100 protein-coding genes, 4 pseudogenes and 1 riboswitch (1 of these 105 running past the window's edge) are annotated in these 115343 nt (G+C 72.0%); of the genes and pseudogenes, 79 read left to right on the top strand and 25 right to left on the bottom strand.

Annotation, left to right across the window (positions count from 1 at the left end; translation table 11 throughout):
* The 8 genes from recG to mutM form a co-directional block, all read left to right on the top strand.
* Positions 1 to 70, top strand: the 3' end of a protein-coding gene (gene recG, locus ACPXCS_RS24005; protein ID WP_425947742.1) for an ATP-dependent DNA helicase RecG. 2174 nt of this gene lie to the left of the window's left edge; 70 of the gene's 2244 nt are visible here — the last part of the coding sequence; the start codon falls outside the window, past its left edge; its stop codon occupies positions 68 to 70.
* Positions 71 to 180: 110 nt separating this feature from the next.
* Positions 181 to 768 (top strand): 16S rRNA (guanine(966)-N(2))-methyltransferase RsmD, encoded by a 588-nt coding sequence (rsmD, locus tag ACPXCS_RS24000; RefSeq protein WP_425947744.1) that lies wholly within the window; start codon positions 181 to 183, stop codon positions 766 to 768.
* 26 nt (positions 769 to 794) lie between these two features.
* A complete protein-coding gene (gene coaD / locus ACPXCS_RS23995; RefSeq protein WP_345665250.1) occupies positions 795 to 1274 on the top strand; it encodes a pantetheine-phosphate adenylyltransferase in 480 nt (159 codons plus the stop codon).
* Positions 1275 to 1395: 121 nt separating this feature from the next.
* Positions 1396 to 2466, top strand: coding sequence for a cell division initiation protein (locus tag ACPXCS_RS23990; protein WP_425947745.1), 1071 nt, complete (start codon positions 1396 to 1398; stop codon positions 2464 to 2466).
* Positions 2467 to 2594: 128 nt separating this feature from the next.
* A complete protein-coding gene (locus ACPXCS_RS23985) occupies positions 2595 to 3248 on the top strand; it encodes a YceD family protein (RefSeq protein WP_425947747.1) in 654 nt (217 codons plus the stop codon).
* Between the two features lie 2 nt (positions 3249 to 3250).
* On the top strand, positions 3251 to 3424 hold the full coding sequence (rpmF, locus tag ACPXCS_RS23980; protein WP_007493396.1) for a 50S ribosomal protein L32: 174 nt from the start codon (positions 3251 to 3253) through the stop codon (positions 3422 to 3424).
* Positions 3425 to 3443: 19 nt separating this feature from the next.
* Complete coding sequence (gene rnc, locus ACPXCS_RS23975; RefSeq protein WP_425947918.1) at positions 3444 to 4280, top strand: ribonuclease III; 837 nt, start codon at positions 3444 to 3446, stop codon at positions 4278 to 4280.
* A 114-nt stretch (positions 4281 to 4394) separates the two neighbouring features.
* Positions 4395 to 5255 (top strand): bifunctional DNA-formamidopyrimidine glycosylase/DNA-(apurinic or apyrimidinic site) lyase, encoded by an 861-nt coding sequence (mutM, locus tag ACPXCS_RS23970; RefSeq protein ID WP_425947750.1) that lies wholly within the window; start codon positions 4395 to 4397, stop codon positions 5253 to 5255.
* Here mutM and ACPXCS_RS23965 read toward each other — a convergent pair.
* A complete protein-coding gene (locus tag ACPXCS_RS23965) occupies positions 5228 to 5632 on the bottom strand; it encodes a winged helix-turn-helix transcriptional regulator (RefSeq protein WP_425947752.1) in 405 nt (134 codons plus the stop codon). The genes mutM and ACPXCS_RS23965 overlap by 28 nt on opposite strands.
* A 107-nt stretch (positions 5633 to 5739) precedes the next feature.
* Here ACPXCS_RS23965 and ACPXCS_RS23960 point away from each other — a divergent pair, with 107 nt between their 5' ends.
* Positions 5740 to 6324, top strand: a complete 585-nt coding sequence (locus ACPXCS_RS23960) for a flavodoxin family protein (protein ID WP_425947754.1) — start codon at positions 5740 to 5742, stop codon at positions 6322 to 6324.
* Positions 6325 to 6339: 15 nt separating this feature from the next.
* Here the strand turns inward: ACPXCS_RS23960 and ACPXCS_RS23955 are convergent, their stop codons facing one another.
* Positions 6340 to 7494: a CAP domain-containing protein gene (locus tag ACPXCS_RS23955; protein ID WP_425947755.1), complete on the bottom strand. Its 1155-nt coding sequence runs from the start codon at positions 7492 to 7494 to the stop codon at positions 6340 to 6342.
* 161 nt (positions 7495 to 7655) lie between these two features.
* Here ACPXCS_RS23955 and ACPXCS_RS23950 point away from each other — a divergent pair, with 161 nt between their 5' ends.
* The 4 genes from ACPXCS_RS23950 to ACPXCS_RS23935 all read left to right on the top strand — a co-directional run bounded on the left by ACPXCS_RS23950 (position 7656) and on the right by ACPXCS_RS23935 (position 13977).
* Positions 7656 to 7937 (top strand): acylphosphatase, encoded by a 282-nt coding sequence (locus ACPXCS_RS23950; protein WP_309097680.1) that lies wholly within the window; start codon positions 7656 to 7658, stop codon positions 7935 to 7937.
* Between the two features lie 378 nt (positions 7938 to 8315).
* Positions 8316 to 8519: a hypothetical protein gene (locus ACPXCS_RS23945; RefSeq protein WP_003993245.1), complete on the top strand. Its 204-nt coding sequence runs from the start codon at positions 8316 to 8318 to the stop codon at positions 8517 to 8519.
* A gap of 212 nt (positions 8520 to 8731) precedes the next feature.
* Positions 8732 to 12337 (top strand): chromosome segregation protein SMC, encoded by a 3606-nt coding sequence (gene smc, locus ACPXCS_RS23940; protein ID WP_425947757.1) that lies wholly within the window; start codon positions 8732 to 8734, stop codon positions 12335 to 12337.
* Positions 12338 to 12558: 221 nt separating this feature from the next.
* Entirely contained in the window at positions 12559 to 13977 is a 1419-nt protein-coding gene (locus ACPXCS_RS23935; RefSeq protein ID WP_425947758.1) for a sugar porter family MFS transporter, read from the top strand.
* A gap of 139 nt (positions 13978 to 14116) precedes the next feature.
* On the opposite strand, the pseudogene ACPXCS_RS23930 reads toward ACPXCS_RS23935, so the two are convergent.
* Positions 14117 to 14221, bottom strand: a pseudogene (locus ACPXCS_RS23930) (LLM class flavin-dependent oxidoreductase); the annotation flags it as partial.
* A 148-nt stretch (positions 14222 to 14369) separates the two neighbouring features.
* Between ACPXCS_RS23930 and ftsY the strand changes: the two are divergent.
* Positions 14370 to 15569: a signal recognition particle-docking protein FtsY gene (gene ftsY / locus ACPXCS_RS23925; protein ID WP_425947760.1), complete on the top strand. Its 1200-nt coding sequence runs from the start codon at positions 14370 to 14372 to the stop codon at positions 15567 to 15569.
* A gap of 110 nt (positions 15570 to 15679) precedes the next feature.
* Here the strand turns inward: ftsY and ACPXCS_RS23920 are convergent, their stop codons facing one another.
* Positions 15680 to 16345: a bifunctional DNA primase/polymerase gene (locus ACPXCS_RS23920; RefSeq protein WP_425947762.1), complete on the bottom strand. Its 666-nt coding sequence runs from the start codon at positions 16343 to 16345 to the stop codon at positions 15680 to 15682.
* 445 nt (positions 16346 to 16790) lie between these two features.
* On the opposite strand from ACPXCS_RS23920, the gene ACPXCS_RS23915 reads away from it, so the two are divergent.
* The 5 genes from ACPXCS_RS23915 (at position 16791) to ffh (ending at position 24406) form a co-directional block, all read left to right on the top strand.
* Positions 16791 to 18290, top strand: a complete 1500-nt coding sequence (locus tag ACPXCS_RS23915; RefSeq protein ID WP_425947763.1) for a hypothetical protein — start codon at positions 16791 to 16793, stop codon at positions 18288 to 18290.
* Between the two features lie 333 nt (positions 18291 to 18623).
* Positions 18624 to 19967, top strand: coding sequence for an ammonium transporter (locus ACPXCS_RS23910; RefSeq protein WP_425947765.1), 1344 nt, complete (start codon positions 18624 to 18626; stop codon positions 19965 to 19967).
* Complete coding sequence (locus ACPXCS_RS23905; protein ID WP_030231663.1) at positions 19964 to 20302, top strand: P-II family nitrogen regulator; 339 nt, start codon at positions 19964 to 19966, stop codon at positions 20300 to 20302. The genes ACPXCS_RS23910 and ACPXCS_RS23905 overlap by 4 nt, the downstream gene beginning before the upstream one ends.
* Before the next feature lie 28 nt (positions 20303 to 20330).
* Positions 20331 to 22778, top strand: a complete 2448-nt coding sequence (locus ACPXCS_RS23900) for a [protein-PII] uridylyltransferase (protein WP_425947766.1) — start codon at positions 20331 to 20333, stop codon at positions 22776 to 22778.
* An 83-nt stretch (positions 22779 to 22861) separates the two neighbouring features.
* Positions 22862 to 24406: a signal recognition particle protein gene (gene ffh, locus ACPXCS_RS23895; RefSeq protein ID WP_425947768.1), complete on the top strand. Its 1545-nt coding sequence runs from the start codon at positions 22862 to 22864 to the stop codon at positions 24404 to 24406.
* Positions 24407 to 24503: 97 nt separating this feature from the next.
* On the opposite strand, the gene ACPXCS_RS23890 is transcribed toward ffh, so the two are convergent.
* Positions 24504 to 25358, bottom strand: coding sequence for a methyltransferase domain-containing protein (locus tag ACPXCS_RS23890; RefSeq protein WP_425947769.1), 855 nt, complete (start codon positions 25356 to 25358; stop codon positions 24504 to 24506).
* A gap of 198 nt (positions 25359 to 25556) precedes the next feature.
* Here ACPXCS_RS23890 and proS point away from each other — a divergent pair, with 198 nt between their 5' ends.
* The 18 genes from proS (at position 25557) to ACPXCS_RS23800 (ending at position 40263) form a co-directional block, all read left to right on the top strand.
* Complete coding sequence (gene proS / locus ACPXCS_RS23885) at positions 25557 to 26972, top strand: proline--tRNA ligase (protein ID WP_425947770.1); 1416 nt, start codon at positions 25557 to 25559, stop codon at positions 26970 to 26972.
* A gap of 270 nt (positions 26973 to 27242) precedes the next feature.
* The gene (locus ACPXCS_RS23880) at positions 27243 to 27845 is read left to right on the top strand and encodes a hypothetical protein (RefSeq protein ID WP_020270731.1); all 603 of its coding nucleotides are present in this window, start codon (positions 27243 to 27245) and stop codon (positions 27843 to 27845) included.
* A gap of 286 nt (positions 27846 to 28131) precedes the next feature.
* On the top strand, positions 28132 to 28551 hold the full coding sequence (gene rpsP, locus ACPXCS_RS23875; protein WP_365094391.1) for a 30S ribosomal protein S16: 420 nt from the start codon (positions 28132 to 28134) through the stop codon (positions 28549 to 28551).
* A 2-nt stretch (positions 28552 to 28553) separates the two neighbouring features.
* On the top strand, positions 28554 to 28793 hold the full coding sequence (locus tag ACPXCS_RS23870; RefSeq protein WP_003973401.1) for an RNA-binding protein: 240 nt from the start codon (positions 28554 to 28556) through the stop codon (positions 28791 to 28793).
* Positions 28794 to 28877: 84 nt separating this feature from the next.
* The gene (gene rimM / locus ACPXCS_RS23865; protein WP_425947773.1) at positions 28878 to 29420 is read left to right on the top strand and encodes a ribosome maturation factor RimM; all 543 of its coding nucleotides are present in this window, start codon (positions 28878 to 28880) and stop codon (positions 29418 to 29420) included.
* Positions 29420 to 30253: a tRNA (guanosine(37)-N1)-methyltransferase TrmD gene (gene trmD, locus ACPXCS_RS23860; protein WP_425947775.1), complete on the top strand. Its 834-nt coding sequence runs from the start codon at positions 29420 to 29422 to the stop codon at positions 30251 to 30253. Before rimM ends, trmD begins: the two co-directional genes overlap by 1 nt.
* 136 nt (positions 30254 to 30389) lie before the next feature.
* Positions 30390 to 30740: a 50S ribosomal protein L19 gene (rplS, locus tag ACPXCS_RS23855; RefSeq protein WP_030852073.1), complete on the top strand. Its 351-nt coding sequence runs from the start codon at positions 30390 to 30392 to the stop codon at positions 30738 to 30740.
* Between the two features lie 45 nt (positions 30741 to 30785).
* Positions 30786 to 31517 carry a signal peptidase I gene (gene lepB, locus ACPXCS_RS23850; RefSeq protein ID WP_425947776.1) on the top strand — a complete coding sequence of 244 codons (732 nt, stop codon included), beginning with the start codon at positions 30786 to 30788 and terminating at the stop codon, positions 31515 to 31517.
* Positions 31510 to 32601 carry a signal peptidase I gene (gene lepB, locus ACPXCS_RS23845; protein ID WP_425947778.1) on the top strand — a complete coding sequence of 364 codons (1092 nt, stop codon included), beginning with the start codon at positions 31510 to 31512 and terminating at the stop codon, positions 32599 to 32601. The genes lepB (ACPXCS_RS23850) and lepB (ACPXCS_RS23845) overlap by 8 nt, the downstream gene beginning before the upstream one ends.
* Positions 32489 to 33451 carry a signal peptidase I gene (gene lepB / locus ACPXCS_RS23840; RefSeq protein WP_425947780.1) on the top strand — a complete coding sequence of 321 codons (963 nt, stop codon included), beginning with the start codon at positions 32489 to 32491 and terminating at the stop codon, positions 33449 to 33451. The genes lepB (ACPXCS_RS23845) and lepB (ACPXCS_RS23840) overlap by 113 nt, the downstream gene beginning before the upstream one ends.
* A 114-nt stretch (positions 33452 to 33565) precedes the next feature.
* Positions 33566 to 34345, top strand: coding sequence for a signal peptidase I (gene lepB / locus ACPXCS_RS23835; protein ID WP_425947782.1), 780 nt, complete (start codon positions 33566 to 33568; stop codon positions 34343 to 34345).
* Entirely contained in the window at positions 34335 to 34859 is a 525-nt protein-coding gene (locus ACPXCS_RS23830) for an NUDIX hydrolase (protein ID WP_425947784.1), read from the top strand. Before lepB (ACPXCS_RS23835) ends, ACPXCS_RS23830 begins: the two co-directional genes overlap by 11 nt.
* A gap of 56 nt (positions 34860 to 34915) precedes the next feature.
* Positions 34916 to 35224: a DUF2469 domain-containing protein gene (locus tag ACPXCS_RS23825; protein WP_003993268.1), complete on the top strand. Its 309-nt coding sequence runs from the start codon at positions 34916 to 34918 to the stop codon at positions 35222 to 35224.
* 85 nt (positions 35225 to 35309) lie between these two features.
* Positions 35310 to 35702 (top strand): YraN family protein, encoded by a 393-nt coding sequence (locus tag ACPXCS_RS23820; RefSeq protein ID WP_425947786.1) that lies wholly within the window; start codon positions 35310 to 35312, stop codon positions 35700 to 35702.
* On the top strand, positions 35702 to 37327 hold the full coding sequence (locus tag ACPXCS_RS23815) for a YifB family Mg chelatase-like AAA ATPase (protein WP_425947788.1): 1626 nt from the start codon (positions 35702 to 35704) through the stop codon (positions 37325 to 37327). Before ACPXCS_RS23820 ends, ACPXCS_RS23815 begins: the two co-directional genes overlap by 1 nt.
* 8 nt (positions 37328 to 37335) lie before the next feature.
* Entirely contained in the window at positions 37336 to 38496 is a 1161-nt protein-coding gene (dprA, locus tag ACPXCS_RS23810; protein ID WP_425947789.1) for a DNA-processing protein DprA, read from the top strand.
* A 272-nt stretch (positions 38497 to 38768) separates the two neighbouring features.
* The gene (gene whiG / locus ACPXCS_RS23805; RefSeq protein WP_425947791.1) at positions 38769 to 39611 is read left to right on the top strand and encodes an RNA polymerase sigma factor WhiG; all 843 of its coding nucleotides are present in this window, start codon (positions 38769 to 38771) and stop codon (positions 39609 to 39611) included.
* Positions 39612 to 39705: 94 nt separating this feature from the next.
* Positions 39706 to 40263 carry a TetR/AcrR family transcriptional regulator gene (locus tag ACPXCS_RS23800; protein ID WP_425947920.1) on the top strand — a complete coding sequence of 186 codons (558 nt, stop codon included), beginning with the start codon at positions 39706 to 39708 and terminating at the stop codon, positions 40261 to 40263.
* A gap of 109 nt (positions 40264 to 40372) precedes the next feature.
* On the opposite strand, the gene ACPXCS_RS23795 is transcribed toward ACPXCS_RS23800, so the two are convergent.
* The gene (locus tag ACPXCS_RS23795; RefSeq protein WP_425947793.1) at positions 40373 to 41056 is read right to left on the bottom strand and encodes a murein hydrolase activator EnvC family protein; all 684 of its coding nucleotides are present in this window, start codon (positions 41054 to 41056) and stop codon (positions 40373 to 40375) included.
* Positions 41057 to 41330: 274 nt separating this feature from the next.
* Here ACPXCS_RS23795 and rpsB point away from each other — a divergent pair, with 274 nt between their 5' ends.
* The 11 genes from rpsB to ACPXCS_RS23740 all read left to right on the top strand — a co-directional run bounded on the left by rpsB (position 41331) and on the right by ACPXCS_RS23740 (position 52665).
* Positions 41331 to 42227, top strand: a complete 897-nt coding sequence (rpsB, locus tag ACPXCS_RS23790; RefSeq protein WP_425947795.1) for a 30S ribosomal protein S2 — start codon at positions 41331 to 41333, stop codon at positions 42225 to 42227.
* A gap of 176 nt (positions 42228 to 42403) precedes the next feature.
* The gene (gene tsf / locus ACPXCS_RS23785; RefSeq protein ID WP_094055784.1) at positions 42404 to 43240 is read left to right on the top strand and encodes a translation elongation factor Ts; all 837 of its coding nucleotides are present in this window, start codon (positions 42404 to 42406) and stop codon (positions 43238 to 43240) included.
* Positions 43241 to 43424: 184 nt separating this feature from the next.
* On the top strand, positions 43425 to 44183 hold the full coding sequence (gene pyrH, locus ACPXCS_RS23780; protein ID WP_383325837.1) for a UMP kinase: 759 nt from the start codon (positions 43425 to 43427) through the stop codon (positions 44181 to 44183).
* A 165-nt stretch (positions 44184 to 44348) separates the two neighbouring features.
* Positions 44349 to 44906, top strand: a complete 558-nt coding sequence (gene frr, locus ACPXCS_RS23775; RefSeq protein WP_006136598.1) for a ribosome recycling factor — start codon at positions 44349 to 44351, stop codon at positions 44904 to 44906.
* A complete protein-coding gene (locus ACPXCS_RS23770) occupies positions 44906 to 46057 on the top strand; it encodes a phosphatidate cytidylyltransferase (RefSeq protein ID WP_425947797.1) in 1152 nt (383 codons plus the stop codon). Before frr ends, ACPXCS_RS23770 begins: the two co-directional genes overlap by 1 nt.
* Positions 46058 to 46180: 123 nt before the next feature.
* Entirely contained in the window at positions 46181 to 46630 is a 450-nt protein-coding gene (locus tag ACPXCS_RS23765; protein WP_425947799.1) for an SRPBCC family protein, read from the top strand.
* 156 nt (positions 46631 to 46786) lie between these two features.
* The gene (rlmN, locus tag ACPXCS_RS23760; RefSeq protein ID WP_425947801.1) at positions 46787 to 47893 is read left to right on the top strand and encodes a 23S rRNA (adenine(2503)-C(2))-methyltransferase RlmN; all 1107 of its coding nucleotides are present in this window, start codon (positions 46787 to 46789) and stop codon (positions 47891 to 47893) included.
* 24 nt (positions 47894 to 47917) lie between these two features.
* Positions 47918 to 48023: riboswitch (TPP riboswitch) on the top strand.
* Between the two features lie 123 nt (positions 48024 to 48146).
* Positions 48147 to 49184, top strand: a complete 1038-nt coding sequence (locus ACPXCS_RS23755; RefSeq protein ID WP_425947922.1) for a thiamine ABC transporter substrate-binding protein — start codon at positions 48147 to 48149, stop codon at positions 49182 to 49184.
* On the top strand, positions 49160 to 50824 hold the full coding sequence (locus ACPXCS_RS23750; protein ID WP_425947803.1) for an ABC transporter permease: 1665 nt from the start codon (positions 49160 to 49162) through the stop codon (positions 50822 to 50824). Before ACPXCS_RS23755 ends, ACPXCS_RS23750 begins: the two co-directional genes overlap by 25 nt.
* The gene (locus ACPXCS_RS23745) at positions 50825 to 51844 is read left to right on the top strand and encodes an ABC transporter ATP-binding protein (RefSeq protein WP_425947805.1); all 1020 of its coding nucleotides are present in this window, start codon (positions 50825 to 50827) and stop codon (positions 51842 to 51844) included.
* A gap of 23 nt (positions 51845 to 51867) precedes the next feature.
* Complete coding sequence (locus ACPXCS_RS23740; RefSeq protein ID WP_425947807.1) at positions 51868 to 52665, top strand: maleylpyruvate isomerase family mycothiol-dependent enzyme; 798 nt, start codon at positions 51868 to 51870, stop codon at positions 52663 to 52665.
* Between the two features lie 201 nt (positions 52666 to 52866).
* Here the strand turns inward: ACPXCS_RS23740 and ACPXCS_RS23735 are convergent, their stop codons facing one another.
* From ACPXCS_RS23735 to ACPXCS_RS23700, 8 genes and pseudogenes are all read right to left on the bottom strand, one after another.
* On the bottom strand, positions 52867 to 53583 hold the full coding sequence (locus tag ACPXCS_RS23735) for an LAETG motif-containing sortase-dependent surface protein (RefSeq protein WP_425947808.1): 717 nt from the start codon (positions 53581 to 53583) through the stop codon (positions 52867 to 52869).
* Positions 53584 to 53730: 147 nt separating this feature from the next.
* Positions 53731 to 54852: an LOG family protein gene (locus tag ACPXCS_RS23730; protein ID WP_425947810.1), complete on the bottom strand. Its 1122-nt coding sequence runs from the start codon at positions 54850 to 54852 to the stop codon at positions 53731 to 53733.
* 24 nt (positions 54853 to 54876) lie between these two features.
* Positions 54877 to 55284 (bottom strand): VOC family protein, encoded by a 408-nt coding sequence (locus tag ACPXCS_RS23725; RefSeq protein ID WP_425947811.1) that lies wholly within the window; start codon positions 55282 to 55284, stop codon positions 54877 to 54879.
* Between the two features lie 127 nt (positions 55285 to 55411).
* Positions 55412 to 56113 (bottom strand): annotated as a pseudogene (locus ACPXCS_RS23720) (hypothetical protein); the annotation flags it as partial.
* 758 nt (positions 56114 to 56871) lie between these two features.
* Positions 56872 to 57490, bottom strand: a pseudogene (locus tag ACPXCS_RS23715) (hypothetical protein); the annotation flags it as partial.
* Positions 57472 to 58221 carry an ABC transporter ATP-binding protein gene (locus tag ACPXCS_RS23710; RefSeq protein ID WP_425947813.1) on the bottom strand — a complete coding sequence of 250 codons (750 nt, stop codon included), beginning with the start codon at positions 58219 to 58221 and terminating at the stop codon, positions 57472 to 57474. The pseudogene ACPXCS_RS23715 and the gene ACPXCS_RS23710, both read right to left, overlap by 19 nt.
* Positions 58222 to 58441: 220 nt before the next feature.
* Complete coding sequence (locus ACPXCS_RS23705) at positions 58442 to 59803, bottom strand: aspartate aminotransferase family protein (protein ID WP_425947814.1); 1362 nt, start codon at positions 59801 to 59803, stop codon at positions 58442 to 58444.
* 19 nt (positions 59804 to 59822) lie between these two features.
* Complete coding sequence (locus ACPXCS_RS23700) at positions 59823 to 60362, bottom strand: Lrp/AsnC family transcriptional regulator (RefSeq protein ID WP_425947816.1); 540 nt, start codon at positions 60360 to 60362, stop codon at positions 59823 to 59825.
* 164 nt (positions 60363 to 60526) lie between these two features.
* On the opposite strand from ACPXCS_RS23700, the gene ACPXCS_RS23695 reads away from it, so the two are divergent.
* On the top strand, positions 60527 to 61966 hold the full coding sequence (locus tag ACPXCS_RS23695; RefSeq protein WP_425947818.1) for a gamma-aminobutyraldehyde dehydrogenase: 1440 nt from the start codon (positions 60527 to 60529) through the stop codon (positions 61964 to 61966).
* 191 nt (positions 61967 to 62157) lie between these two features.
* On the opposite strand, the gene ACPXCS_RS23690 is transcribed toward ACPXCS_RS23695, so the two are convergent.
* Together ACPXCS_RS23690 and ACPXCS_RS23685 are read right to left on the bottom strand one after the other, a co-directional pair.
* On the bottom strand, positions 62158 to 62862 hold the full coding sequence (locus tag ACPXCS_RS23690) for a glycerophosphodiester phosphodiesterase (protein WP_425947819.1): 705 nt from the start codon (positions 62860 to 62862) through the stop codon (positions 62158 to 62160).
* A complete protein-coding gene (locus ACPXCS_RS23685; protein ID WP_425947821.1) occupies positions 62859 to 63920 on the bottom strand; it encodes an adenosine deaminase in 1062 nt (353 codons plus the stop codon). Before ACPXCS_RS23685 ends, ACPXCS_RS23690 begins: the two co-directional genes overlap by 4 nt.
* Positions 63921 to 64636: 716 nt before the next feature.
* On the opposite strand from ACPXCS_RS23685, the gene ACPXCS_RS23680 reads away from it, so the two are divergent.
* Together ACPXCS_RS23680 and ACPXCS_RS23675 are read left to right on the top strand one after the other, a co-directional pair.
* The gene (locus tag ACPXCS_RS23680) at positions 64637 to 65269 is read left to right on the top strand and encodes a DUF4190 domain-containing protein (RefSeq protein ID WP_425947823.1); all 633 of its coding nucleotides are present in this window, start codon (positions 64637 to 64639) and stop codon (positions 65267 to 65269) included.
* A gap of 69 nt (positions 65270 to 65338) precedes the next feature.
* On the top strand, positions 65339 to 65803 hold the full coding sequence (locus tag ACPXCS_RS23675) for a DUF4190 domain-containing protein (RefSeq protein WP_425947824.1): 465 nt from the start codon (positions 65339 to 65341) through the stop codon (positions 65801 to 65803).
* A gap of 51 nt (positions 65804 to 65854) precedes the next feature.
* Here ACPXCS_RS23675 and ACPXCS_RS23670 read toward each other — a convergent pair whose 3' ends face one another.
* A complete protein-coding gene (locus tag ACPXCS_RS23670; RefSeq protein ID WP_425947825.1) occupies positions 65855 to 66430 on the bottom strand; it encodes an NADAR family protein in 576 nt (191 codons plus the stop codon).
* 200 nt (positions 66431 to 66630) lie between these two features.
* Here ACPXCS_RS23670 and ACPXCS_RS23665 point away from each other — a divergent pair, with 200 nt between their 5' ends.
* The 7 genes from ACPXCS_RS23665 to ACPXCS_RS23635 all read left to right on the top strand — a co-directional run bounded on the left by ACPXCS_RS23665 (position 66631) and on the right by ACPXCS_RS23635 (position 74429).
* On the top strand, positions 66631 to 68166 hold the full coding sequence (locus tag ACPXCS_RS23665; protein WP_425947826.1) for a gamma-aminobutyraldehyde dehydrogenase: 1536 nt from the start codon (positions 66631 to 66633) through the stop codon (positions 68164 to 68166).
* A 56-nt stretch (positions 68167 to 68222) separates the two neighbouring features.
* Entirely contained in the window at positions 68223 to 69470 is a 1248-nt protein-coding gene (locus tag ACPXCS_RS23660) for a polyamine ABC transporter substrate-binding protein (RefSeq protein WP_425947828.1), read from the top strand.
* Between the two features lie 5 nt (positions 69471 to 69475).
* Complete coding sequence (locus ACPXCS_RS23655) at positions 69476 to 70621, top strand: ABC transporter ATP-binding protein (RefSeq protein ID WP_425947830.1); 1146 nt, start codon at positions 69476 to 69478, stop codon at positions 70619 to 70621.
* A complete protein-coding gene (locus ACPXCS_RS23650; protein WP_425947831.1) occupies positions 70621 to 71550 on the top strand; it encodes an ABC transporter permease in 930 nt (309 codons plus the stop codon). The genes ACPXCS_RS23655 and ACPXCS_RS23650 overlap by 1 nt, the downstream gene beginning before the upstream one ends.
* The gene (locus ACPXCS_RS23645) at positions 71551 to 72351 is read left to right on the top strand and encodes an ABC transporter permease (RefSeq protein WP_425947833.1); all 801 of its coding nucleotides are present in this window, start codon (positions 71551 to 71553) and stop codon (positions 72349 to 72351) included.
* A gap of 18 nt (positions 72352 to 72369) precedes the next feature.
* The gene (locus tag ACPXCS_RS23640) at positions 72370 to 73788 is read left to right on the top strand and encodes an NAD(P)/FAD-dependent oxidoreductase (protein WP_425947835.1); all 1419 of its coding nucleotides are present in this window, start codon (positions 72370 to 72372) and stop codon (positions 73786 to 73788) included.
* Positions 73789 to 73973: 185 nt separating this feature from the next.
* Positions 73974 to 74429 carry a hypothetical protein gene (locus ACPXCS_RS23635; protein WP_425947837.1) on the top strand — a complete coding sequence of 152 codons (456 nt, stop codon included), beginning with the start codon at positions 73974 to 73976 and terminating at the stop codon, positions 74427 to 74429.
* Positions 74430 to 74432: 3 nt separating this feature from the next.
* Here ACPXCS_RS23635 and ACPXCS_RS23630 read toward each other — a convergent pair whose 3' ends face one another.
* The 3 genes and pseudogenes from ACPXCS_RS23630 to gabT form a co-directional block, all read right to left on the bottom strand.
* Positions 74433 to 75086, bottom strand: coding sequence for a phosphatase PAP2 family protein (locus tag ACPXCS_RS23630; RefSeq protein WP_425947923.1), 654 nt, complete (start codon positions 75084 to 75086; stop codon positions 74433 to 74435).
* 105 nt (positions 75087 to 75191) lie between these two features.
* A pseudogene (locus ACPXCS_RS23625) lies at positions 75192 to 75416 on the bottom strand (phosphatase PAP2 family protein); the annotation flags it as partial.
* Between the two features lie 163 nt (positions 75417 to 75579).
* Complete coding sequence (gene gabT, locus ACPXCS_RS23620; protein ID WP_425947838.1) at positions 75580 to 76914, bottom strand: 4-aminobutyrate--2-oxoglutarate transaminase; 1335 nt, start codon at positions 76912 to 76914, stop codon at positions 75580 to 75582.
* A 254-nt stretch (positions 76915 to 77168) separates the two neighbouring features.
* On the opposite strand from gabT, the gene ACPXCS_RS23615 reads away from it, so the two are divergent.
* From ACPXCS_RS23615 to ACPXCS_RS23605, 3 genes are all read left to right on the top strand, one after another.
* On the top strand, positions 77169 to 79301 hold the full coding sequence (locus ACPXCS_RS23615; protein ID WP_425947840.1) for an ATP-binding protein: 2133 nt from the start codon (positions 77169 to 77171) through the stop codon (positions 79299 to 79301).
* Between the two features lie 133 nt (positions 79302 to 79434).
* Positions 79435 to 81108, top strand: a complete 1674-nt coding sequence (locus ACPXCS_RS23610) for a PucR family transcriptional regulator (protein WP_425947842.1) — start codon at positions 79435 to 79437, stop codon at positions 81106 to 81108.
* Positions 81109 to 81229: 121 nt separating this feature from the next.
* Entirely contained in the window at positions 81230 to 82675 is a 1446-nt protein-coding gene (locus ACPXCS_RS23605; RefSeq protein ID WP_425947844.1) for an aldehyde dehydrogenase family protein, read from the top strand.
* Between the two features lie 108 nt (positions 82676 to 82783).
* Here ACPXCS_RS23605 and ACPXCS_RS23600 read toward each other — a convergent pair whose 3' ends face one another.
* Positions 82784 to 85621 carry a glycoside hydrolase family 3 C-terminal domain-containing protein gene (locus tag ACPXCS_RS23600; protein ID WP_425947845.1) on the bottom strand — a complete coding sequence of 946 codons (2838 nt, stop codon included), beginning with the start codon at positions 85619 to 85621 and terminating at the stop codon, positions 82784 to 82786.
* Between the two features lie 324 nt (positions 85622 to 85945).
* On the opposite strand from ACPXCS_RS23600, the gene ACPXCS_RS23595 reads away from it, so the two are divergent.
* The 7 genes from ACPXCS_RS23595 to ACPXCS_RS23565 all read left to right on the top strand — a co-directional run bounded on the left by ACPXCS_RS23595 (position 85946) and on the right by ACPXCS_RS23565 (position 96863).
* Positions 85946 to 87637 carry an extracellular solute-binding protein gene (locus tag ACPXCS_RS23595; RefSeq protein ID WP_425947847.1) on the top strand — a complete coding sequence of 564 codons (1692 nt, stop codon included), beginning with the start codon at positions 85946 to 85948 and terminating at the stop codon, positions 87635 to 87637.
* 27 nt (positions 87638 to 87664) lie between these two features.
* Positions 87665 to 88699: an ABC transporter permease gene (locus ACPXCS_RS23590; RefSeq protein ID WP_425947849.1), complete on the top strand. Its 1035-nt coding sequence runs from the start codon at positions 87665 to 87667 to the stop codon at positions 88697 to 88699.
* Positions 88696 to 89631: a carbohydrate ABC transporter permease gene (locus ACPXCS_RS23585; protein ID WP_425947851.1), complete on the top strand. Its 936-nt coding sequence runs from the start codon at positions 88696 to 88698 to the stop codon at positions 89629 to 89631. The genes ACPXCS_RS23590 and ACPXCS_RS23585 overlap by 4 nt, the downstream gene beginning before the upstream one ends.
* Before the next feature lie 117 nt (positions 89632 to 89748).
* Entirely contained in the window at positions 89749 to 91953 is a 2205-nt protein-coding gene (locus tag ACPXCS_RS23580; protein WP_425947853.1) for a WD40/YVTN/BNR-like repeat-containing protein, read from the top strand.
* A complete protein-coding gene (locus tag ACPXCS_RS23575; RefSeq protein ID WP_425947855.1) occupies positions 91953 to 93920 on the top strand; it encodes a beta-galactosidase in 1968 nt (655 codons plus the stop codon). Before ACPXCS_RS23580 ends, ACPXCS_RS23575 begins: the two co-directional genes overlap by 1 nt.
* Positions 93917 to 96112 (top strand): glycosyl hydrolase family 95 catalytic domain-containing protein, encoded by a 2196-nt coding sequence (locus tag ACPXCS_RS23570; protein ID WP_425947857.1) that lies wholly within the window; start codon positions 93917 to 93919, stop codon positions 96110 to 96112. The genes ACPXCS_RS23575 and ACPXCS_RS23570 overlap by 4 nt, the downstream gene beginning before the upstream one ends.
* Positions 96113 to 96149: 37 nt before the next feature.
* Entirely contained in the window at positions 96150 to 96863 is a 714-nt protein-coding gene (locus ACPXCS_RS23565) for a glycoside hydrolase family 12 protein (RefSeq protein ID WP_425947858.1), read from the top strand.
* Positions 96864 to 97036: 173 nt separating this feature from the next.
* Here the strand turns inward: ACPXCS_RS23565 and ACPXCS_RS23560 are convergent, their stop codons facing one another.
* The gene (locus ACPXCS_RS23560) at positions 97037 to 98050 is read right to left on the bottom strand and encodes a LacI family DNA-binding transcriptional regulator (RefSeq protein WP_425947925.1); all 1014 of its coding nucleotides are present in this window, start codon (positions 98048 to 98050) and stop codon (positions 97037 to 97039) included.
* A 334-nt stretch (positions 98051 to 98384) separates the two neighbouring features.
* On the opposite strand from ACPXCS_RS23560, the gene ACPXCS_RS23555 reads away from it, so the two are divergent.
* The 7 genes from ACPXCS_RS23555 (at position 98385) to ACPXCS_RS23525 (ending at position 107834) form a co-directional block, all read left to right on the top strand.
* On the top strand, positions 98385 to 100325 hold the full coding sequence (locus tag ACPXCS_RS23555) for an acyl-CoA dehydrogenase family protein (protein WP_425947860.1): 1941 nt from the start codon (positions 98385 to 98387) through the stop codon (positions 100323 to 100325).
* Positions 100326 to 100420: 95 nt separating this feature from the next.
* Positions 100421 to 101677, top strand: a complete 1257-nt coding sequence (gene dxr, locus ACPXCS_RS23550) for a 1-deoxy-D-xylulose-5-phosphate reductoisomerase (protein ID WP_425947861.1) — start codon at positions 100421 to 100423, stop codon at positions 101675 to 101677.
* A gap of 8 nt (positions 101678 to 101685) precedes the next feature.
* On the top strand, positions 101686 to 102978 hold the full coding sequence (locus ACPXCS_RS23545) for a M50 family metallopeptidase (protein ID WP_425947927.1): 1293 nt from the start codon (positions 101686 to 101688) through the stop codon (positions 102976 to 102978).
* A 168-nt stretch (positions 102979 to 103146) separates the two neighbouring features.
* Positions 103147 to 104304: a flavodoxin-dependent (E)-4-hydroxy-3-methylbut-2-enyl-diphosphate synthase gene (gene ispG / locus ACPXCS_RS23540; protein ID WP_425947862.1), complete on the top strand. Its 1158-nt coding sequence runs from the start codon at positions 103147 to 103149 to the stop codon at positions 104302 to 104304.
* A gap of 299 nt (positions 104305 to 104603) precedes the next feature.
* The gene (locus tag ACPXCS_RS23535; protein ID WP_425947863.1) at positions 104604 to 105452 is read left to right on the top strand and encodes a GNAT family N-acetyltransferase; all 849 of its coding nucleotides are present in this window, start codon (positions 104604 to 104606) and stop codon (positions 105450 to 105452) included.
* Between the two features lie 43 nt (positions 105453 to 105495).
* Complete coding sequence (locus ACPXCS_RS23530) at positions 105496 to 106026, top strand: GNAT family N-acetyltransferase (protein ID WP_425947865.1); 531 nt, start codon at positions 105496 to 105498, stop codon at positions 106024 to 106026.
* 107 nt (positions 106027 to 106133) lie between these two features.
* A complete protein-coding gene (locus ACPXCS_RS23525; protein ID WP_425947867.1) occupies positions 106134 to 107834 on the top strand; it encodes a proline--tRNA ligase in 1701 nt (566 codons plus the stop codon).
* 45 nt (positions 107835 to 107879) lie between these two features.
* Here the strand turns inward: ACPXCS_RS23525 and ACPXCS_RS23520 are convergent, their stop codons facing one another.
* From ACPXCS_RS23520 to ACPXCS_RS23510, 3 genes are read right to left on the bottom strand one after another with little or no spacing between them, the layout of a single operon-like run.
* Complete coding sequence (locus tag ACPXCS_RS23520; protein WP_425947869.1) at positions 107880 to 108818, bottom strand: aminoglycoside phosphotransferase family protein; 939 nt, start codon at positions 108816 to 108818, stop codon at positions 107880 to 107882.
* A 48-nt stretch (positions 108819 to 108866) separates the two neighbouring features.
* The gene (locus ACPXCS_RS23515; RefSeq protein WP_425947871.1) at positions 108867 to 109331 is read right to left on the bottom strand and encodes a DUF4439 domain-containing protein; all 465 of its coding nucleotides are present in this window, start codon (positions 109329 to 109331) and stop codon (positions 108867 to 108869) included.
* The gene (locus ACPXCS_RS23510) at positions 109328 to 109873 is read right to left on the bottom strand and encodes a hypothetical protein (protein WP_425947873.1); all 546 of its coding nucleotides are present in this window, start codon (positions 109871 to 109873) and stop codon (positions 109328 to 109330) included. The genes ACPXCS_RS23515 and ACPXCS_RS23510 overlap by 4 nt, the downstream gene beginning before the upstream one ends.
* Before the next feature lie 217 nt (positions 109874 to 110090).
* On the opposite strand from ACPXCS_RS23510, the gene rimP reads away from it, so the two are divergent.
* From rimP to infB, 4 genes are all read left to right on the top strand, one after another.
* Complete coding sequence (rimP, locus tag ACPXCS_RS23505; RefSeq protein ID WP_425947875.1) at positions 110091 to 110588, top strand: ribosome maturation factor RimP; 498 nt, start codon at positions 110091 to 110093, stop codon at positions 110586 to 110588.
* A 2-nt stretch (positions 110589 to 110590) separates the two neighbouring features.
* The gene (nusA, locus tag ACPXCS_RS23500) at positions 110591 to 111577 is read left to right on the top strand and encodes a transcription termination factor NusA (RefSeq protein WP_425947877.1); all 987 of its coding nucleotides are present in this window, start codon (positions 110591 to 110593) and stop codon (positions 111575 to 111577) included.
* Between the two features lie 155 nt (positions 111578 to 111732).
* Entirely contained in the window at positions 111733 to 112029 is a 297-nt protein-coding gene (locus tag ACPXCS_RS23495) for a YlxR family protein (protein WP_425947879.1), read from the top strand.
* Between the two features lie 147 nt (positions 112030 to 112176).
* Positions 112177 to 115275: a translation initiation factor IF-2 gene (gene infB / locus ACPXCS_RS23490; protein ID WP_425947881.1), complete on the top strand. Its 3099-nt coding sequence runs from the start codon at positions 112177 to 112179 to the stop codon at positions 115273 to 115275.
* The last annotated feature ends 68 nt before the right edge of the window (positions 115276 to 115343 follow it).

Here is a 115343-nt window from a genome sequence, read left to right as displayed (position 1 = left end):
CCCCGCTCTCCGGACGGCTCTGAACGCCCTCCTGGACGAGGAGAGGGAGCAGTACCTGGAGAAGGGATGAGTGAGGGCGCCCGCCCCAGAGGCGCGGGGCTGTACCTCATATGCGGCTACCGCCGCGCGGGCGCGACCAGCCACACTGATACGGAAAGCCGCCCACGACAAGGACCGAAGATGACCCGCGTGATCGCCGGCACAGCCGGCGGACGTCGCCTGGCCGTACCTCCAGGCACCGGCACCCGCCCCACCTCCGACCGCGCACGCGAAGGCCTCTTCTCCACCTGGCAGTCCCTCCTCGGCGGCCCGCTGGACGGCGAACGCGTCCTCGACCTCTACGCGGGCTCCGGCGCGGTCGGCCTGGAGGCCCTGTCCCGGGGCGCGGGCCACACGCTCCTGGTCGAGGCCGACGCCAGAGCCGCCCGCGTCGTCCGCGAGAACGTGAAGAACCTCGGCCTGCCCGGCGCCGAGGTCAGAGCGGGCAAAGCGGAGCAGATCATCCGTACCGCACCCCCCGGCGACCCGTACGACCTGGTCTTCCTCGACCCTCCGTACGCCGTCACGGACGACGATCTTCGGGAGATCCTCCTCACACTCGGCTCGGAGGGCTGGCTCGCCGCCGAAGCCCTCGTCACCGTGGAGCGCAGCACCAGAGGCGGTGAATTCCGGTGGCCCGAGGGTTTCGAACCCCTCCGGGCCCGTCGCTACGGCGAGGGAACGTTTTGGTACGGTCGCGCCGCCTCTACGTGCGAAGACGCACGATGACCGGACCGGAGAGCGAGGGATCACAAGTGCGCCGTGCCGTCTGTCCCGGGTCGTTCGACCCGATCACCAACGGACACCTCGACATCATCTCCCGCGCCTCCAGGCTGTACGACGAGGTCTACGTCGCGGTGATGATCAACCAGGCCAAGAAGGGCCTGTTCGAGATCGAGGAGCGGATCGACCTGATCCGCCGGGTCACCGCCGAGTACGGCAACGTCCGTGTGGAGGCCTTCCACGGCCTGCTCGTCGACTTCTGCAAGCAGCGCGACATCCCCGCCATCGTCAAGGGCCTGCGCGCGGTCAGCGACTTCGACTACGAGCTGCAGATGGCCCAGATGAACAACGGCCTCTCGGGCGTGGAGACCCTCTTCATCCCCACCAACCCCACCTACAGCTTCCTGTCGTCCTCCCTGGTCAAGGAGGTCGCGACCTGGGGCGGCGACGTCTCCCACCTGGTGCCCGCCGAGGTGCTCCAGGCGCTCGACGAGCGGCTGCGCAAGGACTGAGCCCGCCCCGGACGAACCCGCCGGACCTGACCACCCGTCACCCGGTGTCCGCCGGGTACCCCGTGGCCGTACAGTCGTCCCGTCCGTCTCCAACGCATCTGTAGAGAGTGGCGAGCACACGGTGGACGTGCAGAAGAAGCTCGACGAGATCGTCACCGCGATCTCCGGCGCCCGGTCCATGCCCATGTCGGCCTCGTGCGTGGTCAACCGCGCCGAGCTGCTCGCGATGCTGGAAGAGGTGCGCGCGGCGCTGCCCGACTCCCTCGCCCAGGCCCAGGAGCTGATCGGCGGCCGCGAGCAGATGGTCGAGCAGGCCCGCCAGGAGGCCCAGCGGATCATCGAGAGCGCGCACGCCGAGCGCGGTTCGCTGATCTCCGACACCGAGGTGGCCCGCCGCTCCCAGGCCGAGGCCGACCGGATCCTCGCCGAGGCGCGCAAGGAGGCCGAGGAGGTCCGGGCCGAGGCCGACGAGTACGTCGACTCCAAGCTCGCCAACTTCGAGGTCGTCCTCACCAAGACCCTCGGCTCCGTCGGCCGCGGCCGCGAGAAGCTCCTCGGCACCGGCCCCGGCACCGACGAACAGGGCTACCAGGACGAGGACGCCCCCGAGCGCAGCCACGACCCCGAGACCCAGCGCCGTACCGCCGACGAGTACGTCGACGCCAAGCTCGGCGCCTTCGAGGCGGTCCTCGCCAAGACCCTGGAGGCCGTCGGACGCGGCCGGCAGAAGTTGCACGGCCGGATCGCCACCGACGATCTCGGCGCTCTCGCCGACGACACCAGCACCGTGCAGCACTCCAGCGACGCGGACTACCTCGCCGACCTGGCCGCCCTCACCGAGCAGCCGCCCGCGGCCGCCGAGCGCCCCGCCCAGCAGCAGGACTACGCACAGCCCCAGCCGGCGTACGGCTACCAGCAGCAGCCCGACCCCTACGGCGGCTACCCCCAGCAGGGCTACGCGCCCCAGCAGGACGCCTACGGCTACCCGCAGGCCGATCCCTACGCCTACCAGGGCTACGACCCGCAGCAGGCCGCCTACGACCCGAACCAGGGCTCGCCGCAGCCGCAGCAGGGACACCAGAGCCAGCAGGGGCAGCAGGGATACGCCCTGGACGAGACCAGCCTCTTCGACACCAGCATGATCAGCGCCGAGCAGTTGCGGGCCTACGAGCAGGGCCGCGGCCAGGGCTGAGCACCGGATTGGGCCGACAGCGAAAGGTCCAGTATCCTGGCTCTTCGGTCGCGCATACGTCCGCGATCACTGCTGCCCGGGAACACCGCCGGTCAGCGTCCCTCTGAGCTCGAAGATCGAAAGCAGGAATGGCTCTGAACGCCCGCCTCGACCACCGCAACCCCCTCGTGTTCGACACGCACGAGCTGGGACGGCGTCCTGGTGCGCTGCAGCGCCTGACCCGCAGGGTCGACGCTCCCCAGGACCTCGGTATCAAGGGAGTCATCGGAGTGCCGGAAGGCGCCCCGGTGGAGCTCGAACTCCGTCTGGAGTCGGTCATGGAAGGGGTGCTCGTCACAGGCACCGCCCGTGCCACGGCCGAGGGGGAGTGCGTAAGGTGTCTGGAGCCGCTGGAGCAGGAGCTCGAAGCGGACTTCCAGGAGATGTTCTCGTACCCTGACGCCGACGACCGGGGCCGCGTGATCGCGGAACCGGGCGACGACGCCGAGGACGACGAGGACAGGCTCTTTCTCGAGGACGGCCTGTTCGACCTCGAGCCCGTGCTGCGTGATGCGGTGGTGCTCGCACTGCCGATGCAGCCGGTGTGCCGGGAAGACTGCCCTGGTCTGTGTGCCGAGTGCGGCGCGCGGCTGGCGGACGACCCGGACCACCACCATGAGGCCGTCGACATTCGTTGGGCGGCATTGCAGGGACTCGCCGGCACCATGTCGGACGGCGAGAAGGACGAGATGAGCGGCGGCGCGCCTCAGTCAGCACGCGCCGACGAGAAGCAGGAGAAGTAGCCGTGGCTGTTCCGAAGCGGAAGATGTCGCGCAGCAACACGCGCCACCGCCGGTCGCAGTGGAAGGCTGCGGTCCCCACCCTGGTTGCGTGTGAGCGCTGCCACGAGCCCAAGCTGCAGCACATCGCGTGCCCGTCGTGCGGCACCTACAACAAGCGCCAGGTCCTCGAGGTCTGAGCGGCTGGTGAGAGGCACTGTGTCCACGCCTAAGAACAAGTCCTCCCGCGTGAGCGGGAGCCCGGCGGACAACCAGGCCTCGTCCCACACGCTTCTGGAAGGGCGGCTCGGCTACAAGGTCGAGTCCGCCCTTCTGGTGCGCGCACTGACCCACCGGTCGTACGCATACGAGAACGGCGGTCTGCCGACCAACGAGCGCCTGGAGTTCCTCGGGGACTCCGTCCTCGGCCTCGTGGTCACGGACACGCTGTACCGCACCCACCCCGACCTGCCAGAAGGCCAGTTGGCCAAGCTGCGGGCCGCGGTGGTGAACTCGCGTGCGCTCGCCGAGGTGGGCCGCGGGCTCGACCTGGGCTCCTTCATCCGGCTCGGCCGCGGTGAAGAGGGCACGGGCGGGCGGGACAAGGCGTCCATCCTCGCCGACACCCTGGAAGCGGTGATCGGCGCGGTCTACCTCGACCAGGGGCTGGACTCGGCGGCGGAGCTGGTGCACCGCCTGTTCGACCCCCTGATCGAGAAGTCCTCCAACCTCGGAGCCGGCCTGGACTGGAAGACCAGTCTCCAGGAGCTCACCGCGACCGAGGGGCTCGGCGTCCCCGAGTACCTGGTCACGGAGACCGGCCCCGACCACGAGAAGACCTTCACTGCTGCCGCCCGCGTCGGAGGCGTCTCGTACGGCACCGGCACCGGCCGCAGCAAGAAGGAGGCGGAGCAGCAGGCCGCCGAGTCCGCCTGGCGGTCCATCCGGGCCGCCGCGGACGAGCGCGCCGAGGCGGCCAAGGCCGCCGAGGCGGCGCAGACGGCAGCCGTGCAGGCCGCTCACACGGCCGTCGACGGCAGCACCGTCGACGGCTGAGGAAGCCGGCCGCGCCCGCACCGGGCGTCCGGCCACAGCACAGCGCACCCGAGCGCCCGCCCCTGCCCGGGGCGGGCGCTCGGGTCGTCCGCAGGTACGTGACGGGGGGTCCCCATGCCCGAGTTGCCCGAGGTCGAGGTCGTACGGCGCGGCCTGGAGCGGTGGGTCGCCCACCGGACGGTCGCCGAGGCCGAGGTGCTGCACCCGCGCGCGGTGCGCCGCCACCTCGCGGGCGCCGACGACTTCGCGCACCGCCTCAAGGGCCACCGCATCGGCGTCCCGAGCCGCCGCGGCAAGTACCTCTGGCTGCCCCTGGAGGACACGGACCAGTCGATCCTGGCCCACCTCGGCATGAGCGGGCAGCTGCTGGTCCAGCCGCACACCGCGCCCGACGAGAAGCACCTGCGCATCCGCGTCCGCTTCACCGACGCCCTGGACACCGAACTCCGCTTCGTCGACCAGCGCACCTTCGGTGGCCTGTCGCTGCACGAGAACACCCCGCAGGGCCTGCCCGACGTCATCGCGCACATCGCGCGCGACCCGCTCGACCCGCTCTTCGACGACGAGGCCTTCCACCAGGCGCTGCGCCGCAAGCGCTCCACGATCAAACGGGCCCTGCTCGACCAGTCCCTCATCAGCGGCGTCGGCAACATCTACGCGGACGAGGCCCTGTGGCGCTCCCGCATCCACTACGAGCGCCCGACCTGGACCTTCACCCGCCCGCGCACCCTGCTGCTGCTCGGCCACGTGCGGGACGTGATGAACGCGGCCCTCGCCGTGGGCGGCACCAGCTTCGACAGCCTCTACGTCAACGTCAACGGCGAGTCGGGATACTTCGACCGGTCCCTGGACGCGTACGGCCGTGAGGGCCTGCCCTGCCGGCGCTGCGGCACACCGATGCGCCGGCGGGCCTGGATGAACCGGTCGAGCTACTTCTGCCCGAAGTGTCAGCGGGCGCCGCGCGCGGCGTCGTAACGCTCGCGCGCCGCGAGCACCTCGTCCATCCGCCCCTCCACGAAGTGGATGAGGCTCAGCAGCCGCTCGGCGACCCCGCGTCCGAGGGGCGTCAGCTCGTAGTCCACCCGGGGCGGATTGGTGGGCTGCGCCTCGCGGTGCACCAGGCCGTCGCGCTCCAGGGCGTGCAGCGTCTGGGACAGCATCTTCTCGCTCACGCCGTCGACGCGGCGGCGCAGTTCGTTGAAGCGCAGCGGGCCCTCGTGCAGGGCCCCCAGGGTCAGTCCGCCCCAGCGGCCCGTGACGTGTTCGAGCGTGCCGCGCGAGGGACAGGCCTTGGCGAACACGTTGTAGGGGAGGTCGTCCAGCCCCTCCGCGGGCTCCTGGATGGTGGTCATGCGCACAGCCTACGCCAGCACAGCGCTAACCAACAGGTTGCACTAACTATAAGTTAGTGCTTTCCTTTGGTCATCGTCAGCGACCTGCCTCTTTCAGGAGTACTCACGTGACCACCCCTGTCGTCTCCCTCGCCTACCACTCCGGCTACGGCCACACCGCCGTCATCGCCGAGGCCGTCCGTGCCGGTGCCGTCGAAGCCGGTGCCGAGGTGCATCTGATCAGCGTCGACGAGATCACCGAAGAGCAGTGGGCGATCCTCGACCGCTCGGACGCCATCGTGTTCGGGTCGCCGACCTACATGGGCACCGCGTCCGGCGCCTTCCACGTCTTCGCGGAGGCCACCTCGAAGCGCTGGGCCACCCAGGCCTGGAAGGACAAGCTGGCCGCGGGCTTCACCAACTCCGCCTCCAAGAGCGGCGACAAGCTGCACACCCTGCAGTACTTCCAGATCCTCGCCGCCCAGCTCGGCATGCACTGGGTCAACCTCGGGCTGCTCCCGGGCTGGAACAGCAGCACCGCCTCCGAGCACGACCTGAACCGGCTCGGCGTCTTCGCGGGCGCGGCCGCCCAGACCAACGCCGACGAGGGCCCGGAGGCCGTGCACAAGGCCGACATCGCCACCGCCGAGCAGCTGGGCCGCCGCGTGACGGAGACGGCCCGCGTCTTCCTCAAGGGCCTGGCCGCCGCCTGACTCCCGCGACGGGCGTCAGTAGCCGAAGTTCTGCGTCCACCAGGGGCCGCCGGAGCCGAGCTCGACACCGACGCCCAGCGTCTTGAAGTCGCAGTTCAGGATGTTGGCGCGGTGGCCGGGGCTGTTCATCCAGGCGTCCATCACGGCCGCGGCGTCGGCCTGGCCGCGGGCTATGTTCTCGCCGCCGAGGTTCGCTATGCCGGCCTTCTCGGCCCGGTCCCACGGCGTCCGGCCGTCCGGGTCCGTGTGGTCGAAGAAGCCCCGCGCGGCCATGTCCTCGCTGTAGCTCTGGGCCAGGTCGGACAGCGCGCTGTTGGCGGCGACCGGGCTGCAGCCCACCTTGGCCCGCTCCTCGTTCACGAGCGCGAGCACCTGCGCGGCGGCCGCGGTCTCCCCGGCGAGGGCGGCGGAGGCGCCGGGCCTCTGCGGTGCCTTGGTGGCCGTGCGGGACGGCGTGTCGTCGGGCTTCTCGCTGGGAGTGGCCGCCGGCTTCTTCTTCTCCGGCGTCTTCTCCGCGGTCTTCTCGGCCTTCTCCGGCGTCTTCGTCGGGGCGGCCGACGACTTCGAGGCGGAGGGCGAGGGCGACACGGTGCGCTGGGCGTCCCGGCTGGTGGGCGAGTCGTCGCGGCTCTCGGCGCTGCCGGAGGTGCCGCCCTGCTCGGTCGGGTAGCTCGTGGGGGTGTCGCCGGCCTGGACGTTGTCCGCGCCGCTGCCGCCGCCGATCCGGTAGTTCTCCAGGCCGGGCACCGCGCCGGTGGCGACCGCGACCGTGCCGAGCGCGACCGCGGCGGACACGCCGAGCAGGCCCGTGCGCATCGGGCGGGCGGTCTTCTTGCGGCGGCGGTGCGTGCCCGCGCGGCGGGCGCCGCCGTCGGGGGTGAAACCGTCGGAGGCGAAGCCGTGGGAAGCGAAACCGTCGGAAGCGAAACCGTCGCTCGCGAAGACGGCCGTCTCCGTGAAGCGGTCACCGGCCGCGGAGGCCTCCGCTCCGTACAGGTACGCCTCGCTCTTGGCGTAGGTGTCGGCGTATGCCTCCGGGTTCAGATAGGGCGCGATGCCCATCGTCGGGGCGTCGTCCGCGGCGGAGTACAGCGGGTCGTGGCCCTCCGCGAAGCCGTCGGCGCGGCCCGTGGCGGCGCGGCCGTCGGCGGAGCGTCGGTGGCGTCCCATGTCCTGGCCTTCCTCGTCCTGGCGGTCGACTCGTCCTCGAGATCAACACCAAACTCACTCGATCGTGTGAGTTTCATATGAGCTTCGTTGAGGGGGGACGGTACCGCATGACGCAAGTGGAGGAAGTGCCCGGAGAGAGATTGGGCGGTTAGGTTGCAGTCATGAGCGAGGATGTGCGACTGGTCGCCTGGGTGCGAGGACGCGTCCAAGGTGTGGGTTTCCGCTGGTTCACGAGGGCCAAGGCCCTGGAGATCGGCGGCCTGAGTGGTTTTGCTCTCAATTTGGGCGACGGCCGGGTCCAGGTGGTCGCCGAGGGTGCGCGCGAGGGTTGTCAAGGCCTCCTGGAGTGGCTCCGCGGCGACGACACGCCCGGACGCGTGGACGGTGTCACCGAGATCTGGGACACACCCCGGGGCGGCTACGAGGGCTTCGCCATCCGCTGATCCGGTGCCGACAGGCGGCCGCCCACCCGCCCCCACGGAGGGCCCGGGCCGCCGCCCCGGACGGAAACTCGCTGGTGATTGCCGAGAACCGCTTGCCTTGGCGGACTCCGCACGCAAGGATGATCGCCACGCCCCGAGGGCCCGCTGAAGCCGCCACGCCGCCGTTGAAGGCCGTGTGCGCCAGGGTTGCCCGCCAATACGGGGCGTGATCGTGTTGACCGTCAAACTTTTTGGTGAGACGCTGAAAGCACCCCGCGCACCTTAGCTGTTTGGCATGGCTGAACGGCAGCACAACTGAAGGCCCTGCCAAGCCGCGGGTGCGAATCCCTCACGACCCAACCGCATCGGTCGGTCACTCATTGTGGAGGACCATCCATCATGGCAAAGGCGCTTCTCGGTTACGTCGGCGGCTCCGACCCGCGACTCCTCGCCGAGATGCGACGGCTCCAGCAGCGCGTCCAGGACCTGGAATCCGAGCTCGTTCGGATCCAGGCGGAGAACGAAGCGCTGACGGCTGCCGCTTCTCACGACAGGATCATGGAGAGCGTTGACGCACACCAGGCGGAGCCTGCGCTCACCTGATCACTGCACCGCTCCACATCGGCACAGCAGTGGTCGGGAAGCCCGTAACAACCGCTGAGTTGTCAGAAGTGCAAGGGACGCCTCCGGCGTCCCTTCTTTCTTTCCCCCACGCATCCTTTCACCGTCTTTAACGTCTGGTGTGCCCTGCGCGTTCAGCGGCGAAACCGTGGGTTCATGGAGTGAGACGGACCCGGGCGGTAAAGTCCGGCGGCGTGCACCTCAAGGCCCTGACCCTCCGCGGGTTCAAGTCGTTCGCCTCGGCGACCACCCTCCGGTTCGAGCCGGGGATCACGTGCGTCGTCGGACCGAACGGCTCGGGCAAGTCCAACGTCGTCGACGCGCTCAGCTGGGTCATGGGCGAGCAGGGCGCCAAGTCGCTGCGCGGCGGCAAGATGGAGGACGTCATCTTCGCCGGCACCACCGGCCGCCCGCCCCTGGGCCGCGCCGAGGTGTCCCTGACCATCGACAACTCCGACGGGGCCCTGCCCATCGAGTACGCCGAGGTCACCATCACGCGGATCATGTTCCGCAACGGCGGCAGCGAATACCAGATCAACGGCGACACCTGCCGGCTGCTCGACATCCAGGAACTGCTCTCCGACTCCGGCATCGGCCGCGAGATGCACGTCATCGTCGGGCAGGGCCAGCTCGACTCCGTGCTGCACGCCGATCCCATGGGCCGCCGCGCCTTCATCGAGGAGGCCGCCGGAGTCCTCAAGCACCGCAAGCGCAAGGAGAAGGCGCTGCGGAAGCTGGACGCGATGCAGGCCAACCTCGCGCGCGTGCAGGACCTGACCGACGAGCTGCGCCGCCAGCTCAAGCCGCTGGGACGGCAGGCAGCGGTGGCCAGGAGGGCCGCCGTCATCCAGGCGGATCTGCGCGACGCCCGGCTGCGTCTGCTCGCCGACGACCTCGTGCGGCTGCGGGAGGCGCTGCAGGCCGAGGTCGCCGACGAGGCCGCGCTGAAGGAGCGCAAGGAGGCCGCCGAGCAGGAGCTGCGCAGGGCGCTGCAGCGCGAGGCCCAGCTGGAGGACGAGGTGCGCCGGCTCGCTCCGCGTCTCCAGCGCGCCCAGCAGACCTGGTACGAGCTCTCCCAGCTCGCCGAACGGGTGCGCGGCACGATCTCGCTCGCCGACGCCCGCGTCAAGAGCGCCACCTCCGCGCCCCCCGAGGAGCGGCGCGGCCGCGACCCCGAGGACATGGAGCGCGAGGCCGCCCGTGTCCGCGAGCAGGAGGCCGAACTGGAGGCGGCCCTGGAGGCCGCCGAGCGCGCCCTGGAGGACACGGTCGCCCACCGTGCCGAGCTGGAGCGCGAACTGGCCCAGGAGGAGCGGCGCCTGAAGGACGTCGCCCGGGCCATCGCCGACCGGCGCGAGGGCCTGGCCCGGCTCAGCGGCCAGGTCAACGCGGCCCGCTCCCGCGCGGCCTCGGCCCAGGCCGAGATCGAGCGCCTGGCCGCGGCCCGCGACGAGGCGCAGGAACGTGCCGTCACCGCGCAGGAGGAGTACGAGGCCCTCCAGGCCGAGGTCGACGGCCTCGACGCCGGCGACATCGAGCTCGCCGAGCGGCACGAGGCCGCGAAACAGCAGCTCGCCGAGGCCGAGGCCGCCCTCACGGCCGCCCGCGAGGCCGCGACGGCGGCGGAACGCCGGCGCGCCGCGACCCAGGCCCGCCACGAGGCCCTGGCCCTCGGCCTGCGCCGCAAGGACGGCACCGGCATACTGCTGGCGGCCAAGGACCGCCTGTCGGGCCTGCTCGGCCCCGCGGCGGAACTTCTGACGGTGGCTCAGGGCCACGAGGTCGCCCTGGCCGCGGCGTTCGGGGCGGCCGCGGACGCCGTCGCGGTCACGTCCCCGGCATCCGCGGCCGACGCGATCCGACTCCTGCGCAAACAGGACGGTGGCAGGGCCACGCTGCTCCTGGCGGGAGAAGACGCTCTCAGGGGCGCGGGGCCGCATCAGACGTGCGGCTGCCGCCGCGTGGGCGCGACCGGCCACGACGGTGCCGCAGACGCCCGCCACACCTACGCCGCCGACCTGGTCCGCGGCCCTGCCGACCTCATGCCCGCCGTCAGGCGGCTCCTCCACGGCATCGTCGTCGTCGGCACCCTCGAGGACGCCGAGGACCTCGTCTACGCCCATCCCCACCTCACCGCCGTGACCGCCGAGGGCGACCTTCTCGGTGCCCACTTCGCCCACGGCGGCTCCGCCGGCGCCCCCAGCCTCCTCGAAGTGCAGGCCTCGGTCGACGAGGCCGCGGCCGAACTCGAAGAGCTGGCCGTCCGCTGCGAGGAGCTGACCGAGGCCCAGCGCGCGGCCGCGCAGCGCCGCACGGAGTGCGCCGCGCTGGTCGAGGAGCTGGGGGAGCGGCGCCGGGCCGCCGACCGGGAGAAGTCGGCCGTCGCCCAGCAGCTCGGCCGGCTCGCCGGGCAGGCGCGGGGTGCGGCGGGGGAGGCCGAGCGGTCCACCGCCGCCGCGGCCCGGGCCCAGGAGGCCCTCGACCGGGCGCTGCAGGAGGTTGAGGAACTCGCCGAGCGGCTGGCCGTCGCCGAGGAGATGCCCTTCGAGGAGGAGCCCGACACCGCCGTGCGGGACCGGCTCGCCGCCGACGGGGCCAACGCGCGCCAGACCGAGATGGAGGCCCGTCTGCAGGTGCGCACGCACGAGGAGCGGGTCAAGGGACTGGCCGGCCGGGCCGACTCCCTGGACCGGGCCGCGCGGGCGGAACGCGAGGCACGCGCGCGTGCGGAGCAGCGGCGGGCCCGGCTGCGGCACGAGGCGGCCGTCGCGCAGGCCGTCGGCTCGGGTGCCCGGCAGCTGCTCGCGCACGTCGAGGTCTCGCTCGGCCGCGCCGAGGCGGAGCGCACCGCCGCCGAGACCGCCAAGGCCCGCCGTGAACAGGAGCTCGCCCGTGCCCGCACCGAGGGACGCGACCTGAAGGCCGAGCTCGACAAGTTGACGGATTCGGTCCACCGCGGCGAGGTACTCGGAGCCGAGAAGCGGCTGCGGATCGAGCAGCTGGAGACCAGGGCACTGGAGGAGCTGGGTGTCGAACCGGCCGGGCTCGTCGCGGAGTACGGTCCGCACCAGCTCGTGCCGCCCTCGCCCCCCGCCGAGGGGGAGGAGCTGCCGGAGGACCCCGAGCACCCGCGCAACCGTCCCAGGCCGTACGTCCGCTCCGAGCAGGAGAAGCGCCTCAAGGCCGCCGAGCGCGCCTACCAGCAGCTGGGCAAGGTGAACCCGCTCGCGCTGGAGGAGTTCGCGGCGCTGGAGGAACGCCACCAGTTCCTCAGCGAGCAGCTGGAGGACCTGAAGAAGACCCGTGCCGACCTGCTGCAGGTCGTCAAGGAGGTCGACGAGCGCGTCGAGCAGGTCTTCACCGAGGCCTACCGGGACACCGCCCGGGAGTTCGAGGGCGTCTTCAGCCGGCTCTTCCCCGGTGGGGAGGGGCGACTGGTGCTGACCGACCCCGACAACATGCTCACCACGGGCGTCGACGTCGAGGCCCGCCCGCCGGGCAAGAAGGTCAAGCGGCTGTCGCTGCTCTCCGGTGGGGAGCGGTCGCTGACGGCCGTCGCGCTGCTCGTGTCGATCTTCAAGGCGCGGCCCAGCCCGTTCTACGTCATGGACGAGGTCGAGGCCGCCCTCGACGACACCAACCTCCAGCGGCTCATCCGGATCATGCAGGAGCTGCAGGAGGCCTCGCAGCTGATCGTGATCACCCACCAGAAGCGCACGATGGAGGTCGCCGACGCGCTGTACGGCGTCTCCATGCAGGGCGACGGTGTGTCGAAGGTCATCTCGCAGCGCCTCCGCTAGATGGGTGTGCTCTACACCGGTCTCACCTGCGACGCTCAATGACTTCAAGTCTTGAACACATTCCCGTCACATCCCTGCCTTCAAATCACAGAGCTGAGCTATTGACTTCGAAACTTGAAGGCATAGTCTCGGCAACGTTCCTTTTACCTTCAGGTACCTTCAGGTGGACCTCGAAGGGCTGACCCCCTCCGGCAGCGTTGCCGGTGGCCCGAGGAGTACACGTGACCAGCACAGCGCAGGCACTCAAGTCAGGAGCCGGTTCGGCTCACCCCGATCATCTCGGGCACGTCATCTTCATCGCGGCCGCGGCCGCGATGGGCGGTTTCCTCTTCGGCTACGACAGCTCCGTGATCAACGGCGCCGTCGAGGCCATCCGGGACCGCTACGACGTCGGTTCCGCGGCCCTGGCCCAGGTCATCGCCATCGCCCTGATCGGCTGCGCCATCGGCGCCGCGACCGCCAGCCGCATAGCCGACCGCATCGGCCGCATCCGCTGCATGCAGATCGCCGCGGTCCTGTTCACCATCAGCGCCGTCGGCTCCGCGCTCCCCTTCGCGCTGTGGGACCTCGCCTTCTGGCGGGTCGTCGGCGGCTTCGCCATCGGCATGGCCTCCGTGATCGGCCCGGCCTACATCGCCGAGGTCGCCCCGCCCGCCTACCGCGGCCGGCTCGGCTCCTTCCAGCAGGCCGCGATCGTCATCGGCATCGCCGTGTCGCAGCTGGTCAACTGGGGTCTGCTCCACGCCGCCGACGGCGACCAGCGCGGCAAGCTGATGGGCCTGGAGGCCTGGCAGGTCATGCTCGGCGTCATGGTCGTCCCGGCCGTCCTGTACGGCCTGCTCTCCTTCGCGATCCCCGAGTCCCCGCGCTTCCTCATCTCCGTGGGCAAGCACGAGCGCGCCCGGGAGATCCTCGCCGAGGTCGAGGGCAAGGACGTCGACCTGGACGCCCGTGTCGCCGAGATCGAGGGCGCCATGAAGAGCGAGCACAGGTCGAGCTTCAAGGACCTGCTCGGCGGCAGCTTCTTCTTCAAGCCGATCGTCTGGATCGGCATCGGCCTGTCGGTCTTCCAGCAGTTCGTCGGCATCAACGTCGCGTTCTACTACTCCTCGACGCTGTGGCAGTCGGTCGGCGTCGACCCGACGGACTCGTTCTTCTACTCCTTCACCACGTCGATCATCAACATCGTCGGCACCGTCATCGCGATGATCTTCGTCGACCGGGTCGGCCGCAAGCCGCTGGCGATCATCGGCTCGATCGGCATGGTCGTCGGCCTCGCGCTGGAGGCCTGGGCGTTCTCGTACCACCTGGTCGACGGCAAGCTGCCCGCCGCGCAGGGCTGGATCGCCCTGATCGCCGCGCACATCTTCGTCCTCTTCTTCGCCCTGTCCTGGGGCGTGGTCGTCTGGGTCATGCTCGGCGAGATGTTCCCCAACCGGATCCGCGCCGCCGCCCTGGGCGTGGCCGCCGCCGCGCAGTGGATCGCCAACTGGGCCATCACCGCGAGCTTCCCGTCACTGGCCGACTGGAACCTGTCCGTGACGTACGTGATCTACACGGCGTTCGCCGCGCTCTCCATCCCGTTCGTCCTGAAGTTCGTCACCGAGACGAAGGGCAAGTCCCTGGAGGAGATGGGCTGAGCCCGTCCCGCACACTCGGGGAGAAGGGCCAAGTCCCCGCTGCCCCTCTCCCCGTAACCCGCCGCCGCCCCGGTTCGGCCACTGCCCGAGCCGGGGCGGCGGTCCGTCGTCCCACCGGACGAGGACACCTCACCCGGCCGTCGGCGTAGGCGGCCATCTCCAGGGCGGCGCGGTGGCGGATGCCGAGCTCGGCCGGGCCGGCCCCGGGCGCGACGAGGTCGAAGCGTGCGACCGTGTCGGGCAGGGCGGTGTCTCCCTTCACCGGGCGGTGTCCGGGGACGTCAGCTGACGGTGCGTCAGATATCCAGAGGTGTGGAGATCCGGCGGCACCGGCCTTTCGGGGCGGTGCGCACGGGGTGACCCGGGGGCCCATGACTGATACTGGACGCGTTATGGACATCGTCATCCTTGCTGTAGTCATCGCCGTGGTCGTGCTCGGCGCGCTCGGCGGGCTCGTCGTCGGCAGCCGGCGCAAGAAGCAGCTGCCGCCGCCCCCGCCCGCGGCGCCCGACATCACCGCCCCACCGGCCGAGCCGCACGTCGGCGACGAGGCCGAGACGCCGCGGGAGGAACCGCGGCGCACGATAGAGGAGGTGGATCTCCCGGACGGCTCGGCTCCGGTCGTCGTCGAGGAGCCGCCCGCCGAGGCTCCCGGGATCGAGATCCCGGAGCCCACCGCGGGCCGCCTGGTCCGGCTGCGGACCCGGCTCTCCCGCTCGCAGAACGCCCTCGGCAAGGGTCTGCTGACCCTGCTGTCCCGCGAGCACCTCGACGAGGACACCTGGGAGGAGATCGAGGACACGCTGCTCACCGCCGACGTCGGCGTGCAGCCCACCCAGGAACTGGTCGAGCGGCTGCGCGAGCGCGTGCGGGTGCTCGGCACCCGCACCCCCGAGGAGCTGCGCACCCTGCTCCGCGAGGAGCTCGTCACCCTGGTCGGCCGCGACATGGACCGCGCGGTCAAGACCGAGCCGGAGGACCGCAAGCCCGGCATCGTGATGGTCGTCGGCGTCAACGGCACCGGCAAGACCACCACCACCGGCAAGCTCGCCCGCGTCCTGGTCGCCGACGGCCAGAGCGTGGTGCTCGGCGCCGCGGACACCTTCCGCGCCGCCGCCGCGGACCAGCTCCAGACCTGGGGCGAGCGGGTCGGCGCCCACACCGTGCGCGGACCCGAGGGCGGCGACCCGGCCTCCGTCGCCTTCGACGCGGTCAAGGAGGGCAAGGAGATGGGCGCGAACGTCGTGCTCATCGACACCGCCGGCCGTCTGCACACCAAGACCGGCCTCATGGACGAGCTCGGCAAGGTCAAGCGGGTCGTGGAGAAGCACGCCCCGGTCGACGAGGTGCTGCTCGTCCTCGACGCCACCACCGGCCAAAACGGCCTCGTCCAGGCCCGCGTCTTCTCCGAGGTCGTGGACATCACCGGCATCGTGCTCACCAAGCTGGACGGCACGGCCAAGGGCGGCATCGTGGTCGCGGTCCAGCGGGAGCTGGGCGTCCCGGTCAAGCTCATCGGGCTCGGCGAGGGCGCGGACGACCTGGCGCCGTTCGAGCCGGAGGCGTTCGTTGACGCCCTTATCGGGGAGTGACCTTCGGCACTCGCCACGTCACGACCTGCGAAGAACCGTACCTGCGCGAGAAGCGCCCGCCCCCGAGGTGCAGTCGGGGACGGGCGCTTCGCTCTGTGCGCCGGGCGCCGCTACGCCCGTGAGCGGTGCGCCACGTACGCCAGCGTGCCCAGCACCAGGCGGGCCTCCGGAGGCCTGGAGGCGGAGTCCAGGGAGGGGGAGCGCAGCCAGCGGACCGGGCCGAGGCCGCCGCGGTCCGAGGGCGGCGCCGTGATGTGCGTGCCCGGGCCGAGGCCGCGCAGGTCCAATGCGTCCGGGTCGTCCCAGCCCATGCGGTAGAGCAGCCCGGGCAGGTCGGCGGCGGCGCCGGGGGCGACGAGGAACTGGGCGCGGCCGTCCGGGGTGGCCGTGACCGGGCCGACGGGCAGGCCCATGCGCTCCAGCCGGGCCAGGGCGCGGCGGCCGGCCGGCTCGGCGACCTCGATGACGTCGAAGGCCCGGCCGACCGGCAGCATCACCGCGGCGCCGGGGAACTCGCCCCAGGTCTCCGTCACCTCGTCGAGCGTCGCCCGGGCGGCGATCACCGGCGCGAAGTCCAGCGGATGCGCGCCCGGAGCCGGGCAGGCGCCACGGCCGCAGGAGCACGCGCCCGCCGCCGCCCGGGCGCCCGGCACGACGTCCCAGCCCCACAGGCCGGTGTACTCGGCCACGGCCGTGCCGTCCGACGTGCGGCTGCGGCGGCGCGTGCCGGACCGGATGTCGCGCATGCCCCGGCTGATGCCGATCGTGAAGCCCATACCCCCTCCAACGGGTCCGGCGGACCGGTGGTTACGCAGCGGACGCGAAACGTGACTCTCTGTTTCCGCCTTCCCGGTGGCGGTCGGCGTACTCCGCGCCGGGAAGTGCCCGGGGTGGTGTGCCCGACGGCGCGCGCCCCTGAGTGCATCGCTGCACCCGCTCCTGGTGGTGCTGTGTCAAGTCAATCGCGCGTTGCCGTACGTGAGTTCATTCGAAGGGGTGGCGAATGGTGGCGTTTACGTGTGAGCCGTGGCTGGACGGGTGATCGTAGGATTACTTTGTGTGCACGAGGCCTGGGGGCACATGCACGCGCGGGTATGCCGGAGGCAACTCGCCTTTCCGTTCGAAGGGTGACAAGGGCCGGACGGACGGCCGTACGAACCGGCATGCTGATAGGGCTTGGCGCACTCGGCGACAAGTGGTCTCAGGGATGGGGGCGTTCCAGTGAGCGGCAACGGCGGAAGCGGAACGAACGCTGCACACGCGACGCACACTGACAAGCGCCCCAACGAGCTGCTCACCTCCTGGTTCGTGCGCAGCGGCTGGTCCAAGGGCGAGCTCGCCCGCCAGGTCAACCGCAGGGCCCGCCAGCTCGGCGCCAACCACATCTCCACGGACACCTCCCGGGTGCGCCGCTGGCTCGACGGCGAGAACCCGCGCGAGCCGATCCCGAGGATCCTGTCCGAGCTGTTCTCGGAGCGTTTCGGCGTCGTCGTCTCCGTCGAGGACCTGGGGCTGCGCACCGCGCGCCAGTTGCCGTCCGCGACCGGCGTCGACCTGCCCTGGACGGGCCCGCAGACCGTGGCCCTGCTCAGCGAGTTCTCGCGCAGCGACCTGATGCTGGCGCGGCGCGGCTTCCTCGGGAGCTCGCTGGTCCTGTCTGCGGGCCCGGCCCTCATCGAGCCCATGCAGCGCTGGCTCGTGCCCGCGCCCCCCGGCCCGCGGTCCGAGTCCGAACCGGCGGCCGCCTCCGGGCGCGCCCGCGGCCGGCTCTCCAAGCCGGAGCTGGACCTCCTGGAGTCCGCGACGGTGATGTTCCGCCAGTGGGACGCCCAGTGCGGCGGCGGGCTGCGCCGCAAGGCGGTCGTCGGCCAGCTGCACGAGGTGACCGACCTGCTCCAGGAACCCCAGCCGGAGGCCACCACCCGGCGCCTGTTCAAGGTCGCCGCCGAACTCGCCGAGCTGGCCGGCTGGATGTCGTACGACATCGGGTTGCAGCCGACCGCGCAGAAGTACTTCGTCCTCGCGCTGCACGCGGCCAAGGAGGCCGGCGACCGGCCGCTCGGCTCGTACGTGCTGTCCAGCATGAGCCGTCAGATGATCCACCTCGGCCGGCCCGACGACGCGCTGGAGCTGATCCACCTCGCGCAGTACGGCAGCCGGGACTGCGCGAGCCCGCGCACCCAGTCGATGCTGTATGCGATGGAGGCCCGCGCCTACGCCAACATGGGCCAGCCCGGCAAGTGCAAGCGGGCGGTGCGGATGGCCGAGGACACCTTCGCCGAGGCCGACGAGTGGGACGAGCCGGACCCCGACTGGATCCGCTTCTTCTCCGAGGCCGAGCTCTACGGAGAGAACTCCCACTCCTACCGCGACCTGGCCTACGTCGCAGGCCGCAGCCCCACCTACGCCTCGCTGGCCGAGCCGCTGATGCGGCGGGCCGTGGAGCTGTTCGCCGAGGACGGCGAGCATCAGCGTTCGTATGCGCTGAACCTGATCGGCATGGCCACCGTGCACCTCCTGCAGCGCGAGCCGGAGCAGAGCACGGTCTTCGCCACCGAGGCCATGCGGGTCGCCAAGAAGGTCCGCTCCGAGCGCGTCAACACCCGTATCCGCAAGACCGTGGACACCGCCGTACGCGACTTCGGCGACCTCGGCGAGGTCGTCGACCTCACCGAGCGGCTCGCCGTCGAGCTGCCCGAAACCGCCGCCGAGGCGGTCTGACCGCCCGACCCCCGAACCCCGGCCGCGGCCGGCCCTCCCGAACTGCCCGACTCGGCTCCCCCAGCCAGGTCATCGGAAGGCCGGCCGCGGCCGGCCTGTGTGCCCGCACGGCGGCGGGCGCCGAAGATTGCGCCACGATAACGATCGGCGCGCCCGCCATCCGGCAGTTCATCGACGCGTAACACAGCACCCGCCTTCGTCACGGTCGCGAAACAACGAGGGGCTTCCACCGAAACCGCGCTGCGCCAATCTCGTGGCGCATAACCGGCCCACCCCCTCACTCCGCTCCAGGCTTCGCCCGCACGGGGCCGTACCAATGACGAGGAGACGCCGATGGCACCAGCCATCACCCTTGCCGCAGAAGCGCCCGAGCTGTCTGCCGCCAACACAGGGTTCATGCTCATCTGTTCCGCCTTGGTGATGCTCATGACTCCGGGCCTGGCCTTCTTCTACGGAGGCATGGTCCGCGTCAAGAGCACCCTGAACATGCTGATGATGAGCTTCATCAGCCTCGGGATCGTCACCATCCTGTGGGTGCTGTACGGCTTCTCCATGGCGTTCGGCACCGACTCCGGAAGCATCATCGGCTGGAACTCGGACTGGGTCGGCCTCGGCAACATCGGCCTGACCGAGCTGTGGGACGGCTACACCATCCCGGTGTTCGTCTTCCTGGTCTTCCAGCTGATGTTCGCGATCATCACGCCCGCCCTGATCAGCGGCGCCCTCGCGGACCGCGTGAAGTTCAGCGCCTGGGCGCTGTTCGTCGCCCTGTGGGCCACGGTCGTCTACTTCCCGGTCGCGCACTGGGTCTGGGGCGCCGGCGGCTGGGCCTTCGAGCTCGGGGTGATCGACTTCGCCGGTGGTACGGCGGTCCACATCAACGCCGGCGCCGCCGCGCTCGGCGTGATCCTGGTCATCGGCAAGCGCGTCGGTTTCAAGAAGGACCCGATGCGCCCGCACAGCCTGCCGCTGGTCATGCTCGGCGCCGGTCTGCTGTGGTTCGGCTGGTTCGGCTTCAACGCCGGCTCCTGGCTCGGCAACGACGACGGCGTGGGCGCGCTGATGTTCGTCAACACGCAGGTCGCCACCGCCGCCGCCGTCCTCGGCTGGCTCGCCTACGAGAAGATCCGCCACGGCGCCTTCACCACCCTCGGAGCCGCCTCCGGCGCGGTCGCGGGCCTGGTCGCCATCACCCCGGCCGGCGGCGCGATCTCCCCGCTCGGCGCCATCGCGGTCGGCGCCATCGCCGGCGTGCTGTGCGCCATGGCCGTCGGGCTGAAGTACAAGTTCGGCTACGACGACTCCCTCGACGTGGTCGGCGTCCACCTGGTCGGCGGCATCCTCGGCTCCCTGCTTATCGGCTTCTTCGCCACCGGCAAGGGCCAGTCCGACGTCGCGGGCCTGTTCTACGGCGGCGGCCTGGACCAGTTCTGGAAGCAGTGCGCCGGTGTCTTCGGTGTCCTCGCCTACTCCCTGGTGGCCTCCGCCATCCTCGCCTTCCTCCTCGACAAGACGATCGGGATGCGGGTCACCGAGGACGACGAGGTCGCCGGCATCGACCAGGCCGAGCACGCCGAGACCGCATACGACTTCAGCGGCGCCGGTGGCGGTGCCGCCAAGACTTCCGCCGTCGCGGCCGCCGTGGCCGGAGCGGAGAGCAAGAAGGTGGACGCATGAAGCTCATCACCGCCGTCGTGAAGCCGCACCGGCTCGACGAGATCAAGGAGGCCCTGCAGGCCTTCGGCGTACACGGCCTGACGGTCACCGAGGCCAGCGGTTACGGTCGTCAGCGGGGCCACACCGAGGTCTACCGGGGTGCCGAGTACACCGTCGACCTCGTCCCCAAGATCCGCATCGAGGTCCTGGTCGAGGACGACGACGCCGAGCAGCTGATCGACGTCGTGGTCAAGGCGGCCCGCACCGGCAAGATCGGAGACGGCAAGGTCTGGTCCATCCCGGTCGAGACGGCCGTACGGGTCCGGACCGGCGAGCGCGGCCCCGACGCGCTCTGAGGCAACACAACAGAACGGGAGTCGCCGGGTGACGGGTACGGACGTGCGCAACGAAGCAGAGGACTCGGGACCCAGCGGCTACGCGGCGGCCCGGCTGCGCCTCCTCACCGAGGAGGCGCGGTCCGGGCCGCCGCGCCGTGCGGCCCTGGCCGAACTGACCGACGAGTGGCTCGCGGGCCTGTTCACCGCGGGCGCCGAGCATCTCCGCGGCGCCTCCCTGGTCGCCGTCGGCGGATACGGGCGCGGTGAGCTGTCCCCGCGCAGCGACCTCGACCTGCTCCTGCTGCACGACGGCAGCGACCCCAAGGCGGTCGCCGCCCTCGCCGACCGGCTCTGGTACCCCGTCTGGGACCTCGGCCTCGACCTCGACCACTCCGTGCGCACCCCCGCCGAGGCCCGCAGGACCGCCGGCGAGGACCTCAAGGTCCAGCTCGGCCTGCTGGACGCCCGGCACATCGCGGGCGACCTCGGCCTGACCGCCTCCCTGCGCACCGCCGTCCTGGCCGACTGGCGCAACCAGGCGCCCAAGCGCCTGCCCGAACTGCAGGAACTGTGCGCCGAGCGCGCCGGGCGCCAGGGCGAGCTGCAGTACCTGCTGGAGCCCGACCTGAAGGAGGCCCGCGGCGGACTGCGCGACGCCACCGCGCTGCGGGCCGTCGCCGCCTCCTGGCTCGCCGACGCCCCGCGCGAGGGCCTCGCCGACGCCCGGCGCCGGCTCCTCGACGTCCGGGACGCCCTGCACCTGGCCACCGGGCGCGCGACCGACCGGCTCGCCCTCCAGGAGCAGGACCAGGTGGCCGCCGAGCTCGGCCTGCTCGACGCGGACACCCTGCTGCGGCAGGTCTACGAGGCGGCCCGGGTCGTGTCGTACGCCAGCGACGTCACCTGGCGCGAGGTGGGGCGGGTGCTGCGGTCGCGGGCCGTGCGGCCGCGGCTGCGCGCCATGCTGGGCGGCGGCAAGCCCGCCACCGAGCGCTCCCCGCTGGCCGAGGGCGTGGTCGAGCAGGACGGCGAGGTGGTGCTCGCCCGGGCCGCGCGCCCCGATCGCGATCCCGTCCTGCCGCTGCGCGCCGCTGCCGCAGCCGCACAGGCCGGCCTCCCGCTCTCCCTGCACGCCGTGCGGCGCCTGGCCGCCACCGTGCGCCCGCTGCCCGCGCCCTGGCCCGCCGAGGCACGCGAGCAGCTCGTCACCCTGCTCGGCTCGGGCCGCCCGACCGTGGAGGTCTGGGAGGCGCTGGAGGCGGAGGGGCTGATCACCCAGCTGCTGCCCGACTGGGAGCGGGTGCGCTGCCGCCCGCAGCGCAACGCCGTGCACCTGTGGACCGTCGACCGGCACCTGATCGAGACCGCCGTGCGCGCGTCCGAGTTCACCCGCCGGGTCAGCAGGCCCGACCTGCTGCTGGTCGCGGCGCTGCTGCACGACATCGGCAAGGGCTGGCCCGGCGACCACTCGGTGGCCGGCGAGATCATCGCCAAGGACGTCGCCGCCCGCATCGGCTTCGACCGGCACGACGTGACCGTCGTGGCCACCCTGGTCCGCCACCACCTGCTCCTCATCGAGACCGCCACCCGGCGCGACCTGGAGGACCCGGCCACCGTGCGGGCGGTCGCCGACGCCGTCGGCTCCCCGGGCACCCTGGAGCTGCTGCACGCGCTCACCGAGGCCGACGCCCTGGCCACCGGCCCGGCCGCCTGGTCGTCCTGGCGCGGCTCACTCGTCACCGAGCTGGTCGAACGGGTCGCGGCGGTGCTCGCCGGGGACGCTCCGGCCGACCCCGAGGACGCCGCGCCCACCGCCGAGCAGGAGCGGCTCGCCCTGGAGGCGGCCGCGACGGGCAGCCCGGTCCTCGCCCTGCGGGCCCAGACCGAGCCGCCCGCCGGGCAGGAGCCGTCCGGCGACCCCGAGCCGCTGGGCGTGGAGCTGCTCATCGCCGTCCCGGACCAGCCGGGCGTGCTGCCCGCGGTGGCCGGAGTCCTCGCCATGCACCGGCTGACCGTACGGACCGCGGAGCTGCGGTCGCTGACCCTGCCCGACGGCGTCGACGGGTCCGTGCTGCTGCTGGACTGGCGGGTCGCCGCCGAGTACGGCTCGCTGCCGCAGGCCGCCCGGCTGCGCGCGGACCTGGTGAGGGCCCTGGACGGCTCCCTGGACATCGCCGGCCGCCTCGCCGAACGGGACGCGGCCTATCCGCGCCGCCGGGGCGTGGTCGCGCCCCCGCCGCGGGTCTCGGTCCACCCGGCCGCCTCCCGGCTGGCCACGGTCATCGAGGTCCGCTCCCAGGACGCCCCGGGCCTGCTGTTCCGCATCGGCCGCGCCCTGGAGGACGCCGGCGTGCGGGTGCGCAGCGCCCATGTCTCGACGCTCGGCGCCAACGCCGTCGACGCCTTCTACGTGACGGGTGCGCAGGGCGCTCCGCTGCCCGGTGACGAGGCCGAGTCGGTGGCGCGGAAGCTGGAGGAGACACTGCGGGGGTGAGGCCGACCCGGCGACTTGTCACGCCGGGATACCCTGGAGGGCGATTCCCCAGTCTGTCTCCGACCCCGAGGACCGCGAGCGCCGTGTTCGATACTCTTTCCGATCGCCTCTCAGCGACCTTCAAGAACCTGCGCGGCAAGGGACGGCTCTCCGAGGCGGACATCGACGCCACGGCGCGCGAGATCCGCATCGCGCTGCTCGAGGCGGACGTGGCGCTCCCGGTCGTCCGGACGTTCATCAAGAACGTCAAGGAGCGTGCCCTCGGTGCCGAGGTCTCCCGCGCGCTGAACCCGGCCCAGCAGGTCCTCAAGATCGTCAACGAGGAACTGGTCACGATCCTCGGCGGCGAGACGCGGCGCCTGCGCTTCGCCAAGCAGCCGCCCACCGTGATCATGCTGGCGGGTCTGCAGGGTGCCGGTAAGACCACCCTGGCGGGCAAGCTCGGCCGCTGGCTCAAGGAGCAGGGCCACTCGCCGCTGCTCGTCGCCTGCGACCTCCAGCGCCCCAACGCCGTGAACCAGCTCAGCGTGGTCGCCGAGCGCGCCGGGGTCGCGGTCTACGCCCCGGAGCCGGGCAACGGCGTGGGCGACCCGGTCAAGGTCGCCCGGGACTCCATCGACTTCGCCAAGTCCAAGGTCCACGACATCGTGATCGTGGACACCGCCGGCCGTCTCGGCATCGACCAGGAGATGATGCAGCAGGCCGCGGACATCCGCGACGCCGTCTCCCCGGACGAGATCCTGTTCGTCGTCGACGCGATGATCGGCCAGGACGCGGTCAACACCGCCGAGGCCTTCCGCGACGGCGTCGGCTTCGACGGCGTGGTGCTCTCCAAGCTCGACGGCGACGCCCGCGGTGGCGCGGCCCTGTCGATCCGGCAGATCACCGGCAAGCCGATCATGTTCGCCTCCAACGGCGAGAAGCTCGACGACTTCGACGCCTTCCACCCGGACCGGATGGCCTCCCGCATCCTCGACATGGGTGACCTGCTCACCCTGATCGAGCAGGCGGAGAAGACGTTCAGCCAGGAAGAGGCCGAGAAGATGGCCTCCAAGCTGGCGTCGAAGAAGGGCCAGGACTTCACCCTGGACGACTTCCTGGCCCAGATGGAGCAGGTCCGCAAGATGGGCTCCATCTCCAAGCTGCTCGGCATGCTGCCGGGCATGGGCCAGATGAAGGACCAGATCCAGAACCTGGACGAGCGGGACGTCGACCGCACGGCGGCCATCATCAAGTCGATGACCCCGGGCGAGCGCCAGGACCCGACGATCATCAACGGCTCGCGCCGCGCCCGTATCGCCCGGGGTTCCGGTGTCGAGGTCAGCGCGGTGAAGAACCTGGTCGAGCGGTTCTTCGAGGCCCGCAAGATGATGTCCCGGATGGCTCAGGGCGGCATGCCGGGGATGCCCGGGATGCCGGGCATGGGCGGTGGCCCCGGCCGGGCGAAGAAGAAGCAGAAGCAGGCCAAGGGCAAGCAGCGCTCCGGCAACCCGATGAAGCGCAAGCAGCAGGAGCAGGAGGCCGCCGCCCGCCGCGCGGCCGCCGCCGAGGGCGGCGGCGCCTTCGGCCTGCCCCAGCAGGGCAAGGACTTCGAACTCCCCGACGAGTTCAAGAAGTTCATGGGCTGACGGCCCACGGGCCGGTGGGCTGACGGCCCGTGACGTACGACGCCGAGGGCGCCCCCGCACGCGGGGGCGCCCTCTCGGTCGTATCAGGCGCCGCGCGTCACGGCGTCCTGGCGATGAGGTACCGGAACACGTTCGGCATCCACACCGTGCCGTCCTGGCGCTGGTGCGGATGCAGGGCCTCGGTCAGCTCCTTGTCGACCTGCACCTGGTCCGTCGCCCGCATCGCCGCGTCGAACAGCCCCGTCGACTTCAGACCGCGCACCGCGCTGTCCACGTCGGCGTAGCCGAAGGGGCAGGCCACCCGGCCCGATCCGTCCGGCCGGAGCCCGGCCCGCTGGGCGACCTCCTCCAGGTCGTCGCGGAGGGCGGGGCGCCAGCTGCCCGAGGTGCGCAGCGGCTCCGCCAGCTTCGTGGCGACCCGCAGCACGGACGCCGTGGCGCACCGCTCCGGCGGGCCCCAGCCGGCCAGCACCACGGCCGCTCCGCGCTCCGCGAGCGGTGCCGCCTCCGCGAGCTGTCCGCCCAGCCCCTCCGAGTCGCCCGCGAGGCACCCGATCGGCTCGAAGGCCGTCACCAGGGTGTAGCCGGGAACGCCCGGCCGGGCGGTGTCCCCGGGCGAGCCGTCCACCACCCGGGTGTCCGGACGCCCACCGGCGCCGGGCGCCCCGGGCAGCAGCCGCTCCCGCGCGAGGGCCACTCTTTCGGGGGAAGCATCGACACCGGTGACCGCCGCTCCCCGGGCGGCGGCCATCAGCAGGGCGAGTCCGGAACCGCAGCCGAGGCCGAGCAGCCGCGTGGCGGGACCCACGTCCAGTCGCTCGTAGACGGCCTCGTAGAGCGGTACGAGCATCCGCTCCTGGATCTCGGACCAGTCACGCGCGCGTGCACGCTGGTCCACGCGGGGTGCAGCCCCCGTGTGAGGCAGGTGCTGCCGCACGAGCGTAGGTGTCATAAGTAAGCGCCCCAATCCGCCGAGAGTTGCCTCTTGCCGCTTCCATGGCCCCCGTGACAGTGCGCTCGCACTACCCCCGTATGCCAGGAAACTCCCCCCTCGACCCGTCGTCCAGTGGAATGCGGCAGGGCTTGTGAGATGTCATGTGCCGGTGGCCAGATTTCACATTCCGGCAACGTGGGCCCATACCATCGCGCCATGGCCAAGGCACCCGTACTCACGCCGCGTGCGGAGGACTTCCCGCGCTGGTACCAGGACCTGATCGCGAAGGCGGAGCTCGCCGACAACGGGCCGGTGCGCGGCACCATGGTCATCCGACCGTACGGGTACGGGCTCTGGGAGCGGATGCAGGCGGAGATGGACGCCCGCATCAAGGCGACGGGCACGCAGAACGCGTACTTCCCCCTGCTGATCCCGCAGTCCTACCTCACCAGGGAGGCCGACCACGTCGAGGGCTTCGCGCCCGAACTGGCGGTGGTCACCCACGGCGGCGGCAAGGAACTCGAAGAGCCCGCGGTGGTGCGTCCCACCTCCGAGATGATCGTCAACGACTACTTCTCCAAGTGGGTGCAGAGTTACCGGGATCTGCCGCTGCTCATCAACCAGTGGGCCAACGTCGTGCGCTGGGAGCTGCGCCCCCGCCTCTTCCTGCGGACGACCGAGTTCCTCTGGCAGGAGGGCCACACCGCGCACGCCACGTACGAGGAGGCGCGCGACTTCGCCGCGCACATCCACCGGCGGGTCTACGAGGACTTCATGGTGAACGTCCTGGCGATGGATGTCGTGCCCGGCCGCAAGACGGTCAGGGAGCGCTTCGCGGGAGCGGTCAACACCCTCACCCTCGAAGGCATGATGGGTGACGGCAAGGCCCTGCAGATGGCCACCAGTCACGAACTCGGCCAGAACTTCGCGAAAGCCTTCGACACGCGGTACCTGTCCAAGGACGGCCGGCGGGAACTGGTGTGGCAGACCTCCTGGGGATCCACCACGCGCATGATCGGCGCGCTGGTGATGATGCACGGCGACGACGACGGCCTGCGCGTCCCGCCCCGGCTGGCGCAGATCCAGGCCGTCGTGCTCGCGATCAAGGGCGACGAAGCGGTTCTGGCCAAGGTCCGCGAGGTCGGCGACCGGCTGCGGGCGGCCGGTGTCCGGGTCCACGTCGACGACCGCGCCGACGTCCCCTTCGGCCGCCGCGCCGTCGACTGGGAGCTCAAGGGCGTACCGGTCCGCATCGAGATCGGCCCGCGCGACCTGGAGAGCGGCACCGCGATGCTGGCCCGCCGCATCCCCGGCGGCAAGGCGCCGGCCTCCCTCGACGACCTGGTGGGGCTGCTCCCGAAGGTCCTGGAGGAGGACCAGGAGCTGCTGCTGACGCAGTCCAGGGAGCGCCGCGAATCCCGTACGGCGGACGTCGCGACGATCGGGGAGGCCGTCGAGGCCGCCACGGCCGGCGGCTGGGCGCGCATCCCGTGGGCGGTGCTCGGCGAGGAGGGCGAGGCCGCACTCGCCGAGCACGCGGTGACCGTACGGTGTCTGGTCGCGGAGGACGGGTCGGTGCCGGCCGACGGTGACGCACCCGGTAACGTCGCGGTCGTGGCGCGCGCCTACTGAGCCGCGCCGGCGCCGACCGCGTGGTGCGCAAGGCGACCGAAACGCCACTTGCGCCCTTGCGAACCCCTGGCCCCCCGGCGCGCGGACGCCTTCTACGCGCCGGGGCGTACGCGTGACTACGCACCACCTTGTGGTGAGCTGTGAGGCTTCTCCACAGATCAGCGCCCGCGCCCTCGTCGGGGCGCATCAGAGGCAACTGACGGGTACGTGCAAATTATTTGGGATGGCCCGGAATCGGAACACCGGGGCACCCCGGCTCGTTGTCATTACGTGAGCACGACACAGACACCACCTGTTCTCGCCGCAGAGCTGGCACAGGCGTGGGCCGACATTCAGCGGTACCACCCCGAGCTGCCCGACCTTGCCGCGCCAGAGTCCCTGATCGGGGAGTCGTCGTCCGCGTGCGGTCACGAGCTCTCCTTCGAGCGACTGCTCCATGAGGCAGTCCATGGCATCGCCGCCGCCCGCGGCGTCCGCGACACCTCCCGTGCCGGCCGCTACCACAACCGCAGATTCCTCGCCATCGCCGAGGAGCTGGGCCTGGACCACCCCGAGGAACCGCACCCCAGCAGCGGCTTCTCGCTGGTCACGCTCACGCCCGAGGCGAAGCGCCGCTACCGCCCGACGATGGAGCGCCTGCAGCGCGCCCTCAAGGCCCACACGGCCGCGACCTCTTCCGACACCTCCCGCACCTTCCGGGGCCCGGCCGCGCGCCACGGCTCCTCGGGCGGCGGCGTGCGCGTCAAGGCGGTCTGCGACTGCGGACGCAACGTCCGGGTCGTCCCGTCGGTCCTCGCCCAGGCCCCCATCGTCTGCGGCGGCTGCGGCAAGCCGTTCCGGATCCCCGACGTCGTGGGAGCCGTCGCCGGCTGACGTCCCCACCGGCATCTCGTGGCTGCCGGTCGAGACGGACCGCCGGAACGGGGCGGCACCCGGCGTACCTCACCTCCGCGCCGGGTGCCCCTTCGTCATGCCCAGGCGCGGCGCACCCGCGGCCGGAGCGACCCACGGCGTGTGGCACAATGGCTAGCTGTACTCGACAGCCGCACAGGAACCCTCTCGCCTCCGGCTGACGCGTCCATCGGGCACTCGGGTACCGCAACCCCACGCGGCTTCCTCGCCGTGCCCAACCACGTCAAATCCAGGAGAACCCACTCCCGTGGCAGTCAAGATCAAGCTGAAGCGTCTGGGCAAGATCCGTTCGCCTCACTACCGCATCGTCGTCGCCGACTCCCGCACCCGTCGCGACGGCCGTGCGATCGAGGAGATCGGCAAGTACCACCCGACGTACAACCCGTCGGTCATCGAGGTCGACGCGGACCGCGTGGCGTACTGGCTGGGTGTCGGCGCGCAGCCGACCGAGCCCGTCCTCGCCATCCTGAAGAAGACCGGCGACTGGCAGAAGTTCAAGGGCGAGCCGGCTCCGGCCCCGCTCCTGACGCAGCCCGAGAAGGCCGCGCGCCCGTCGTTCGAGGCTCTCGGCGGTGACGACGAGGGCAAGGGTGAGGCCATCACCCAGAAGAAGAAGGCTGAGAAGAAGGACGACGCTGCTGCTGAGTCCGCTTCGACCGAGGCCTGAGCATGCTCGAGGAGGCTCTCGAGCACCTCGTGAAGGGCATCGTCGACAACCCTGACGATGTGCAGGTCGCCTCGCGCAACCTGCGCCGCGGGCGGGTGCTCGAGGTCCGGGTCCACCCGGACGACCTCGGCAAGGTGATCGGCCGCAACGGCCGCACCGCACGCGCCCTGCGCACCGTCGTGGGCGCCATCGGCGGTCGCGGTGTCCGCGTCGACCTCGTCGACGTGGACCACGTCCGCTGACGCTTATCGCGCAACCGGCTCGGGCCGGGGAGGGCCACTGGGCCGTCCCCGGCCCGCAGTCGTATGACAAGGAGACTTGGACAGGTGCAGCTGGTAGTCGCACGGGTCGGCCGTGCCCATGGCATCAAGGGTGAGGTCACCGTCGAGGTACGGACCGACGAGCCGGAGCTGAGGCTCGCCCCCGGCGCGGTGCTCGCCACCGACCCCGCCTCCGCGGGACCCCTCACCATCGAGACGGGCCGTGTCCACAGCGGCCGCCTCCTGCTGCGCTTCGAGGGCGTCCGCGACCGCACCGGCGCCGAGGCGCTGCGCAACACCCTCCTGATCGCCGAGGTCGACCCGGAGGAACTGCCCGAGGGCGAGGACGAGTACTACGACCACCAGCTCGTCGACCTCGACGTGGTCACCGCCGACGGCACCGAGGTCGGGCGGATCACGGAGATCTCGCACCTGCCCACCCAGGACCTGTTCATCGTGGAGCGCCCCGACGGCAGCGAGGTGATGATCCCCTTCGTCGAGGAGATCGTCGCCGAGATCGACCTGGAGGAGCAGAGGGCCGTCATCACCCCGCCCCCGGGCCTGATCGACGACCGCGCCGAGATCGCCTCCAGCCGGGACGAGTCCTGATGCGCCTCGACGTCGTCACGATCTTCCCCGAGTACCTGGAACCGCTGAACGTCTCCCTCGTCGGCAAGGCACGCGCGCGTGGACAGCTGAACGTCCACGTCCACGACCTGCGGTCCTGGACCTACGACCGCCACAACACGGTCGACGACACCCCCTACGGCGGCGGCCCCGGCATGGTCATGAAGACCGAGCCCTGGGGAGACGCCCTGGACTCCGTCCTGGCCGACGGCTACGAGACCGGCTCCCGTGAGCCCGCCCTCATCGTGCCCACCCCGAGCGGCCGCCCCTTCACCCAGGAACTCGCCGTCCACCTCTCCGAGCGCCCCTGGCTGATCTTCACGCCGGCCCGCTACGAGGGCATCGACCGCCGCGTCGTCGACGAGTACGCGACGCGCATGCCGGTCCACGAGGTCTCCATCGGCGACTACGTCCTGGCCGGTGGCGAGGCGGCCGTGCTCGTCATCACGGAGGCCGTGGCGCGGCTGCTGCCCGGTGTCCTGGGCAACGCCGAGTCGCACCGGGACGACTCCTTCGCGCCCGGTGCCATGGCCAACCTGCTGGAAGGGCCCGTCTACACCAAGCCGCCCGAGTGGCGCGGCCGGGACATCCCCGACGTGCTGCTCAGCGGCCACCACGGGAAGATCGCCCGCTGGCGCCGGGACGAGGCCCTCAAGCGCACCACCGCGCACCGTCCCGACCTCATCGAGCGCTGCGACCCCAAGGCCTTCGACAAGAAGGACCGCGAGATGCTCTCCATCCTGGGCTGGGCACCCGACCCGGCCGGGGAGCCGCACGGCCGATTTTGGCGCAGGACCGACGGCGTGGAAGAATAGCCAGCTGTTGTGCGTCCGTCCGGCGTGCGCCCCTGCCACAGGGGGAGACGACGTCCGCCCCGACCCGCACACACCTGATCCCGAAACACCTAGTTTCCGTTGATGACCTGTGGCATCAGCGAGGAAAGCAGACGAAATGTCTCACCTGCTCGACACCGTCGACTCCGCGTCGCTGCGCAGCGACGTCCCCGCCTTCCGCCCGGGCGACACGGTCAACGTGCACGTCCGCGTCATCGAGGGCAACCGCTCCCGTGTGCAGCAGTTCAAGGGCGTCGTGATCCGCCGCCAGGGCTCCGGCGTGCGCGAGACCTTCACGGTCCGCAAGGTCTCCTTCTCCGTCGGCGTCGAGCGCACCTTCCCGGTGCACACCCCGATCGTCGAGAAGATCGAGCTCGTCACCAAGGGTGACGTCCGGCGCGCCAAGCTGTACTACCTGCGCGAGCTGCGCGGCAAGGCCGCGAAGATCAAGGAGAAGCGCGAGAACTGAGCGCTCTCCGGGGTTCACACCGGAGCCGGATAGCATCTGGCTCCGATGGACACCGAAGCACAGCACACGGAGCGCGACCGCTCCTCCCGCCCTTCCGACTCCGAGGCCACCGCCTCGGGTCCCGAAGGGCCGGAGGACCGGTCGCGTTTCGCGTTGCTGTCGAGGGCCGGTGCCTGGCTCCCGGGCGGCCGGTTCACTCTCACCCTGCTGACCTGCCTGCTGTTCCTGCTGTTCCTCAGCACCTTCGTGCTGCGGCCGTTCCAGATCCCCAGCGGATCCATGGAGCGCGCATTGAGGATCGGGGACCGGGTTCTCGTAAATAAGTTGGCATACCGTTTCGGTGCCGCGCCGCAGCGGGGAGACATCGTCGTGTTCGACGGGACCGGGTACTTCGGGCACGCGGACTACGTCAAACGCGTTGTCGGCGTGGGGGGAGACCACGTCGTCTGCTGCGACAAGGAGGGGAGGATCCAGGTGAACGGCCGGCCGGTCGACGAGTCGGGCTTCCTGTATCCCGGGGACAGCCCGTCCGCGGTGCCCTTCGACGTCGTCGTGCCCGACGGCAGGCTCTTCCTCCTCGGCGACCACCGCAGCGACTCCAGCGACTCCCGCGACCACCTCGGCTCGCCCGGCGGCGGCATGATCCCCGTCGATGACGTGATCGGCCGCGCCGACGCGATCGTCTGGCCCTTCGGGCACGCCACCCGGCTGCACCGCCCCGACGCCTACGCCCGCGTGCCCGCCCCCGCCGCCGCAGAGGCGGGCGCCCATGGGTAACCGCGGCAAACCGCGCGGGGTCCCGGCCGGCCCCGCGGACAACCTGCTGCCCACCGGGGCCCGGCGCGCGGCCGGCTCCGCCGGCGGCCGTACGCGCGCCGAGCGGCGCAAGCTCCAGAAGAAGGTCAAGCGGCGCCGCAGACGCGGTGCCGTCAAGGAGATACCCCTTCTCGTCGGCGTCGCCGTCCTCATAGCCCTCGTGCTGAAGACCTTCCTCGTCCAGGCCTTCGTCATCCCGTCGGGCTCCATGGAGCAGACGATCCAGATCGGCGACCGCGTCCTGGTCGACAAACTCACCCCGTGGTTCGGCTCCGAGCCGCAGCGCGGGGACGTCGTCGTGTTCAAGGACCCCGGCGGCTGGCTCCAGGACGAGCAGCCCACGGCCAAGAAGGACGATCCGGTCGTCATCAAGCAGATCAAGGAAGGGCTCACGTTCATCGGCCTGCTGCCGTCCGAGAACGAGAAGGACCTCATCAAGCGGGTCGTCGGCGTGGGCGGCGACCGCGTCAAGTGCTGTGACGCGCAGGGGCGCGTGACCGTCAACGGCGTCCCGCTGAACGAGGACTACCTGTACCCGGGCGCCGCCCCGTCGGACACGCCGTTCGACATCACCGTCCCGCAGGGGCGCCTGTGGGTGATGGGCGACCACCGCAACAACTCCGCCGACTCCCGCGCGCACCAGGACACCGACTACGGCGGCACCGTCTCCGAGGACGAGGTGGTGGGCCGCGCCATGGTCATCGCCTGGCCCCTGGGCCACTGGACCACCCTGGAGGAGCCGAACACCTACGCCTCCGTCACCGACTCGGGCACCGGGTCGACCGCTGCCGCCCGGCTGTCGCATAGGGTTGCCCCCGAGGATTCGAACGAAGCGATCCAGCTCCCGACCCCTGCGGAACTCCCGCTCGTTATGGGAGTGGTGGGCCTGCGCCGCGTGTGGGGCAGGCGGCGGCACAGAGTGAGGAGTTGGCGTGGGGGATGTGGCGGTCGGCGCACGGTCCGGACACGACGGCGAGGAGCACCGCGGACGTCCCGCGCAATCCGCCGTCCCGGCCGCGGACAGCGCCGTGACCTCCGGGAGTGACTCCGGGGCAGCCGAAGGCGACAGGGTGACGGACGAGCACAGCACAGGTGAGGGCCAGGGACCGGGCGGTACGGCCGGGACACCGAGGAAACCGCGCTCCTTCTGGAAGGAGCTGCCCATCCTGATCGGTATCGCGCTGGTGCTGGCGCTGCTGATCAAGACGTTCCTGGTGCAGGCGTTCTCCATCCCCTCCGACTCGATGCAGAACACCCTCCAGCAGGGCGACCGGGTCCTCGTCGACAAGCTCACCCCCTGGTTCGGCTCCGAGCCCGAGCGCGGCGAGGTCGTCGTCTTCCACGACCCCGACAACTGGCTGGCGGGCGAGCCGACCACGGACCCGAACGCCCTGCAGACGTTCCTCAGCTGGATCGGCCTCATGCCGTCGGTCGAGGAGAAGGACCTCATCAAGCGCGTCGTCGGCGTCGGCGGCGACACGGTCGAGTGCAAGAACACCGGCCCGCTGACGGTCAACGGCAAGGCCCTGAACGAGGCGTCGTACGTCTACCCCGGCAACACGCCGTGCAGCGTCGACGACCAGGGCGGCCAGTTCAAGGTGAAGATCCCCGAGGGCTTCATCTGGGTCATGGGCGACCACCGCCAGAACTCCCGGGACTCCCGGTACAACCAGGCGGACAAGAACCACGGCATGGTCCCCGTGAAGGACGTCGTCGGGCGGGCCGTCGTCGTCGCCTGGCCGATCAACCGCTGGGACAACCTGCCCGTGCCCGACACCTTCGACCAGCCCGGCCTGAACGCGCAGCCGGCCGCCGCCGGCATTCCGGTGGCGCCGCAGGGTCTTGCGCTGGCCGGTGTGGTGCCGGTGGTGTGGTGGCGGCGCCGGAAGCCGTAGCGAGCCGCGAAAGCGCTGGTGTCGGCCGGGCCGGAAGCACTGGTCCCGGCCGGGAAGCCGGGATTCCGTCCGTCTGCTGACCCCGGGCCGTACCCCCGGGTAGGGTGCGGACCCATGGGTGGCGAGAGCATGACGCACACGGCCCCGCGCGGCGGCGGCCCCGGCACGGGCCCGGTGGGCAGCCGGACCGGACAGCGGCTGTCCGGGCTGGCCGTCGCACTGGGCCTGGTGCTTTTCCTCGGGGGGTTCGCCTGGGGCGCGGTGGTCTACCTGCCGTACACCGTGCCGACCAGTTCGATGACGCCGACGATCGACGCGGGCGACCGCATCCTCGCCCAGCGGGTGGACGGCGATGAGGTGCGCCGCGGTGACGTCGTCGTCTTCAAGGACGCCACCTGGGCCGACGCGCCCATGGTCAAGCGCGTGGTCGCCGTCGGCGGCGACACGGTCTCCTGCTGCCAGGACGGCAAGCTGCGGGTCAACGGCAAGGAGATCGACGAGACGTACCTGCCCGAGGGCACACCGGCGGAGATGAGCAACTTCCCGACCGTGACCGTCCCCCGGGGCCGTCTCTTCCTGCTCGGCGACGAGCGCGGCAACTCCGTGGACTCCACCGCCCACCTCACCGACGCCGCCGGCGGCACGGTGGCCCGCTCCGCCGTGGACGCGCGCGTGGACGCGGTCGTCTGGCCCATGGAGGGCATGCTGGAGCGCCCCACCGGCTTCGAACCGCTCGGCGGCCTCTCCTCGCCCGGACCGCTGCGGACGATCACCTTCCTGGTGATCGCCGGCGCCGTTCTCGTCCTCGGCGGAGGCGCCTACGGGCCCGTCGCCAAGCGGACGGCCGCGGCCCGTGCCCGCCGGGCGGAGACGGAACCCGCCGGTGTCCGCTGAGGCCGTGCCGGCGGGCCGGGACACCTACCGGGGCGGACTGCGCAAGGTCGCCCGGGTGGTGCTGCTCGACCCGCGCGACCGCATCCTGCTGCTGCACGGGCACGAGCCGGACGATCCGGCCGACGACTGGTGGTTCACCCCGGGCGGCGGTGTGGAGGGCGACGAGACCCGGGAACAGGCCGCCCTGCGGGAACTCGCCGAGGAGACGGGCATCACCGAGGTCGAACTCGGCCCGGTGCTGTGGCGGCGCAGGTGCTCGTTCCCGTTCGCGGGCCGCCGCTGGGACCAGGACGAGTGGTACTTCCTGGCCCGGACGGACCGCACGGAGATCGCCGCCGCCGGGCTGACCGAACTGGAACGGCGCAGTGTCGCCGGAGCGCGCTGGTGGACGTGTCCGGAACTGAGCCGGGCACATGAGACGGTGTATCCGACCAGACTCGCCGGGCTGCTGCGCACGCTGCTCGACGAGGGTCCCCCGGCCAGGCCTGTGATCCTTGACCCGGAAATCGTCTAGGGGCTCACGGGACTGGCGCACAATGGGGGGATCGCACGGCTGAAGGGGAACATGCCATGAGCGCCGAGGACCTCGAGAAGTACGAGACCGAGATGGAGCTGAAGCTCTACCGGGAGTACCGCGATGTCGTCGGTCTGTTCAAATACGTGATCGAGACCGAGCGGCGCTTCTACCTCACCAACGACTACGAGATGCAGGTGCACTCCGTCCAGGGTGAGGTGTTCTTCGAGGTGTCCATGGCGGATGCCTGGGTGTGGGACATGTACCGCCCGGCGCGCTTCGTGAAGCAGGTCCGGGTGCTCACGTTCAAGGACGTGAACATCGAGGAGCTGAACAAGAGCGATCTGGAGCTGCCCAGCGGCTGAAGGCCGCGCGGTCACCCGGGTGGGTGACGACGTTGTCCACAACGGCTGAGCCGTCCACCAAGATCCACTCGGTGGGCGGGGCTGCGTGATCGTTGGCGCCGGAGGTGGTGCCGACATGAACGCACGCAGTGCGATGGGCAGGTACGGAGAGACCCTGGCGGCCCGGCGGCTGGCGGAGACCGGCCTGACGGTGCTGGAGCGCAACTGGCGCTCCGGCCGCGCGGGAGAGATCGACATCGTGGCCCGCGACGGGGACGTCCTGGTCGTCTGCGAGGTCAAGACCCGCAGGGAAGGTCCCTTCGAGCATCCGATGGCGGCCGTGACCCCGCAGAAGGCCCAGCGGCTTCGGGACCTCGCCGAGCGCTGGATCCAGACGCAGGGGGGCGCGCCGCCCGGCGGGGTCCGCATCGACGTGGTCGGGGTACTGCTGCCGGCCCGCGGCGCGGCCGTGGTCGAGCACGTGCGGGGGGTGGCCTGATGGGATTCGCCCGTACGTGTTCCGTGGCGCTGGTGGGCGTCGAGGGCGTGGTCGTCGAGGTGCAGGCCGACCTGGAACCGGGCGTGGCGGCGTTCACGCTGGTGGGACTGCCCGACAAGAGCCTCACGGAGAGCCGGGACCGGGTGCGCGCCGCGGTCGTCAACTCGGGCGCCGCCTGGCCGCAGAAGAAACTCACGGTGGGGCTGAGCCCCGCGTCGGTGCCGAAGTCCGGAAGCGGCTTCGACCTGGCCGTCGCGGCCGCGGTCCTCGGCGCGGCGGAGCGCATCGACCCCCGCGTCCTGGCCGACATCGTGATGATCGGCGAGCTGGGCCTGGACGGTCGGGTGCGGCCCGTCCGGGGAGTGCTGCCCGCGGTGCTCGCGGCCGCGGACGCGGGATACGAGCAGGTGGTGGTGCCGGAGTGCGCCGCCGCCGAGGCCGCGCTGGTGCCCGGCGTGTCCGTGCTGGGCGTGCGCAGCCTGCGCCAGCTGATCGCCGTCCTGGCCGACGAACCCGTGCCCGAGGAGGAGCCGGACGAACGGGGACGACCCGACCCGCTCCTCGCCGGCCTGCGGGTGCCCGGCACGGGCGCGGCCACCGGCATGCACAGCATGGGGGCCGCCCAGCACGACCACGGCCACGACCTCGCGGACGTCGTCGGCCAGACCTCGGCGCGCACCGCGGTGGAAGTGGCCGCGGCCGGAGGCCATCACCTCTTCCTCGAAGGGCCACCCGGAGCGGGCAAGACGATGCTCGCCGAGCGGCTGCCGGCCATCCTGCCCCGGCTCGAGCGGCAGGAGTCACTGGAGGTCACCGCGGTCCACTCGGTGGCGGGCCTGCTGCCCCCGGGCAGGCCGCTGATCGACGTCGCCCCCTACTGCGCCCCGCACCACTCGGCCACGATGCAGGCGCTCGTCGGCGGCGGCCCGGGCATCGCGCGGCCCGGCGCGGTGTCGCTGTCGCACCGCGGCGTGCTGTTCCTGGACGAGACGCCCGAGTTCAGCAGCCGGGCGCTGGACGCGCTGCGCCAGCCCCTGGAAGCCGGGCACGTCGTGATCGCGCGCAGCGCGGGCGTCGTGCGCTTCCCGGCGAAGTTCCTCATGGTGCTCGCGGCCAACCCCTGCCCGTGCGGCCGGTTCTCGCAGCGGGACGACCTGTGCGAGTGCCCGCCCTCGGCGATCCGCCGCTACCAGGCCAGACTGTCGGGTCCGCTGCTCGACCGGGTCGACCTGCGCGTCGAGGTCGACCGTGTCACCCGCACGCAGCTGACCGCCTGCGGCGCCCGGGGCGATTCCACGGCCACGGTCGCCGACCGCGTACGGGCGGCCCGGGACCGTGCCGCACAGCGCCTGGCGGGCACCCCGTGGCGCACGAACAGCGAGGTGCCCGGGCGGGAGCTGCGCAGCCGCTGGTACGCCGTGCCCGGCGCGATGGACGAGGCCGAGCGGAACCTGGAGCGGGGCGTCCTGACCGCCCGCGGTCTCGACCGCGTCCTGCGGGTGGCCTGGACCGTCGCCGACCTCGTCGGCCACGACCGGCCCGACGCGACGGACGTCGCCCTGGCGCTGCAACTGCGCACCGGCGTGCCCCGGGGCGTGCCCATGGCCATCGGCGCGCCGACATGAGCCCCGACATGAGCGCCGTCGGTGCTCCGGAGGGCGAACTGCTCGCCCGCGTCTTCCTCACCCGCGTCATCGAGCCCGGCGACGAGGCCGGTGGGCGGTGGGTGCGGGAGCTCGGGGCCGGGGAGGTGGTGCGGCGGCTCAGAGAGGGCGGGGCGGCCCTGCCGGGCGTCAGCGGGAAGCGGTGGGCCGGGCTCGTGGCCCGGGCCGCGCTCGCCCGACCGCGTCATGATCTCGCCGTCGCCCGTGACGCCGGGGTCCGCTTCGTGTGCCCCGGCGGCAGCGAGTGGCCGGCGCAGCTCGACGACCTCGGGGACGCCCGGCCCCTCGGGCTGTGGGTCCGGGGCCGGGCCGCCCTGCGGATGTGGGCGCTGAGGTCCGTGGCCGTCGTCGGAGCCCGGGCCTGCACCGAGTACGGCGCCCACATGGCGGCCACCCTCGCCGCCGGCCTCGCCGAACAGGGCTGGGTCGTGGTCTCCGGCGGCGCCTACGGTGTCGACGGCGCCGCCCACCGCGGAGCGCTCGGGGCGGGCGGTGCCACCGTCGCCGTGCTCGCCTGCGGGGTCGACCGGCCCTACCCGCGCGGACACAGCCGGCTGATCGGCAGGATCGCCGAACAGGGACTGGTGATCGGCGAGTTGCCGCCCGGCGACCATCCGACCCCCAGCCGCTTCATCCTGCGCAACCGCGTCATCGCGGCCCTCACCCGCGGCACCGTGGTCGTGGAGGCCGCCCACCGCAGCGGCTCGCTCGTCACGGCCCGGGCGGCCCAGCGCCTGGGGCGGCACACCATGGGCGTGCCCGGCCCCGCCATCAGCGCCCTGTCCGCCGGGGTGCACGAACTGCTGCGCGGTGAGGCCACCCTGGTCTCCGACGCCGCGGACGTCGTGGAACTGGTCGGCGACATCGGGCAGCTGGCACCGGACCGGCGCGGTCCCGTCCTGCCCCGGGACCTGCTGGAGCCGGCGGCCCGGCAGGTGCTCGCCGCGCTGCCCGGACGGGGCGTCGCCGCGCCCGACGAGATCGCGCGCCGTGCGCAGACCGCGCAGGACGACGCGATCGCGAGACTGTACGAACTCCGAGCACTCGGTTACGTCGAACGACACGGCGACGGCTGGAAGTTGACACGCCAGGCGGTGATGTCGGTCCGCGGTGTTCCGGGGCCGGGCTGACCGCCGGTGTTCGGCCGTCCGGGGGAACCCCGACACCCCTTGGAAATGCGCCCAGTTGGGCTTCTGTGGTGATCACACCGAGCGTTCGGGGCGGTCCGGCGGAGCGTCTCGCGGAACGTATCTGCGCCCGCTTCGGCCTCCGGTCTTCGCGCACCGCGACTCCGCAGTCACGCTACGCTCACGAGGATCCCGACACGGACAGGCAACTCGACATCAGACAGACAGCTCACCTCGGCAGCACCACTCCGCAGCAGAACGGCACAAGGCGACGAATGCCCCAGCACACCTCCGGGTCCGACCGGGCGGCGATCCCCCCAGCCGCCCGTGACGGTGGCAGCGTGCGGCCGCCCGCTCCCTCGACGCTCGACGAGCTGTGGCGGTCGTACAAGGCGACGGGGGACGAGCGGCTGCGGGAGCAGCTGATCCTGCACTACTCGCCGCTCGTGAAGTACGTCGCGGGACGGGTCAGCGTGGGTCTGCCGTCCAACGTGGAGCAGGCGGACTTCGTCTCCTCGGGGGTCTTCGGGCTGATCGACGCGATCGAGAAGTTCGACCTCGACCGGGAGATCAAGTTCGAGACGTACGCCATCACGCGCATCCGCGGGGCGATGATCGACGAGCTGCGGGCGCTGGACTGGATCCCCCGTTCGGTGCGGCAGAAGGCGCGCAACGTGGAGCGGGCGTACGCCACCCTGGAGGCGCGGCTGCGGCGGACGCCGACGGAGGGCGAGGTGGCCGCCGAGATGGGCATCGCGGTGGAGGACCTGCACGCGGTGTTCAGCCAGTTGTCGCTGGCCAACGTGGTGGCCCTGGAGGAGTTGCTGCACGGCGGGGCCGAGGGCGGCGACGGGCTCAGCGTCATGGACACGCTGGAGGACACCGCCGCCGACAACCCCGTGGAGGTCGCCGAGGACCGGGAGCTGCGGAGGTTCCTGGCGCGGGCGATCAACACGCTGCCCGAGCGGGAGAAGACCGTGGTCACGCTGTACTACTACGAGGGCCTCACGCTGGCCGAGATCGGCAACGTGCTGGGGGTGACCGAGAGCCGGGTCAGCCAGATCCACACCAAGTCCGTCCTCCAGCTGAGAGCGAAACTGGCCGGATTCGGCCGCTGACCAGGCAGGTCGGCGCCGGTCGGGCGGGAGCCACTCCCGTCGGGCCCGGCTCGTCCGTAGAGTGGTTGACGTGCCAAGGATTCGAGCGGCCTCCGTGGCCGAGCACCGGTCGATGCAGCGAGCCGCCCTGCTGGACGCGGCTCGTTCCTTGTTGTCCGAGGGCGGTACGGAGGCGCTGACCTTCCCGGCCCTCGCCGAGCGTACGGGTCTCGCGCGGTCGAGCGTCTACGAGTACTTCCGGTCCCGGGCGGCCGTCGTCGAGGAACTGTGCGAGGTCGACTTCCCCGTGTGGGCGGCGGACGTGTCGGCGGCCATGGAGCGGGCGGAGACGGCCGAGGCCAAGGTCGAGGCGTACGTGCGGCAGCAGCTGGAGCTGGTCGGGGACCGGCGGCACCGGGCCGTCGTCGCGATCTCGGCGAGCGAACTCGACGCGGGCGCCCGGGAGAAGATCCGGGCGGCGCACGGCGGGCTGGTCGCGATGATCGTCGAGGCGCTGGCGGAGATGGGGCACGAGCAGCCCCGGCTCGCGGCGATGCTGGTGCAGGGCGTGGTGGACGCGGCGGTGCGCAGGATCGAGCTGGGGGCGGCAGAGGAGCCCGGCACGATCACGGAGGCCGCGGTCTCCATGGCCCTGCGAGGCGTGCGCGGCTGAGCCCCTCCATAGGCAGGGGCCGGGCAAGGGCAGGGCCGCGGGCCGGGCCATGCTTCTCGTCCGCGGCCGGGCCGGCGCACGCATCCCGTCACGGAACCCACCGGCGGCGTCACGCGTACAACGGCAGCAGCCTGGACGGGCCCGTGGACAGGAGCCACGGCGGCAGGAGCGAGAGCGGGTTCAGGTACGTCCCGTCCCGGCGCAGCCCCCAGTGCACGCAGGGCGCCGTGCAGTGCGAGCCGCCCGCGTCCACGGTGCCGATCACCTCGCCCGGCGCCACCTCCTCGCCCTCCTCGACCGACGGCGTGACCGGTTCGTACGTCGTGCGCAGCGGGGGATCGCCGGTCCCGGAGAGTTCCACCGAGACCACCCCCTTGCCCGCCACCCGGCCCGCGAAGGCCACCCGCCCCGCCGCCACCGCCCGTACCGGCGTCCCGGGCGCCGCCGCCAGGTCCACGCCCCGGTGGCCCGGCCCGTAGACCGTCGCCGGCGGTTCCCAGCCGCGCAGCACCCGGGGACGCACCCCGACCGGCCAGCCGCGCCCCACCACCGGAACCGGGGCGTCCACCGGAACCGGGGTGTCCACCGCTGCAACCGGGGCGTCCACGGCCGGCGGGGCGTCCGCGGCCCACGTCATGTCTGCGGCCCCCGTGCTGTCCGCTGCCGGCGGAAGGCCCGCTGCCGGTGGGACGGCCGCGAACAGGGGTGGCGGCGGTGCCAGCAGGACGGCCGCGGTCAGGGTCAGCAACAGGGCCAGGCGCGTGATCACGCGCACACATCGCTTCGCTCGCATGGGGAGAAGCGTCCCGAAACGCCGCCCTCGCCGCCCGCGTCTGTGGACCGGCACCCGGTTGTGGACAACGGCGTCACCCGGGACCTCCCGGGTCCCGTACACTTCTGGTGGCGACCCGGGCCACCGGGTCGACTTCGCACGCCCCGATATGCAGCCCGGCAACGGGTCGTATCAGCGCCCCTCGGTCCCTCGTGGCACGGCGCGCAGCGGGCGTCAGGCGCGGAAGCCGTCCGGCATCCGCGGCACAACCGAGAACATTCAAGGAGATACGGCCATGGCCGTCGTCACGATGCGGGAGCTGCTGGAGAGCGGCGTCCACTTCGGTCACCAGACCCGCCGTTGGAACCCGAAGATGAAGCGCTTCATCTTCACCGAGCGCAACGGCATCTACATCATCGACCTGCTCCAGTCGCTGTCGTACATCGACCGCGCCTACGAGTTCGTCAAGGAGACCGTCGCCCACGGCGGCACGGTCATGTTCGTCGGCACCAAGAAGCAGGCGCAGGAGGCCATCGCCGAGCAGGCCACCCGCGTCGGCATGCCCTACGTCAACCAGCGCTGGCTGGGCGGCATGCTCACCAACTTCTCGACCGTCTACAAGCGCCTGCAGCGCCTGAAGGAGCTCGAGCAGATCGACTTCGAGGACGTCGCGGCCTCCGGTCTGACCAAGAAGGAGCTGCTGGTCCTCTCCCGCGAGAAGGCCAAGCTGGAGAAGACCCTCGGCGGTATCCGCGAGATGCAGAAGGTGCCCAGCGCCGTCTGGATCGTGGACACCAAGAAGGAGCACATCGCCGTCGGTGAGGCCCGGAAGCTGAACATCCCGGTCGTCGCGATCCTCGACACCAACTGCGACCCCGACGAGGTCGACTACAAGATCCCGGGCAACGACGACGCGATCCGCTCCGTCACCCTGCTCACCCGCGTCATCGCCGACGCCGTCGCCGAGGGCCTCATCGCCCGCAGCGGTGTCGCCACCGAGGGCAAGGGCGAGAAGGCCGCCGGCGAGCCGCTGGCCGAGTGGGAGCGCGACCTGCTCGAGGGCGAGAAGAAGGCCGACGAGGCCGCCCCCGCCGCCGAGGCCGCCCCGGCTGCCGAGGCTGCTCCGGCCGCCGAGGCCGAGGCCGAGAAGTCGGCCGAGGGCGAGAAGCCGGCCGAGGCCGAGCAGGCCTGACCCGTCAGTCCGCGTTGACGGCGGGAGCGGCACTCCATCACCAGGCGCCTTCGGCGCGATGAAGTCCGCTCCCGCCGTTCACCCGTAGGTCGGCGGAAGGACAGCGCCCCCGTGCTCCATAGGGGTGCATCCCGCAGATCTTCGATCTTCCGACTTCGAGAAAGATTCACAGACTCATGGCGAACTACACCGCCGCCGACGTCAAGAAGCTCCGCGAGCTCACGGGCGCCGGCATGATGGACTGCAAGAAGGCGCTGGACGAGGCCGAGGGCAACGTCGAGAAGGCTGTCGAGGCGCTCCGCATCAAGGGCCAGAAGGGCGTCGCCAAGCGCGAGGGCCGCTCCGCCGAGAACGGCGCCGTGGTCTCGATCATCGCCGACGACAACTCCTCCGGCGTCCTGGTCGAGCTGAAGTGCGAGACGGACTTCGTCGCCAAGGGCGAGAAGTTCCAGGCCGTGGCCACCGCCATCGCCGAGCACGTCGCCAAGACCTCCCCGGCCGACCTGGAGGCCCTGCTCGCCTCCGAGATCGAGGCCGGCAAGACCGTCCAGGCGTTCGTGGACGAGGCCAACGCCAACCTGGGCGAGAAGATCGTCCTGGACCGCTTCGCGCAGTTCGCCGACGGTTACGTCACGGCGTACATGCACCGCACGATGCCCGACCTGCCCCCGCAGATCGGTGTCCTCGTCGAGCTGGACAAGCCGAACGCGGAGATCGCCAAGGGCGTCGCCCAGCACATCGCCGCCTTCGCGCCGAAGTACCTCTCCAAGGAGGACGTGCCGGCCGAGGTCGTCGAGTCCGAGCGCCGCGTCGCCGAGGAGACCACCCGCGCCGAAGGCAAGCCCGAGGCCGCCCTGCCGAAGATCGTCGAGGGTCGCCTCAACGGCTTCTTCAAGGACGCCACGCTGCTGGGCCAGCCGTACGCGCTCGACAACAAGAAGTCCGTCCAGAAGGTCCTGGACGAGGCCGGTGTCACCCTGAAGCGCTTCACGCGCATCAAGGTCGGCATCTGAGTCCGTACCGCGATCGGCGCGCGACCCCGATAGGGTCGACAGCAGTCGTCCGCGTACGCCGTCACAGGGGTGACGGACGACAGCAGATCTGACGAGGAGGCCATTGCCGTATGGGATGCGAAACACACCCCGCCGGCAGTGGCCTTCTTCGTATGTGCAACACGTGAAAGAGGCGGGATCCCCCATGACCACCAAGGCCCAGAAGAGCGACGACGGCAAAGTACGCGGCCGGTTTCTGCTGAAGCTGTCCGGAGAGGCCTTCTCCGGCGGTGGGGGCCTGGGCGTCGACCCCGACGTGGTGCACAAGATCGCCCGCGAGATCGCGGCCGTCGTACGCGACGGCGCGCAGATCGCGGTCGTCATCGGCGGCGGCAACTTCTTCCGCGGCGCCGAACTCCAGCAGCGCGGCATGGACCGGGCCCGCTCCGACTACATGGGCATGCTCGGCACGGTCATGAACTGCCTCGCCCTGCAGGACTTCCTGGAGAAGGTCGGCGTGGACTGCCGTGTGCAGACCGCCATCACCATGGGCCAGGTCGCCGAGCCGTACATCCCGCTGCGCGCCGTACGGCACCTCGAGAAGGGCCGTGTGGTGATCTTCGGCGCCGGTATGGGCATGCCGTACTTCTCCACCGACACCACCGCCGCCCAGCGCGCCCTCGAGATCGACGCCGAGGCGCTGCTCATGGGCAAGAACGGTGTGGACGGGGTCTACGACTCCGACCCGAAGACCAACCCGGACGCCGTGAAGTTCGACCACCTCGGCTACGGCGAGGTCATCACCCGCGACCTGAAGGTCGCCGACGCCACGGCCGTGACGCTGTGCCGCGACAACAAGCTCCCGATCGTGGTCTTCGAGCTGCTCGCGGAGGGCAACATCGCTCGCGCCGTCAAGGGTGAGAAGATCGGCACGCTGGTGGGGGAACCCGGCAGCCGGGACTGAAACACCGCCACAACCCCGTCCGGGGGACGGACGGGACGGAGCCGGGCCGGGGGATGGACAATGTCCTGCCGGTCGGGAACCGTGCAGGAAGAAGACGCGACGCAGCCGGCCGCCGCCCCACATGGAACCGCAGCCGGGCCTACTCAAGACACGCAGGAGCAAGTGGTGATCGAAGAGACCCTCCTCGAGGCCGAGGAGAAGATGGAGAAGGCCGTCGTGGTCGCCAAGGAGGACTTCGCCGCGATCCGCACCGGCCGTGCGCACCCGGCGATGTTCAACAAGATCGTGGCCGACTACTACGGCGCGCCGACGCCGATCAACCAGCTGGCCTCGTTCTCCGTGCCCGAGCCGCGCATGGCCGTGGTGACGCCGTTCGACAAGAGCGCGCTGCGCAACATCGAGCAGGCGATCCGCGACTCGGACCTGGGCGTCAACCCGAGCAACGACGGCAACATCATCCGGGTGGTGTTCCCCGAGCTGACGGAGGAGCGCCGCCGCGAGTACATCAAGGTCGCCAAGGGCAAGGGCGAGGACGCGAAGATCTCGATCCGCTCCGTGCGCCGCAAGGCCAAGGAAGCCATCGACAAGCTGATCAAGGACGGCGAGGTCGGCGAGGACGAGGGCCGCCGTGCGGAGAAGGAGCTCGACGACACCACCGCGAAGTACGTCGCGCAGGTGGACGAGCTCCTGAAGCACAAGGAAGCGGAGCTTCTCGAGGTCTGATGAACGACTCTTCCTGGGGGGCGCCGTCACAGGCCGGGTACTGGGGTCCCACCGACCAAGGGCACGGCCACGGACCCGCGCAGGGTCATGGCCACGCACCCGTGCAGGATCACGGCCACGGACACGTCCGAGGGGCCGTCCCGGCGGGTCCCGCATACGATGCGCTGCAAGCGCCTCACACTCGCCCCATGCCCATCGTGCCCGACCTAGCCGCACACGGCGGAAACCAGGATGACGACCGGGGGGCCGCTTCGCCGAGCGGCCCCCCGGTCCTGAACGAGACGAACCCGGAGCCCATGCCCGACTCCTCACAGCCGGCCCCCAAGCCGCAGAAGAAGAGCGCGGGTCGCGACCTCAGTGCCGCGATAGGGGTCGGTGTCGGGCTCGGCGCGGTGATCGTGGCCTCGCTGTTCATCGTGAAGGCCGTGTTCGTCGGGGTCGTCGCGGTCGCCGTGGTGGTGGGCCTGTGGGAGCTGACCAAGCGGCTGGACGAGCGCAAGGGCATCCGGGCGCCGCTCGTGCCGCTCGCGCTCGGCGGCGCCGCGATGGTCGTCGCCGGATACGTCCGGGGTGCCGAGGGCGCGTGGGTGGCGATGGCGCTCACCGCCCTGGCCGTGCTCGTCTGGCGCATGACGGAACCGCCCGAGAACTACCTCAGGGACGTCACGGCCGGCGTCTTCGCGGCGTTCTACGTGCCGTTCCTGGCGACGTTCGTCGCGATGATGCTCACCGCGGACGACGGGCCGCAGCGGGTGCTCACCTTCCTGCTGCTCACCGTGGTCAGCGACACCGGGGCCTACGCCGTCGGCTGGCGCTTCGGACGCACCAAGCTCGCACCGCGCATCAGCCCCGGCAAGACCCGCGAGGGCCTGGCCGGCGCGGTCTCCTTCGCCATGGTCGCGGGCGCGCTGTGCATGCAGTACCTCATCGACGACGGTGCCTGGTGGCAGGGGCTGGTGCTCGGCCTCGCGGTCGCCGTCAGCGCCACGCTCGGCGACCTCGGTGAGTCCATGATCAAGCGGGACCTCGGCATCAAGGACATGGGCACGCTGCTGCCGGGGCACGGCGGCATCATGGACCGGCTCGACTCGCTGCTGCCGACGGCGCCCGTCGTGTGGCTGCTGCTGGTCCTCTTCGTCGGATCCGGCTGAGCGAGCCGATCTCCCGCGCGCGAGCCCCCGCCCCGTACCGGGCGGGGGCTCGCCGCCGTCGCAGGGGTGCCGCCGGGAGCCCCCGGTGGGACGATGCAGAGGTACCTCCCCGAGGAGGCCATCATGTCCACCATCAGAGAAACCGTCGACGTCGACTGCCGTCCCGAGGACGTCTACGACTACGTCACGGACGCCGAGCGCCTGCCGGAGTGGCAGCTCAGCGCCGTGTCGGCGGAGCGCATCGACCCGGGGCCCGTCCACGTCGGCACCCGCGTCCGCGTCACCCGGCACGTCGGCCGCCGTGTGATGCCGATGACCATGGAGGTCACCGAGTACGACCCGCCGCACAGCTGGGGCATGCGCGGGGTCGACGGCCCGATCCGGGCCCGGGTGCACGGCGAGGTCGAGCCGTTCGACGAGGGGCGCCGCTCCCACGTCACGATCGCCGTCGACTTCGAGGGCCACGGCGTCGGCAAGGTCCTGGTCCCGCTGGTCGTCCGCCCCCAGGTCCGCAAGGAGCTGCCGCGCAACGAGCGGCTTCTGAAGGACCGGCTGGAGCACGTGGGCGGGTAGGGCCCCCGCTCCCCGGCGGAGCGGGCGCGGCACTTCGCGCGATGGCGTCGCTCACCCGGCCGCGAGGAATGCACTGACCTGGCGGCTTGCCGTCACGGGGCCCTGGCGGACGACCGGCGAGGGTCACTTCCGTGGATCTGCCACACTGGAAGGGTTATGCCTGCACCCGGAGAACTCACTTTCGTTGCCCCGCGCGGAGCCAAGAAGCCGCCGCGGCATCTCGCCGATCTCACTCCTGCCGAGCGCAAGGAGGCCGTCGCCGCTGTCGGGGAGAAGCCGTTTCGCGCCAAGCAGCTCTCGCAGCACTACTTCGCGCGGTACGCGCACGATCCGGAGCAGTGGACCGACATCCCGGCCGGGTCGCGCGGGCGGCTGCGGGAAGCGTTGCTGCCCGAGCTGATGACCGTCGTGCGGCATCTGTCGACCGACCAGGGCACCACGCGCAAGACCCTGTGGCGGCTGTTCGACGGGACGCTCGTCGAGTCCGTGCTGATGCGCTACCCGGACCGGGTGACCATGTGCATCAGCTCGCAGGCCGGGTGCGGGATGAACTGCCCGTTCTGTGCGACGGGGCAGGCGGGACTGGACCGGAACCTGTCCACCGCCGAGATCGTGCACCAGATCGTGGACGGGATGCGCGCCCTGCGGGACGGCGAGGTGCCCGGGGGGCCCGCGCGGCTCAGCAACATCGTGTTCATGGGGATGGGCGAGCCCCTCGCGAACTACAACCGGGTCGTCGGCGCCATCCGGCGGCTCACCGACCCCGAGCCCGACGGGCTGGGCCTGTCCCAGCGCGGGATCACCGTCTCGACGGTCGGGCTCGTGCCGGCCATCCACCGGTTCTCCGACGAGGGCTTCAAGTGCCGCCTGGCCATCTCGCTGCACGCCCCGGACGACGAGCTGCGCGACACCCTCGTGCCCGTGAACACGCGGTGGAAGGTGCGCGAGGTGCTGGACGCGGGCTTCGAGTACAGCGCCAGGTCCGGGCGACGGCTGTCCATCGAGTACGCGCTGATCCGGGACATCAACGACCAGGCCTGGCGCGGTGACCGGCTCGGCCGGATGCTCAAGGGCCGGCCCGTGCACGTCAACCTCATCCCGCTGAACCCGACGCCCGGGTCGAAGTGGACGGCCTCGCGGCCGGAGGACGAGAAGGCGTTCGTGGAGGCCATCGCCGCGCATGGTGTGCCGGTGACGATCCGGGACACCCGTGGTCAGGAGATCGACGGGGCGTGTGGTCAGCTCGCCGCCACCGAACGGTAGTCTGACTGGCGTAAGAACATCTGCATATTCCGACAGGGGAGCGCCACAGCGCTGAGAGTGCGGCACCGGCCGCAGACCCTCCGAACCTGGCCCAGGTCATTCTGGGTAGGGAGATCGGTCATCACTCGAGCTGTTGCGCCCTGCCCGGGACCTCGCGGTCCCGGGCGGGGCCGCGTCTTCTCCTGGTCACCCCAGGAGGAATGAAGTGGACAACACCATCAGGCGGCTGACGGCGGTGGCCGTCGGACTCGGCATGGCCGGCACGCTCGCCGCGTGCGGCTCGTCCGGCGACGACCAGGAGTCCGGCGGCTCCAAGACGGTGACGCTCGTCAGCCACGACTCGTGGGCCGCGTCCAAGGACGTGATCGCCGCCTTCGAGAAGCAGTCCGGCTACAAGGTCCGGGTGCTGAAGGACGGCGACGCCGGGCAGGCCGTCAACAAGGCCATCCTGACCAAGGACAACCCGCAGGGCGACGTCCTCTTCGGCGTCGACAACACCCTGCTGTCCCGCGCCCTCGACAACGGCCTGTTCCAGCCGTACGAGGCGAAGGGCTCCGACCGCGTCAAGGCCGAGTACCGGGTCGACCAGGGCAAGCACCGGGTCACGCCCGTCGACACCGGCGACATCTGCGTGAACTACGACAAGAAGTACTTCGCCGATCGCAAGCTGGAACCGCCGCGCAGCTTCGACGACCTCGTCGAGCCGCAGTACAAGAACCTCCTCGTGACCGAGAACGCCTCCGCCTCCTCGCCCGGGCTCGGCTTCCTGCTCGGCACCGCCGCCCGGTACGGGGACGCCGGCTGGGAGGGCTACTGGAAGAAGCTCAAGGCCAACGGCGTGAAGGTCGTCGACGGCTGGGAGCAGGCCTACAACGAGGAGTTCTCCGGCTCGGCCGGCGGCAGGAAGGCCAAGGGCGACCGGCCGCTCGTCGTGTCGTACGCGTCCTCGCCGCCCGCCGAGGTCGTCTTCGCCGACCCCAGGCCGAGCACCGCCCCGACCGGGGTCGCCGAGGGCACCTGCTTCCGGCAGGTCGAGTACGCCGGACTGCTGAGCAACGCCGGGAACCCCGAGGGCGGCAAGGCCCTGCTGGACTTCCTGATCAGCAAGGAGTTCCAGGAGGACATGCCGCTCAACATGTTCGTCTACCCGGTGACCGAGGGCGCCCAGGTGCCGCCGGAGTTCACGCGGTACGGGCCCCAGGCGAAGGACCCCCGGACCATGGACCCGGCGAAGATCGCCGACCGGCGTGACCCGTGGGTCAAGTCGTGGACCTCGCTCGTCCTCAAGTGACCGGCCGGGCGCGGGGCGCGGCGGCGCGGCTCGGTCTGCTGACCGTGCCCGTCGCGTTCTTCGCGGTCTTCTTCGCCTACCCCGTCGCCGCGATCGTCGCGCGCGGTCTGAAGGCCGACGGGGCCTGGCACCCCGGGCGGATCGGCGAGGTGCTGGCGCAGTCCGACGTCCGGCACGTCCTGTGGTTCACCACCTGGCAGGCGCTCGTCTCCACCGCGCTCACGCTGCTGCTCGCCCTGCCCGGCGCGTACGTCTTCGCGCGTCTGGAGTTCCCGGGCAAGCAGGTGCTGCGGGCGGTGGTGACCGTGCCGTTCGTGCTGCCCACGGTCGTGGTCGGCACGGCCTTCCTGGCGCTGGTCGGGCGCGGGGGACTGCTCGACGAGCTGGGGGGCGTGCGCCTGGACACCACCGTGTGGGCGATCCTGCTCGCGCACGTCTTCTTCAACTACGCCGTCGTCGTACGGACGGTGGGCGGACTGTGGTCGCAGCTCGACCCGCGGCAGGAGGAGGTCGCGCGGATGCTGGGCGCCTCCCGTGCGCGGGCCTGGCGGCAGGTCACCCTGCCGGCCCTCGCCCCGGCCGTGGCCGCCGCCACGCTGATGGTCTTCCTGTTCACCTTCACCTCCTTCGGGGTCGTCCAGATTCTGGGAGGGCCCACCTTCTCCACCCTGGAGGTGGAGATCTACCGGCAGACCTCGGAGATCTTCGACCTGTCCACGGCGGCCGTGCTGACGCTGATCCAGTTCGCCGCGGTGGGCGTCATCCTCGCCCTGCACGCCTGGACCGTACGGCGGCGGGAGACCGCGCTGCGGCTGGTGGACCCGGCCGTGACCGCGCGCCGGCCGCGCGGTGCCGGGCAGTGGGCGCTGCTGGGCGGGGTGCTCGCCACCGTCGTGCTGCTGATCCTGCTGCCGCTGGCCGTGCTGGTGCAGCGGTCGCTGGACGCGCCCGGCTTCGGCTACTACCGGGCGCTGACCCGCGCGGACGGGGGAGTGTTCCTCGTCCCGCCGATCGAGGCGATCGGCAACTCGCTGTCGTACGCCGTCGCCGCCACCCTCATCGCCGTGGCGATCGGCGCCCTGGCCGCCGCCGCGCTCACCCGGCGCGACGCCGGGCGGTTCGTGCGCGGCTTCGACGCGCTGCTGATGCTGCCGCTCGGGGTGTCCGCGGTGACCGTCGGCTTCGGGTTCCTGATCGCCCTGGACGAGCCGCCGCTGGATCTGCGGTCCTCGTGGATCCTGGTGCCGCTGGCGCAGGCCCTGGTCGGGGTGCCGTTCGTGGTGCGGACCATGCTGCCGGTGCTGCGGGCCGTGGACACGCGGCTGCGGGAGGCGGCCTCGGTGCTCGGGGCCTCGCCCTGGCGGGTGTGGCGGGAGGTGGACCTGCCGCTCGTACGGCGGGCGCTGCTGATCGCGGCCGGGTTCGCCTTCGCGGTGTCCCTGGGGGAGTTCGGGGCGACCGTGTTCATCGCGCGGCCCGACAACCCGACGCTGCCGGTGGCCGTGGCCCGGCTGCTGGGGCGGCCCGGGGAGCTCAACTACGGGCAGGCGATGGCCCTGTCGACGATTCTGATGGTGGTGTGCGCGGTGGCCCTGCTGGTGCTGGAGAGGCTGCGGACGGACCGGACCGGGGAGTTCTAGATGCTGCTGAGCCTGGAGGGCGCGACGGTCCGTTTCGGCGGGCGGGCCGTGCTGGACGCCGTCGACCTGGCGGTCGCCGAGCACGAGATCGTGTGTGTGCTGGGGCCGAGCGGCAGCGGCAAGTCGACGCTGCTGCGGGTGGTGGCGGGGCTGCAGCCGCTCGACGCGGGGAGCGTCCGGCTCGACGGGCACGACCAGGCGGGCGTGCCGGCGCACCGGCGGGGCGTCGGGCTGATGTTCCAGGACCACCAGCTGTTCCCGCAGCGCGACGTGGGCGGCAACGTCGCCTTCGGGCTGCGGATGCACGGGGCGTCGAAGCAGCGACAGGCCGAGCGGGTACGGGAGTTGCTGGACCTCGTGGGGCTGCCGGACGCGCAGCGCCGGGCGGTCGCCGCACTGTCCGGCGGGGAGCAGCAGCGCGTGGCGCTGGCCCGGGCCCTGGCGCCGAGTCCGCGCCTGCTGATGCTGGACGAGCCGCTGGGCCAGCTCGACCGGTCGCTGCGGGAGCGGCTGGTCGTCGAACTGAAGGAACTGTTCGGGCGGTTGGGCACCACCGTGCTCGCCGTGACGCACGACCAGGGCGAGGCCTTCGCGCTCGCCGACCGGGTCGTGGTGATGCGGGACGGCCGGATCGCCCAGTCCGGTACGCCCCTCGAGGTCTGGCAGCGGCCCGCCGACGCGTTCGTGGCGCGCTTCCTCGGCTTCGAGAACGTCGTCGAGGCGACGGTCGGCGCCGAGGCGGCGGACACGCCGTGGGGCAAGGTGCCGGTGCCCGGGGATGCGCCGCAGGGCTCGCGGACGCTGCTCGTGCGGCCCGCGGGGGTGCGTCTGGTGCGGGCCGAGGCAGGCCTGCGCTGCACGGTGGCCGCGCGCACCTTCAAGGGCACCCATGTCGCCGTCCACCTCCAGCCGGCGGACGCCCCGCGTCTGGAGGCGGCCTGCGCGCTGCGGGCGGCGCCCGAGGTGGGGGACGAGGTGGGGGTGGAGTTCGACGCGGCCGAAATCGTGGTGCTCGACTGATCGCGGCGGCCTAGGGTGCGGGGATGACTCAGCTCGCGCACGACCGCTACTGCGACGAAATCGCCCACCAGGTGGGCCTGTTGAGGTCGGTGGTGACCTCCGGGGCCGAGCTGTCCGGCACTGTGCCGACCTGCCCGGACTGGTCGCTGGAGGACCTGGTCCGGCATCTGGGCGGTGCGCTGCGCTGGGTGGAGGTCATCGTGCGGACCCGGGCCGAGGAGGAGGTGCCCGAGGAGCGGGTGCCGGGCTTGGCAGGACCGGAGGCGCGGGGTGACGCCGCCGCCCTGGACGCGTGGTTGGCGGAGAGCGGTGCGCGGGTCGTCGCGGCCCTGCGGGAGGCCGGGCCGGACACCGGGGTGTGGGGCTGGGCGGGGGTCCTGAACGTCGGGTTCTGGGCCCGCCGGATGACGCACGAGATCACCGTGCACCGCGCGGACGCAGCGCTCGCCGCCGGGCTGCCCTACGCGGTCGCGCCCGAGGTGGCCGCCGACGCGATCGACGAGTGGCTGCAGATCGTGGAGTACGTGCAGCGGACCGCGCCGGAGGACGTGGTGGGGGAACTGCGCGGCCCGGGCCGCAGCATCCACCTGCACGCCACCGACACCGGGCCCGGACTGGACGCGGAGTGGCTCATCGAGCTGACCGAGGACGGTGTCTCCTGGCGCCGGGGCCACGAGAAGGCCACGGCCGCCCTGCGCGGACCGCTCACCTCCGTGCTGCTCGCGTTCTACCGCCGACTGCCCCTGGATGCACCGGAGCTGGAGGTCCTGGGAGACCGGGAGCTGCTGGAGTTCTGGCTGGAGCGGGCGACGTTCGGCTGACGCGGGGGCGCCCGTCCCTGGTGCGGGGGAGACGGCTGATGCGGGGGCATCCCCCCTGGTGCGGCGGAGGCTGCTGATGCCGGGTGTCGTCCCGCCCCGGCTCCGTCGGGACGGACGCGGTCCGCCTCCCCGCCCTCTCCGGACGCGGACGTGGCCCGCCCCCGGTCACGGGGACGGGCCACGTCTCGGTCGGCGCAGGCGTCAGCTGTCGCTCTTCGCCCCACGGCGGCGCATGCCGAAGAACACGGCACCGCCACCGGCGACGACCAGGGCCGCCGCGATGCCCGCGATGACGCCGGTGTTGGAGTTGGCACCGGTCTCGGCGAGGTTCGAGTCACCGGCCGCCGGGGCGGGCGCGTTGCCCGCCGGCGTGGTGCTCTCGCTCTCCGACGGGGCCGGAGCCGGGGTCTCGGTCTCCTCGGCCGGCTTGGACGGGGAGGCCGACGGGGTCGGCGTGGCCGGCGGGGTCGAGGCCGGCGGCTGCTCCTCCTCCTTCTTGCAGGCCGTGGCCGGGGTGACGAGGTTCGGCTTGATGTCCTCGTCGACGTACGGAGTGGCCTTGACGTGGATGCGGTACTCCGCGTTGGGCTTCCAGTCCTCGGCGAAGGTGATGGTGGTGCCTTCGCGCGAGCCCTTGACGACCTGCTCGCCGACCTTCTTGGCGTCGGCGCCGTTGTTCTGCAGGTACACGGAGACCGTGGCCGGGACGCCGGCGGGGTCCACGTCGGTGACGGTGATGACGCCCTTGTCACCGTCGCACTTCGCCTCGGCGGAGAACTCGTTGATGTTGCAGGCGAGCGCGTTGCCGGAGGCACCGAGCGCGAGCGCGGCCGAGGCCGAGACGACCCCGAGGACGCGCAGGGAGCGAGCGACAGTACGGCGCGGAGCCGTACGGCGGGATACGGACAGAACTGCCACGTTTGTCCTTTACAGGATGCGTAATGCGGGGGGTGGGAGGCGGTGTTGACAGAACATCAGCACTACCTGGAGGCTCACAGGTTTATAAGTGCCGCATAAGTAGTGTCAACGCATATGCTGCTTGCAAGCACTTGCTTTGCCAGCTTATTAACCGCCGAGACGTTTCAACGCCTCGGGCGCCTCCTCGATCCGGTCCACGAGCGCGATCCGCGCCTCCATCGACCGTTGTGCGGCCAGGGACTTCAGCAGCGGCCAGGCCGGCAGCCGCTCCGTCCAGTGCGCGCGGTCCACGAGCACCATGGGCGTCGGCTCGCCGCGGGACTCGTAGTAGTTGGGCGTCGCGTTGTCGAAGATCTCCTGCACGGTCCCGGCGGCGCCCGGCAGGAACACCACCCCCGCGTTGGACCGGGCCAGCAGGCCGTCCTCGCGGGTGGCGTTGGCGAAGTACTTGGCGATGTGCGAGGCGAAGGCGTTCGGCGGCTCGTGCCCGTAGAACCAGGTCGGGATGCCGACGGAACGCCCGCCCCGGGGCCAGCGGCCGCGCACCTCGAAGGCGGCCCTCGCCCACTCGGTGATCGACGGCGTGAAGTGCGGTGCCTTGGCGAGCAGTTCGAGCGACTCGGTGAGCATCTCCGGGTCGAACGGGGCGGCGTAGGCGCCGAGGTTCGCCGCCTCCATCGCGCCGGGTCCGCCGCCCGTGGCGACCGTGAAACCGGCCCGGGCCAGCTCGCGGCCGAGCCGGGCGGCACCCGCGTACTGCTCGGTGCCGCGGGCCATCGCGTGACCGCCCATCACGCCCACGACCCGTGCGCCGGACAGGAGTTCGTCCAGGGCGTCCGAGACGGAGTCGTCGTGGACCGCGCGCAGCATGGACGCGTGGATGTCGCGGTCCGCCTTGGTGCGCTGGAACCAGGCGTAGGCGCGGGCGTCGGGGGTGGCCTCGTAACCCTCCGGCAGCGACGCGAACAGTTCGTCCGGCGAGTAGACCAGCCCGCGGTACGGGTCGAAGGGCAGGCCGGGCACCGGCGGGAAGACCAGGGCGCCGTCGGCGCGGATCTTCGTGGCCGCCTCCTCCCGCATCGCGCAGCCGAGGAAGACGGCGCCGGCCGTGTCGGTGGAGAGCAGTTCGCGCGTACGGTCCGTCAGATCCACGGACTGGACGCGGTAGCCGGCCAGGGTGCCGCGCGCCGAGAGGGTCGCGTCGAACTCGTCGAGGGTCTCTATCTCACGGTCGTCGTGGTGGGCCGCATGGGCGGGCATCGTCTGCACCCGCCCATGCTGGCACAGCGGTCTTCAGCCCTGGACGGCCGCCGGGTCCATCCACACGACCTCGAAGGTGTGGCCGTCCGGGTCGTCGAAGGCGCGGCCGTACATGAAGCCGTGGTCCTGGGTCTCGCCGCTGACGGAACCGCCCGCAGCGACGGCCTTCTCCACGAGCTCGTCGACCTTCTCGCGGCTCTCGGCGCTCAGCGCGATCAGCACCTCGCTGGTCTTCGTCGCGTCCGCGATCTGCTTCTTCGTGAACTGGCCGTACTTCTCCTTCGTGTGCACCATCACGACGATGGTCTCGCTGATCACGACGGAGGCGGTCGAGTCGTCGCTGAACTGCTCGTTGATCGAGTAGCCCAGCTCCGTGAAGAACTTCTTCGACGCGCCGAGGTCGTTGACGCACAGGTTCACGAAGATCATCTGCTGGTACATGCGGGGTCTCTCCCAACGGGTCGTGTCGTTACGTGGGATTAGACCGGGCTCCGGCACCGGACTCATCGCTGTTCGGAGATTTTTCTCGTAGGAGTTTTCCCGGTGGCCCGGACGCGGGCCGGGCGGGTCAGCGTGCCAGGGGCAGGGCCGCCAGCTCGGCGACCGTCAGGGTGAGCGGGCCGAACAGGGCGAGCAGCGCGCCCGCGCGCAGGGCGGCGGCGCCGCGCAGCATCGTCGCGGGGGCGCCCAGGCGTTGCAGCGCGGCGGTGGTGTCGGCGCGGGCCTGCCGGGCCTCGACGGCGGCCGTGCACAGCGTCCCCACGGTGCAGCCCGTCACCAGGAACACCCCGAGCAGGGTGAGCGGTCCGAGCGACAGACCGTCCGGGGCGTGCAGCAGCGCCATGGCCCACGCGGCCGACAGCACCGCGCAGACGACACCCAGCGGACGGCCGACGCGACCGGCCTCCGCCATGAGGATGCGTCCGGCGAGCAGCCGCAGGGCGCCGGGACGGGCCGACTGCAGCAGCCGCCCGCACAGGTGCGTCAGACCCGGGCCGGCCAGGGCCAGTCCGACGGCGGCCAGGGCCCAGCCGGCCAGGACACCGGGGGAGGCCCCGGAGAAGGTGAGGTCGGGGGCGGTCGGTGCGGTGCGGCTCGTGTAGGTCTCCACGGCGAGGCCCGCGGCCAGCAGGGTGATGCCCCAGGGGAGACCGGTGGGGGCGGCGGTGGGGGAGCCGCCGGTCACGGGCGCCGCCGGCAGGGCCGCCGCGAGGACGGCGGGGTCGTCGGCCCCGCGCGCCGCGGCCGGGTACGGGGCGGACCGGGGCCCGGCCGACCCGGCCCGGGCCGGGGCCATGCCGGCGCGGACCGGGGTCACGGGGTCCGACGGGTCGCCCTCGGAGCGGGCGGTGCCCGGCCGGCCGGGCACCCCCGGCTGCCGGGCCGGGTCACCGTCGGGCCGGTCGGCGCCCGTGCCGTCGGGCGTCGCCGGGTGCCGGGCCGGGTCGCCGTACGGGAGGACCGCGCTCACCACGTCGCGTGCGGCGGGATCCGCGAGCGCGCTCACGGCACCGCCGGCACCGGCGCCCTCTCCCGCACCGGCACCGGCACCGGCACCGGCACCGGCACCGGCACCGGCACCGGCACCGGCACCGGAGCCGGAACCTGCGCCTGTGCCCGGGCCGGAGCCGGAGCCTGTGCCCGGGCCGGAGCCCGTGCCCGGGCCGGGGACGGCGCCCGGGCCGGAGCCCGAGCCCGAGCCGTAGCCGTAGGCGTAGCCGGAGACGGTGCCGGAGCCTGCGCCCGAGCCGTAGCCGGAGACGGTGCCGGTGCCTGCGCCCGAGCCGGAGCCTGTGCCGGAGACGGTGCCGGTGCCTGCGCCCGAGCCGGAGAGGGTGCCCGAGCCGGAGCCCGAGCCGGAGCCGGAGCCTGTGCCCGAGTCGGAGCCTGTGCCCGGGCCGGAACCGGAGCCGGAGCCTGTGCCCGGGCCGGAGACGGTCGCTGTCGTGGCCGGTTCGCCCGTGCGGGCCTGCGGGGGGCCGCCCTGCGCCGCGGTGTCGGCGGAGTCGTCGCGCGTGGGCCGGACGATCTGCCGTCCGAACCGGCCGTACGCCCCGAAGGTTTCCCGCTTGCTCTCACGCCGGTACGCGCCGAAACGGCCGTACGTCCGCGGCGCCCGGGGCGCGGCCGGTTCCGCCGCCCGGGGCCGCAGGGCCAGCGCCACGGCCGCCGACGCGCAGACGGGGACGAGGGCCAGCAGTGTCAGGGTGCCCGCCAGCGGCAGCGGCTGGTTCGCGGCGAGCGACCCGGCGGCCGCCCCGTCGAAGGGCAGGCCCGACAGATCGCCCCGCAGATGCAGGAAGACGAGCAGGGCCAGCGCGGAACCCAGCGTGCAGGACAGGGCCGTCGCCGTCGCCGAGAGCGCCATCAGGCGCAGCGGGCCGAGGCCGATCGCGGAGAGGCCGGGGCGGGGTTTCGTGGCCGGGTCGGTGCGCGCCACCGCGACGGCGAAGTACACCGTGGCGGCCAGCGGGGCCGCGCACCAGGCCAGGCGCATCAGGGAGTCGCCGGTGGCGCCGGGGTGCCCGAGGGCGTGGCCCAGGGCGCACAGCACCAGCAAGCTCGTGCCCGCCGAGGCCGCCGTGACGAGGAGGCGGCGCAGGTGGACGGCGGGGTGGGCGCCGCGGGTCAGACGGAGAGCGAGCACGCGGCCCGGCCTTCCGGCTCGGCGGTCTCGGCGACCGGCGGCAGGTGCACCGTCTGCACGCGCCGCCCGTCGAGCAGCGACACCGTGCGGTCGGCGAGGGCGGCGGTCTCGGGGTCGTGGGTGGCCAGGACGACGGTGATGCCGTGCGAGCGGGCCGCCGTGGTGAGGGTGCGCAGCACGTGCGAGCGGTCGGCGCGGTGCAGCGGCGCCGTGGGCTCGTCGGCGAACAGCACCGAGGGGGCGGTGGCCAGCGCGCGGGCGATGCAGACCCGCTGGCGTTCGGCCTGCACCAGCTGGTGCGGGCGCTTGCGGGCGCCGTCACCGATGTCGAGGCGCTCCAGCCACTCCAGGGCGGCGGTCTTGGCGCGGCGGCGGCCGGTGCCGCGCAGCATCAGCGGCAGGGCGGTGTTCTCCCAGGCGTTGAGCTCCGGGACCAGGGAGGGGGCCGGGTCGATCCAGCCGAAGCGGTCGCGGCGCAGCCGTTCCCGGGTGAGCGGGCCCATGGTGTGCACGGGCACGCTGTTGAACCAGACCTCGCCGCGCCGGACGGGGACCAGACCGGACAGACACCGCAGCAGAGTCGTCTTCCCGCTGCCGCGCGGGCCGCTGACGGCGAGGATCTCGCCTTCGCGGACGCCCAGCGAGACACCGCAGAGCGCGGGCGAGCCGTCGTCGTGCTGGAAGTGCAGGGCACGTGCCCAGAGCACGTCGCTGTCCGGCTTGGCCTCCATGGGCGCACACCTCGGTTCAGATCCGTAGTTCCCGTGCCATCCCCCGTGCGGGGGAACGAAGGCAGGGCCGATCGGTCACTGGGCACGCTAGGCAGAAAGGCGGCCCGGCTCCGGACAGCACACGGCCCCGGGCCGCCGTTTCTCACTCGAACGGGCGGCACCGGGGCCGGTGTTGATCATCCAGGCAGACGATCGGAGCGACGCTGGGGGCGTCGGCCGGTCAGAGCTTGGTCCACGCCTCCGAGAGGGTGGCGCGCAGGATCTGCTCGATCTCGTCGAACGTCGACTGGTCCGAGATCAGCGGCGGCGCGAGCTGCACGACCGGGTCGCCGCGGTCGTCGGCCCGGCAGTACAGGCCGTTCTCGTACAGCTTCTTGGAGAGGAAGCCGTACAGGACCCGCTCGGTCTCGTCGGCGTCGAAGGACTGCTTGGTGGCCTTGTCCTTGACGAGCTCGATGCCGTAGAAGAAGCCGTTGCCGCGGACGTCGCCGACGATCGGCAGGTCGTGGAGCTTCTCCAGGGTGGCGCGGAAGTTGCCCTCGTTGTCCAGGACGTGCTGGTTGAGGTTCTCGCGCTCGAACAGGTCGAGGTTGGCCAGGCCCACGGCCGCGGAGACCGGGTGGCCGCCGAAGGTGTAGCCGTGCAGGAAGGTGTTGTCGCCCTTGTAGAACGGCTCGGCCAGGCGGTCGGAGATGATGCAGGCGCCGATCGGGGAGTAGCCCGAGGTCATGCCCTTGGCGCAGGTGATCATGTCCGGCACGTAGTCGAACTTGTCGCAGGCGAAGTACGTGCCCAGACGGCCGAAGGCGCAGATGACCTCGTCCGAGACGAGCAGTACGTCGTACTGGTCGCAGATCTCGCGCACGCGCTGGAAGTAGCCGGGCGGGGGCGGGAAGCAGCCGCCCGCGTTCTGCACCGGCTCCAGGAAGACCGCGGCGACCGTGTCCGGGCCCTCGAAGAGGATCTGCTGCTCGATCTGGTCGGCGGCCCAGCGGCCGAAGGCCTCCGGGTCGTCGCCGAAGAGCGGGGCGCGGTAGATGTTGGTGTTCGGGACCTTGTGCGCGCCCGGCACCAGCGGCTCGAACGGGGCCTTCAGGGCCGGCAGGCCGGTGATGGACAGCGCGCCCTGCGGGGTGCCGTGGTAGGCGACCGCGCGCGATATGACCTTGTGCTTGGTGGGCTTGCCGACCAGCTTGAAGTACTGCTTGGCGAGCTTCCAGGCGGTCTCGACCGCCTCGCCGCCACCGGTGGTGAAGAAGACCTTGTTCAGGTCGCCCGGCGCGTGGTGGGCCAGGCGCTCGGCCAGCTCGATCGCCTTGGGGTGGGCGTACGACCACACGGGGAAGAACGCCAGCTCCTGCGCCTGCTTGAACGCGGTCTCGGCCAGTTCGACGCGGCCGTGCCCGGCCTGCACCACGAACAGGCCGGCGAGGCCGTCCAGGTAGCGCTTGCCCTGGTCGTCGTAGATGTACGTGCCCTCGCCCCGGACGATGGTGGGGACGGGGGCCTTCTCGTACGACGACATGCGCGTGAAGTGCATCCACAGGTGGTCGTACGCGGACTGGGAGAGGTCCTTGCTCACGGCTATCGGGTCCTCACGGTTATCGGGTTCCCCACATGTAGGTCTGCTTCTTGAGCTTGAGGTAGACGAAGCTCTCGGTGGAGCGCACTCCGGGGACGGCCCGGATGCGTCGGTTGATGACCTCGAGAAGGTGGTCGTCGTCCTCGCAGACGATCTCCACCATCAGGTCGAAGGAGCCTGCGGTCATCACCACGTACTCGCACTCGGACATGGCCGTCAGCGCGTCGGCGACCGACTCCACGTCGCCCTCGACGTTGACGCCGACCATCGCCTGTCTGCGGAAGCCCACGGTGAGCGGGTCCGTGACGGCGACGATCTGCATCACGCCCTGGTCGAGCAGCTTCTGGACGCGCTGGCGCACGGCCGCCTCGGACAGGCCGACGGCCTTGCCGATGGCGGCGTACGGCCGACGGCCGTCCTCCTGCAGCTGCTCGATGATGGCGAGGGAGACGGCGTCCAGCTGGGGCGAGCTGCCGTTCCTGGACTCACGGGAGGGCTCGCGGTGCTCCCGCGAGCCCTTCTGGTCTGCGCTTCGACTGGCCACGAGGTCACTGTGCACGAGGTCTCGACACTTCCGCAAGCCTCGATCGATGAAATCCGTTGTTTCGATCCCCCGCTCCTGCGGATTCCGTATGAGCGGAGGGAGCGGGGGTGTTGAAAACGTGGGTCGGCCGACTAGGGTGGGTGTCTCAAGTAATGGACATCCGAACTGGAGGGCCGGCAGTGAGCACCGAGCTGCGTCGTCTGCGCAACTACATCGGCGGTGAGTTCCGGGACGCCGCCGACGGACGGACCACCGAGGTGGTCAATCCCGCGACGGGCGAGGCGTACGCGACCGCTCCGCTGTCCGGGCAGGCGGACGTGGACGCCGCGATGGCGGCGGCCGCCGAGGCCTTCCCCGGCTGGCGCGACACCACGCCCGCCGAGCGCCAGAAAGCCCTGCTGAAGATCGCGGACGCCTTCGAGGAGCGCGCCGAGGAACTGATCGCGGCCGAGGTGGAGAACACGGGCAAGCCGGTCGGGCTGACCCGCTCCGAGGAGATCCCGCCGATGGTCGACCAGATCCGCTTCTTCGCGGGTGCCGCGCGGATGCTGGAGGGCCGCTCGGCCGGCGAGTACATGGAGGGCCTCACCTCCATCGTCCGCCGCGAGCCGGTCGGGGTCTGCGCGCAGGTCGCGCCGTGGAACTACCCGATGATGATGGCCGTGTGGAAGTTCGCCCCGGCGATCGCGGCGGGCAACACGGTCGTGCTGAAGCCGTCCGACACCACCCCGGCCTCCACGGTCCTGATCGCGGAGATCCTCGGCGGGATCCTGCCCAAGGGCGTCTTCAACGTCATCTGCGGCGACCGCGAGACCGGCCGCATGATGGTCGAGCACCCGGTCCCGGCGATGGCCTCCATCACCGGTTCGGTGCGCGCCGGCATCCAGGTCGCCGAGTCCGCCTCCAAGGACGTCAAGCGCGTCCACCTGGAGCTGGGCGGCAAGGCGCCGGTCGTGGTCTTCGAGGACACCGACATCACCAAGGCCGTCGAGGACATCTCGGTCGCGGGCTACTTCAACGCCGGCCAGGACTGCACCGCCGCCACGCGCGTGCTCGTCCACGAGTCCATCCACGACGAGTTCGTCTCCGCCCTGGCCAAGGCCGCGTCCGAGACGAAGACCGGGCAGCCGGACGACGAGGACGTGCTGTTCGGCCCGCTCAACAACCCCAACCAGCTCAAGCAGGTCGAGGGCTTCATCGAGCGCCTGCCCGCGCACGCGCGCGTGGAGGCCGGCGGCAAGCGGGTCGGCGACCAGGGCTACTTCTACGCCCCGACCGTCGTCTCGGGCCTGAAGCAGGACGACGAGATCATCCAGAACGAGGTCTTCGGCCCGGTCATCACCGTGCAGTCCTTCCGTGACGAGGACCAGGCGGTGGAGTGGGCCAACGGCGTGGAGTACGCGCTCGCCTCCTCGGTGTGGACCAAGGACCACGGCCGTGCCATGCGGATGAGCAAGAAGCTCGACTTCGGCTGCGTGTGGATCAACACGCACATCCCGCTGGTCGCGGAGATGCCGCACGGCGGCTTCAAGAAGTCCGGCTACGGCAAGGACCTCTCCGGCTACGGCTTCGACGACTACACGCGCATCAAGCACGTCATGACGTCGCTCGACGCGTAGTCACCGGCGCAGGCCGCGGCGGCCCCGGACGGTACCTCCGTCCGGGGCCGCCCGTGTGTCCGGGGGTTTCCGTGCGGCGTGAGCGCGCCGGCAGGGGTGACGGAGTGGGGGCGGGGCAGGCCGAGGCCGGGGCGGGGGCGCGTCCCTCCCCGCCGCGGGTGCTCTCGGCGTGCGGCCCGCCCCCTGCGGCGCTACCGCGCCGGCGCCACCGCACGGTCGAGGACGGCGCGCAGGACGTCCACGCGGTTGGTGGTGATCGAGTCCACCCCTGCCCGCAGCAGGCGCCGCATGGAGCGGCGCGTGTCGGGCGTCCAGACGGACAGCAGGCAGCCGTCGCGGTGGACGCGTTCGGCGAGGGTGCGGTCGACCAGCGGGAACCGGTAGTTGAGCCAGCGCGGGCGGATCGCCTCCAGCAGGACGGGCCGCGGCGGGGCCAGGGTCGTCCAGGTGAGGGCGATCTCGGCGGCCGGGTCCGCCGCGCGCACGGCGAGCATGGCGTCGGCGCCCGCGCAGTAGTAGACGCGGTCCGCCGCACCGGCCTCCGTCACGGCGTCCATGATCCGGCGCACCGCCCGCACGTCCGGCGAGCCGGGCAGGTCGATCATCATGCGGTGCCCGTCGGTCGCGGCCAGTGCCGCCGTGAGCGTCGGCACCCCGCCGCCGGTCAGCCCACGCACCTCCTCCCAGGACAGCGCGAGCACCGGCCGCTCGTGCTCCCAGAGCCGCCTGAGCGTCGCGTCGTGCAGCAGCACCGGCACACCGTCCCGGGTCAGCCGTACGTCGACCTCCACCGCGTCCGCGCCCCGGCGCAGCGCGGAGCGCAGTGAGGCGACGGTGTTCTCGCGGACGCGGTACGGGTCGCCCCGGTGGGCCACGGCGAGCGGGGTGTGCGTCACCGGGAGAGCCACTGCGCGGTGTACGCGTCGATCTCGTCCGTGATCCTGGCCTTGCCGGGCGCGTCCAGGAAGGACGCCTCGACCGCGTTCTTCGCCAGCGCGGCCACGCCGTGCTCGTCGAGGCCCAGCAGCCGGGCGGCGACCGCGTACTCGTTCTCCAGGTCGGTGCCGAACATCGGCGGGTCGTCGGAGTTGATCGTGACGACCACCCCGGCCCGCACGAACTCCCTGATCGGGTGCTCGTCGAGGGTGCGGACCGCGCGCGTGGCGATGTTCGAGGTCGGGCAGACCTCCAGCGCGATGCGGTGCTCGGCGAGGTGCGCGAGCAGCTTCGGGTCCTGCGCGGAGCTGGTGCCGTGCCCGATGCGCTCGGCCCGCAGATGCGTCAGCGCGTCCCACACCGTCTCCGGGCCGGTGGTCTCTCCGGCGTGCGGCACCGAGTGCAGCCCGGCCGCGATCGCACGGTCGAAGTAGGGCTTGAACTGCGGCCGGGGCACTCCGACCTCCGGGCCGCCGAGCCCGAAGGAGACCAGGCCCTCCGGGCGCAGCCGGTCGTCGGTCGCGAGCCGGGTCGTCTCCTCGGCGGCCTCCAGACCCGCCTCGCCGGGGATGTCGAAGCACCAGCGCAGCAGGGCCCCGAACTCCGCCTCGGCGGCCTTGCGGGCGTCCTCGATCGCGTCCATGAAGGCCCGCTCGTCGATGCCGCGCCGGGTGGACGAGAACGGCGTGATGGTGAGCTCGGCGTACCGCACCTGCTGCCGGGCCAGTTCCCGGGCCACCTCGTAGGTCAGCAGCCGGACGTCCTCCGGGGTGCGGATCAGGTCGACGACCGACAGGTACACCTCGATGAAGTGCGCGAAGTCGGTGAAGGTGAAGTAGTCGGCCAGGGCCTCGGGGTCGGTCGGGACCTTGGAGTCCGGGTGCCGGGCGGCCAGTTCGGAGACGATCCGGGGGGAGGCGGAGCCCACGTGGTGCACGTGCAGTTCGGCCTTGGGCAGTCCGGCGATGAACGCCTTCAGATCGCGCGGGGCCTGGGGGTCGACGAGATGCTCGGTCAAGGGTTCCTCCCCGGAACGGCGCCGGGCCGGCACGGAGGCGGGCGGGCGCGGGTGATCGGCTGATCGATGACTCGGGATTCATCCTAGGCGGGGGAGCGGCGCACAGACGGGCACGGGGCCGCGACGGCCTCCGGCTCCGACGTGGGGTGCGGCAACTTCCGCGGTGGCGCGGCGGCCCCTGCCGAGGCGGGGCGGCCCGTGCCGTGGGGCGAGACGTCTCCTGTCCTGGGGCGTGATGCCTCCTGCCCTTGGTGCGGCGACCCCTGCTGTGGCTCGGTGCCCCCTGCCGAGGCGCGATGCCCCCTGCCCCGGGGCGAGATGGCCCCTGTTCCTGGGGGGTGATGCCTCCTGCCCTTGGTGCGGTGCCCCCTGCTGTGGCGCGGCGATCCCTGCCGAGGCGCGGCGGCCCGTGCCGTGGGGCGAGATGCCCCCTGTCCTGGGGCGTGATGCCTCCTGCCCTTGGAGTGCGGCGATCCCTGCTGTGGCGGCGCGGCCCGTGCCGTGGGGCGAGATGTCTCCTGCCGTGGGGTGCGGCACTCCTGCCCGGTGGCGCGGCAACTCCCGCCCGGCGGCGGGGCCATCCGGCGCGGCCACCCCCGGCGCGGTGCCCGTCGACCCCGCCGCACGGCCGTGCGGATCCCCCCGTACCCGCCCTGTGGTCCGTGCCGGACGGCCCCGTAGCATGGCGACACGATCGACCCAGGGGGGATGCACAGATGACGGACCCGACGCAGCCCGGTCCGGGCGGCGGCCACGACCCGTGGGCGCCCCCGGACAACAAGCCGTCGCTCGACAAGGGCCAGCCGCCCACCCAGGGGCCGCCCTCCGTGCACGACCAGGCCACGGTCACCTCGATGCCCAGCGCGGCCGGTTTCACCCCGCCCGCCGGTACGCCCTCGTACGACACCTCCGGCACCGTTGCGGTCCCGCCCCCGCCCGTCGCCCCGGGCGGCCCCGGCAGCTACGGGTACCCCGGCTATCCCCAGTCCGGCTACGGCTGGCCCGGGATGCCGATGGCCCCGCAGAACGGCATGGGCATCGCCGCGATGGTGCTCGGGATCGTCTCCTGCACGCTCTTCTGCCTGTACGGCGTGGTCTCCCTGGTCACCGGCATCCTCGCCGTCGTCTTCGGCATCAAGGGCCGCAAGCGCGCCGAGGCCGGGGTGGCCACCAACCACGGCCAGGCCCAGGCGGGTCTGATCATGGGCATCATCGGGATCATCCTCGGCATCACCGTGATCGTCCTGATCGCGGTCGGCATCACGGCCGCCATCAACAGCGACGAGTACGACGACGACCCGTACTACGGCGCCCTGCGCCCGGCCGCCACCGCACCCGCCCCGCGCTGAAACTTCCGTACTCCCCGGCCGACTTGGCCACTACGATTCCCTGGTCTGACAACGGAGGGGAGCTCGTCCATGTCCAACACCAATCCCACGCCCGGTGGCTTCGGCCCGCCGTCCCAGCCTCCGCAGCAGCCGGCCCCCGGCTACGGCTACCCGCAGCAGTCCGGCCCGGGCTACGGCTACCCGCAGGGCGGCCCCGGCTACCCGGCCGCACCGCCCGTGGGCTACCCGCAGGGCCCCGGCTACGGGATGCCCGCGCAGCCGAGCAACGGCATGGGAACCACGGGACTGGTGCTGGGCATCATCGGCGTGGTGTGCAGCGTGACCTTCCTGCTGTGGTTCTTCGGCGTGATCCTCGGCATCCTGGCGATCATCTTCGGCGCCGTCGGACGGGGCAAGGCCACCCGGGGCGAGGCCACCAACAAGGGCGCGGCGACCGCCGGCCTGGTCTGCGGCATCATCGCCACCGTGATCCTGCCGCTGCTGGGCTTCCTGCTGTTCGCCAGCATCATGGGCGGACTCGGCGCGGCGTCCTGAGCCAAGCCGCGAGAGCTCGACCGAGGGGCCGGTCCCAGACCGGCCCCTCACTCATACCTCCGCCGCCCGCAGCCGCTCCCGCGCCGCCATCAGCGCGAAGCCCAGCAGATTCGGCCCGCGCCACCGCTCCGGGTCCGTCGCCGCCTCGTCCTCCGCGGCCAGCCCGATGCCCCACACCCGGTCCACGGGGCTCGCCTCCACCAGGACACGGTCGCCCGTGCCCAGCAGGAAGCCCGCGAGCTCCGGATGCGCCCCGAACTTGTGGACGCTGCCCTCGACGACGATCCGGAACCGCTCCCGGGCCCATATCGCCTCGTCGAAGCCGCGCACCAGCCGCCCGGCCTTCTTCGCCCCGGCGGGATGCCCCGCGGCCAGCACGGCGCGCTCGGCCGCCGCGTCCTCGAAGAGCCTGGCCTTGGCGGCCATCATCCAGTGCTCGGCCGTCGCGTACTCCACGCCGTCCACCGTGAACGGCGACGGCCACCACTGGCTCAGGCAGCTGGGCCCGATCCGGCCGTCGGGCCGCGGCCGGTGCCCCCAGAAGTGCAGATACCTGACCCTGGCCCCCGCGCGGACCGCCCTGATCAGAGCCTCCCGCGAGTCGGCCGCCCCCGTGATCCTCTCCATGCACGCGAGTCTGGCACGCACCACTGACACAGCGTCCCGCCTTTTCCTGGCGGACTCGACACCTGGTCGACAGATTCCGTCGCGTAACCAAAAATCAACAACGGAATCACTTGTTGGAGTCCCGTACCTCTGTCAGGATCGGCACTCAAATCGAGCCTGAGCCACGCCGGCCCCGTTGTGGGGACACGGAGGAGAGCGACATGCACAACCCGGGCAACGCCACCCCGGACCGATTCCCGGCCGAGGAGCGCTTCCAGGACGGCGCGCAGTACATCGCGGGCCGCCTGACCAGGGGCACCTCCGGCCGTACGCACGCGGTCGTCGACCCGGCCTCGGGTGAGGAGGTGCTGCGCTACGAGCTGGCGGGCACGGCCGACGTCGACCGGGCCGTCGCCGCCGCCCGCGAGGCCTTCCCGGGCTGGGCCGGAGCCACCCCCGGCGAGCGGTCCGACGCCCTGCACCGGTTCGCCGCGGTCCTGGCCGACCGGGCCGAGGACTTCGCCCGCGCCGAGTCGCTCCAGTGCGGCAAGCCGCTGAAGCTGACCCGCGAGTTCGACGTCCCCGGCACCATCGACAACACGGCCTTCTTCGCCGGTGCCGCACGCCATCTGCAGGGGCAGTCCGCCGGTGAGTACTCGGGCGACCACACCTCGTACGTGCGGCGCGAGCCCATCGGGGTCGTCGGGTCGATCGCGCCCTGGAACTACCCGCTGCAGATGGCCGCGTGGAAGATCCTCCCGGCGATCGCCGCGGGCAACACCATCGTCCTGAAGCCGGCCGAGCTCACTCCGCTGACCTCGTTGCTCTTCGCGCAGGCGGCGACCGAAGCGGGCATCCCCGACGGCGTGATCAACATCGTCACCGGCACCGGCAGGGAGGCCGGAGAGCACCTCGTCGGCCACCCCGACGTGGCCATGACCTCCTTCACCGGCTCCACCGCCGTCGGCAAGCGGGTCGCCGAGGTGGCCACCGCCACCGTCAAGCGCCTCCATCTGGAGCTCGGCGGCAAGGCCCCCTTCGTGGTCTTCGACGACGCCGACCCGGAGGCCGCCGCCCACGGCGCGGTGGCGGGCGCGCTCATCAACACCGGGCAGGACTGCACGGCCGCCACGCGCGCGTACGTGCAGCGGCCGCTGTACGAGCAGTTCGTGGCGCGGACCGCGGCCCTGATGGAGACCGTCCGGCTCGGCGACCCCTTCGCCGCCGGGACCGACCTGGGACCGCTGATCTCGCACGTCCAGCGCGACCGGGTCGCCGGCTTCGTCGACCGGGCGCGGGCCTACGCGCGCGTGGTGACCGGCGGCGAGGCACCCGGGGGCGAGCTCGCCAAGGGCGCCTACTACCGTCCCACCCTGATCGCCGACGCGGCCCAGGACAGCGAGGTCGTCCAGTCGGAGATCTTCGGGCCGGTCCTGGTCGTGCTGCCGTTCGACACCGACGACGAGGGCATCGCGCTCGCCAACGACACCCCCTACGGGCTGGCCGCCTCGGCCTGGAGCCGGGACGTCTACCGGGCCAACCGGGCCACGCGCGAGATCAAGGCGGGCTGCGTGTGGGTCAACGACCACATCCCGATCATCAGCGAGATGCCGCACGGCGGCTACAAGTCCTCCGGCTACGGCAAGGACATGTCCGCATACTCGTTCGAGGAGTACACCCAGATCAAGCACGTCATGTTCGACAACACCGCGGTGGCAGCGAAGGACTGGCACCGCACCGTGTTCGGGGACCGATAGCCGTTCGCAGGCCGCCTGACCAACGGCCGTCCACCCTCCGAAAGGGCACCACGCGCATGGAGCAGTACGAGCCCGACCGCCTGTCCCCGGCCCGAGCGGCCGCCATGCGGCGCAGTCTCACCAACGGCAGGGCCGCCCTCACCCGGCGGTCGCTGCTGCGCGCCTCCACGGGCGGCGCGCTGGCGATCGGCGGGCTGGGGACGCTGAGCGCCTGCGGCATCCCGGCGGCCGGTCAGTCGCAGGGCGGCGTCCCGGCCGAGGACCGCTCGGCCAAGGAGAAGACCGTCAACTTCTCCAACTGGACCGAGTACATGGACGTCGACGACAGCGGCAAGCACCACCCGACGCTGGAGCAGTTCACGAAGCGCACCGGCGTCAAGGTCAAGTACACCGAGGACATCAACGACAACAACGAGTTCTTCGGCAAGATCAAGCCGCAGCTCGCCGCGGGCCAGGACACCGGCCGCGACCTGATCGTCCTCACCGACTGGCTGGCCGCCCGCCTCATCCGCCTGGGCTGGGCGCAGAAGCTCGACCCGAGCAACCTGCCGCACGCCTACGCCAACCTGTCGGCCCAGTTCCGCACCCCCGACTGGGACCCGGGCCGCGCCTACTCGTACGTCTGGCAGGGCATCTCGACGGTCATCGCGTACAACAAGAAGGCCCTCGACGGCGTCGAGGTGAGGTCGGTCTCCGACCTGCTCGACAACCCGAAGCTCAAGGGACGCGTCGGCTTCCTGTCGGAGATGCGCGACAGCGTCGGCATGACGCTGCTCGACATGGGCAAGAACCCGGCCGACTTCACCGCCGACGACTACGACGCGGCCATCGCCCGCCTGCAGAAGGCCGTCGACAAGGGCCAGATCCGCCGCTTCACGGGCAACGACTACACCTCGGACCTGACCAGCGGCGACTTCGCGGCCTGTGTCGCCTGGGCCGGTGACGTCGTCCAGCTCAAGGCGGACAGCCCCGACATCGACTTCCTCATCCCGGACAGCGGCTACATGACGTCCACGGACAACCTGCTGATCCCCAACAAGGCCCGGCACAAGACGAACGCCGAGCGGCTCATCGACTTCTACTACGAGCCGAAGCCGGCCGCCGAACTGGCCGCGTACATCAACTACGTGTGTCCCGTCGACGGCGTCAAGGCCGAACTGGCGAAGATCGACGAGGACGCGGCCAACAACCCGCTGATCATCCCGGACAAGGCCATGGCGGCCAAGTCGCACGCCTTCCGCTCGCTGAGCTCGAAGGAAGAGACCGAGTTCGAAGAGAAGTTCGCGAAGCTGACGGGGGCGTGACCACCATGACGAACACGACGGACCCGGGCGGCGACGTCCGCCTGACGGGCATCGCCAAGACCTACGGCGCCTTCACCGCCGTCCACCCGCTCGACCTGACCGTCCCGCAGGGCTCCTTCTTCGCCCTGCTCGGCGCCTCAGGCTGCGGCAAGACCACCACCCTGCGCATGATCGCCGGCCTGGAGGAGCCCTCCGCCGGCACGGTCTTCCTGGGCGACCAGGACGTCACGGCGCTGCCGCCGTACAAGCGCCCGGTGAACACGGTCTTCCAGTCCTACGCCCTCTTCCCGCACCTCGACATCTTCGAGAACGTCGCCTTCGGCCTGCGCCGGCGCGGCCTGAAGTCGGTGAAGAAGCAGGTCGAGGAGATGCTGGAGCTGGTCCAGCTCGGCGAGCAGGCCCGCAAGAAGCCGCACCAGCTCTCCGGCGGCCAGCAGCAGCGCGTCGCCGTGGCCCGCGCGCTGATCAACCACCCCAAGGTGCTCCTGCTCGACGAGCCGCTCGGCGCCCTCGACCTCAAGCTGCGCCGCCAGATGCAGCTGGAGCTCAAGCGCATCCAGACCGAGGTCGGCATCACCTTCATCCACGTCACGCACGACCAGGAGGAGGCCATGACCATGGCCGACACGGTCGCCGTGATGAACGCGGGCCGCGTCGAGCAGCTCGGCTCGCCGGCCGACCTGTACGAGAACCCGCGCACCACGTTCGTCGCCAACTTCCTCGGCACCTCGAACTTCATCGAGGCCGAGGTGGACTCCCGAAGCGGCGAGGAGATCGTGCTGAAGGCGGGCGGCGGCAAGCTCGTCCTGCCCGAGGCCCGCTGTTCGGCGCCCACGGCCACCGGCGGCAAGGTGCTGGTCGGCGTCCGCCCGGAGAAGATCTCCCTCACCCGCGCGGACGACGCCGGCGAGATCCCCGACGGCCGCAACCGCATCACCGGCCGGATCGCGGACTCCAGCTTCATCGGCGTCTCGACGCAGTACGTCGTCGACAGCCCGGTCTGCTCCGACTTCGAGGTCTACGCCCAGAACATCGACCGCGACCCGCGTCTGGTGCCCGGCACCGAGGTCGTCCTGCACTGGAACCCGGCCCACACCTTCGGCCTGGACGCCGCACAGGACGCCGAGGCCGGAGTGGAAGAGGCGGTCTGATGAGCACACTCACCGAGGCGCCACCACCGCTCGCACCCCAGGCGCCCCAGCCGAAGCCGCGCAGGCGCCGGGGCCGCTTCACGCCGTACTGGCTGCTGCTGCCCGGCATCCTGTGGCTGCTGGTGTTCTTCGCGCTGCCGATGATCTACCAGGCCTCCACGTCCGTGCAGACCGGCTCCCTGGAGACGGGCTACAAGGTCACCTGGCACTTCGCCACCTACTGGGACGCGCTGTCGGCGTACTGGCCGCAGTTCGTCCGCTCCGTGCTCTACGCCGGCACCGCCACGATCCTGTGCCTGCTGCTCGGCTACCCGCTCGCCTACCTGATCGCGTTCCGGGCGGGCCGCTGGCGGAACCTGATCATGATCCTGGTGATCGCGCCGTTCTTCACCAGCTTCCTGATCCGCACCCTGGCCTGGAAGACCATCCTCGCGGACGGCGGCCCGGTCGTCGGCGCGCTCAACACGCTGCACGTGCTGGACGTGACCAGCTGGCTGGGCCTGACCGCGGGCGACCGCGTGCTGGCCACCCCACTGGCGGTCATCTGCGGCCTGACCTACAACTTCCTGCCGTTCATGATCCTGCCGCTGTACACCTCGCTGGAGCGCATCGACGGCCGGCTCCACGAGGCCGCCGGGGACCTGTACGCCCGGCCCTGGACGACCTTCCGCAAGGTCACCTTCCCGCTGTCGATGCCGGGTGTCGTCTCCGGCACGCTGCTGACCTTCATCCCGGCGGCCGGTGACTACGTCAACGCCGACCTGCTCGGCTCGACCGACACCCGCATGGTCGGAAACGTCATCCAGACGCAGTTCCTGAGAGTGCTCGACTACCCGACGGCAGCGGCGCTCTCCTTCATCCTCATGGCGGCCATCCTCCTCATGGTCACCTTCTACATCCGCAGGTCCGGGACGGAGGATCTGGTCTAAATGCCCTTCGTCAACTGGCTCAAGAGACATCTCGTCGTCATCGCGGGACTTCTGACCCTCGCCTATCTGCTGCTGCCGAACATCATCGTGACGGTGTTCTCCTTCAACAAACCGAAGGGGCGCTTCAACTACGAGTGGCAGCAGTTCTCCCTGGACGCCTGGAAGGACCCCTGCGGGGTCTCTGACCTGTGCGGCTCGCTGTCGGTCAGTCTCCAGATCGCGTTCTGGGCGACCCTCGGCGCCACGCTGCTCGGCACGCTCATCGCGTTCGCCCTGGTCCGCTACCGGTTCCGCGCCCGCGGGGCCGTGAACTCGCTGATCTTCCTGCCGATGGCGATGCCCGAGGTCGTCATGGCCGCCTCACTGCTCACCCTGTTCCTCAACATGGGCGCGCAGCTGGGCTTCTGGACGATCCTCATCGCGCACATCATGTTCTGCCTGAGTTTCGTGGTCACGGCCGTGAAAGCCCGCGTGATGTCGATGGACCCGAAACTGGAGGAGGCGGCACGGGACCTGTACGCGGGCCCGTTCCAGACCTTCGTCCGGGTCACCCTGCCGATCGCGGCACCGGGTATCGCGGCGGGCGCGCTGCTCGCCTTCGCGCTCTCCTTCGACGATTTCATCATCACCAATTTCAACGCCGGCTCGACCGTCACGTTCCCCATGTTCGTCTGGGGTTCGGCACAGCGCGGAACGCCCGTCCAGATCAATGTCATCGGGACGGCCATGTTCGTCGTCGCCGTGCTGTTCGTCCTGATGTCCATGGTCATCGGAAATCGCCGCAACAGACAAAAGGCATAACCGTAGGGAGTTGAAATCATGGCCCCTGGCGCCATGAACCGGTGGACTCATTCGCTCTCCGACGCCCAGCCGGTCCCGTACTGGCTGGACGACCCCGGCCGGCCCCGCCCCGAACCCGCCCTCACCACCTCCGAGACCTGCGACCTGCTGGTCGTCGGCGGCGGTTACAGCGGACTGTGGACGGCGCTGATCGCCAAGGAGCGCGACCCGCAGCGGGACGTGGTGCTGGTGGAGGGCCGCGAGGTGGGCTGGGCCGCCTCCGGCCGTAACGGCGGGTTCTGCGCCGCCTCCCTCACCCACGGCCTGCCCAACGGGCTCACCCGCTGGCCCGACGAGATCCACACGCTCCAGGAGCTGGGCGCCCGCAACCTCGACGCGATCGAGGCGGCGGTCGCCCGGCACTCCATCGACTGCGACTTCGGACGCACCGGTGAGATCGACGTCGCCACCGAGCCCTACCAGGCGCGGGAACTGCGCGAGTGGCACGAGGAGACCTCCCGCCGGGGCCTCGCCGAGGGCGTCGAGTACCTGGACGCCGACGCCGTACGCGAGCAGGTGGACTCACCCACCTTCCAGGCGGGCCTGTGGGACCGCAGGGGCGTCGCCATGCTGAACCCGGCGAAGCTCGCCTGGGGCCTGAAGCGGGCCTGTGCCGACCTGGGCGTGCGCGTGTACGAGCACACGCCGGCCCTCACACTGAAGCCGTACGGCGCGGGCATGGCCGTGCGCACCCCCTACGGCCGGATCCGCGCCCGCCGCGTCGCCCTCGGCACCAACATCTTCCCGAACCTGGTCCGGCGGGTCCGCTCCTACACCGTCCCCGTCTACGACTACGCCCTGATGACCGAGCCGCTCACCGCCGACCAGCTGGCGTCGATCGGCTGGAAGAACCGCCAGGGCCTCGGCGACAGCGCCAACCAGTTCCATTATTTCCGGCTGTCCGCCGACCACCGGATCCTGTGGGGCGGCTACGACGCGGTCTATCCCTATGGCGGACGGGTCCGCGCCGAGTACGACGACCGCCCCGAGACCTACGCCAAACTCGCCGGGCACTTCTTCACCTGCTTCCCGCAGCTGGAAGGCGTCCGCTTCTCGCACGCCTGGGGCGGCGCCATCGACACCTGCTCCCGCTTCTCGGCGTTCTTCGGCACCGCCCACCAGGGCAAGGTGGCCTACGCGGCCGGGTACACGGGGCTCGGCGTCGGGGCCACCCGGTTCGGCGCCGAGGTGATGCTGGACCTGCTGGCCGGGGAGCGCACCGAGCGGACCGAGCTGGAGATGGTCCGCAGGAAGCCGCTGCCGTTCCCGCCGGAGCCGTTCGCCTGGACGGGCATCGCCCTCACCAAGTGGTCCCTGGCCCGCGCGGACGCGCAGGGCGGCCGCCGCAACCTGTGGCTGCGGACGATGGACCGGCTGGGGCTGGGCTTCGACAGCTGAACGCGCCGGACCGGCCGAGCGAGCCGGTCGAGCCGCACCTGCGGGTGTGATCCGGTTCACTCCAACGAGAGCCCACAACCCGCGTAATGACCCCGGGCATTCCCCCTTCTCCCTCGTGACGCCCTCGGGACGCGCCACGCGTCCGCGAGAGCCACGAGCTTCACGGAGAGAAGGGGGTCTTCCTCATGACAGGGGCCAAGACGGCGGTCGAGTGGCTCGCATCCGTCGCACCCGATCCCGAGGCCTGCCGCTGGGAGTGGGAGCGCAACCCGCTCGGGGTCGCGCTGCTGCCGGCCGGCAGCGCCTGGGACGTGCTCATCCTGCCCGGTGCGCTCGGCTACGCCACGCTCGACGTGCTGAGCCGGGTCCTCGACCAGCCGGGCCCCGTGCTCGTCGACTTCGGCGACGCGCGCATGGGGTTCTTCGTGCCGCCCGGCACCGCGGCCCGCTGGCTCGGCACGGGCATCCGCACGGCGGGCGCCGGCACCTGGATCGTCGTGCCGTACCCGGGGCGTTCCTCACCCGGCGGCGTCCGCTGGCTGGTCCCGCCGGACGGCTCCGGGCTGCTCACGGACCCCGCGCTGCTGGAACTGGCCATGCACGAGGCGGCGGCGGGGCTGGCGACGGAGCACGGTGACTAGGCCCTACCCGGCGGGCGGCCCGGACGGCGCCGTCCGCCGCAGGAACAGCCACAGCGCCGCCAGCAGCACCGCGCACAGACACCAGCTGCCCAGTACGTCCAGGGGCCAGTGGTAGCCGCGGCGGACCAGGCCGTAGCTCACGCCGAGCACGAGGACACAGCAGACGGCGACCAGGACGCGGCGGGCCAGGACGGTGCGCAGGTGGGGGAGGAGCAGCAGGGCGGCACCGCCGTAGGCGACGGCGGCCGTGGCGGTGTGACCGGAGGGGTAGTAGCCGGTGCCCGCGGACACGACCGGGGGCCCCGGGCGGTCGGTGAGCTCCTTCAGCGGGACGACCAGCGCCGGGACCAGCACCATGAGCAGGGCGGCGGCGGCCACCGGCGGCCAGCGGCGGCCGCGCAGGGCGACGTACCCGAGGGCGACGGCCAGCACCGGGACCGCGACCGCGACGTTGCCCAGGTCGGACAGCAGCTCGGAGAAGCGGTCGGGGTTCAGCAGCACCCGGCTCAGCCGCGCGTCGAGCCCCAGCAGCGGGCCGTCGGCGACGACCTGCCAGGTGATCAGCGCGAAGAGCAGGGCGGGAAGGCCGAGCAGCGGGACCAGGGCGCCGGGGTGCTCGCGGGAGGGGGCCTGTGCCTGATGCGCGGAGATCGGCATGGAACACAGCTTGACACGAGCCCGGACGTCCGCGGACGCACCCTGTCCGTGCCGGATGCGACACTGCGCGGCATGCCGGCACCGCGCCTCGGGTGGCTGAGGGAAGAGGGAGGTCGGCCGCCCCGGAACAGGGGGGGTGGTTCCGAGGCGGCCGTCCGGATCGGGGCGTCGCGCGCCCCGGGGGGTTTGGGGCGGGCGACTGTCCGATCGGTGAGGAGATCCAGAGCCTCAGGCTCCGGTTGTGTGCGCGAGGGCACGACCAGGTCGAAGCTGGGGAGGCCCCGGCCTGTTGTCACCCACAGTCCCCTGTGGGCGGGGTGTATCTCTCATCTGGGTAGAACCTACGACAGGGGCAGGGCTCAGGACAGGCCGTAGGGCGCCCTGTCATCCACCCCGCACACCTTCTTCACACGCTCTGCCGCTCGCCGCCCCGGTAGCGGAACCGGGGCGGCTCACCTGCCCCGACGGGGGCTCAGATGCGCGCGGTGGAGGGTCAGATGCGGGCGAAGGCCTGCTCGATGATGTCGAGGCCCTCGTTCAGCAGGTCGTCGCCGATCACCAGCGGCGGCAGGAAGCGGAGCACGTTGCCGTAGGTGCCACAGGTCAGGACCAGCAGGCCCTCCTGGTGGCAGGCCTTGGCCAGCGCGGCGGTCGCCTCCGGGTTCGGCTCCTTGGTGGCGCGGTCCTTGACGAGCTCGATGGCGATCATCGCGCCACGGCCGCGGACGTCGCCGATGATGTCGAACTTCTCCTGCATGGCCGAAAGGCGCGCCTTCATCAGGGCCTCGATGTTCTTGGCCCTGGCGTTGAGGTCGAGCTCCTTCATGGTCTCGATCGCGCCCAGCGCGCCCGCGCAGGCGACGGGGTTGCCGCCGTACGTACCGCCCAGACCGCCCGCGTGCGCGGCGTCCATGATCTCGGCACGCCCGGTCACGGCCGCGAGCGGCAGACCGCCGGCGATGCCCTTGGCGGTCGTGATCAGGTCCGGGACGATGCCCTCGTCCTCGCAGGCGAACCACTGGCCGGTACGGCAGAAGCCGGACTGGATCTCGTCGGCGACGAAGACGATGCCGTGGTCGGAGGCGAACTTGCGGACGGCCGGCAGGAAGCCCTTGGCCGGCTCGATGAAGCCGCCCTCGCCGAGCACCGGCTCGATGATGATCGCGGCGACGTTCTCGGCACCGACCTGCTTGCTGATCTGGTCGATCGCCTGGGCGGCGGCCTCGGGGCCGGCGTTCTCGGGGCCGGTGGGCCAGCGGTAGCCGTACGCCACGGGCACCCGGTACACCTCGGGCGCGAACGGCCCGAAGCCGTGCTTGTACGGCATGTTCTTCGCGGTGAGCGCCATCGTCAGGTTGGTGCGCCCGTGGTACCCGTGGTCGAACACGACGACGGCCTGCCGCTTGGTGTACGCCCGGGCGATCTTCACGGCGTTCTCGACGGCCTCGGCGCCGGAGTTGAACAGCGCGCTCTTCTTCGCGTGGTCACCCGGGGTCAGCTCGGCGAGCGCCTCGGCGACCTCGACGTAGCCCTCGTAGGGCGTGACCATGAAACAGGTGTGGGTGAAGTCGGCGAGCTGCGCCGACGCCCGGCGTACGACGGCCTCGGCGGAGGCGCCCACGGACGTCACGGCGATGCCCGACCCGAAGTCGATCAGCCGGTTCCCGTCGACGTCCTCGATGATGCCGCCGCCCGCGCGCGCGGTGAAGACCGGCAGCACGGAGCCCACGCCCTGCGCGACCGCGGCGGTGCGGCGGGCCTGCAGCTCCTGCGACTTCGGGCCGGGGATGGCGGTGACGACACGACGCTCCTGCGGCAGTGCGCTCATGCGGGGCTCCTGGGGGTGGTGCGGACGGGCCTGTACAGACACTGTGACTTCTTTTCCCGCAGGCTAGGGCGGGGGGAGGGGAGTGGGCATGCTCCATGTGGGCGTTGTCGGCGGAGCGGCTTGTCCGGGGTGGACATGGCAGTATCGGCCACCTGTGCCCACGACGCGGCCGTGCAATCGGTGAACTCCCCAGGGGAGGGCGTTAGATTGACTCGCTGATGGTGGACGGAGCGGCTGGTCAGGGGGCAAGGGCGATGGACAGCGACGGGACGCAGGAGGCCCGGGGCACGCACGCGAACCCCGTGCCGCGTCCGGCGGGGCCGCCGGAGGTGCCCTCGATGCCTCCCCGGCCGCCCCAGGCACCGGCGGCGCCGCCGCTGCCGGACGGGTCGGCCTTCCTGGCCTGGCTGCGCGCGCCCCGGCCCGAGGCCGCGCCGGGCGTGTGGCGCTTCGGTCACCGGCCGCGGCCCGCCGAGGAAGCCGACGCCACCCCCACCCGCCAGCTGCTGAGCGGGGCGGTGATCGCCTTCCTGGTGGGCTGGCTGATCTGGTCGCTGCTGCAGAACGGGTACCTCGGCAACTGGTGGTGGGTGCCGTTCGACCTGATCGTCCCCGACGCCTGGCGCGGTGCCGACAGCGATCTCGGCGAGACCGGCACGTTTCTGGTGTACCGGGGGTACGAGCTGCTCGTCGCCCTGGCGATCATGGTCGGGGTGGCCCGGCTGGGCCGCTGGGGCGAGGTCTGGCGCCGTGTCGTCGGCACGCGCCTGCGCCGGCCCGCGAACCGGACGGCGCCCGCGGCGCCCGAGGACGACCCGGCCCAGTGGAACGAGCTGCGGGCCGCCGGTGCCGTGGACGCCGCCGAGCGGCTCGCCGCCGACGCCCGCTCCGGCCTGATGCGCGACGTCGACCACGCCCGGATCCAGCGCGCCTGGCAGGGCGTGCGCACCGGGCGGCACAGCCTCGCCACCTTCAGCGGCGCGGTGCTGAAGGACGGCGCGGCCGCCTGTCTGCACCCTTCGGGAGAGCGCGACCTGCCGGCCCGGCTCGCCCGCCACGACCTGCTCACCGGACAGGTGCGGCTGGGCACCACCGTGGACGACACCCGCAACCCCCACACCTACCGCGGCGCCGGGCTCGCCCTCGGCCCGGACCTGCTCGGCACCTCGCTCGTCGCCGTCGGCCCCGCCGGATCCGGTAAGACCGGGGCCGTCGTGCGGCCGCTCGCCGAGTCGTTGTGTCTGCACGCCCTGGCCGGGCGGGCCGCCGTCGTGGTGGTCGGCGGGGCCGGGGCGGGGCTCGGGCCCGCCGACGCCTACGACGTGGTCGTGCGGATCGGGAACCAGGAGTCCGAGTACGACCTGGACCTGTACGGCGGCACCGCCGACCCGGACGAGGCCGCGGCCGTGCTCGCCGAGGGGCTGGTCGGGGACCTCGCCGACCCGCACCCGGGCAGTGACACCCGGCGCTCGACCACCGTGCTGGCGCAGCTGCTCGGCCCGTTCCATGCCGTCCACGGGCGTTTCCCCTCCGTACCGGAGCTCCGGCAGCTGCTGGACGGCGCGCCGGGGCCGTTCGCCGCGCTGCGGCAGGGACTGCTGGAGTCCGGGCAGGAGTCGCTGCTGCGCGAGCTCGACGCCCGGGAGCGGCAGATGGGGCAGCCCGGGGACGTCGGCGGGGTGCTCGCCGACCGGGTCGCGCTGCTCGACCGGCCCGCGTTCGCCGGGTTCTTCGACACCTCCGGGCAGTCGCGGCCGTTCACGCTGAAGGCTCTCGACCATCCCGTGCGCGTCCGCATCGACCTGCCCGAGCGCGGGCACGCCGACGCCTCCCGGATGCTGGCGCGGCTGGTGCTCGCCCAGTTCACGGCCAGTGTCGCCGTCCGCGAGGACCGGTCGCTGTTCGCCTGCCTGGTGCTCGACGACGCGACCGGCGTCGTCACGCCCGAGGCCGTGCGCGGCATCCAGCGGCTGCGCTCCGGCAACGCCGGTGTCGTGCTGACCCTGCGGACGCTGGACGACGTGGCCCGGCCCCTGCGCGGGCCGCTGCTCGGCGCCACGGGGTGCCGGATGGCGCTGTCGGGGCTCACGCCCTGGGACGGGCAGGACTTCGCCGAGGTGTGGGGCAAGGAGTGGACCGAGGCCCGCGACGTCACCGACCGGCAGATCATCGCCGAGACCCCGGCGGGCAAGGCCCTGCACGCGGTCCGGCGGGTGATCACCGGCAAGGCGCCGACCGCCCGGGCGGTGACCGTGCGGCAGGTCGAGCGCGAGCGCTGGTCCGCCTCCGAACTGGCCCACGGCGTGCCGGCCGGGCACGCGGTGCTGTCGCTGACCACGGTGCAGGGCGAGCACGCACCGCCCCTGCTGGTGAACCTCCGGGGCTGAGCGGGCACGGTCCCCGCGCGCTGGAGCGGTACGCGGGGACCGTACGGTGAGGCAGAATCGTCACAGGTCGTTCATACGCGGCGGCCAAATGAGCACACCGATCACACAGCCCTGACGCAGACCTGAAGGCCTCATGCCCCCGACGCTCGCCTCGCTCGTCCACCACTCCGCGCTGAAGCTGACCGTGCGGGCGGGGCGGGACCGCCTCGACGTGCCGGTCCGCTGGGCGCACGTCAGCGAGCTGGCCGACCCCGTGCCCTACATGGAGGGCGGGGAACTGCTGCTGATCACCGCGCTGAAGCTGGACGCCGAGGACCCCGAGGCCATGCGCCGCTACGTGCGCCGGCTGGCCGGTGCCGGGGTGGTCGGGCTCGGCTTCGCCGTCGGCGTCAACTACGAGGAGATCCCCGAGGCGCTCGTCGACGCGGCCGAGGCGGAGGGCCTGCCGCTGCTGGAGGTGCCGCGCCGGACCCCGTTCCTCGCCATCAGCAAGGCCGTCTCCGCCGCGATCGCCGCCGACCAGTACAAGGCCGTCACCGCCGGGTTCGCCGCCCAGCGTGAGCTGACCCGGCAGGCGCAGACCGGCGGGCCGGAGGGGTTGCTGGCCGCGCTGGCCTCGCAGGTCGACGGCTGGGCGGCGCTGTACGACGCGTCGGGCGCCGTCGTGGCCGCGGCTCCGGAGTGGGCCGGACGGCGGGCCGCGCGGCTCACCGGCGACGTGCAGCGGCTGCGGGACCGCCCCGCGCCGGCCTCGTCGGTGGTGGGCGGGCCGGAGAACGAGGACCGGGTCGAACTGCACACCGTGGGGACCGGCCGGCGGTCCCGGGCCGCGCTCGCCGTCGGCACGGCCGCCACCCTGGGCACCGCCGAGCGGTACGCCGTCCACTCGGCCATCGCCCTGCTGACCCTCACCACGGAACGCTCCCGCTCCCTCCAGGCCGCCGAGCAGCGGGTCGGGGCCGCGGTGCTGCGCATGCTGCTGGCCGGGGAGCCGGACCACGCGCGGGCCGTCGCCGGGGACCTGTACGGCGGGCTGCTGGACGCGCCGTTCCGGATGGTGATCGCCGAGCGCGTGCCGGTGTCCGCCTCCGCGGCGCTGGCCCGTGCCGAGGGCCGGGCCGGCGCACCGGGCCCCGACCGGCCCTCCGCCGCCGCGCTCGCCGCGGCGGACACGGGCGGCGAGCCCCTCGCGGCGCTCGCCGACGTCGTGGAGTCCGCCGCGGCCCGGGCCGGTGAGGCCGTGCTGGTCGTGCCGGAGGGGGAGCGGCTGGTGGTGCTGGCCGCGGACGGCGGGTCCGCGGCGGCGGCCTGCGGCGCGTACGCGGCGGCCCTGGAGACGGCCCGGGCCGGTGTGCGCGAGAAGGTGCCGGGCGGCGAGGAGGACGAGCTGGTCGTGGGCCTGTCGGCGCCGGCCGGGCCCATCGCGGCGTCCGCCGCCTACAAGCAGGCCGAGCAGGCCCTGTCGGTGGCCCGGCGGCGCGGGCGCGTGCTGGTGGAGCACGAGCAGATGGCGGCCGGGTCCGTACTGCCGCTGCTCGCGGACGACGCCGTGCGGGCGTTCGCCGACGGCATGCTGCGCCCGCTGTACGAGCACGACGCCACGGGCCGCGGCGACCTGGTCGCCTCCCTGCGGGCCTGGCTGTCCCGGCACGGCCAGTGGGACGCGGCGGCGGCCGACCTCGGGGTCCACCGCCACACCCTGCGCTACCGCATGCGCCGCGTGGAGGAGATCCTCGGCCGCTCCCTGGACGACCCGGACGCCCGGATGGAGCTCTGGCTGGCGCTGAAGGCCACCAGCTCCGACTAGCCGAACCGTAGTGTCCCCGGCCGCCACTGCTACGCCCCGGACAAACGCCCCGTGGCCGCTCCGCCCCTACCGTTGACCCGTAGTACTGATCATCCCCCTACGCCGAAGGGCCGGAACGAACATGACCTCCACCCACGCCTTCTGGCTCGCCGGCCGCCAGGCCACCGGCGAGGACACCTTCGACGTCACCTCCTCGTGGGACGGCCGGCTCGTCGGCACCGTGAGCGTGCCGACGGACGCGCAGGTCGAGGAGGCCGTGGCCGCCGCGTACGCCGTGCGCGACGAGTTCGCCGCCACCCCGGCCCACGTGCGCGCCGCCGCCCTCGACCACGTCAGCAAGCGGCTCGTCGAGCGCACCGAGGAGATCGCGCAGCTGATCTCCGCCGAGAACGGCAAGCCCGTCAAGTGGGCGCGCGGCGAGGTCGGCCGTGCCGTCTCGGTGTTCCGGTTCGCGGCCGAGGAGGCCCGGCGGTTCAACGGCGGCGAGGCCCAGCGCCTCGACACCGACCTCGGCGGCCAGGGCCGGCTCGCCCTGACGCGCCGCTTCCCCAGGGGCGTCGTGCTCGGCATCGCGCCCTTCAACTTCCCGCTGAACCTCTGCGCCCACAAGGTCGCCCCGGCCATCGCCGCCGGCGCCCCGATCATCCTCAAGCCGGCCCCGGCGACCCCGCTGTCCGGCCTGATCATCGGCGAGCTGCTGGCGGAGACCGAGCTGCCCGCCGGCTCCTGGAGCATCCTGCCGGTCGTCAACGACAAGATGCCCGCCCTGGTGCAGGACGAGCGCCTGCCCGTGATCTCGTTCACCGGCTCCGAGAAGGTCGGCTACGCGATCATGGACTCGGTGCCGCGCAAGCACTGCACCCTGGAGCTGGGCGGCAACGGCGCGGCGGTCGTCCTCGCCGACTGGGCGAGCGACGAGGACCTCGACTGGGCGGCGAACCGCATCGCCACCTTCTCCAACTACCAGGGCGGCCAGTCCTGCATCTCCGTCCAGCGGGTCATCGCCGACGCCTCGGTGTACGACCGGCTGCTGCCGCGGATCGTCGCCGCGGTCGAGGCCCAGGTCACCGGCGACCCGGGCGACGACGCCACCGACGTCGGCCCGCTGGTCAGCGAGGACGCCGCGCGGCGCGTGGAGTCGTGGGTGCGCGAGGCCGTCGACGCCGGCGCGCAGCTGCTCACCGGCGGCAAGCGGGACGGCGCCACCTACGCGCCGACCGTCCTGGCCGAGGTCCCGGCCGACGTGACGATCTCCTGCGAGGAGGTCTTCGGGCCGGTCCTCACCGTGCAGAAGGTGGACGGCGAGGCCGAGGCCTTCGCCGCCGTCAACGACTCCAAGTACGGCCTCCAGGCGGGCGTGTTCACGCACGACCTGCAGGTCGCCTTCCGCGCCCACCGGGCCCTGGAGGTCGGCGGCGTGGTCGTCGGCGACGTCCCCTCCTACCGCGCCGACCAGATGCCGTACGGCGGCGTCAAGCAGTCCGGCGTGGGCCGCGAGGGCGTGCGGTTCGCCATGGAGGACTACACCTACGAGCGCGTGCTGGTCCTGACCGGCATCGCTCTCTAGCCACCCCCTGGCTCATGGGAACCATTTTCATATAGGCTCTGTGAAGAGGCCCGGCACCGATGCCTTCCGGTGCCGGGCCTCCTCTGTGTGCCGGACTGCTCCGGACCCTCAACCGGAGAAGCCGACGTGCGCGAGCCGCAACGGGCCGCGCAGCCTCAGGTGCACGTCGTGGATCCCGGCGGCGGCGACGGCGGCGACGAGCGGGACGTAGTCGTACGGGCCCGAGGTGGGTGCGGCCGTCGACAGCACCGCGAGCACGGGGCCGCCGTCCAGGGACAGCTCGACCGCGCCCGAGCCGGCCGCCTCCACCGTCACCCCGGAGATGCCGCGCCCGAAGTCGCAGGAACGGTAGACCAGTTCGCCCCCGGCCGGGTCCGCCGGCGTCACCGCGTCGCCCGACACCTTCGTCCGGTCGACGATCTCGATGCCGCGCTGCTCGTCGAACGAGGCCGCGGCCAGGCCGTCCGCGACGACCGCGCGCGGCAGGGCGGGCTCGCCCTCCAGCGTGACCGTCGTCCGCAGCCGGACGTCCTCACTGGACGCCCCCGCCAGCAGCTCGTACGCGCCCGGCTCCACCCGCCACCGCTCCCGGGCCACGTCCCAGAACGCGAAGGCGGACAGCGGGACGGTGAAGACCTGCTCGGCCGCCGCGCCCGGGGCGAGCGTGATCCGGCGGTGGTCCAGCAGTTCACGCCGGGGGCGGGGGACGGAGGGATCGAGCGCCCGGGCGTAGAGCTGGACCACCTCGTCGGCGGTGACCTCGCCGGTGTTGGTGACGGTGAAGGAGACCCGCACCCCTTCACCCTCGACCCGGGCCGTCGGACCGCCGTAGGAGAACGAGGCGTAGGACAGGCCGTGCCCGAAGGGGAACAGGGGCGTCCCCTCGAAGTAGAGGTACGTCTGGCGGCTGCCGATCACGTCGTAGTCGAGCAGGTCCGGCAGGTCGGCGTCGGAGGCGTACCAGGTCTGCGGGAGGCGGCCGGCGGGGGAGACGTCGCCGGCCAGGACCCGGGCCAGGGCGGTGCCGGCCGCCTGGCCGCCGTGCGCGGTCCACAGCACGGCCGGCAGGTCCGCCGGGTCGACGGCGTACGGGTAGGCCGAGACCAGGGCCAGCACGGTGGCCGGGTTCGCCGCGCGGGCCGCCCGCAGCAGCCGCTCCTGGTGGTCCGGCAGGCGCAGCGTCGTACGGTCCTCGGTCTCGCGGCCGTTGATGTGCGGGTCGTTGCCCGCGACCACCACGACCACGTCCGCCCGCCCGGCGGCGCGCGCCACGGCCTCCTCGCCGCGCTCGGCGACGACCAGCTCGAAGACCTCGGGATCCTCCTCGGCAACCTTCACGCCGTCGGCGGAGACACAGACGTGACGACCCGTGCCGAGATGCTTGAGGAGGTGCCCGTTCCCGTGCGGTTCCAGGCTGAACGTCTCCTGCACGACCCAGCCGCCCGGCTGGTCGGCGGCGGCGCGGACGAACCCGTCCGCGGCGACCGAGAGGTACCGGCCGTCGGGTGCCCGCAGGGTCAGCACGCCCTCGCCCCAGTCGGCCAGCGCCAGTTCGGTGCCGGCCGGATCGGTGGTGAGCGGGGGCAGGTCGGTGCGGCCCGCGAGGAGCGCCGGGTCGAGCGCGCCCTCGGCGCCGCGCACCGCGTCGGTGGCGTCCCCGGCCGCCGGCACGTGCAGGAACGCGCCCGAGGCGGTCCGCAGCCGGACGCGGTCCACGCCCTCGGCGAACTCCACCCGCTCCGGCCCGAACCGCTCGTACAGGCCCTCCAGCGGGGTCGAGCGGTGGATCAGCGTGCCGCTGTACCAGTCGAGCTTGCACTCGTCGGCGAGCAGCCCGACCACCGCGACGCGGGTGCCGGCGCCGAGCGGCAGCAGTCCGTCGTTCTTCAGCAGCACGATCGCCTGCTCGGCGGCCTCCTGCGCGAGGGCGCGGTGTTCCGGGGTGTCGAACGCGGCCGTCGCCCGGTGCGGATCGTCCTGCGGGTCGAACTCGCCCAGCCGGAAGCGGACCGAGAGCTGACGGCGGACGGCCCTGTCGAGGTCCGCCTCCGTCACCAGGCCCCGCTCCAGGGCGCCGCGCAGCCGCCCGGTGATCGGCGCCGAGTCCGTGCCGTGGTCGGTGAAGCTGTCGACGCCCGCGAGGAGGGAGGCGGCGGTCGCCTCCTCGTGCGTGTCGAAGTAGTGCTCGGCGTCGACCAGGTTGCTCGGCGCGCCCGCGTCCGAGCAGACCAGCAGCTCCTGGTCGGTCCAGGTGCGCAGGTGCGCGCGCAGGTACGGGGAGACGTGGTTGGGGCGGCCGTTGACCAGGTTGTACGCCGGCATCACCCCGGCCACGGCGCCCGCCTCGACGGTGTCGCGGAACGCCCGCAGGTCGTACTCGTGCAGCACGCGCGGGCGCACCGAGCTCGACGAGGTGGCGCGGTCCGTCTCGTTGTTGTGGGCCAGCCAGTGCTTCAGCACGGGCGCGGTGCGCCAGTAGGCGGGGTGGTCCCCGCGCAGGCCGTGCGTGTAGGCGGTGGCGATCGCCGAGGTCAGCTTCGGGTCCTCCGCGTAGCCCTCCTCGTTGCGGCCCCACAGCGGGTGGCGCAGCAGGTTGACCGTCGGGGACCACACGTTGAGGCCGACCCGGTCGTCCTTGGCGCGCATCGCCCGGGCCTCCCGGGAGACCGCGTCGCCCACCCGCCGCACGAGGTCGGTGTTCCAGGTCGCGCCGAGCCCGACGGCCTGCGGGAACACCGTGGCCGGGCCCATCCAGGCCACGCCGTGCAGCGCCTCCTGGCCGGTGCGGAACGCGTCGATGCCGAGCCGTTCGACGGCCGGCGCGAACTGGTGCAGCAGGGAGATCTTCTCGTCGGGGGTGAGCCGCCCCAGCAGGTCCTCGACGCGTTCCGCGAAGGACAGCCGCGGATCGCGGAACGGTTCGGTGGGCGGCGTGTGTGCGGTCACGTGGGGATCCCTTGCACTGGATCGGCGAGGCGCGTTCGAAGCGCTTCGATGCTCATTCGGCCCCGGCTCGGTGTCAAGAGACCGACGTCATCACTTCAAGTGGTGCATGAGGAATGGTCAGTTCTCGGCCCATGGAGAAGTTGCGGGACGACCCTTGTGCACCCTGGGGCGTTCACTTAACCTCACAGCAACATCGAAGCGCTTCGACGCCGGAAGACCCGATGCACAGGTCGAAGTTCCGCTTCAGCTCAGCCAGTTCCACTCGAGACACCGCAGCCGACGGCCTCCGCCGGGTGTCCTGGTGTGCCATGAAGGGTTGACGCAATGACGCCGAACGCCGCCTCCGCCTCCTCGGGACCGAGCCGGAGAACTTTCCTTGCCTCCACGGCGGTCGCCACCGCAGCGGTGGCCGGCGGGGTGCCGCTGCTCGCCGCGTGCGGCGGCTCGGACAGTGGATCGCGGGACGGCACCACCTCGGGCAAGGACGCGGAGAAGATCCTGCCCGCCTACGTGGCGAGCAACGTGGTCAAGCCCGACATCCCGTCCAGGCACGGCTCGGCGATCGGCTTCACCGGCAAGCTGGACCTCGCCACCCTCAAGACCTCGGTGCCGAAGAAGCTCGGCAAGGGCGGCAAGGTCACCGTCATGTCGCCCTTCTGGGGTTCGCCGCCCAAGCAGGACAACGCCTACTACACGGCGATGAACGACCTGATCGGCGTCGACGTCGTCTGGCAGAACCAGGACGGCAACACCTACGACCAGAAGCTCGGCGCGGTCCTCGCCTCCAGCGACGTCCCGGACGTGGTGGTCGTCCCCGGCTGGAACATGGGCGGCAAGATACCCAGCGCCATCATCAGCAAGTTCGCCGACCTCGGCCCCTACCTCTCCGGGGACGAGGTCAAGGAGTATCCGAACCTCGCGGCGATCCCCACCGACGCCTGGCGGCGTTCCATCTTCGGCGGCAAGCTGCGCGGGCTGCCCATGCCGGCGCCGTCCGCCCCCTCCATGGTGCCCCTGTACCGGCAGGACGTCTTCGAGAAGGAGGGCTACGAAGTCCCGCGTTCCTGCGACGAGTTCATGGACCTGGCCAAGGAGATCACCAACGCCAGGGCCAGGCGGTGGGCCTGCCTGGACATGAAGTGGACCGCCTTCCAGGCCTTCGGTGTGCTCTCGGGCAGCGAGAAGCCGCTCGGCTGGCACCTCGTCGACGGCAAGCTCGTCAACCGCATTGAGACCGAGGAGTACCTGGAGGCGCTGGAGTGGTCCCGCAAGCTCTTCGCCGCGGGGGTCGTCCACCCCGACTCCAGGATGGGCAAGAACGCCCCCGACGCGGGCCCCAAGTTCGCGGCGGGCGAGTTCCTGATCTACCCCAACAACATCTCCCAGTGGTGGGGCCGCACCGCTGAACAGGCCACGCAGAACCCGGACTTCAAGATCTGGGGCATGGACGTCTGGGGCCACGACGGCGGCGACCCCACCCTGTGGGCCGATCAGCCCGCCGGCATCTTCGCCTTCGTCAGCAAGAAGGCCTCCGAGTCGGTCGTCCGCGACGTGCTGGCCGTCGCCAACGTCACCGCGGCGCCGTACGGCACCAAGGAGTACATGATGACCAACTACGGCGTCGAAGGCACCCACTACACCGTCGAGGACGGCGTCCCGGTCAAGACCGACAAGGGCAACATCGAGGTGATGAACGCCTACGTCATGGTCGCGTCCCCCGCCGCGACCCTCGCGCACCCCGACTTCCCCGAGGTCGCCAAGGGCCAGGTCGAGTGGCAGCAGCGCATGGGCGCCCTCACCAGGAAGTCCTCCTTCTGGGGCATGCAGATCACCGAGCCCGCCCGGTACACCAACCTCTCCAACGACGCCGAGCAACTGGAGGACGACATCGTCCGCGGCCGGAAGAAGATCGGCGACATGCAGCAGTTCGTCTCCGACTGGCGGAGCAAGGGCGGCGACAAGCTGCGCGACTGGTACCGCAAGCTCCTCGACGACAACGGCCCGGCGGCGAACTGACCCGACTCTGAGGCAAGGAGAACAGCCGTGTCGCACAGCACGGTTCCTCGGAGCGGCACCGAGGCCGGAACGCAAGAGAAGACCCCGGTGGCCTCCGGCGACGCCCCCGGTCCCCGCGGGAAGCCGCCGTCGGGCAGAGCGGGCCTGCGGCACAGGTTCCGGCGCGACCGCGTCCTGATCCTGATGACGCTGCCGGCCGTCCTGCTGGTGCTGGTCTTCAACTACCTGCCCATCCTCGGCAACGTCGTCGCCTTCCAGGAGTACGACCCCTACCTCAGCGACAACGGCGTCGTCTCCATCCTGAACAGCCCCTTCGTGGGCCTGGAGAACTTCCAGCGGATCTTCGAGGACTCCGCCTTCTGGAACGCCGTCGAGAACACGCTGGTGCTGTTCTTCGTCCAGCTCGTGCTGTTCTTCCCGATCCCGATCCTGCTCGCGCTGCTCATCAACAGCGTGGTCAGGCCCCGCGTGCGGGCCGTCGCGCAGGCGGTGCTGTACCTGCCGCACTTCTTCTCGTGGGTGCTGGTCATCGCCGTCTTCCAGCAGATGTTCGGCGGCGCCGGGATGCTCTCGCAGTTGCTGCGGCAGAACGGGTACGACGGCATCGACATCATGACCAACCCGGACACCTTCCCCTTCCTGCTCACCGCGCAGAGCGTGTGGAAGGACGCCGGGTGGGGGATCATCGTCTTCCTCGCCGCCCTGGCCTCGGTGCCGCAGGACCACTACGAGGCCGCCGCGATGGACGGCGCCGGACGCTGGCGCCGCATGTGGCACGTCACCCTGCCGGCCCTGCGCCCGGTGATCGCCCTCCTCCTCGTGCTGCGCGTCGGCGACGCCCTGACCGTCGGGTTCGAGCAGATCCTGCTGCAACGCGACGCCGTCGGACCGGGTGCGGGAGAGGTCCTCGACACCTTCGTGTGGTGGAACGGCGTGCGCAACCAGGACTTCAGCTACGCGGCCGCCGCCGGACTGATCAAGGGCGTGGTCAGCATCGGCCTGGTCCTCGCCGCGAACAGGGTGGCCCATCTCATGGGCGAGCAGGGGGTGTACAGGAAGTGACCGCCGTCGTCGACAAACAGCCGGGCAGGCCGCGCCCGTGGGCCGCGCCGCCCCGCCCCGCCTGGGAGGAGCCGCCCTCGAAGGCCGGCCTCGCGGGCAAGGGCGTCGCCCTGTCACTGGCCTGCCTGGCGATCCTCTTCCCGCTGTGGATCGTGATCGTCACCAGCCTCTCCTCGCGCAGGACCATCGACGAGGCGGGCGGCCTGGTGCTGGTGCCCGAGGACATCACCTTCATCGCGTACCGGGAACTGCTCGGCGGCGGCCAGGTCACCCGCGCCGCGGTCGTCAGCATCCTCGTCACCCTGGTCGGCACGCTGTTCTCCATGACGGTGTCCGTGCTGTGCGCCTACGGCCTCTCCCGCAGCGGCTCCCTCGGCCACCGCTGGATCCTGATGACCCTGCTGGCGACCATGTTCTTCAGCGCCGGCCTCATCCCCACGTACCTGCTCGTGCAGTCCCTCGGACTGACCGACAGCTATCTCGCGCTGATCCTGCCGAGCGCGATCAGCGTCTTCAACATCCTGGTGCTGCGCGGCTTCTTCATGGAGATCTCGCCGGAACTCATCGACAGCGCCCGCATCGACGGCGCCGGGGACCTGCGGATCCTCCTGCGGATCGTCATGCCGCTGTCGCGGGCGGTCCTCGCGGTGATCACACTCTTCTACGCCGTCGGGTACTGGAGCGCCTGGTTCAACGCGTCGCTGTACCTGAACGACCAGGACATGATGCCGCTGCAGAACGTGATGATCCAGCTCGTGCAGAAGCAGGAGGCGCCGGTCGGTCTCGGCCAGGCCATCAAGACGGGGCAGTTGTCGGGCCTGGCGGTGCAGATGGCGGTCATGGTGATGGCCCTGCTGCCGGTCGCCGTGCTGTCGCCGTTCGTCCAGCGGCACTTCAAGAAGGGGATGCTGACGGGCGCGGTGAAGGGCTGACGCCCCCGGGCCGTCCGTCGCCGTCCGTGTGCGGCCTTCGCCGTGGTCGATCGCGCAGTTCCCCGCGCCCCTTCGGGGACGCCGTCCCTCCTTCCCACCCAGATGCCGAGGTGTGCCATGCATGCGTCCAGCCCGAGCAGAAGAACCGTCCTCGCCGGGGCCGCGGCCGCCGCCGCGCTCACCGCCGTCCCCGCCCTGCCCGGGCACGCGCACGCCGCCGGGGCGGCCGTCCCCGCCGCCCGGCCGTACCGGTGGCGCAACGTGGTGCAGGGCGGCACCGGATTCGTGACCGGCGTGCTGTTCCACCCCGCCGTCCGCGGCCTCGCCTACGCCCGGACCGACATCGGCGGTGCCTACCGCTGGGAGGACCGGACCGGCCGGTGGGTGCCGCTGACCGACCACATCGGCTGGGACGACTGGAACCTGCTCGGCGTGGAGGCCATGGCCGTCGACCCGGCCCGTCCGGACCGGCTGTACCTCGCCCTCGGCACGTACACGCAGTCCTGGGCCGGCAACGGGGCCGTGCTGCGCTCCGAGGACCGCGGGGCCACCTGGAAGCGCACCGACCTCGCCGTGAAGCTCGGGGCCAACGAGGACGGGCGCGGATGCGGGGAACGGCTGCTCGTCGACCCCCGCGACGGCGACACCCTGTGGCTCGGCACCCGGCACGACGGGCTGCTCACGTCGGCCGACCGGGGCGCCACCTGGCAGGCGGCGAGCTTCCCGGCCGCACCGAGCGCCACCGGCCAGGGCATCACGCTCCTGGTCGCGGCGGGCCGCACCGTGTACGCCGGCTGGGGCGACTCCGACGGCACCACCGCGAACCTGTACCGCACCGCCGACGGCACCACCTGGGAGGCCGTCCCCGGACAGCCCGCGGGCAGGGCCGCCAAGGTGCCGGTCCGCGCCGCCTACGACCGGCACACACGCGAGCTGTACGTGACGTACGCCGACGCCCCGGGCCCGAACGGCCAGTCGGACGGCAGCGTGCACAAGCTCCGCACCACGGACGGGAGATGGACCGACGTCACGCCCGTGCGGCCCGGCGGCGCGACGGGCGACGGCGGGACCGACTCCTTCGGCTACGGCGGCGCCGCCGTCGACGCCCGCCGCCCCGGCACGGTCGTCGTCTCCACCAACAACCGCTGGGCGCTGGTCGACACCCTGTACCGCACCACCGACGGCGGCCGCACCTGGACGTCCCTGAAGGACACGGCCGTCCTCGACGTCTCCGAGACGCCCTACCTCACGTGGGGCGGCGACGCGCCCAAGTTCGGCTGGTGGATCCAGGCCGTCGGCCTCGACCCGTTCGACTCCCGGCACCTCGTCTTCGGCACCGGCGCCACCCTCTACGGCACCCGCGACCTGACGCACTGGGCCCCGCAGATCCGCGGCCTGGAGGAGGCCTCCGTCCGCCAGCTCCTGTCGCCCCCGGCCGGCGAGGCGCACCTGCTCAGCGGCTGCGGCGACATCGGGGTGATGTACCACGAGCGGCTCACGGCGTCGCCCTCGCGCGGCATGGCGTCGAACCCGGTGTCCGGCACGTCGACCGGCCTGTCGCTGGCCGCGGCCGCACCGTCGTACGTGGTCCGGGCGGGCTGGGGCGACCACGGCAACGGCGCCTTCTCGCACGACGGGGGCCGGACCTGGGCCCCGTTCCCGGCCCAGCCGGCCCTGGCCGCGAGCGCGCCGGGGCCGATCGCCACCAACGCCGACGGCAGCGTGCTGCTGTGGTCCTTCGGCCCGGCCAACCCGGGCTTCCGTTCGGCGGACAACGGCGTCACCTGGTCGGAGGTCGCCTCCTTCCCCGAGGGCGCCGTCCCGGTCGCGGACCCGGTCGACCCGCAGCGCTTCTACGCCTTCGACACCGCCACCGGCACCCTCTTCGCCAGTACGGACAGCGGGCTGGCCTTCACCGCGCGGGCCACCGGTCTGCACGCGGGCGACACCGAGTTCCAGCTGGCCGCCGCCCCGGGCCGCTCCGGCGACCTGTGGCTCAGCCTGAAGGGGAACGGGCTGTACCGCTCCACCGACGGTGGTGCCACCTTCACCGCGGTCGCCGGCTGCTCGGCGTCGTACACCCTCGGCTTCGGCAAGGCCGCGCCGGGCGCCTCCTACCCGGCCCTCTACATGGTCGGCGCCACCGGGAGCGGCACCGCCGTCCACCGCTCGGACGACGAGGCGAAGACCTGGGTGCGCGTCAACGACGACCGCCACCAGTGGGGCTGGATCGGCGCCACCATCACCGGCGACCCGCGGGTGTACGGCCGGGTCTACGTCGCCACCAACGGGCGCGGCATCCAGTACGGGGCGCCCGCCTGATGCCCGCCCTGAGCGACGCGACCCGCGGCCGGCTCCTCTACGGCGGCGACTACAACCCCGAGCAGTGGCCGGAGGAGACCTGGCACGAGGACGTCCGGCTGATGAAGGCCGCCGGCGTCAACTCCGTGACCCTCGGGGTGTTCTCCTGGTCGACACTGGAACCGGAGCCGGGCGCCCGGGAGTTCGGCCTGCTGGACCGGCTGATGGACCTGATGCACGACCACGGCATCGGCGTCGTCCTCGCCACCCCGACCGCCTCGCCCCCGCCCTGGATGGGCCGGCTGCACCCCGACACGCTGCCCGTCACCGAGGACGGCCGCACCGAGTGGTGGGGCGGCCGGCAGCACTTCTCGCACTCCAGCGCCACCTACCGGCGCTACGCCGCCGCCATCACCGAGGACCTGGCCGCCCGCTACGGCGGCCACCCGGCCCTGACCATGTGGCACATCAACAACGAGTACTGCACCTACGACTACGGCGACCAGGCCGCGGCCGCCTTCCGGCGCTGGCTGCGCACGCGGTACCGCACGCTCGACGCCCTCAACGAGGCCTGGGGCACCGCCTTCTGGAGCCAGGGCTACGACACCTGGGACGGCATCCTGCCGCCCCGCCTGCCGCACTACCTGCGCAACCCCGGCCAGGTCCTGGACTTCCGGCGCTTCACCTCCGACATGCTCCTGGAGTGTTACACCGCCGAGCGGGACATCGTCCGGCGGCACACCCCGCACATCCCGGTCACCAGCAACTTCATGCCGCTGTGGTCCGGGCAGGACGCGTGGCGCTGGGCGGTCGAGGAGGACGTCGTCTCCGTCGACCTCTACCCCGACCCGCGCGACCCGCTCGGCGCGCAGAGCGGCGCCCTGGTCCAGGACATGACCCGCTCCCAGGCGCGCGGGCCGTGGATGCTCATGGAGCAGGCGGCCGGGCCGGTCAACTGGCGGGGCGTGAACCACCCCAAGCCGCGGGGCCTGAACCGGCTGTGGTCACTGCAGGCCGTGGCCCGGGGCGCCGACGCCGTCTGCTACTTCCAGTGGCGGCAGTCCCGGCAGGGCGCCGAGAAGTTCCACTCCGGGATGGTCAGCCACGCCGGGGAGGAGGGCCGGACGTACCAGGAGGTCAAGCAGCTCGGCGCCGACCTGGCGCGGATCGCCCCCGCGGTGACCGGCCGGCACGTCACCGCGGACATCGCCGTCCTGCACGACTGGCACGCCTGGTGGGCCGGTGCCCAGGACGGCCGCCCGTCCGGCCGGGTGGAGTACCCCGAGGTCCTGAGCGCCTGGCACCGGGCCCTGTGGCAGGCGCACCTGACCACCGACTTCGCCCACCCCGAGCACGACCTGACGTCGTACGCGATGGTCGTGGTGCCGCAGCTGTACGCGCTCACCGACACGGCGATCGGCAACCTCCTGGCCTACGTGCACCAGGGCGGCACCCTCGTCTGCGGGTTCCTGACCGGCGTCGCCGACGAGGTCGACCGGGTCCGCCCCGGCGGCATGGACGCCCGTCTGCGGGAGCTGTTCGGCATCCGCACGCTGCACGAGTGGTGGCCGCTGGAGGCGGGGGAGACCGTCGGCTGCGAGGGCTTCCGGGGCACCCTGTGGTCCGAGGAGCTGGAGGGCGACGGCACCGCCGAGGAGAGCCTTTCCTACCGGGGCGGTGAGCTCGACGGGCTGCCCGCGGTGCTGCGCAAGGGCCGGGCCTGGTACGTCTCCACGCTCCCCGAGCCCGGGGCGCTGAGCGGACTGCTCGCCCGGATCGCCGGGGGAGCGGGGGTACGGCCGGTGCTGGAGGGCCTGCCCGGGCAGGTCGAGGCCGTACGCCGGGGCGAGGTGCTGTTCGTGCTCAACCACGGCCGCGAGCCGGTCACCGTCGACGTGCCAGGCCCCCACCGCGACCTGCTGACCGGGACCGACGTCACCGACCGGATCACGCTCGGCCGCTACGGGGCGGCGGTGCTCCGGTCATGACCGGCTCCGCCCCCGTCCACGGCACCTGGGAGCCGCACCCGGCCGGCCGCTGGGAGGACGGCTTCCTGAGCGGCAACGGCCGCCACGGCGCCCTTGTGTTCGGTGACCCGAACGCCGGGCAGGTCGTCGTCACCCACCACACCCTGGTGCGGCCCAACGGCCGCGACGACCGGCCCCCGCAGCTCGCGGCCTCGCTCGCCGCCCTGCAGGACCGCCTTCTGGCGGGCGAGACGACCGCCGCCGAGAGCTTCACGGACGGCCGCCCGCTGCAGTGGGTGCAGCCCTTCCACCCCGCCTTCCGGATCCGGCTGAAGGGGCCGGCCGGCGACCTCGCCGGCTACCGCAGGGCCGTCGACTTCACCACCGGCGTGGTGAGCGCCACCTGCGACGGCCGGCACGAGCGGGTCTTCGTCTCCCGCGCCGACGACGTGATCGTCCAGCACCTCACGGGCCCCGCCCTGACCCTCGACGTCGACCTCGACCACCGGCTCCCGGGTGCCCCCACCGCTCTGGGCGTCGGCCACGGAGCCGTCCTCACGCCCGAGGGCGCCCTGCTCAGCCTGCGCGCCCGCTACCCGGACGACGACCGGGCCTGCACCGGCGTCACCCGGATCACCGTCACCGGCGGCACGACGACCCTGGTGCCCCCGGGCGTGCGCATCGAGGGCGCCCGGTCCGTCCTGATCCTCACCCGGGTGTTCCGGCACACCGGCGAACTCGACGTGGTCGCCGAGGGACGGGCCCTGCGCGACCTGCCCCCGGAACCCGGCGAACTCCTCGCCCGCCACATCGCCCTGCACCGCACCGCCTACCGGCGCGTCACCCTCGACCTCGCCGCCGACCCCGCCGAACGCGCCCTGCCGGGCTCGGAGCTGCTCGAGCGGCCCCGCAGCGCCGCCCTGCTGGAGCGCCTCTTCGCCGCCGGCCGCTACCACCTGCTGAGCGCCAGCGGCCTCTTCCCGCCCCGGCTGACCGGACTGTGGACCGGCGACTGGAACACCGCCTGGTCGGGCGCCTTCACCCTCGACGCCAACCTCAACCTCCAGACCGCCTCGGCCGCGGCCGCCGACCTCCCCGAGGTCACCGAGGCCCTCGCCGGCCTCGTCCACCGCCAGCTGCCCGACTGGCGCGACAACGCCCACGCCGTCTTCGGCACCCGGGGCGCCGTCGCACCCGCCCACACCGACGGCGAGTCCGGCCACTCCCACCACTTCGACCGCGAGTACCCGCTGCACCTGTGGACCGCCGGCGCCGACTGGCTGCTCAAACCGCTCGTCGACCACGACGACACCCGGGGCACCCGTGACCCGCGCACCGCCGCCGCCCTCGCCGAAGTCGCCCTGTTCTACGAGGACTTCCTCACCCGCACCGACGACGACGGCCACCTCGTCGTCGTCCCCTCCTACTCGCCCGAGAACCGTCCCGCCAACGCGAGCTGGGGCACGATCAACGCGGCCATGGACCTCTCCGCGGCCCGCCACGCCCTGCGCACGGCCGCCGCCTACCACCCGGGCACCCCGGACGCGGAGCGCTGGAACGCCCTCGCCGACCGGCTGCCCCCGCACCGCGTCAACGCGGACGGAGCCCTGGCCGAATGGGCCTGGCCGGGCCTGGAGGACTCCTACGACCACCGCCACCTCAGCCACCTCTACGGCGTCTGGCCGCTCGACGAGATCACCCCGTACGACACCCCCGAGCTCGCGGCCGCCGCCCACCGCGCCCTTCGCCTGCGCGGCGCCGAGAACGACTCCGCGCATGGCCATCTGCACCACGCCCTCGTCGCGGCCCGGCTCCGCGACGGCGAGCGCGTCGCCGACGCCCTCGGCCGGGTCCTGGACGGCGACTTCTTCCACGCCTCCCTGATGAGCGCCCACTATCCCGGCCGGGACGTCTACAACGCCGACGCCGCGCACACCCTGCCCGCCGTGCTGATCGAGATGCTCGTGCAGTCCACCCCGGACCGGCTGGTGCTGTTCCCCGCGCTCCCGGCGGACCTGCGCGGCGGTGCACTGCGCGGCGTGCGCACCCGGTTCGGCGCCGGGCTGGACCTCACCTGGAGCCAGGACGGCACCGCCACCGCCGTGCTCCGCCCGAGCCGCAGCGTCCGCGTCGAACTCAGGACTTCCTCCGGTGCCGAGTCCCTCGACCTCGTCGCCGGAGAAGACCGCGTCCTCACCGTGAGAGCGCGGTGATCCCCCCGCACCTCCCCCCACCCATGGAAGGGACACCATGGCAACACGCACCCTGAGCAGGCTCACCAAGGCCCTGCTGGCCCCGGCCCTCGCGCTCGGCGCCACCGTCGGCCTCGCCTCCGCCCCGGCCTCGGCGGCCGTCTGGAACTCCTGCGACCAGTGGGGCAACACGAGCCTGAACGGCTACACGCTCTACAACAACATCTGGGGTTCCGGCGCCGGCAGCCAGTGCGTCTGGGCCAACTCCGGTACGAACTGGGGTGTCTGGGCCGACCACCCCAACACCGGCGGCATCAAGTCCTACCCGAACGCGAAGAAGGTGATCAACAAGACGATCACCTCCCTCACCTCGCTCACCAGCACCTACAACGTCACCGTCCCGTCGTCCGGCGCGTACAACACGTCCTACGACATCTGGGACACCGACTACGACTACGAGATCATGCTCTGGGTCAACCACAACGGGGCCGTCGGGCCGCTCGGCACCTCCCAGGGCAGCGTCACCCTCGGCGGCCACACCTGGAACGTCTACAAGGGCAACAACGGCGCCAACGAGGTCTTCTCGTTCCTGCGCACGTCCGACTCCAGCTCCGGACGTGTCGACATCCTGCCGGTCCTGAAGTGGATCAAGGACACCAAGAAGTGGATGGGCAACGAGACCATCGGTGACGTGCAGTTCGGCTACGAGATCACCTCCTCGGCCGGCGGCCTGAACTTCACCACCAACAACCTCACCGTCAGCGGCGGCTGACCCGGCCGGGGGCGGCCGGACGGCCCCGCGGCCGTCCGGCCGCCCCTCCCGGCACTGCTCCGCCACCGGCAAATGCGCCCCGTCCCGCAGGAACAACGGCATCCATTCCGGCGGGGCGTCGGCCGAGAGGGGCAGGAGCCGGGGGCGGGGCGGTGGGCCGGGGCCCGGGGTGCCTACGAGCGGCTCGGCGCCACTCCGGTGCTGGCCCGGACGGTCAGCTCGGGCGCGAGCAGCACGACGTCGTCGCTGCCGCGTCCCTCCAGCTTGGCGACCAGGTGCTCCACGGCGCGCCGGCCCATCTCCTGCGCGGGCAGGGAGACCGACGTGAGCCGCACCGAGGCCTGCGTCGCCACCTGGTCGGGGCAGATGGCGACCACCGACACGTCCTCCGGCACGGCCCGGCCCTGCTGCCGCAGCAGGGCGAGCAGCGGTTCGACCGCCGACTCGTTCTGCACGATCAGACCCGAGGTGCCCGGACGTTCGTCGAGGATCCGGGCGAGCGTCACCGCCACGGCGTCGTACCCGCCCTCGCAGGGCCGGTGCAGCAGCCGCACGCCCAGCTCCCGCGCGCGGGAGCGCAGGCCGTCGAGCGTGCGCTCGGCGAACCCGGTGTGCCGCTCGTAGACCGCCGGCGCCTCACCGATGACAGCGATGTCGTGGTGCCCCTGCTTGGCCAGGTGCTCCACGCACAGCGCGCCCGTGGCCCGGAAGTCCAGGTCGACGCAGGTCAGTCCGGCGGTGTCGGCGGGCAGCCCGATGAGCACCGACGGCTGGTCCGTCGCCCGCAGCAACGGCAGCCGCTCGTCGTCGAGTTCGACGTCCATCAGGATCATCCCGTCGGCGAGTCCGCTGCCCGCGACGCGGCGCACCGCGTCGGGCCCCTCCTCGCCGGTGAGCAGCAGCACGTCGTACCCGTGCGTGCGCGCGGAGGTCGCCACCGCGATGGCGATCTCCATCATCACGGGCACGTACATGTCCGTGCGCAGCGGGATCATCAGCGCGATGATGTTCGACCTGCTGCTCGCCAGGGCGCGGGCCCCGGCGTTCGGGTGGTACCCGAGCTCGCGGATGCTCCGCTCGACCCGCTGCCGGGTGGTCGAGGAGATCGACCGCTTGCCGCTGAGGACATAGCTCACCGTGCTCGCCGAGACTCCGGCGTGCTGGGCGACCTCGGCGAGGGTGACCATCCAGCTCTCCAAGTTGTTAGTGAAGCGCTTCGACAGTGCGCCGTGCTGATATGAACAGGTGAAGGTGGTTCGACAGTAGCCTCAGGGCGGTTGGGTGTCCATAGGGTGTCGAAGCGCTTCGATACCGAACTCCGGCCCCCGGACCGGCCTTCGGGAAGGCACCTCGATGCAACACCGCCGGCGGTCGCCCGGCAAGTCTCGCGCGCCGCGCCCCTTCGGCCGAACGGACGCGCGAGGACTGGTGGGAGCGTCCGGTTTCGGGTACCAACGATCCAGTAGCACTGGTCGGTAACGTACAGTCATCAATATTCCTAGATGCGGCGAGGTGACCCTCATGTCCGCTTCCACCACTCCCTCATCCCGTCCCGCCGTCACCGAGCGGGAGGCCCGTGAGGTGGCGGAGGCCGCCCGGGAACAGCACTGGCGCAAGCCCAGCTTCGCCAAGGAGCTGTTCCTCGGCCGCTTCCGGCTCGACCTCATCCACCCCCACCCCGTCCCCGAGGAGGAGGCCGCCCAGCGCGGCGAGCAGTTCCTCGCCAAGCTGCGCGACTTCGTCGAGACGAAGGTCGACCCGGCCCTCATCGAACGCGAGGCGCGGATCCCCGACGAGGTGATCGACGGGCTGAAGGAGCTGGGCGCCTTCGGCATGAAGATCGGCACCAGGTACGGCGGTCTCGGCCTCACCCAGGTGTACTACAACAAGGCCCTCGCCCTGGCGGGCTCCGCCAGCCCCGCGATCGGCGTGCTGCTCTCCGCCCACCAGTCGATCGGCGTGCCCCAGCCGCTGAAGCTGTTCGGCACCGAGGAGCAGCGCGAGCGCTTCCTGCCGCGCTGCGCCCGCACCGACATCAGCGCCTTTCTGCTCACCGAGCCCGACGTCGGCTCCGACCCGGCCCGCCTGGCCACCACGGCCGTGCCGGACGGCGACGACTACGTCCTGGACGGCGTGAAGCTGTGGACCACCAACGGCGTCGTCGCCGACCTGCTGGTCGTCATGGCCCGGGTGCCGCGCAGCGAGGGCCACAAGGGCGGCATCACCGCCTTCGTCGTGGAGACGAACGCACCGGGCGTCACCGTCGAGAACCGCAACGCCTTCATGGGCCTGCGGGGCATCGAGAACGGCGTCACCCGCTTCCACCAGGTCCGCGTCCCCGCCGCCAACCGGGTCGGCAAGGAGGGGCAGGGCCTGAAGATCGCCCTGACCACGCTCAACACCGGGCGGCTGTCCCTGCCCGCCTCCTGCGTCGCGGCCGGCAAGTGGTGCCTGAAGATCGCCCGGGAGTGGTCGGCGGCCCGCGAGCAGTGGGGCAAGCCCGTCGCGCACCACGAGGCGGTCGGCGCCAAGATCTCCTTCATCGCGGCCACCACCTTCGCCCTGGAGGCCGTGACGGACCTGGCCTCGCAGATGGCCGACGAGGACCGCAACGACATCCGCATCGAAGGCGCCCTGGCCAAGCTGTACGCCTCCGAGATGGCCTGGACGATGGCCGACGAACTCGTCCAGATCCGCGGCGGCCGGGGCTTCGAGACGGCCGAGTCCCTGCGGGCCCGCGGCGAACGCGGCGTCCCGGCCGAGCAGCTGCTGCGCGACCTGCGCATCAACCGCATCTTCGAGGGCTCGACGGAGATCATGCACCTCCTCATCGCCCGCGAGGCCGTCGACGCCCACCTCTCGGTCGCGGGCGACCTCATCGACCCCGAGAAGTCCCTCGGCGACAAGGCCAGGGCCGGCGCGAACGCCGGCGTCTTCTACGCCAAGTGGCTCCCCAAGCTGGTCGCGGGCCCGGGCCGGCTGCCCACCTCCTACGGCGAGTTCAAGCACGAGGTCGACCTCTCCGGGCATCTGCGCTACGTCGAGCGCGCCTCCCGCAAGCTGGCCCGTTCCACGTTCTACGCGATGTCCCGCTGGCAGGGCCGCATGGAGTCCAAGCAGGGCTTCCTCGGCCGGATCGTCGACATCGGCGCCGAGCTGTTCGCCATGAGCGCGGCCTGCGTCCGGGCCGAGCACCTGCGCGCCCGCGGCGAGAACGGCCGGGAGGCCTACCAGCTCGCCGACGTCTTCTGCCGCCAGGCCCGCATCCGTATCGAGGAGCTCTTCACCCGTCTGTGGACCAACACCGACGACCTCGACCGCAAGGTCGTCAAGGGCGTCCTGTCCGGCACCTACGCGTGGCTGGAGCAGGGCATCGTCGACCCGTCCGGCGACGGCCCCTGGATCGCCGACGCGACACCGGGACCGTCGCGGAAGGAGAACGTCCACCGGCCGATCCGCTGACCCGGCCCTCCTGGGGGCGCGAACCGCTGCGGCGCGCGCCCCCAGGAAGGGGATGCGCTGTCCTCACAGCCGACGCTTACGGCAACAATGGAGGGATGAGCGACAGTCCAGCCCCCCTCGCCGACCCGCACCTCGTCTACGACCCGGTGGCGGGCGACGGCCCCAAGGACGTGGTGATCCTCGGCTCCACCGGGTCCATCGGCACCCAGGCCATCGACCTCGTGCTGCGCAACCCCGACCGGTTCCGGGTCACCGGCCTGTCGGCCAACGGCGGCCGGGTCGCCCTCCTCGCCGAGCAGGCGCACCGGCTCCGCGTGCGCACGGTCGCCGTGGCCCGGGAGGACGTCGTACCGGCCCTGCGCGAGGCGCTCACCGCGCAGTACGGCACCGGCGAACCGCTCCCCGAGATCCTCGCCGGCCCGGACGCCGCCACCCAGCTCGCCGCCGCCGAATGCCACACCGTCCTCAACGGCATCACCGGCTCCATCGGACTCGCCCCGACCCTCGCCGCCCTGGAGGCGGGCCGCACCCTCGCGCTCGCCAACAAGGAGTCGCTCATCGTGGGCGGCCCGCTGGTCAAGGCCCTCGCCAAGCCCGGGCAGATCATCCCCGTCGACTCCGAGCACGCCGCCCTCTTCCAGGCCCTGGCCGCCGGCACCCGCGCCGACGTCCGCAAGCTGGTCGTCACCGCCTCCGGCGGCCCCTTCCGCGGCCGTACGAAGGCCGAGCTGGCGGACGTCACCGTCGAGGACGCCCTCGCGCACCCCACCTGGGCCATGGGCCCGGTCATCACGATCAACTCCGCGACCCTCGTCAACAAGGGCCTGGAGGTCATCGAGGCGCACCTCCTCTACGACATTCCCTTCGACCGCATTGAGGTCGTCGTACATCCCCAGTCGTATGTCCACTCGATGGTTGAGTTCACGGATGGATCGACACTGGCCCAGGCGACCCCGCCCGACATGCGCGGGCCCATCGCCATCGGCCTCGGCTGGCCCGAGCGCGTCCCCGACGCCGCTCCCACCTTCGACTGGAGCAAGGCCTCGACCTGGGAGTTCTTCCCGCTCGACAACGAGGCCTTCCCCTCGGTGAACCTCGCCCGGCACGTCGGCGAGCTCGCGGGCACCGCCCCGGCGGTGTTCAATGCGGCCAACGAGGAGTGCGTGGAGGCGTTCCGCCTGGGCGCGCTGCCGTTCAACGGGATCATGGACACCGTCACCCGGGTCGTCGAGGAGCACGGCACCCCGCGTACGGGAACCTCGCTCACCGTGTCGGACGTCCTCGAAGCGGAGACCTGGGCGCGCACCCGGGCCCGGGAACTGGCGGCACAGACGGCGGAGGCCCGTGCATGACGACCCTGATGTTCATCCTCGGCATAGTCCTCTTCGCGGTCGGCCTGCTGTTCTCGATCGCGTGGCACGAGCTGGGGCACCTGTCCACCGCCAAGCTCTTCGGCATCCGCGTGCCGCAGTACATGGTCGGCTTCGGACCGACGCTCTTCTCACGCAGGAGAGGTGAGACCGAGTACGGCGTCAAGGCCATCCCGTTCGGCGGCTACATCCGCATGATCGGGATGTTCCCGCCCGGCCCCGACGGCCGCCTGGAGTCCCGCTCCACCTCCCCGTGGCGCGGCATGATCGAGGACGCGCGCTCCGCCGCCTACGAGGAGCTCCAGCCGGGCGACGAGAAGCGCATGTTCTACACGCGCGCCCCCTGGAAGCGCGTGATCGTGATGTTCGCGGGCCCCTTCATGAACCTGATCCTGGCGGTGGTGCTCTTCCTCACCGTCCTGATGGGCTTCGGCATCACGCAGCAGACCACCTCGGTCAGCTCGGTCTCCCAGTGCGTCATCGCGCAGAGCGAGAACCGCGACAAGTGCGAGAAGGGCGACCCGGCCTCCCCGGCCGCGGCGGCCGGCCTCAAGGCGGGCGACAAGATCGTCTCCTTCGGCGGTACCCGCACCGACGACTGGAACGAGCTGTCCGACCTGATCCGCGCCAACCCCGGCAAGGAGGTGCCGATCGTCGTCGAGCGGGGCGGCCAGGATGTCACCCTGCACGCGAAGATCGCCACGAACCAGGTCGCCAAGAAGGACTCCGGCGGCCAGATCGTCGAGGGCCAGTACGTCCAGGCCGGCTTCCTCGGCTTCAGCGCCGCCACCGGCGTGGTCAAACAGGACTTCGGCGACTCCGTGACGTGGATGGGCGACCGGATCGGCGAGGCCGTCGACTCCCTCGCCGCCCTCCCCGGCAAGATCCCGGCCCTGTGGAACGCGGCCTTCGACGGCGCCGAGCGCGAGGCCGACTCCCCGATGGGCGTGGTCGGCGCGGCCCGGGTCGGCGGTGAGATCTTCACCCTCGACATCCCGCCCACCCAGCAGCTGGCCATGGCCCTGATGCTGGTCGCCGGCTTCAACCTCTCCCTGTTCCTGTTCAACATGCTGCCGCTGCTGCCGCTCGACGGCGGCCACATCGCGGGCGCCCTGTGGGAGTCGCTGCGCCGCAACCTCGCCCGGCTGCTGCGCCGCCCCGACCCGGGCCCCTTCGACGTGGCGAAGCTCATGCCGGTCGCCTACGTGGTCGCGGGGATCTTCATCTGCTTCACGATCCTCGTCCTGATCGCGGACGTGGTGAACCCGGTGAGAATCTCCTAGTCATACGGAGTTCACGGCGGTCCGGCAGGGTTTCGGCCGGGCCGCCTCCCATCGGGTGGCACTGCGGGTGGGATGTGCCCGCGCCCGGGCCGGTGCCGTAATCTCGAAGCTCGGAGCCCGCTGCTCACGGGACCGGACCTTGATCCACGACTTGGGGTTGCACAGCAGATGACTGCGATTTCTCTCGGCATGCCGTCCGTTCCGACCAAGCTCGCCGAGCGCCGGAAGAGCCGCCAGATCCAGGTCGGGTCCGTCGCGGTCGGCGGAGACGCCCCCGTCTCGGTCCAGTCGATGACCACCACGCGCACGTCCGACATCGGTGCGACCCTCCAGCAGATCGCCGAACTGACCGCCTCCGGCTGCCAGATCGTCCGCGTCGCCTGCCCCACCCAGGACGACGCCGACGCCCTGGCCACCATCGCCCGCAAGTCGCAGATCCCGGTCATCGCCGACATCCACTTCCAGCCGAAGTACGTCTTCGCCGCGATCGAGGCCGGCTGCGCGGCGGTCCGCGTCAACCCCGGCAACATCAAGCAGTTCGACGACAAGGTCAAGGAGATCGCCAAGGCGGCCCGCGACCACGGCACCCCGATCCGCATCGGCGTCAACGCCGGCTCCCTCGACCGGCGCCTGCTGCAGAAGTACGGCAAGGCGACCCCCGAGGCCCTGGTCGAGTCGGCCCTGTGGGAGGCGTCCCTCTTCGAGGAGCACGACTTCCGCGACATCAAGATCTCCGTCAAGCACAACGACCCGGTCATCATGATCGAGGCGTACAAGCAGCTCGCCGCCCAGTGCGACTACCCGCTGCACCTCGGCGTCACGGAGGCCGGCCCCGCCTTCCAGGGCACCATCAAGTCGGCGGTCGCGTTCGGCGCGCTGCTCTCCCAGGGCATCGGCGACACGATCCGGGTGTCGCTGAGCGCGCCCCCCGCCGAGGAGGTCAAGGTCGGCATCCAGATCCTGGAGTCCCTGAACCTCAAGCAGCGCGGCCTGGAGATCGTCTCCTGCCCCTCCTGCGGCCGCGCCCAGGTCGACGTCTACAAGCTGGCCGAAGAGGTCACCGCCGGCCTCACCGGCATGGAGGTCCCGCTCCGCGTGGCCGTCATGGGCTGCGTCGTCAACGGCCCCGGCGAGGCCCGCGAGGCCGACCTCGGCGTCGCCTCCGGCAACGGCAAGGGCCAGATCTTCGTCAAGGGCGAGGTCATCAAGACCGTCCCGGAGTCCAAGATCGTGGAGACCCTCATCGAGGAGGCCATGAAGCTGGCCGAGCAGATGGAGGCGGACGGCGTGGCCTCCGGCGAGCCGTCGGTGGCGGTCGCGGGCTGACCCCGCACGGCCCACCCGGCCGAGAGGACGACACCCAGCACCCTCCCGGCCACCCCACGATCACCGAGGGCGTCCCCTGCGTCCACGGTGCGCGGCGCGTCCCTCAGGGTCGCTCAGTACGCTGCCCGGCCCCCGGGGACGCGCGACGGGTGAGCTCAGGCGGCGGCCCGGCGGCCGGGCGCACCGGGCGCCGGGAGCCGGCCGCCGCCGTGCACCGGCCGGACGGCGGGCGGCACTCCCCAGCTCCGCCAGGTACAGTGCGGGGAATCAGCCGACCCCAGTGTGTGAGGCCCCGCCACGTGTTGACGCAGACCACCTCACGGGTCCTCGAACCGAGCGACCTCGACGCCGCGCTCGCCGTCCTCGACCGCGAGCCGGTCGCGAACGCCTTCGTGACGTCCCGGGTGCAGATCGCCGGACTCGACCCGTGGCGGCTCGGCGGCGAGATGTGGGGCTGGTACGAGGACGGCATCCTCACCTCCCTGTGCTACGCGGGCGCCAACCTCGTCCCGATCTGCGCCGGACCCCGCGCCGTCCGCGCCTTCGCCGACCGCGCCCGCCGCTCCGGCCGCCGCTGCTCCTCCATCGTCGGCCCCGCGGGACCCACCGCCGAGCTGTGGCGGCTCCTGGAGCCCCACTGGGGCCCGGCCCGCGAGGTCCGCCGCCACCAGCCGCTCATGATCACCGACCGGCTGCCGGACGACGTCACCCCGGACCCCTACGTCCGCCGCGTCCGCAAGGACGAGATGGAGACGATCCTGCCGGCGTGCGTGGCGATGTTCACCGAGGAGGTCGGCGTCTCGCCGCTGGCCGGCGACGGCGGGCTCCTCTACCAGGCCCGCGTGGCCGAACTCGTCGGCTCCGGCCGCGCCTTCGCCCGCTTCGACGCGGAGGGCAAGGTCGCCTTCAAGGCCGAGATCGGCGCCGCCACGGACCGCGCGTGCCAGATCCAGGGCGTGTGGGTGGCCCCGGAGTACCGGGGAACCGGCCTGGCCGCCCCCGGCATGGCGGCCGTCCTGCGCTACGCCCTGGCGGACGTGGCCCCGCTCGTCAGCCTCTACGTGAACGACTTCAACACGGCGGCCAGGAGGACGTACCGGCGCGTGGGCTTCCAGGAGGTCGGCGCCTTCATGAGCGTTCTGTTCTGAAGCGCCCGGACGGCAGCGGAAACGCCCCTGTAGGCTCCCCGCCATGGACCTGGTGATCGGCCCCCTCGACCTCTCCGCCCACGTCGACGAGGCCCTGGCCGTGCAAGCAGTGGCCTTCGGTCTCGGCCCCGACGAAGTCGCCGTCCGCCGCCAGATCGTCCTGCGCCACATGACCTACCCCGGTGCCCGCGCCTTCGGCGCGACCGCCGGCGGACGCTTGGTCGGCTTCGTCTACGGCATGCCCAACGACCGCACCCACTGGTGGTCCACCGTCGTGGAGCCCTACTTGCGCGCCCTGCACCACGACCACTGGCTCGACGACTCCTTCGTGATCACCGAGCTGCACGTGCACCCCGGCCACCAGAACCGCGGCATCGGCCGCTCCCTGATCACCACGATCACCGACGGCGCCGACGAACCCCGCTCGATCCTCTCCGCGATCGACACCGACAGCCCCGCCCGCGCCCTCTACCGCTCCCTGGGCTACCGGGACCTGGCCCGCCAGGTGCTCTTCCCGAGCGCGCCCAAACCGTACGCCGTGATGGGCGCCCCGCTGCCGCTGCGCCGCCGCTAACCGATTTCCACCGCCCCGCACCCCCCGGATAACCTCCTGCCAACACCTTCCCCCGGGCTCGGCTCCGCTCGAGCGGGGGGACCCCCAGCAGCAGGAGCAGAGAAACCATGGCGAACGCACCGGTCCAGCGCATGTCCCAGTTGTTGGCGAAGACGCTGCGCGACGACCCGGCCGACGCCGAGGTCCTCAGCCACAAGCTCCTCGTCCGCGCCGGCTACGTACGCCGCACCGCCGCCGGCATCTGGAGCTGGCTGCCCCTCGGCAAGAAGGTCCTCGCCAACGTGGAGCGCATCGTCCGCGAGGAGATGGACGCCATCGGCGCCCAGGAGGTCTCCCTGCCCGCCCTGCTGCCGCGCGAGCCCTACGAGGCGACCGGCCGCTGGAGCGAGTACGGCGCCGAGCTCTTCCGCCTCCAGGACCGCAAGGGCGGCGACTACCTCCTCGGTCCCACCCACGAGGAGATCTTCACCCTGCTGGTGAAGGACCAGGCGTCCTCCTACAAGGACCTGCCCGTGATCCTCTACCAGATCCAGAACAAGTTCCGCGACGAGGCCCGGCCCCGCGCCGGCATCCTGCGCGGCCGCGAGTTCCTGATGAAGGACTCCTACTCCTTCGACACCGAGGACGAGGGCCTCGCCCGCTCCTACGCCCTGCACCGCGAGGCCTACCAGCGGGTCTTCGCCCGTCTCGGCCTGGACTACCGCATCTGCGCCGCGACCGCCGGCGCGATGGGCGGCTCCAAGTCCGAGGAGTTCCTGGCCCCCGCCGAGGCGGGCGAGGACACCTTCGCCGACTGCCCCAACTGCGACTTCGCCGCCAACACCGAGGCGATCACGTACGAGCTGAAGTCCGTCGACGCCGCGGACGTGCCGGCCGCCGAGGACATCCCCACCCCGGACACCCCGACCATCGAGACCCTCGCGGCCTCCCTGGGCGTCCCGGCCTCGGCCACCCTGAAGAACCTCCTCGTGAAGGTCGACGGCGAGATCGTCGCCGTCGGCGTCCCCGGCGACCGCGACGTCGACATGGACAAGGTCGAGGCGCACTTCGCCCCGGCCACCGTCGAGCTGGTCACCGAGACGGACTTCGCGTCCCGGCCCGACCTGGTCCGCGGCTATGTCGGACCGCAGGGCCTGGACAAGGTCACGTACATCGCCGACCCGCGCGTCGCCCCGGGCACGTCCTGGATCACCGGTGCGAACAAGGCCGGCACGCACACCAAGAACGTCGTCGCGGGCCGTGACTTCGAGGTCGACGCGTACGTCGACGTGGTCGTCGTGCAGGACGGCGACCCCTGCCCGAAGTGCGGCACGGGCCTCGTCCTGGACCGCGCCATCGAGATCGGCCACATCTTCCAGCTGGGCCGCAAGTACGCCGACGCCCTCAAGCTCGACGTCCTCGGCCAGAACGGCAAGCCGGTCCGCGTCACCATGGGCTCCTACGGCATCGGCGTCTCCCGCGCGGTCGCCGCCCTGGCCGAGCAGAGCGCCGACGACAAGGGCCTGTGCTGGCCCAAGGAGGTCGCCCCGGCCGACGTGCACGTCGTCGCAGCGGGCAAGGCCCTGCAGACCGAACTGGCCCTCGACATCTCCGCGAAGCTGGCCGCGGCCGGTGTCCGCGTCCTGGTCGACGACCGGGCCGGCGTCTCGCCGGGCGTCAAGTTCACGGACTCCGAGCTGATCGGCGTCCCGCAGATCCTGGTGGCGGGCCGCCGCGCCGCCGAGGGCGTGGTCGAACTCAAGGACCGCCGCACCGGCGAGCGCGAGGAACTGACCGTCGAGGAAGCCGTCGCCCGCCTCACGGCGTAACGCCGGCGGCGGTGCCGGGGTGAGCGCTCCGGGAACCCGGAGCGCTCACAGCCAGCCCGCGAACTCCAGCAGCAGTTCCGCGTCCCGGGGCCGCCCCACCCGCGCGGCCCGCACACCCGACTCCACGGCCCGGAACAGGGTCCAGCCGCGCAGCCGCTCCTGGTCCACGTCCAGGGACTCGGCCAGCCGCTTCACCCTGCGCCGGGTCGTCGCCGCGCCGGACGGCTGCGCGATCAGGTCCTCCACCCGGTCGCGGACCAGCCGGGCCAGATCGAAGGCGCACTCGCCGACCACCGGGTCCGGCCCCACGGCCAGCCACGGCATCCGCTCCCCGGCGAGCACCTTGCTCTGCCGGAACGTGCCGTGCAGCAACCGGTGTTCGGGCGGCGCGGCCAGCAGCTCCTCACGCGCCGCGAGCGCCGGCTCCACCAGAGGCGCCACGGCCGGATCGGCCTGCGCCCGGGCCCGCATCGCCTCGGCCTGCCGGCCGGTCCGCTCGGCCACCGTCTCGAAGGGGAAACCGGCGGGCGGCTCGACCCACAGCCGGCGCAGCGTCCCCGCCGCCTCCAGCAGGGCCTTCGCCTCGGGCAGGGACCGCACCGACACGTCCGGATGCAGCCGCTCCAGCAGCAGCACGCCCTCGCCCGACGCGGAGACCTCACCGTCCGCGGGCAGTTCGGACCCCGGCGCGGGTTCCAGCAGCTGTACGGCGCCCCGCCCGGCCCAGTGCGCGAGTGCGGCCCGCTCCGCCTCCGGCCGGGCCCGCCCCGGCGCCAGCTTGAGCACGGCGGGCGTCCCGCCGGCCGTCCGCACCAGCACGACCAGGCTGCTGCGCCCGCCGGGCACCTGCACCCGCTCCACGGTCAACTCGCGCAGCGCGACGGCCTGCTGCGCCGTCTCGGGCAGCTTCTCCAGCCAGTCGTCACCGTCCGGGGCCGTCTCACCGAGCGCCCTGACCAGGCGCTGCGGCGGTTCGAAAACCATGCGCGAGTGGTTCCCTTCGTGCTCGTGGCGGTGCGTGCCCCGCGCGGGTCACGCCGTCGGCGCCGCCGAGGGCGGGACCGTGCCCGCCCGCTCGGCGAGCCCAGGGAAGGCTACGCTCTCCCCGCGCCAGCGCACCGCCCGCACCGCCGCCTCCCGCAGCGCCTCGGCGGCCAGGGACCGCCGCTCGCCGTCCGCGGCGCGCACCAGGTCGGAGTAGACCCCGGCCACCCGGTCCTCCAGCTCGGCGGCGAGACGCGCGGCCGCCGCCGCGTCCGGCACCGCGAAGGGCAGCGCGTACCCGGCGGCCGCCGCCACGGGCCGGCCCCCCAGGTCCTTCACCCCGCGCACCAGCGCGTCCCGGCGCGCGCGGTGCGCGTCGAACGCCGTCCGTGCCTCCGCGCGCTGCCCGTCGCCGACCTTCCCGCCGACGACCCCGTAGCCGTACACCGCCGCGTGCTCGGCGGCCAGGGCCGCCTGCAGCGCCCGCAGCTCCCGGTCCTTCGCCTCGCTCACGCGTCCCCCTCCGTCAGCAGATACACGTGCGCCGCCCCGGCCGCCGCCACCGACGCCAGCAGCCGCGCCAGCTCGCCCGGCATCCCGAGCAGCTCCTCGGACCGCCGGTCGGCGAGCTCCCGCTCCGCAGCGGCGAGACCGGCCAGGGCGTCCTTGTCGTCGCCCGGCACGGCGGCCGGCGACGGGGCCGCGGCGCCCGGCGACGCGGAGGAGGACGCCGAGGAGGAAGGCGAGGGGGATGCTTTTCGGCCACCTCCGAACGCCTGGGCGTGCCGTACGACGTTCTCCCGCAACGGTGCCAGGCGCCCGGCCAGCGCCGGCCGGGCGGCGATCACCGCGTCGTAGCGTTCCACGAGCCTCTCGCTGTCCCGGGCCGCACGCGCGCGTGCCCGCCGCTCGGCGGCCGAGGGGCCGTCGCCCGCGTCCGCGGACCCTTCCGTGCCGCCGGTGCAGCCCGCCAGGGCGAGGGCCGCGGGCGCGACCGCGAGCAGACTCCTTCTGCGCGGCCCCGAGCGGGCGCGCGGCGATGGGGGGAACGGCACGACAGACGTCCTCGGGGGCTCGTGGTGAGAAACATGCGAGAGGGAAGGGACCGCAAGGGCTGCACGCCCGTGATCACGGTACCCGGGCCGCCGCCCGGGACCACTCAGCGGCACCGTTCGTCACCGGGTGGACGGCAACACTCCCTGCGACCGGATACCCTTTGACCAGACACGCGACCCATCCCACAACAGCACACGCGGCCGAGGAGTCACCCGGATGAGCACCACCCAGAGCGAGAGGCTGCGAGAACTGCTGGAACCGCTCGTCACCTCCCAGGGCCTGGATCTCGAAGAGATCGAAGTGGACTCCGTCGGCCGTAAGCGTGTGCTGCGCGTCACCGTCGACTCGGACACGGGCGCGGACCTGGACCAGATCGCCGATGTGAGCCGCGAGCTCTCGGCGAAGCTCGACGAGACGGACGCGATGGGAGCGGGGGAGTACACCCTCGAGGTCGGCACCCCGGGCGCGGAGCGCCTCCTCACGGAACACCGGCACTACGTCCGCGCCACGGACCGGCTGGTGAAGTTCCAGCTGGCCGAGGGCGGCGAGCTGGTCGCCAGGATCCTGAAGGTCGACGACGACGGCGTCGACACCGAGGTGCCGGGGGTCAAGGGCCGCAAGCCCACCGCACGCAGACTCGCCTTCGACGAGATCGTCAGGGCCCGCGTGCAGGTCGAGTTCAGCCGCAAGGACAAGAAGGAAGAGGAGGCGTAGCCGTGGACATCGACATGAGTGCCCTGCGGGGCTTGGTTCGGGAGAAGGAGATCTCCTTCCCCCTGCTGGTCGAGGCGATCGAGTCGGCCCTCCTCATCGCCTACCACCGCACCGAGGGAAGCCGCCGCCACGCGCGCGTGGAGCTCAACCGGGAGACCGGCCATGTGACCGTGTGGGCGAAGGAGGACGCCGACGACCTCGAGGAGGGCCAGGAGCCCCGCGAGTTCGACGACACCCCGTCCGGTTTCGGCCGTATCGCCGCCACCACGGCCAAGCAGGTCATCCTGCAGCGCCTGCGCGACGCCGAGGACGACGCGACGCTCGGTGAGTACGCCGGCCGTGAGGGCGACATCGTCACCGGTGTGGTCCAGCAGGGCCGCGACCCGAAGAACGTGCTGGTGGACATCGGCAAGCTGGAGGCCATCCTGCCGGTGCAGGAGCAGGTGCCGGGCGAGACCTACCCGCACGGCATGCGGCTGCGGTCGTACGTCGTCCGGGTGGCCAAGGGCGTGCGCGGCCCGTCCGTGACGCTGTCGCGCACGCACCCCAATCTGGTGAAGAAGCTGTTCGCCCTCGAGGTGCCGGAGATCGCCGACGGGTCCGTGGAGATCGCCGCGATCGCCCGTGAGGCCGGTCACCGCACCAAGATCGCCGTACGGTCCACCCGATCGGGCCTGAACGCCAAGGGCGCCTGCATCGGCCCCATGGGCGGCCGGGTGCGGAACGTGATGGGCGAGCTGAACGGTGAGAAGATCGACATCGTCGACTGGTCGGACGACCCGGCCGAGATGGTGGCGAACGCGCTCTCCCCGGCCCGTGTCTCCAAGGTCGAGATCGTCGACATGGCGACCCGGTCCGCCCGGGTGACCGTGCCGGACTACCAGCTGTCCCTGGCCATCGGCAAGGAGGGCCAGAACGCCCGCCTCGCGGCCCGGCTGACCGGCTGGCGGATCGACATCCGGCCGGACACGGAGCAGGCCGCGGAGTAGCCCCGGAGACTGGCCGAAGATCGACGGCGGATCCGCGCCCCACCGGGGAATGGATCCAAGCCGTGGGTCGTTCAGATCACGACAGCTTCACGCGCTGCAACTGTTCGAATGCTGCCCCGCAGGGGTGAGGCGCGTGCGGGGAGGTAGACTTAACTGTGTCTGGCCGGACACGCGACCGAGCATGCCCTGAGCGCACCTGTGTGGGGTGCCGGGAGCGAGCGGCCAAGGCTGAACTGCTGCGGATCGTGGCGATCAAGGACGAGTGTGTCCCTGATCCACGCGGTACGCTGCCCGGCCGGGGTGCGTACGTACACCCCGCCCAGGTCTGTCTGGACCAGGCGGTACGCCGCCGGGCGTTCTCGAGGGCACTGCGCGTCCCGGGAGCGCTCGACACAAAGGCGTTGCGCCGATACGTCGAGCAGACAACAGTTGCCGATCAGGCAACGCCGTAAGAACGTGCCGCACGGAACACCGTGTGGTCTAGGTACCTCGCGAGTCGAAAGCAGGTCGAGATTGCGATGAGCACTCGATGAGTACGCGATGAGTACGCCCATGAACTAGCGACGGTCCGGACGCAACCCGGACCTCAAAGGAGCGAAGTGGCTAAGGTCCGGGTCTACGAACTCGCCAAGGAGTTCGGTGTCGAGAGCAAGGTCGTCATGGCCAAGCTCCAGGAACTCGGTGAATTCGTCCGTTCGGCGTCTTCGACGATCGAAGCGCCTGTTGTACGCAAGCTGACGGACGCCCTCCAGCAGGGCAACGGAGGCGGCAAGTCCGCCCCTGCCCGCAAGACTGCCCCGGCGAAGCCGGGCGCCCCCTCACCCGCGCAGGCTGCCCGTCCGGCCGCCCCGCGCCCGCCGGCTCCCAAGCCGGCAGCCGCCGAGAAGCCGGCGGCTCCCGCCGCGCCGGCCACTCCCGGCCCCCGTCCCACCCCGGGCCCGAAGCCCGCGCCGCGGCCCGCCCCGGCGTCCCCGGCTCCGACCACGCCCGAGTTCACCGCGCCGCCGGCGGCTCCCGCCGCGCCGTCGCAGGGCTCCGGCCCGCGTCCGGGCGCCCCGCGTCCGGCCGGTCAGGCGCCGCGTCCGGGTGCTCCGCGTCCGGCCGGTTCCGGCCAGGGCGGCCAGGGTCGCGGTGACCGTGGCGAGCGTCCCGGCGCTCCGCGTCCGGGTGGCGGCGCTCCGCGTCCCGGTGCCCGTCCGGCGGGTCCCCGCCCGGGCAACAATCCCTTCACCTCCGGTGGCTCCACCGGTATGGCGCGTCCGCAGACGCCCCGTCCCGGCGGCGCGCCGCGTCCGGGTGGCCCCGGTGCCCCCGGTGGCGCCCCGCGTCCGCAGGGCCAGGGCCAGGGCGGTCCCCGTCCCCAGGGTGCGGCGGGCGGTCCCCGTCCGCAGGCCCCGGGCGGCGCGCGTCCCACCCCGGGCGGCATGCCCCGTCCGCAGGGCGGCGGTCCGCGTCCCGGCGGCGGTCCCGGTGGTCCGCGTCCCAACCCCGGCATGATGCCGCAGCGTCCGGCTGCCGGCCCGCGTCCCGGTGGCGGTGGCCCCGGCGGCCGCGGTCCCGGTGGCGGCGGTCGTCCCGGTGGCGGCGGCGGTCGCCCGGGTGGCGGCGGCTTCGCCGGTCGTCCCGGTGGCGGCGGTGGCGGTTTCGCCGGCCGTCCCGGTGGTCCCGGTGGCGGTGGCGGCGGTTTCGCCGGCCGTCCGGGTGGTCCCGGTGGCGGCGGTGGCCGTCCCGGCTTCGGTGGTCGTCCCGGTGGCCCGGGTGGCCGTGGTGGCACGCAGGGCGCCTTCGGCCGTCCCGGCGGTCCCGCGCGTCGTGGCCGCAAGTCGAAGCGGCAGAGGCGCCAGGAGTACGAGGCCATGCAGGCCCCGTCGGTCGGCGGCGTGATGCTGCCTCGCGGCAACGGCGAGACCGTTCGCCTGTCGCGCGGTGCGTCCCTCACCGACTTCGCGGAGAAGATCAACGCCAACCCGGCGTCGCTCGTCGCGGTCATGATGAACCTCGGCGAGATGGTCACGGCCACGCAGTCCGTCTCCGACGAGACGCTCCAGCTCCTCGCCGACGAGATGAACTACACGGTTCAGATCGTCAGCCCGGAGGAGGAGGACCGCGAGCTGCTCGAGTCCTTCGACATCGAGTTCGGCGAGGACGAGGGCGACGAGGAGGACCTGATGGTCCGCCCGCCGGTCGTCACCGTCATGGGTCACGTCGACCACGGCAAGACCCGGCTCCTCGACGCCATCCGCAAGACGAACGTCATCGCGGGCGAGGCCGGCGGCATCACCCAGCACATCGGTGCCTACCAGGTCGCGACCGAGGTCAACGACGAAGAGCGCAAGATCACCTTCATCGACACCCCGGGTCACGAGGCGTTCACCGCCATGCGTGCCCGTGGTGCCCGGTCGACCGACATCGCGATCCTGGTCGTCGCGGCCAACGACGGCGTCATGCCGCAGACGGTCGAGGCGCTCAACCACGCCAAGGCGGCCGAGGTCCCGATCGTCGTCGCGGTCAACAAGATCGACGTCGAGGGTGCCGACCCGACCAAGGTGCGCGGCCAGCTCACCGAGTACGGGCTGGTGGCCGAGGAGTACGGCGGCGACACCATGTTCGTCGACATCTCCGCCAAGCAGGGTCTGCACATCGACTCCCTGCTGGAGGCCGTGGTCCTCACGGCCGACGCCTCGCTCGACCTGCGTGCCAACCCGCACCAGGACGCGCAGGGCATCGCGATCGAGTCCCGTCTCGACCGCGGCCGCGGTGCCGTGTCGACGGTCCTCGTCCAGCGCGGCACGCTGCGGGTCGGCGACACCATGGTGGTCGGCGACGCGTACGGCCGAGTCCGGGCGATGCACGACGACAACGGCAACCTCGTCACCGAGGCGGGCCCGTCGACGCCGGTCCAGGTCCTGGGCCTGACCAACGTCCCGGGCGCGGGCGACAACTTCCTCGTCGTCGACGAGGACCGTACGGCCCGTCAGATCGCGGAGAAGCGCGCCGCCCGCGAGCGGAACGCCGCGTTCGCCAAGCGCACGCGCCGCGTGTCGCTGGAGGACCTGGACAAGGTGCTCAAGGCCGGCGAGGTCCAGCAGCTGAACCTGATCATCAAGGGTGACGCTTCCGGTTCCGTCGAGGCCCTCGAGTCCTCGCTGCTCCAGCTGGACGTCGGCGAAGAGGTCGACATCCGCGTCCTGCACCGCGGTGTCGGTGCGGTCACCGAGTCGGACATCGACCTGGCGATGGGCTCCGACGCCATCGTGATCGGCTTCAACGTGCGCGCCGCCGGGCGTGCCGCGCAGATGGCCGAGCGCGAGGGTGTGGACGTCCGGTACTACTCGGTCATCTACCAGGCGATCGAGGAGATCGAGGCGGCCCTCAAGGGCATGCTCAAGCCGGAGTACGAGGAGGTCGAGCTCGGCACGGCGGAGATCCGCGAGGTCTTCCGTTCGTCCAAGCTGGGCAACATCGCGGGTGTGCTCATCCGCTCCGGCGAGGTGCGCCGCAACACCAAGGCACGCCTCATCCGCGACGGCAAGGTCATCGCGGAGAACCTCAACATCGAGGGTCTGCGTCGCTTCAAGGACGACGTCACCGAGATCCGCGAAGGGTTCGAGGGCGGTATCAACCTCGGCAACTTCAACGACATCAAGGTCGACGACGTCATCGCGACGTACGAGATGCGCGAGAAGCCGCGGGTGTAACACCCACGGATCACCGGCCGGGGGGGGGGGGGGGGGGGGGGGCGGCGCGGGGGGGGCGGGGGCCGGGG

Source organism: Streptomyces sp. DT190 (genome assembly GCF_049846985.1).
Classification (GTDB): domain Bacteria; phylum Actinomycetota; class Actinomycetes; order Streptomycetales; family Streptomycetaceae; genus Streptomyces.
This window is presented reverse-complemented; position numbering and strand designations above follow the sequence as displayed.

Bases quoted from the DNA above. Each gene is read 5' to 3' on its own strand.
- rsmD (WP_425947744.1), top strand. From the start codon at position 181: ATGACCCGCGTGATCGCCGGCACAGCCGGCGGACGTCGCCTGGCCGTA.
- ACPXCS_RS23985 (WP_425947747.1), top strand. From the start codon at position 2,595: ATGGCTCTGAACGCCCGCCTCGACCACCGCAACCCCCTCGTGTTCGAC.
- mutM (WP_425947750.1), top strand. From the start codon at position 4,395: ATGCCCGAGTTGCCCGAGGTCGAGGTCGTACGGCGCGGCCTGGAGCGG.
- ACPXCS_RS23965 (WP_425947752.1), bottom strand. From the start codon at position 5,632: ATGACCACCATCCAGGAGCCCGCGGAGGGGCTGGACGACCTCCCCTAC.
- ACPXCS_RS23955 (WP_425947755.1), bottom strand. From the start codon at position 7,494: ATGGGACGCCACCGACGCTCCGCCGACGGCCGCGCCGCCACGGGCCGC.
- ACPXCS_RS23950 (WP_309097680.1), top strand. From the start codon at position 7,656: ATGAGCGAGGATGTGCGACTGGTCGCCTGGGTGCGAGGACGCGTCCAA.
- ACPXCS_RS23945 (WP_003993245.1), top strand. From the start codon at position 8,316: ATGGCAAAGGCGCTTCTCGGTTACGTCGGCGGCTCCGACCCGCGACTC.
- ftsY (WP_425947760.1), top strand. From the start codon at position 14,370: ATGGACATCGTCATCCTTGCTGTAGTCATCGCCGTGGTCGTGCTCGGC.
- ACPXCS_RS23920 (WP_425947762.1), bottom strand. From the start codon at position 16,345: ATGGGCTTCACGATCGGCATCAGCCGGGGCATGCGCGACATCCGGTCC.
- ACPXCS_RS23910 (WP_425947765.1), top strand. From the start codon at position 18,624: ATGGCACCAGCCATCACCCTTGCCGCAGAAGCGCCCGAGCTGTCTGCC.
- ACPXCS_RS23905 (WP_030231663.1), top strand. From the start codon at position 19,964: ATGAAGCTCATCACCGCCGTCGTGAAGCCGCACCGGCTCGACGAGATC.
- ACPXCS_RS23890 (WP_425947769.1), bottom strand. From the start codon at position 25,358: ATGACACCTACGCTCGTGCGGCAGCACCTGCCTCACACGGGGGCTGCA.
- proS (WP_425947770.1), top strand. From the start codon at position 25,557: ATGGCCAAGGCACCCGTACTCACGCCGCGTGCGGAGGACTTCCCGCGC.
- ACPXCS_RS23870 (WP_003973401.1), top strand. From the start codon at position 28,554: ATGCTCGAGGAGGCTCTCGAGCACCTCGTGAAGGGCATCGTCGACAAC.
- trmD (WP_425947775.1), top strand. From the start codon at position 29,420: ATGCGCCTCGACGTCGTCACGATCTTCCCCGAGTACCTGGAACCGCTG.
- rplS (WP_030852073.1), top strand. From the start codon at position 30,390: ATGTCTCACCTGCTCGACACCGTCGACTCCGCGTCGCTGCGCAGCGAC.
- lepB (WP_425947776.1), top strand. From the start codon at position 30,786: ATGGACACCGAAGCACAGCACACGGAGCGCGACCGCTCCTCCCGCCCT.
- lepB (WP_425947778.1), top strand. From the start codon at position 31,510: ATGGGTAACCGCGGCAAACCGCGCGGGGTCCCGGCCGGCCCCGCGGAC.
- lepB (WP_425947782.1), top strand. From the start codon at position 33,566: ATGGGTGGCGAGAGCATGACGCACACGGCCCCGCGCGGCGGCGGCCCC.
- ACPXCS_RS23825 (WP_003993268.1), top strand. From the start codon at position 34,916: ATGAGCGCCGAGGACCTCGAGAAGTACGAGACCGAGATGGAGCTGAAG.
- ACPXCS_RS23815 (WP_425947788.1), top strand. From the start codon at position 35,702: ATGGGATTCGCCCGTACGTGTTCCGTGGCGCTGGTGGGCGTCGAGGGC.
- dprA (WP_425947789.1), top strand. From the start codon at position 37,336: ATGAGCGCCGTCGGTGCTCCGGAGGGCGAACTGCTCGCCCGCGTCTTC.
- whiG (WP_425947791.1), top strand. From the start codon at position 38,769: ATGCCCCAGCACACCTCCGGGTCCGACCGGGCGGCGATCCCCCCAGCC.
- ACPXCS_RS23795 (WP_425947793.1), bottom strand. From the start codon at position 41,056: ATGCGAGCGAAGCGATGTGTGCGCGTGATCACGCGCCTGGCCCTGTTG.
- rpsB (WP_425947795.1), top strand. From the start codon at position 41,331: ATGGCCGTCGTCACGATGCGGGAGCTGCTGGAGAGCGGCGTCCACTTC.
- tsf (WP_094055784.1), top strand. From the start codon at position 42,404: ATGGCGAACTACACCGCCGCCGACGTCAAGAAGCTCCGCGAGCTCACG.
- pyrH (WP_383325837.1), top strand. From the start codon at position 43,425: ATGACCACCAAGGCCCAGAAGAGCGACGACGGCAAAGTACGCGGCCGG.
- ACPXCS_RS23770 (WP_425947797.1), top strand. From the start codon at position 44,906: ATGAACGACTCTTCCTGGGGGGCGCCGTCACAGGCCGGGTACTGGGGT.
- ACPXCS_RS23765 (WP_425947799.1), top strand. From the start codon at position 46,181: ATGTCCACCATCAGAGAAACCGTCGACGTCGACTGCCGTCCCGAGGAC.
- rlmN (WP_425947801.1), top strand. From the start codon at position 46,787: ATGCCTGCACCCGGAGAACTCACTTTCGTTGCCCCGCGCGGAGCCAAG.
- ACPXCS_RS23755 (WP_425947922.1), top strand. From the start codon at position 48,147: ATGGCCGGCACGCTCGCCGCGTGCGGCTCGTCCGGCGACGACCAGGAG.
- ACPXCS_RS23745 (WP_425947805.1), top strand. From the start codon at position 50,825: ATGCTGCTGAGCCTGGAGGGCGCGACGGTCCGTTTCGGCGGGCGGGCC.
- ACPXCS_RS23740 (WP_425947807.1), top strand. From the start codon at position 51,868: ATGACTCAGCTCGCGCACGACCGCTACTGCGACGAAATCGCCCACCAG.
- ACPXCS_RS23725 (WP_425947811.1), bottom strand. From the start codon at position 55,284: ATGTACCAGCAGATGATCTTCGTGAACCTGTGCGTCAACGACCTCGGC.
- ACPXCS_RS23710 (WP_425947813.1), bottom strand. From the start codon at position 58,221: ATGGAGGCCAAGCCGGACAGCGACGTGCTCTGGGCACGTGCCCTGCAC.
- ACPXCS_RS23680 (WP_425947823.1), top strand. From the start codon at position 64,637: ATGACGGACCCGACGCAGCCCGGTCCGGGCGGCGGCCACGACCCGTGG.
- ACPXCS_RS23675 (WP_425947824.1), top strand. From the start codon at position 65,339: ATGTCCAACACCAATCCCACGCCCGGTGGCTTCGGCCCGCCGTCCCAG.
- ACPXCS_RS23670 (WP_425947825.1), bottom strand. From the start codon at position 66,430: ATGGAGAGGATCACGGGGGCGGCCGACTCGCGGGAGGCTCTGATCAGG.
- ACPXCS_RS23665 (WP_425947826.1), top strand. From the start codon at position 66,631: ATGCACAACCCGGGCAACGCCACCCCGGACCGATTCCCGGCCGAGGAG.
- ACPXCS_RS23660 (WP_425947828.1), top strand. From the start codon at position 68,223: ATGGAGCAGTACGAGCCCGACCGCCTGTCCCCGGCCCGAGCGGCCGCC.
- ACPXCS_RS23655 (WP_425947830.1), top strand. From the start codon at position 69,476: ATGACGAACACGACGGACCCGGGCGGCGACGTCCGCCTGACGGGCATC.
- ACPXCS_RS23650 (WP_425947831.1), top strand. From the start codon at position 70,621: ATGAGCACACTCACCGAGGCGCCACCACCGCTCGCACCCCAGGCGCCC.
- ACPXCS_RS23645 (WP_425947833.1), top strand. From the start codon at position 71,551: ATGCCCTTCGTCAACTGGCTCAAGAGACATCTCGTCGTCATCGCGGGA.
- ACPXCS_RS23640 (WP_425947835.1), top strand. From the start codon at position 72,370: ATGGCCCCTGGCGCCATGAACCGGTGGACTCATTCGCTCTCCGACGCC.
- ACPXCS_RS23635 (WP_425947837.1), top strand. From the start codon at position 73,974: ATGACAGGGGCCAAGACGGCGGTCGAGTGGCTCGCATCCGTCGCACCC.
- ACPXCS_RS23630 (WP_425947923.1), bottom strand. From the start codon at position 75,086: ATGCCGATCTCCGCGCATCAGGCACAGGCCCCCTCCCGCGAGCACCCC.
- gabT (WP_425947838.1), bottom strand. From the start codon at position 76,914: ATGAGCGCACTGCCGCAGGAGCGTCGTGTCGTCACCGCCATCCCCGGC.
- ACPXCS_RS23615 (WP_425947840.1), top strand. From the start codon at position 77,169: ATGGACAGCGACGGGACGCAGGAGGCCCGGGGCACGCACGCGAACCCC.
- ACPXCS_RS23610 (WP_425947842.1), top strand. From the start codon at position 79,435: ATGCCCCCGACGCTCGCCTCGCTCGTCCACCACTCCGCGCTGAAGCTG.
- ACPXCS_RS23605 (WP_425947844.1), top strand. From the start codon at position 81,230: ATGACCTCCACCCACGCCTTCTGGCTCGCCGGCCGCCAGGCCACCGGC.
- ACPXCS_RS23595 (WP_425947847.1), top strand. From the start codon at position 85,946: ATGACGCCGAACGCCGCCTCCGCCTCCTCGGGACCGAGCCGGAGAACT.
- ACPXCS_RS23580 (WP_425947853.1), top strand. From the start codon at position 89,749: ATGCATGCGTCCAGCCCGAGCAGAAGAACCGTCCTCGCCGGGGCCGCG.
- ACPXCS_RS23575 (WP_425947855.1), top strand. From the start codon at position 91,953: ATGCCCGCCCTGAGCGACGCGACCCGCGGCCGGCTCCTCTACGGCGGC.
- ACPXCS_RS23570 (WP_425947857.1), top strand. From the start codon at position 93,917: ATGACCGGCTCCGCCCCCGTCCACGGCACCTGGGAGCCGCACCCGGCC.
- ACPXCS_RS23565 (WP_425947858.1), top strand. From the start codon at position 96,150: ATGGCAACACGCACCCTGAGCAGGCTCACCAAGGCCCTGCTGGCCCCG.
- ACPXCS_RS23560 (WP_425947925.1), bottom strand. From the start codon at position 98,050: ATGGTCACCCTCGCCGAGGTCGCCCAGCACGCCGGAGTCTCGGCGAGC.
- ACPXCS_RS23555 (WP_425947860.1), top strand. From the start codon at position 98,385: ATGTCCGCTTCCACCACTCCCTCATCCCGTCCCGCCGTCACCGAGCGG.
- dxr (WP_425947861.1), top strand. From the start codon at position 100,421: ATGAGCGACAGTCCAGCCCCCCTCGCCGACCCGCACCTCGTCTACGAC.
- ACPXCS_RS23545 (WP_425947927.1), top strand. From the start codon at position 101,686: ATGTTCATCCTCGGCATAGTCCTCTTCGCGGTCGGCCTGCTGTTCTCG.
- ispG (WP_425947862.1), top strand. From the start codon at position 103,147: ATGACTGCGATTTCTCTCGGCATGCCGTCCGTTCCGACCAAGCTCGCC.
- ACPXCS_RS23530 (WP_425947865.1), top strand. From the start codon at position 105,496: ATGGACCTGGTGATCGGCCCCCTCGACCTCTCCGCCCACGTCGACGAG.
- ACPXCS_RS23525 (WP_425947867.1), top strand. From the start codon at position 106,134: ATGGCGAACGCACCGGTCCAGCGCATGTCCCAGTTGTTGGCGAAGACG.
- ACPXCS_RS23520 (WP_425947869.1), bottom strand. From the start codon at position 108,818: ATGGTTTTCGAACCGCCGCAGCGCCTGGTCAGGGCGCTCGGTGAGACG.
- rimP (WP_425947875.1), top strand. From the start codon at position 110,091: ATGAGCACCACCCAGAGCGAGAGGCTGCGAGAACTGCTGGAACCGCTC.